The 82938-nt window shown below is 69.8% G+C and carries 79 protein-coding genes and 2 tRNA genes (1 of these 81 cut by a window edge); 55 read left to right on the top strand and 26 right to left on the bottom strand.

Annotated features, from left to right (window positions below):
* From FJ694_RS08675 to FJ694_RS08605, 15 genes are all read left to right on the top strand, one after another.
* The coding region (locus tag FJ694_RS08675; RefSeq protein WP_157266134.1) for a type IV pilus secretin PilQ at positions 1-1052 on the top strand (1052 nt) is incomplete at its 5' end.
* Positions 1053-1187: 135 nt separating this feature from the next.
* Entirely contained in the window at positions 1188-1742 is a 555-nt protein-coding gene (locus FJ694_RS08670; RefSeq protein ID WP_157266158.1) for a shikimate kinase, read from the top strand.
* Between the two features lie 22 nt (positions 1743-1764).
* On the top strand, positions 1765-2859 hold the full coding sequence (aroB, locus tag FJ694_RS08665; protein WP_198320769.1) for a 3-dehydroquinate synthase: 1095 nt from the start codon (positions 1765-1767) through the stop codon (positions 2857-2859).
* A gap of 26 nt (positions 2860-2885) precedes the next feature.
* A complete protein-coding gene (locus FJ694_RS08660) occupies positions 2886-4019 on the top strand; it encodes a deoxyguanosinetriphosphate triphosphohydrolase (RefSeq protein WP_157266130.1) in 1134 nt (377 codons plus the stop codon).
* A gap of 65 nt (positions 4020-4084) precedes the next feature.
* Positions 4085-4357 carry a type II toxin-antitoxin system Phd/YefM family antitoxin gene (locus FJ694_RS08655; RefSeq protein ID WP_157266128.1) on the top strand — a complete coding sequence of 91 codons (273 nt, stop codon included), beginning with the start codon at positions 4085-4087 and terminating at the stop codon, positions 4355-4357.
* Positions 4354-4683 carry a type II toxin-antitoxin system RelE/ParE family toxin gene (locus FJ694_RS08650; RefSeq protein ID WP_157266126.1) on the top strand — a complete coding sequence of 110 codons (330 nt, stop codon included), beginning with the start codon at positions 4354-4356 and terminating at the stop codon, positions 4681-4683. Before FJ694_RS08655 ends, FJ694_RS08650 begins: the two co-directional genes overlap by 4 nt.
* 25 nt (positions 4684-4708) lie before the next feature.
* The gene (locus FJ694_RS08645) at positions 4709-5404 is read left to right on the top strand and encodes a transposase (RefSeq protein WP_157266124.1); all 696 of its coding nucleotides are present in this window, start codon (positions 4709-4711) and stop codon (positions 5402-5404) included.
* 175 nt (positions 5405-5579) lie between these two features.
* The gene (locus FJ694_RS08640) at positions 5580-10340 is read left to right on the top strand and encodes a glutamate synthase-related protein (protein ID WP_157266122.1); all 4761 of its coding nucleotides are present in this window, start codon (positions 5580-5582) and stop codon (positions 10338-10340) included.
* A 129-nt stretch (positions 10341-10469) separates the two neighbouring features.
* Positions 10470-11936, top strand: a complete 1467-nt coding sequence (locus FJ694_RS08635; RefSeq protein ID WP_157266120.1) for a glutamate synthase subunit beta — start codon at positions 10470-10472, stop codon at positions 11934-11936.
* 215 nt (positions 11937-12151) lie between these two features.
* Positions 12152-12985: an ABC transporter ATP-binding protein gene (locus FJ694_RS08630; protein WP_157266118.1), complete on the top strand. Its 834-nt coding sequence runs from the start codon at positions 12152-12154 to the stop codon at positions 12983-12985.
* Complete coding sequence (gene mlaE, locus FJ694_RS08625; RefSeq protein WP_157266116.1) at positions 12982-13773, top strand: lipid asymmetry maintenance ABC transporter permease subunit MlaE; 792 nt, start codon at positions 12982-12984, stop codon at positions 13771-13773. The genes FJ694_RS08630 and mlaE overlap by 4 nt, the downstream gene beginning before the upstream one ends.
* Positions 13774-13811: 38 nt before the next feature.
* Positions 13812-14321, top strand: a complete 510-nt coding sequence (gene mlaD / locus FJ694_RS08620) for an outer membrane lipid asymmetry maintenance protein MlaD (protein ID WP_157266114.1) — start codon at positions 13812-13814, stop codon at positions 14319-14321.
* A 52-nt stretch (positions 14322-14373) separates the two neighbouring features.
* Positions 14374-15249: an MlaA family lipoprotein gene (locus tag FJ694_RS08615; protein WP_198320768.1), complete on the top strand. Its 876-nt coding sequence runs from the start codon at positions 14374-14376 to the stop codon at positions 15247-15249.
* A 76-nt stretch (positions 15250-15325) separates the two neighbouring features.
* Positions 15326-15940: an MlaC/ttg2D family ABC transporter substrate-binding protein gene (locus FJ694_RS08610; protein ID WP_157266110.1), complete on the top strand. Its 615-nt coding sequence runs from the start codon at positions 15326-15328 to the stop codon at positions 15938-15940.
* A gap of 20 nt (positions 15941-15960) precedes the next feature.
* Positions 15961-16263, top strand: a complete 303-nt coding sequence (locus FJ694_RS08605; RefSeq protein WP_157266108.1) for an STAS domain-containing protein — start codon at positions 15961-15963, stop codon at positions 16261-16263.
* Between the two features lie 138 nt (positions 16264-16401).
* Here FJ694_RS08605 and FJ694_RS08600 read toward each other — a convergent pair whose 3' ends face one another.
* Both FJ694_RS08600 and zwf read right to left on the bottom strand, forming a co-directional pair.
* On the bottom strand, positions 16402-17274 hold the full coding sequence (locus FJ694_RS08600) for an SIS domain-containing protein (protein WP_157266106.1): 873 nt from the start codon (positions 17272-17274) through the stop codon (positions 16402-16404).
* 52 nt (positions 17275-17326) lie between these two features.
* Entirely contained in the window at positions 17327-18802 is a 1476-nt protein-coding gene (zwf, locus tag FJ694_RS08595; protein ID WP_157266104.1) for a glucose-6-phosphate dehydrogenase, read from the bottom strand.
* Between the two features lie 171 nt (positions 18803-18973).
* On the opposite strand from zwf, the gene tal reads away from it, so the two are divergent.
* Genes tal through FJ694_RS08580 form a run of 3 tightly spaced genes read left to right on the top strand, consistent with a single transcriptional unit; the run spans position 18974 to position 22166 of the window.
* Positions 18974-19927, top strand: a complete 954-nt coding sequence (gene tal / locus FJ694_RS08590) for a transaldolase (RefSeq protein WP_232539957.1) — start codon at positions 18974-18976, stop codon at positions 19925-19927.
* Positions 19924-21543 carry a glucose-6-phosphate isomerase gene (gene pgi, locus FJ694_RS08585; protein WP_232539956.1) on the top strand — a complete coding sequence of 540 codons (1620 nt, stop codon included), beginning with the start codon at positions 19924-19926 and terminating at the stop codon, positions 21541-21543. The genes tal and pgi overlap by 4 nt, the downstream gene beginning before the upstream one ends.
* A complete protein-coding gene (locus FJ694_RS08580) occupies positions 21540-22166 on the top strand; it encodes an HAD family hydrolase (RefSeq protein WP_157266100.1) in 627 nt (208 codons plus the stop codon). The genes pgi and FJ694_RS08580 overlap by 4 nt, the downstream gene beginning before the upstream one ends.
* A gap of 377 nt (positions 22167-22543) precedes the next feature.
* Here the strand turns inward: FJ694_RS08580 and FJ694_RS08575 are convergent, their stop codons facing one another.
* From FJ694_RS08575 to FJ694_RS08565, 3 genes are read right to left on the bottom strand one after another with little or no spacing between them, the layout of a single operon-like run.
* Complete coding sequence (locus FJ694_RS08575) at positions 22544-22945, bottom strand: hypothetical protein (RefSeq protein ID WP_157266098.1); 402 nt, start codon at positions 22943-22945, stop codon at positions 22544-22546.
* 15 nt (positions 22946-22960) lie between these two features.
* On the bottom strand, positions 22961-24055 hold the full coding sequence (locus FJ694_RS08570; protein WP_232539955.1) for a M14 family metallopeptidase: 1095 nt from the start codon (positions 24053-24055) through the stop codon (positions 22961-22963).
* A gap of 52 nt (positions 24056-24107) precedes the next feature.
* Positions 24108-25295: a M20 aminoacylase family protein gene (locus FJ694_RS08565; protein ID WP_157266096.1), complete on the bottom strand. Its 1188-nt coding sequence runs from the start codon at positions 25293-25295 to the stop codon at positions 24108-24110.
* A gap of 102 nt (positions 25296-25397) precedes the next feature.
* Between FJ694_RS08565 and FJ694_RS08560 the strand changes: the two genes are divergently transcribed.
* Together FJ694_RS08560 and FJ694_RS08555 are read left to right on the top strand one after the other, a co-directional pair.
* Positions 25398-27482, top strand: coding sequence for a molybdopterin-containing oxidoreductase family protein (locus FJ694_RS08560; protein WP_157266094.1), 2085 nt, complete (start codon positions 25398-25400; stop codon positions 27480-27482).
* Between the two features lie 8 nt (positions 27483-27490).
* Positions 27491-28552 (top strand): aminopeptidase, encoded by a 1062-nt coding sequence (locus FJ694_RS08555; protein WP_157266092.1) that lies wholly within the window; start codon positions 27491-27493, stop codon positions 28550-28552.
* 17 nt (positions 28553-28569) lie between these two features.
* Here the strand turns inward: FJ694_RS08555 and FJ694_RS08550 are convergent, their stop codons facing one another.
* Positions 28570-29148, bottom strand: coding sequence for a Uma2 family endonuclease (locus tag FJ694_RS08550; RefSeq protein ID WP_157266090.1), 579 nt, complete (start codon positions 29146-29148; stop codon positions 28570-28572).
* Between the two features lie 104 nt (positions 29149-29252).
* Between FJ694_RS08550 and FJ694_RS08545 the strand changes: the two genes are divergently transcribed.
* The 14 genes from FJ694_RS08545 to FJ694_RS08480 all read left to right on the top strand — a co-directional run bounded on the left by FJ694_RS08545 (position 29253) and on the right by FJ694_RS08480 (position 40276).
* Positions 29253-30197 (top strand): ABC transporter ATP-binding protein, encoded by a 945-nt coding sequence (locus FJ694_RS08545; RefSeq protein ID WP_157266088.1) that lies wholly within the window; start codon positions 29253-29255, stop codon positions 30195-30197.
* Positions 30194-30961 (top strand): ABC transporter permease, encoded by a 768-nt coding sequence (locus FJ694_RS08540; protein WP_157266086.1) that lies wholly within the window; start codon positions 30194-30196, stop codon positions 30959-30961. The genes FJ694_RS08545 and FJ694_RS08540 overlap by 4 nt, the downstream gene beginning before the upstream one ends.
* Before the next feature lie 116 nt (positions 30962-31077).
* On the top strand, positions 31078-31347 hold the full coding sequence (locus tag FJ694_RS08535; protein WP_157266084.1) for a BolA family protein: 270 nt from the start codon (positions 31078-31080) through the stop codon (positions 31345-31347).
* 93 nt (positions 31348-31440) lie between these two features.
* Positions 31441-32724 carry a UDP-N-acetylglucosamine 1-carboxyvinyltransferase gene (gene murA, locus FJ694_RS08530; RefSeq protein ID WP_157266082.1) on the top strand — a complete coding sequence of 428 codons (1284 nt, stop codon included), beginning with the start codon at positions 31441-31443 and terminating at the stop codon, positions 32722-32724.
* Positions 32725-32753: 29 nt separating this feature from the next.
* Positions 32754-33413 carry an ATP phosphoribosyltransferase gene (gene hisG / locus FJ694_RS08525; protein ID WP_157266080.1) on the top strand — a complete coding sequence of 220 codons (660 nt, stop codon included), beginning with the start codon at positions 32754-32756 and terminating at the stop codon, positions 33411-33413.
* A gap of 28 nt (positions 33414-33441) precedes the next feature.
* Positions 33442-34764: a histidinol dehydrogenase gene (gene hisD, locus FJ694_RS08520; protein ID WP_157266078.1), complete on the top strand. Its 1323-nt coding sequence runs from the start codon at positions 33442-33444 to the stop codon at positions 34762-34764.
* Entirely contained in the window at positions 34761-35876 is a 1116-nt protein-coding gene (gene hisC / locus FJ694_RS08515) for a histidinol-phosphate transaminase (protein ID WP_157266076.1), read from the top strand. The genes hisD and hisC overlap by 4 nt, the downstream gene beginning before the upstream one ends.
* Positions 35876-36478 carry an imidazoleglycerol-phosphate dehydratase HisB gene (gene hisB, locus FJ694_RS08510; RefSeq protein ID WP_157266074.1) on the top strand — a complete coding sequence of 201 codons (603 nt, stop codon included), beginning with the start codon at positions 35876-35878 and terminating at the stop codon, positions 36476-36478. The genes hisC and hisB overlap by 1 nt, the downstream gene beginning before the upstream one ends.
* A 1-nt stretch (position 36479) precedes the next feature.
* Complete coding sequence (hisH, locus tag FJ694_RS08505; RefSeq protein WP_157266072.1) at positions 36480-37130, top strand: imidazole glycerol phosphate synthase subunit HisH; 651 nt, start codon at positions 36480-36482, stop codon at positions 37128-37130.
* A gap of 100 nt (positions 37131-37230) precedes the next feature.
* Positions 37231-37983 (top strand): 1-(5-phosphoribosyl)-5-[(5-phosphoribosylamino)methylideneamino]imidazole-4-carboxamide isomerase, encoded by a 753-nt coding sequence (hisA, locus tag FJ694_RS08500; protein WP_157266070.1) that lies wholly within the window; start codon positions 37231-37233, stop codon positions 37981-37983.
* 23 nt (positions 37984-38006) lie between these two features.
* The gene (hisF, locus tag FJ694_RS08495; protein WP_157266068.1) at positions 38007-38786 is read left to right on the top strand and encodes an imidazole glycerol phosphate synthase subunit HisF; all 780 of its coding nucleotides are present in this window, start codon (positions 38007-38009) and stop codon (positions 38784-38786) included.
* Complete coding sequence (rsmD, locus tag FJ694_RS08490; RefSeq protein ID WP_375140204.1) at positions 38783-39460, top strand: 16S rRNA (guanine(966)-N(2))-methyltransferase RsmD; 678 nt, start codon at positions 38783-38785, stop codon at positions 39458-39460. Before hisF ends, rsmD begins: the two co-directional genes overlap by 4 nt.
* Entirely contained in the window at positions 39457-39954 is a 498-nt protein-coding gene (gene coaD / locus FJ694_RS08485; RefSeq protein ID WP_157266066.1) for a pantetheine-phosphate adenylyltransferase, read from the top strand. Before rsmD ends, coaD begins: the two co-directional genes overlap by 4 nt.
* Before the next feature lie 55 nt (positions 39955-40009).
* Entirely contained in the window at positions 40010-40276 is a 267-nt protein-coding gene (locus FJ694_RS08480; RefSeq protein WP_157266064.1) for a YfhL family 4Fe-4S dicluster ferredoxin, read from the top strand.
* 58 nt (positions 40277-40334) lie between these two features.
* Here FJ694_RS08480 and pth read toward each other — a convergent pair whose 3' ends face one another.
* The 7 genes from pth to FJ694_RS08445 form a co-directional block, all read right to left on the bottom strand.
* On the bottom strand, positions 40335-40988 hold the full coding sequence (gene pth, locus FJ694_RS08475; protein ID WP_157266062.1) for an aminoacyl-tRNA hydrolase: 654 nt from the start codon (positions 40986-40988) through the stop codon (positions 40335-40337).
* Between the two features lie 171 nt (positions 40989-41159).
* Positions 41160-41780 (bottom strand): 50S ribosomal protein L25/general stress protein Ctc, encoded by a 621-nt coding sequence (locus FJ694_RS08470; protein WP_157266060.1) that lies wholly within the window; start codon positions 41778-41780, stop codon positions 41160-41162.
* Positions 41781-41887: 107 nt separating this feature from the next.
* Entirely contained in the window at positions 41888-42850 is a 963-nt protein-coding gene (locus FJ694_RS08465) for a ribose-phosphate pyrophosphokinase (RefSeq protein WP_157266058.1), read from the bottom strand.
* A gap of 94 nt (positions 42851-42944) precedes the next feature.
* Positions 42945-43021: transfer RNA gene (locus tag FJ694_RS08460), tRNA-Gln, on the bottom strand.
* A gap of 38 nt (positions 43022-43059) precedes the next feature.
* Positions 43060-43965 carry a 4-(cytidine 5'-diphospho)-2-C-methyl-D-erythritol kinase gene (gene ispE, locus FJ694_RS08455; RefSeq protein ID WP_198320770.1) on the bottom strand — a complete coding sequence of 302 codons (906 nt, stop codon included), beginning with the start codon at positions 43963-43965 and terminating at the stop codon, positions 43060-43062.
* A 177-nt stretch (positions 43966-44142) separates the two neighbouring features.
* Positions 44143-44688 (bottom strand): outer membrane lipoprotein LolB, encoded by a 546-nt coding sequence (locus FJ694_RS08450; protein ID WP_157266054.1) that lies wholly within the window; start codon positions 44686-44688, stop codon positions 44143-44145.
* Positions 44685-46529, bottom strand: a complete 1845-nt coding sequence (locus FJ694_RS08445; RefSeq protein WP_157266052.1) for a tetratricopeptide repeat protein — start codon at positions 46527-46529, stop codon at positions 44685-44687. The genes FJ694_RS08450 and FJ694_RS08445 overlap by 4 nt, the downstream gene beginning before the upstream one ends.
* Before the next feature lie 89 nt (positions 46530-46618).
* Here FJ694_RS08445 and mutM point away from each other — a divergent pair, with 89 nt between their 5' ends.
* The 3 genes from mutM (at position 46619) to mutY (ending at position 49745) form a co-directional block, all read left to right on the top strand.
* Positions 46619-47452 carry a bifunctional DNA-formamidopyrimidine glycosylase/DNA-(apurinic or apyrimidinic site) lyase gene (gene mutM, locus FJ694_RS08440; protein WP_157266150.1) on the top strand — a complete coding sequence of 278 codons (834 nt, stop codon included), beginning with the start codon at positions 46619-46621 and terminating at the stop codon, positions 47450-47452.
* A gap of 109 nt (positions 47453-47561) precedes the next feature.
* Entirely contained in the window at positions 47562-48617 is a 1056-nt protein-coding gene (locus FJ694_RS08435) for a hypothetical protein (RefSeq protein WP_157266050.1), read from the top strand.
* A gap of 48 nt (positions 48618-48665) precedes the next feature.
* Positions 48666-49745 carry an A/G-specific adenine glycosylase gene (mutY, locus tag FJ694_RS08430; protein WP_157266048.1) on the top strand — a complete coding sequence of 360 codons (1080 nt, stop codon included), beginning with the start codon at positions 48666-48668 and terminating at the stop codon, positions 49743-49745.
* 12 nt (positions 49746-49757) lie between these two features.
* On the opposite strand, the gene FJ694_RS08425 is transcribed toward mutY, so the two are convergent.
* The 4 genes from FJ694_RS08425 to FJ694_RS08410 are packed head-to-tail and all read right to left on the bottom strand — an operon-like array spanning position 49758 to position 53903.
* Positions 49758-50429: an LON peptidase substrate-binding domain-containing protein gene (locus tag FJ694_RS08425; protein ID WP_157266046.1), complete on the bottom strand. Its 672-nt coding sequence runs from the start codon at positions 50427-50429 to the stop codon at positions 49758-49760.
* A complete protein-coding gene (gene rapZ / locus FJ694_RS08420; RefSeq protein ID WP_157266044.1) occupies positions 50426-51322 on the bottom strand; it encodes an RNase adapter RapZ in 897 nt (298 codons plus the stop codon). The genes FJ694_RS08425 and rapZ overlap by 4 nt, the downstream gene beginning before the upstream one ends.
* Positions 51319-53028 (bottom strand): DNA repair protein RecN, encoded by a 1710-nt coding sequence (gene recN, locus FJ694_RS08415; protein WP_198320767.1) that lies wholly within the window; start codon positions 53026-53028, stop codon positions 51319-51321. The genes rapZ and recN overlap by 4 nt, the downstream gene beginning before the upstream one ends.
* Complete coding sequence (locus FJ694_RS08410; protein WP_157266042.1) at positions 53028-53903, bottom strand: NAD kinase; 876 nt, start codon at positions 53901-53903, stop codon at positions 53028-53030. Before FJ694_RS08410 ends, recN begins: the two co-directional genes overlap by 1 nt.
* A 69-nt stretch (positions 53904-53972) precedes the next feature.
* On the opposite strand from FJ694_RS08410, the gene hrcA reads away from it, so the two are divergent.
* Positions 53973-54992 (top strand): heat-inducible transcriptional repressor HrcA, encoded by a 1020-nt coding sequence (gene hrcA / locus FJ694_RS08405; RefSeq protein ID WP_157266040.1) that lies wholly within the window; start codon positions 53973-53975, stop codon positions 54990-54992.
* A 57-nt stretch (positions 54993-55049) separates the two neighbouring features.
* Positions 55050-55126: transfer RNA gene (locus tag FJ694_RS08400), tRNA-Ile, on the top strand.
* 37 nt (positions 55127-55163) lie between these two features.
* Here the strand turns inward: FJ694_RS08400 and FJ694_RS08395 are convergent.
* The 3 genes from FJ694_RS08395 to FJ694_RS08385 form a co-directional block, all read right to left on the bottom strand.
* Positions 55164-57233, bottom strand: coding sequence for a DUF2075 domain-containing protein (locus FJ694_RS08395; protein WP_198320766.1), 2070 nt, complete (start codon positions 57231-57233; stop codon positions 55164-55166).
* 46 nt (positions 57234-57279) lie between these two features.
* On the bottom strand, positions 57280-58305 hold the full coding sequence (locus FJ694_RS08390; protein ID WP_157266036.1) for a PDDEXK nuclease domain-containing protein: 1026 nt from the start codon (positions 58303-58305) through the stop codon (positions 57280-57282).
* A gap of 61 nt (positions 58306-58366) precedes the next feature.
* Complete coding sequence (locus FJ694_RS08385; protein WP_157266034.1) at positions 58367-58801, bottom strand: DoxX family protein; 435 nt, start codon at positions 58799-58801, stop codon at positions 58367-58369.
* An 80-nt stretch (positions 58802-58881) separates the two neighbouring features.
* Between FJ694_RS08385 and FJ694_RS08380 the strand changes: the two genes are divergently transcribed.
* Entirely contained in the window at positions 58882-59766 is an 885-nt protein-coding gene (locus tag FJ694_RS08380; RefSeq protein WP_157266032.1) for a LysR family transcriptional regulator, read from the top strand.
* Between the two features lie 36 nt (positions 59767-59802).
* Here FJ694_RS08380 and FJ694_RS08375 read toward each other — a convergent pair whose 3' ends face one another.
* The 3 genes from FJ694_RS08375 to FJ694_RS08365 form a co-directional block, all read right to left on the bottom strand.
* A complete protein-coding gene (locus FJ694_RS08375; protein ID WP_198320765.1) occupies positions 59803-62565 on the bottom strand; it encodes a histidine kinase dimerization/phosphoacceptor domain -containing protein in 2763 nt (920 codons plus the stop codon).
* 100 nt (positions 62566-62665) lie between these two features.
* Complete coding sequence (locus FJ694_RS08370) at positions 62666-63538, bottom strand: ATP-binding response regulator (RefSeq protein WP_157266028.1); 873 nt, start codon at positions 63536-63538, stop codon at positions 62666-62668.
* A 198-nt stretch (positions 63539-63736) separates the two neighbouring features.
* Positions 63737-64258, bottom strand: coding sequence for a DUF4142 domain-containing protein (locus FJ694_RS08365; protein ID WP_232539954.1), 522 nt, complete (start codon positions 64256-64258; stop codon positions 63737-63739).
* Between the two features lie 192 nt (positions 64259-64450).
* Between FJ694_RS08365 and FJ694_RS08360 the strand changes: the two genes are divergently transcribed.
* The 3 genes from FJ694_RS08360 to FJ694_RS08350 all read left to right on the top strand — a co-directional run bounded on the left by FJ694_RS08360 (position 64451) and on the right by FJ694_RS08350 (position 65838).
* Positions 64451-64888, top strand: a complete 438-nt coding sequence (locus tag FJ694_RS08360) for a CBS domain-containing protein (RefSeq protein ID WP_157266026.1) — start codon at positions 64451-64453, stop codon at positions 64886-64888.
* Positions 64889-64960: 72 nt separating this feature from the next.
* On the top strand, positions 64961-65479 hold the full coding sequence (locus FJ694_RS08355) for a host attachment protein (protein WP_232539953.1): 519 nt from the start codon (positions 64961-64963) through the stop codon (positions 65477-65479).
* 119 nt (positions 65480-65598) lie between these two features.
* The gene (locus FJ694_RS08350) at positions 65599-65838 is read left to right on the top strand and encodes a hypothetical protein (protein ID WP_157266144.1); all 240 of its coding nucleotides are present in this window, start codon (positions 65599-65601) and stop codon (positions 65836-65838) included.
* Between the two features lie 34 nt (positions 65839-65872).
* Here FJ694_RS08350 and FJ694_RS08345 read toward each other — a convergent pair whose 3' ends face one another.
* Complete coding sequence (locus FJ694_RS08345) at positions 65873-66406, bottom strand: outer membrane lipoprotein (protein WP_232539952.1); 534 nt, start codon at positions 66404-66406, stop codon at positions 65873-65875.
* A gap of 167 nt (positions 66407-66573) precedes the next feature.
* Positions 66574-67131, bottom strand: coding sequence for an HNH endonuclease (locus FJ694_RS08340; RefSeq protein ID WP_157266024.1), 558 nt, complete (start codon positions 67129-67131; stop codon positions 66574-66576).
* Positions 67132-67268: 137 nt separating this feature from the next.
* On the opposite strand from FJ694_RS08340, the gene FJ694_RS08335 reads away from it, so the two are divergent.
* On the top strand, positions 67269-68030 hold the full coding sequence (locus tag FJ694_RS08335) for an enoyl-CoA hydratase (RefSeq protein WP_157266022.1): 762 nt from the start codon (positions 67269-67271) through the stop codon (positions 68028-68030).
* A gap of 22 nt (positions 68031-68052) precedes the next feature.
* Here the strand turns inward: FJ694_RS08335 and FJ694_RS08330 are convergent, their stop codons facing one another.
* On the bottom strand, positions 68053-68457 hold the full coding sequence (locus FJ694_RS08330; protein WP_157266020.1) for an acyl-CoA thioesterase: 405 nt from the start codon (positions 68455-68457) through the stop codon (positions 68053-68055).
* 37 nt (positions 68458-68494) lie between these two features.
* Between FJ694_RS08330 and FJ694_RS08325 the strand changes: the two genes are divergently transcribed.
* The 11 genes from FJ694_RS08325 to FJ694_RS08275 form a co-directional block, all read left to right on the top strand.
* The gene (locus FJ694_RS08325; RefSeq protein ID WP_157266018.1) at positions 68495-70336 is read left to right on the top strand and encodes an ABCB family ABC transporter ATP-binding protein/permease; all 1842 of its coding nucleotides are present in this window, start codon (positions 68495-68497) and stop codon (positions 70334-70336) included.
* Positions 70337-70393: 57 nt separating this feature from the next.
* Positions 70394-71290, top strand: a complete 897-nt coding sequence (locus FJ694_RS08320) for an amino acid ABC transporter substrate-binding protein (protein WP_157266016.1) — start codon at positions 70394-70396, stop codon at positions 71288-71290.
* Between the two features lie 137 nt (positions 71291-71427).
* Positions 71428-72174: an amino acid ABC transporter permease gene (locus FJ694_RS08315; protein WP_157266014.1), complete on the top strand. Its 747-nt coding sequence runs from the start codon at positions 71428-71430 to the stop codon at positions 72172-72174.
* Between the two features lie 79 nt (positions 72175-72253).
* Positions 72254-72925 (top strand): amino acid ABC transporter permease, encoded by a 672-nt coding sequence (locus FJ694_RS08310; RefSeq protein WP_157266012.1) that lies wholly within the window; start codon positions 72254-72256, stop codon positions 72923-72925.
* A 12-nt stretch (positions 72926-72937) separates the two neighbouring features.
* Entirely contained in the window at positions 72938-73672 is a 735-nt protein-coding gene (locus tag FJ694_RS08305; protein WP_157266010.1) for an amino acid ABC transporter ATP-binding protein, read from the top strand.
* Between the two features lie 114 nt (positions 73673-73786).
* Positions 73787-75229 carry a DUF4384 domain-containing protein gene (locus FJ694_RS08300; protein ID WP_157266008.1) on the top strand — a complete coding sequence of 481 codons (1443 nt, stop codon included), beginning with the start codon at positions 73787-73789 and terminating at the stop codon, positions 75227-75229.
* A 205-nt stretch (positions 75230-75434) separates the two neighbouring features.
* A complete protein-coding gene (locus FJ694_RS08295) occupies positions 75435-78161 on the top strand; it encodes a type VI secretion system Vgr family protein (protein ID WP_198320764.1) in 2727 nt (908 codons plus the stop codon).
* The gene (locus FJ694_RS08290) at positions 78161-80695 is read left to right on the top strand and encodes a T6SS effector phospholipase Tle3 domain-containing protein (protein WP_157266003.1); all 2535 of its coding nucleotides are present in this window, start codon (positions 78161-78163) and stop codon (positions 80693-80695) included. Before FJ694_RS08295 ends, FJ694_RS08290 begins: the two co-directional genes overlap by 1 nt.
* Complete coding sequence (locus FJ694_RS08285) at positions 80695-82452, top strand: type VI lipase adapter Tla3 domain-containing protein (protein ID WP_157266001.1); 1758 nt, start codon at positions 80695-80697, stop codon at positions 82450-82452. The genes FJ694_RS08290 and FJ694_RS08285 overlap by 1 nt, the downstream gene beginning before the upstream one ends.
* 51 nt (positions 82453-82503) lie before the next feature.
* The gene (locus tag FJ694_RS08280) at positions 82504-82767 is read left to right on the top strand and encodes a PAAR domain-containing protein (protein ID WP_157265999.1); all 264 of its coding nucleotides are present in this window, start codon (positions 82504-82506) and stop codon (positions 82765-82767) included.
* Positions 82768-82855: 88 nt separating this feature from the next.
* Positions 82856-82938 carry the 5' portion of a hypothetical protein gene (locus tag FJ694_RS08275; RefSeq protein WP_157265997.1) on the top strand. It continues 292 nt past the right edge of the window, so 83 of the gene's 375 nt are visible here — the first part of the coding sequence; its start codon is at positions 82856-82858; the stop codon falls past the right edge of the window.

Genomic DNA, 82938 nt, shown 5'->3' with positions numbered 1-82938 from the left:
CGCCGCCGGGCGGGCCCGGCACGGCCACCGCCGCGGCGCTGGCGCCGCTGCTGGCCGCGGGCGGGGCAGGCGGCCTGGGCGGCGGCGCGCTGCCGCCGGCCACCCGGCTGCTGTCGCCACGCGGCAGCGTGCTGTTCGAGCCGCGCACGAATCAGCTCTTCGTCACCGACGTGCCGGCGCGGCTGGCGGAGGTGCAGGCGCTGATCGAGCGCATCGACGTGCCGGTGCGGCAGGTGCTGATCGAGGCGCGCATCGTCGAGGCCGACGACCGCTTCGGCCGCGCCCTGGGCGTGCGGCTGGGCATGACGGACCTGCGCCGCGCCGCCGGCGACCGCGCCGGCGTCGGCCTGGGCGGCGGCACCTTCCTCGCGCCCGGCGGCAACTACAACGCGGTGGGCGCGGCCACGGGGCAGGGCGCCACGGCCACCTATGCCGACAGCCGCTTCGTCAACCTGCCGGCCAACACCGGCGCGCTGGGCACGGCCGCGTCCGCCGCCACCTTTGCCGTCACGCTCTACGGCGCCTCGGCCAACCGCTTCCTGAACCTGGAGCTGTCGGCGCTGGAGGCCGACGGACGCGGCCGTGTCGTCTCCAGCCCGCGCGTGGTCACGGCCGACCAGGTCAAGGCCGAGATCGAGCAGGGCGAGGAGATTCCCTACCAGTCCGGCACCTCCAGCGGCGCCACGCAGATCGAGTTCAAGAAGGCCAGCCTGCGCCTGGAAGTCACGCCGCAGATCACGCCCGACGGGCAGCTGATCCTGGATGTGCTGGTGAGCAAGGACAGCCGCGGCGCGCTCACGCCCACCGGGCCGGCCATCAACACCAAGCGCGTGCGCACGCAGGTGCTGGTGGAGGACGGCGGCACGGTGGCGCTGGGCGGCATCCTGACCCGGGAGGAGCGCAAGGACGTCAACAAGGTGCCGCTGCTGGGCGACCTGCCCGGCGTGGGCGCGCTGTTCCGCGACACGGTGCGGCTGGAGAACAAGACGGAGCTGCTGGTGTTCATCACGCCGCGGGTGGTGGAGCCGCAGCGCACGGCCGCCGCGCGCTGACCGGCGCCGCGGCGCCGCCGTGTCAGCGGGCGCAAGGTGGTGGCGCGTCATACTCGCGCCTTTTCGCAGCCCGCGGCCTTTCCCCGCCGCATTCCCTTCGCGGACCGCGCCGTGCCCCTGATCTCCCTCGTCGGCATGCCCGGCGGTGGCAAGTCCACCGTCGGCCGCCAGCTCGCCCGGCAGCTCGGCCTGCCCTTCTTCGACTCCGACCACGAGATCGAGGCGCACATCGGCATGTCGATCCGCGCCTACTTCGAGCTGCACGGCGAGCCGGCCTTCCGCGACCTGGAGTCGCAGACCATCGAGCGGCTCACGCGCGGCCCCGACTGCGTGCTGGCCACCGGCGGCGGCGCGCCGCTGCGCGAGCACAACCAGCGCGTGCTGCGCGCGCACTCGCACGTCATCTATCTGCGCTCCACGCCGGAAGACCTGTTCCGCCGCCTGCGCCACGACACCACGCGCCCGCTGCTGCAAGTGAAGGATCCGCTCAAGCGGCTGCGCGACATGTTCCGCGAGCGCGACCCGGTCTACCTGCGCACGGCGCACTACGTGATCGAAACCGGCCGCCCCTCGGTACCCGCGCTGCTGCAGATGATCCTGATGCAGCTGGAGCTCGCCGGCGTGGTGGACGCCGCGCGCGTGCCTTCGCCCATCGACCCCCGCCACGGCCCCGAGCCGGACCCTGCCTAGAATTTCCTGCATGGATCCCCGAATGAATGCCGTCCCCACCCGCGAACTGCGCATCGACCTGGGCGAGCGCAGCTACGACATCCGCATCGGCTGCGGCCTGCTCGACGCTCCCGAATCGTGGAGCGGCCTGCCGCGCGCGGCGCAGGCGCTCATCGTCAGCAACACCACCGTGGCGCCGCTGTACGCGCAGCGGCTGCACACGGCGCTGGCGCGGCACCACGAGCGCGTGCTGCAGGTGGCGCTGCACGACGGCGAGGCGCACAAGGACTGGGCCACGCTCAACCTGATCTTCGACGCGCTGCTGGAAAACGAGTGCGACCGCCGCACCGTGCTGTATGCGCTGGGCGGCGGCGTGGTGGGCGACATGGCGGGCTTCGCCGCGGCCTGCTACATGCGCGGCGTGCCCTTCGTGCAGGTGCCCACGACGCTGCTGGCGCAGGTGGACTCCTCGGTGGGCGGCAAGACCGCCATCAACCACCCGCGCGGCAAGAACATGATCGGCGCCTTCTACCAGCCGCGGCGCGTCATCTGCGACCTCGACGTGCTCGACACGCTGCCACAGCGCGAGCTCTCCGCCGGGCTGGCCGAGGTCATCAAGTACGGGCCGATCGCCGATCCGGCCTTCCTCGACTGGATCGAGGCCAACCTGGATGCGCTGCGCGCGCTGGACAAGGCGGCGCTGTCGCACGCGGTGCGGCGCAGCTGCGAGATCAAGGCGGCGGTGGTGGCGGCCGACGAGCGCGAGAGCGACCTGCGCGCGATCCTGAATTTCGGCCACACCTTCGGCCACGCCATCGAGGCCGGCCTGGGCTACGGCGAGTGGCTGCACGGCGAGGCCGTGGGCTGCGGCATGGTGATGGCGTCCGAGCTGTCGGCGCGGCTGGGCCTGGTGCCGGCTGAATTCCCGGCTCGCATGCGCCGCCTGGTCGAGCGCGCCGGGCTGCCGGTGCGCGCGCCGGCACTCCCTGAGGAACAGTGGCTGGCGCTGATGCGGCTGGACAAGAAGGCGCTGTCCGGGGAGATCCGCTTCGTGCTGATCGACGGCCTGGGCAAGGCGGTGCAGCGCGGCGCGCCGGAAGGCCTGGTGCGCGAGGTGATCCGGGCCTGCAGCGCCTGACACGACTTCCTTCAGGAGCCTGGCCGATGCGAGCGTCCTATGCCAGCGACCCGGAGCGCTCGCGCGGGCGGCGCCATCCGCAGCCGGCCGCGCCCACGCGCAGCGAGTTCCAGCGCGACCGCGACCGCATCGTGCACAGCACGGCGTTCCGGCGCCTGGTCTACAAGACGCAGGTCTTCCTCAACCACGAGGGCGACCTCTACCGCACGCGGCTGACGCACTCGCTGGAGGTGGCGCAGCTGGGCCGCTCCATCGCGCGCACGCTGGGGCTCGACGAGGACCTGGTCGAAGCCATCGCCCTGGCGCACGACCTGGGCCACACGCCCTTCGGCCACGCCGGGCAGGACGCGCTCAACGAGGCGCTGCGCGGGCACGGCGGCTTCGAGCACAACCTGCAGAGCCTGCGCGTGGTGGACGCGCTGGAGCAGCGCTATCCGGACCACGACGGCCTGAACCTGACGTTCGAGACGCGCGAGGGCGTGCTCAAGCACTGCAGCCCGGGCAACGCCCGCAAGCTGGAGGCGCAGGAGCCCGGCGGCGTGGCGCGGCGCTTCATCGAGGGCACGCAGCCCTCGCTGGAGGCGCAGCTCACCAACCTGGCCGACGAGATCGCCTACAACGCGCACGACATCGACGACGGCGTGCGCTCCGGGCTGCTCACCATCGAGCAGGTGCGGGCGGTGCCGCTGTTCGCGCGCTTCGTCGAGGCGGCACTGGCCGAGCACCCGACGCTTTCCGGGCGGCGGCTGCTGTTCGAAGCCATCCGCCGCATGCTGTCGCAGCAGATCTACGACGTGATCGATGCCACGCGTGCGCGGCTGGCGCACTACGCCCCGCAAAGCGCCGACGACGTGCGCCAGTCGCCGCCGATGGTGTGCTTCAGCCCGGCCATGCGCGAGGAAAGCCGCCAGCTCAAGAGCTTCCTCATGCGCCACCTCTACCGGCATCCACAGGTCATGGCGATGACCGGCAAGGCGCAGGACGTGGTGCGCGCGCTGGTGGCGGCGTACCTGGATCGGCCGCGGGAAATGCCCGCCGACTTCGCGCAGCGGCCTGACCTGCACCGCGCCGTGGCCGACTACATCGCCGGCATGACCGACCGTTTCGCGCTGCGCGAGCACGCGCGGCTGACGGGGGCGGCGGCGTTCGAAGGGCTGTGAGGCCTGCTGTCCAAAGTGGACCGAATAAGGTCCAAAATCGGTCCGATTCAACGCTGGAGCCGACGATGAAGTACTCCACTCAGGTGCGACCCATCAGCTATCTCAAGAGCCATGCGGCGGAAATCGCAAGGGATCTTGCCGAGCGACGTGAACCACTGCTGATCACGCAAAACGGCGAGGCCAAGCTGGTCGTCATGGACGTGCGCTCGTTCGAAGAGCAGGAGCAGACACTGGCCCTGTTGAAGATCCTGGCGCTTGGACAGCAGGAAATTGAGCAGGGGCGCTTTCGCGACGCATCCGAGGTATTCGCAGAACTGGACAAGGACGATGAGGCGTGAGCGTGCGCGTCGTTTTCCTGGAGTCGGCGCAACATGACCTGAAAGACTTGCGGCGCTACCTCACTGTCAACTTCGGTCGGCCGGTCTGGCAAAGCAGCTACACGAAGCTCAAGCAATCGATTGAGCTGATCCGGAGGCAGCCCCAGTCGGGGCATGTTCCGGATGAACTGGTGCGGCTGAACCTGGGGCCGTATCGCCAAGTGATCTCAGGCATGAACCGCATCGTCTACGAGGTCCGGGAGGGCGTCGTGTACGTGCATGTCGTCTGCGATTGCCGCATGGATCTCATGTCGCTGCTGGCGCAGCGTTTACTTGGAAACCGCTGAAGGTTTTCACCTCCCTGCCTCCGTCATGGCCCGTCTTCCCCGCCTGGCACTGGCCGGGCAGCTGCACCACCTCGTGCTGCGCGGCAACGCCGGCCAGGCCCTGTTCGCCGACGACGACGACCGCCAGCGCTGCCTGGACATGCTGCGCGAGGCGCTGCGCCTGCACGGCGTGGCGCTGCACGGCTACGCGCTGCTCGAAGACAGCCTGCAGCTGCTGCTCACCCCCGACACCGGCACCGGCCTGAGCGCGGCCATGCAGGCGCTGGGCCGGCGCTACGTGGCCGCCTTCAACCGCCGCCATGGGCGCTCCGGCACGCTCTGGGAAGGGCGCTATCGCGCCACCGTGGCGCAGCCGCAGCGCCATTTCCTGCCGTTGCTGACGCTGGTGGAAGTGCAGCCGCAGCGCCTGGGGCTCGTGCCCAGCGCGCTCGACTGGCGCTGGTCCAGCGCCGCGCACCACCTGGGCCGGCGGCGCGATCCGCTGGTCACCGACCACCCGCTGTTCTGGGCCACCGGCAACACGCCCTTCGAGCGCGAGCTGGCGCACCGTGCCCGGCTGGAAGCTGGGCTCCCGGAGCCGCAGGCGCTCTCGCTCATGGATGCCACGCTCAAGGGCTGGGTGCTGGGCGACGCGGCCTTCATCGCCGCACTGGGCGCGCATACCGAGCGCCCGCTGCAGCCGCGCCCGCGCGGGCGGCCGCGCAAGGCAACGCCGGCCTGAAACCAGTGACGGTGCGCGACTGGGGCAACCTGGCACCAAGTTGAACTGTCCCCATTTATTTCTGCACGGAGAAAGTGCGTTGAATAAATGTGGTCTGACCCTGTTTTATAGCGCTTGAATCGGGGGGCATCCTGGACTAGTCTCCGCGTCTTCCCTGATTGCCCTGGAGAGCGCCATGAGCACGGCTGCCGGATCGACGAACAACACTGCCACGGCTGCCGAAATCGCGGCGCTGGCCGAGGGTGGCCTGTACCAGTCCACCAACGAGAAGGACGCCTGCGGCGTCGGCTTTGTGGCCCACATCAAGGGCCAGAAGGCGCACGCCATCGTGCGCCAGGGCCTGCAGATCCTGGAGAACCTGGACCACCGCGGCGCGGTCGGCGCCGACAAGCTCATGGGCGACGGCGCGGGCATCCTGATCCAGATCCCTGACGAGCTCTACCGCGCCGAGATGGCCAAGCAGGGCGTCGAGCTGCCCCCGCCGGGCGAGTACGGCGTGGGCATGATCTTCCTGCCCAAGGAACACGCCTCGCGCCTGGCGTGCGAGCAGGAGATGGAGCGCGCCATCCGCGTCGAGGGCCAGGTGCTGCTGGGCTGGCGCGACGTGCCGGTGGACCGCGACATGCCGATGAGCCCCACGGTGCGCGCCAAGGAGCCGGTGATCCGCCAGGTCTTCATCGGCCGGGGTCCGGACCTCATCGTTCCCGATGCTCTTGAGCGCAAGCTGTACGTGATCCGCAAGACGGCGTCCGCCGCGATCCAGAAGCTCAAGCTGACGCACAGCCACGAGTACTACGTGCCCAGCATGAGCTGCCGCACGATCATCTACAAGGGCCTGCTGCTGGCCGACCAGGTCGGCACCTACTACCTGGACCTGCAGGACGAGCGCACGGTGTCGGCCCTGGCCCTGGTGCACCAGCGCTTCTCGACCAACACCTTCCCCGAGTGGCCGCTGGCGCACCCGTACCGCTTCGTCGCGCACAACGGCGAGATCAACACCGTCAAGGGCAACTTCAACTGGATGCGCGCCCGCGAGGGCGTGATGAAGTCGCCGGTGCTCGGTGACGACCTGCCCAAGCTCTACCCGATCAGCTTCGAGGGCCAGTCCGACACGGCCACCTTCGACAACGCGCTGGAGCTGCTGACGATGGCCGGCTACCCGCTGGCGCACGCGGCGATGATGATGATCCCGGAGGCCTGGGAGCAGCACACGCTCATGGACGAGCGCCGCCGCGCCTTCTACGAGTACCACGCCGCCATGATCGAGCCCTGGGACGGCCCGGCCGCCATGGTGTTCACCGACGGCAAGCAGATCGGCGCCACGCTCGACCGCAACGGCCTGCGCCCGGCGCGCTACATCGTCACCGACGACGACCTGGTGGTCATGGCCTCGGAGTCGGGCGTGCTGCCCATCGCCGAGAACCGCATCGTCAAGAAGTGGCGCCTGCAGCCGGGCAAGATGTTCCTGATCGACTTCGAGCAGGGCCGCATCGTCGACGACGCCGAGCTGAAAAACCAGTTCGCCAGCGCGCGCCCGTACCGCCAGTGGATCGAGAACGTGCGCATCAAGCTCGACTCGATCGACGCCAAGGGCGGGCTGCCGCAGTTCGCCGAGACGCTGCTGGACCGCCAGCAGGCCTTCGGCTACACGCAGGAAGACATCAAGTTCCTGATGGCGCCGATGGCCACGGCCGGCGAGGAGGGCACCGGCTCCATGGGCAACGACAGCCCGCTGGCCGTGCTCTCGGACAAGAACAAGCCGCTCTACAACTACTTCAAGCAGCTGTTCGCCCAGGTCACGAACCCGCCGATCGACCCGATCCGCGAGGCCATCGTGATGTCGCTCAACAGCTTCATCGGCCCGAAGCCGAACCTGCTCGACATCAACGCGGTGAACCCGCCGATGCGGCTCGAAGTGTCTCAGCCGGTGCTGGACTTCGACGACATGGCGCGGCTGCGCTCGATCGAGAAGAGCACGCACGGCAAGTTCAAGACCTATGAGCTGAACATCGTCTACCCGCTGGCCTGGGGCCACGAGGGTGTCGAGGCCAAGCTCGCGTCGCTGTGCGCCGAGGCCGTGGACGCCATCAAGGGCGGCCACAACATCCTCGTCATCACCGACCGCCGCATGGACCGCACGCAGGTGGCGATCCCCGCGGTGCTGGCGCTGTCCGCCATCCACCAGCACCTGGTGCGCGAGGGCCTGCGCACCACGGCCGGCCTGGTGGTCGAGACCGGCTCGGCGCGCGAGGTGCACCACTTCGCCGTGCTCGCGGGCTTCGGCGCGGAGGCCGTGCACCCGTACCTGGCGCTGGAGACGCTGGTGGAGATGCACCAGTCGCTGCCGGGCAACCTGAGCGCCGACAAGGCCATCTACAACTACATCAAGGCCATCGGCAAGGGTCTCTCGAAGATCATGTCCAAGATGGGCATCAGCACGTACATGTCGTACTGCGGCGCCCAGATCTTCGAGGCCATCGGCCTGGACAAGGCGCTGGTGGACAAGTACTTCCGCGGCACCGCCACGCAGGTGGGCGGCATCGGCGTGTTCCAGATCGCCGAGGAAGCCATCCGCATGCACCGCGCCGCCTTCGGCGACGACCCGCTGCTGCAGTCCATGCTCGACGCCGGCGGCGAGTACGCCTGGCGCGTGCGCGGCGAGGAGCACATGTGGACGCCCGACGCCATTGCCAAGCTGCAGCACTCCACGCGCTCGGGCAAGTACGAGACGTACAAGGAATACGCGCAGCTGATCAACGACCAGTCGCGCCGCCACCTGACGCTGCGCGGCCTGTTCGAGTTCAAGTTCGACCCGAGCAAGGCCATCGCGCTGGAAGAGGTTGAGCCCGCCGCCGAGATCGTCAAGCGCTTCGCCACCGGCGCGATGTCGCTGGGCTCGATCAGCACCGAGGCGCACTCGACGCTGGCCATCGCCATGAACCGCATCGGCGGCAAGAGCAACACCGGCGAGGGCGGCGAGGACCCGGCGCGCTACCGCAACGAGCTCAAGGGCATCCCCATCGCCGACGGCACCAAGGTGTCGGACGTGGTCGGCAAGGACGTGGTCGTCACCGACTACGCCATGAAGGCCGGCGACAGCCTGCGCTCCAAGATCAAGCAGGTGGCTTCCGGGCGCTTCGGCGTGACGACGGAGTACCTGGTCAGCGCCGACCAGATCCAGATCAAGATGGCCCAGGGCGCCAAGCCGGGCGAGGGCGGCCAGCTGCCCGGCGGCAAGGTGTCCGAGTACATCGGCTTCCTGCGCTACTCGGTGCCGGGCGTGGGCCTGATCAGCCCGCCGCCGCACCACGACATCTACTCGATTGAGGACCTGGCGCAGCTGATCCACGACCTCAAGAACGCCAACCCGCGCGCCGACGTGTCGGTGAAGCTGGTGTCGGAAGTGGGTGTGGGCACCATCGCCGCGGGCGTGGCCAAGTGCAAGGCCGACCACGTCGTGATCGCCGGCCATGACGGCGGCACGGGCGCCTCGCCCTGGTCGTCGATCAAGCACGCCGGCACCCCGTGGGAGCTGGGCCTGGCCGAGACGCAGCAGACCCTCGTGCTCAACCGCCTGCGCAGCCGCGTGCGCGTGCAGGCCGACGGCCAGATGAAGACCGGCCGCGACGTCGTCATCGGCGCGCTGCTGGGCGCCGACGAGTTCGGCTTCGCCACGGCGCCGCTGGTGGTCGAGGGCTGCATCATGATGCGCAAGTGCCACCTCAACACCTGCCCGGTGGGTGTGGCCACGCAGGACCCGGTGCTGCGCGCCAAGTTCTCGGGCAAGCCCGAGCACGTGGTGAACTACTTCTTCTTCGTCGCCGAAGAGGCGCGCCAGATCATGGCGCAGCTGGGCATCCGCAAGTTCGACGAGCTGATCGGCCGCGCCGACCTGCTCGACATGAAGAAGGGCATCGAGCACTGGAAGGCGCGCGGCCTGGACTTCAGCCGCATCTTCCACCAGCCGGCGGTGCCGGCCGAGGTGCCGCGCCTGCACGTCGAGACGCAGGACCACGGCCTGGAAAAGGCGCTGGACCAGCGCCTGATCGAGAAGGCCAGGCCCGCGATCGAGCGCGGCGAGAAGGTGCAGTTCATGGAGCAGGCGCGCAACGTCAACCGCTCCGTGGGCGCGATGCTCTCCGGCGAGGTGATCCGCCACCATCCGGAAGGCCTGCCCGACCAGACCATCTTCGTGCAGATGGAAGGCACCGGCGGCCAGAGCTTCGGCGCGTTCCTGGCCCAGGGCATCACCTTCTACCTGATCGGCGAGGCCAACGACTACACCGGCAAGGGCCTGTCGGGCGGGCGCATCGCGGTGCGGCCCAGCATCGAGTTCCGCGGCGACGCGACGCAGAACATCATCGTGGGCAACACGGTGCTGTACGGCGCGACGGCTGGCGAGGCCTTCTTCCGCGGCGTCGCGGGCGAGCGCTTCGCGGTGCGCCTGTCGGGCGCCACCGCGGTGGTGGAGGGCACGGGCGACCACGGCTGCGAGTACATGACCGGCGGCACCGTGGCCGTGCTGGGCAAGACCGGGCGCAACTTCGCCGCGGGCATGAGCGGCGGCCTGGCCTACGTCTACGACGAGGACGGCCAGTTCGCCCAGCGCTGCAACACGGCGATGGTGGCGCTGGAGAAGGTGCTGCCGGCCGAGGAGCAGCGCGCCGCGCAGGGCGAGGCCTCGTTCCACAAGGGCCAGCCCGACGAGGTGCTGCTCAAGAAGCTGGTGGAAGACCACCACAAGTGGACCGGCTCGCTGCGTGCGCGCGAGATCCTGGACAACTGGGCCGCCGCGCGCGCCAAGTTCGTCAAGGTGTTCCCGCACGAGTACAAGCGCGCCCTGGGCGAGATGGCGGCGCGCCGCGAGGCCGGCGCCACCATCGCCAAGGCCAAGGCCCCCGAGGCCAAGGCCGCGGGCAGCGTCCCGGCGAAGTAAAGAGGCGGCCGGCCGCGGCCGGTGCCCTGAGAAGGGCGCCGGGCCGCGCCGTCCGGGCCGCGCGGGCGCAGCCATGCAAGGCGGCGCTCCCGCGCGGCGGCCAACGATCAGCGAAGGTAGAGAAACATCATGGGTAAGGTCACCGGCTTCCTCGAATACGAGCGCATCGAGGAAGGCTACGAAGGCGTCGAGACGCGGCTGAAGAACTACAGGGAGTTCGTGATCGGCCTGACCGCCGAGCAGGCGCAGGTGCAGGGCGCGCGCTGCATGGACTGCGGCACGCCGTTCTGCAACAACGGCTGCCCGGTCAACAACATCATCCCGGACTTCAACGATCTCGTTTACCGCAATGACTGGCGCAACGCGATCACGGTCCTGCACACGACCAACAACTTTCCCGAGTTCACAGGCCGCATCTGCCCGGCGCCGTGCGAGGCGGCGTGCACGCTCAACGTGAACGACGACCCCGTGGGCATCAAGTCGATCGAGCACGCCATCATCGACCGCGCCTGGATGGAAGGCTGGGTGCAGCCGCAGCCGGCCAAGGTCAGGACCGGCAAGAAGGTCGCGGTGGTGGGCTCCGGCCCGGCCGGCCTGGCCGCCGCGCAGCAGCTCGCGCGCGCCGGCCATGACGTGGTGGTGTTCGAGAAGAACGACCGCGTCGGCGGCCTGCTGCGCTACGGCATCCCCGACTTCAAGATGGAGAAGTCGCACATCGACCGCCGCGTCGAGCAGATGAAGGCGGAAGGGGTGAGCTTCCGTTGCGGCGTCATCATCGGCGACATGCCCAAGGGCTCCAAGGTCACCAACTGGGCTAAGGAGAAGATCAGCCCCGAGCAGCTCACGGCCGAGTTCGACGCCGTGGTGCTGGCCGCCGGCTCCGAGGTCTCGCGCGACCTGCCCGTGCCGGGCCGCGAGCTCGACGGTGTGCACTTCGCCATGGAGTTCCTGCCGCAGCAGAACAAGCATTGCGCCGGCGACAAGGTCAAGGGCCAGATCCGCGCCGACGGCAAGCACGTCGTCGTCATCGGCGGCGGCGACACCGGCAGCGACTGCGTGGGCACCAGCAACCGCCACGGCGCCGTGAGCGTGACGCAGTTCGAGCTGCTGCCCATGCCCCCGGAGACCGAGGACAAGGAGCTGACCTGGCCCTACTGGCCGTACAAGCTGCGCACCTCCTCCAGCCACGAGGAAGGCTGCCAGCGCGAGTTCGCCATCGCCACCAAGGAATTCATCGGCGAGAAGGGCAAGGTCACCGGCGTCAAGACGGTCCGGCTGCAGTGGGAAGGCGGCAAGATGGTCGAGGTCCCGGGCTCCGAGCAGGTGCTCAAGGCCGACCTGGTGCTGCTGGCCATGGGTTTCACCAACCCCGTCAACACGCTGCTCGAAGGCTTCGGCGTGGAGCGTGACGGCCGCGGCAACGCCCGCGCCACGACCGACTTCACCGGCGGCTACGCCACCAACGTGCCCAAGGTCTTCGCCGCCGGCGACGTCCGCCGCGGCCAGAGCCTGGTGGTGTGGGCGATCCGCGAAGGCCGCCAGGCCGCGCGCGCGGTCGACGAGTTCCTGATGGGCGCCAGCGACCTGCCGCGCTGAGACGAAAGCGCCGGCGCAACGGGGCGTGCATGCGTGCACGGCCCTGTTGCTCCCAGATGTCCGCGCCGGATGGGCTTACGGCTTGCTGCACCGCAGCAACGCTGCCCGAAGGCCCACGGGCGTGCATGAGACAATCCAGACCCGCCGGCATTTCTGCTCGCGGGTCTTTCTTTTTTTGCGCGGGCGCAAGGTTCGCGTGATCTTGTGCCTTCCTGATGCCCGACTCCTTGATCGAGATCGACCATGTCAGCTTCGGCTATGACGCCCGTCGGCTGATCCTCAACGACGTGAGCCTGCGCTTTCCGCGCGGCAAGGTCACGGCCATCCTGGGCGGCTCGGGTTGCGGCAAGACCACGCTGCTGCGGCTCATCGGCGGCATCGCCGCGCCCTCGTCGGGCCAGGTGCGCTTCGACGGCGAGGTCGTCAACGCGCGCAACCGAAGCCAGCTGCTGCGGCTGCGCCGGCGCATGGGCATGCTGTTCCAGTTCGGCGCGCTCTTCACCGACCTGGACGTGTTCGACAACGTGGCCTTCCCGCTGCGCGAGCACACCGGGCTGCCCGAGGCGCTGATCCGCGACATCGTGCTGATGAAGCTCAACGCCGTGGGCCTGCGCGGCGCGGCGCGGCTGCGCATCTCGGAGGTGTCGGGCGGCATGGCGCGGCGCATCGCGCTGGCGCGCGCCATCGCGCTGGACCCGGACCTGATCATGTACGACGAGCCCTTCGCGGGGCTGGACCTGATCTCCATGGGGGTTGCGGCCAACCTGATCCGCAAGCTCAACGACGCCACGGGCGCGACCTCGCTGGTGGTGTCGCACGACATTCCGGAGTGCATGGCCATCAGCGACCACGTGATCCTGATGGCCGCGCCGGGCGGGCGCATCGTGGCGCAGGGCACGCCGGCGGAAGTCATGGCCTCCACCGACCCCGAGGTGCGCCAGTTCGTGCGCGGCGAGCCCGACGGCCCGGTGAAGTTCCATTTCCCCGCGCCGGCGCTGGCGCAGGACTTCGGCGTGGCCGGCGCCGCCGGCAAGCGGAGCGCGGCATGAAGACCCCCCTGGACGCACTGGCGCGGCTGGGCGCCGGCACCCTGCTGATGCTGCGCGCGCTCGGCCACGCGGCCTTCTTCTTCATCGACCTGCTGCGCGCCACGCCGGCGGCGCTGGCGCGCTTCCCGCTGGTGATCGCGCAGCTGCACGCCATCGGCAACCTGTCGCTGCTGATCATCCTGGCCTCGGGCATGTCGGTGGGCTTCGTGCTGGCGCTGCAGATGTACTACGCGCTGGTGACCTACGGCGCGACCGAGTCGCTGGGCCTGATCGTCAACCTGGCGCTGGTGCGCGAGCTCGGTCCCGTGGTGGCGGCGCTGCTGTTCGCCGGGCGCGCGGGCACGTCGCTGACGGCCGAGATCGGGCTGATGAAGGCCGGCGAGCAGCTCGCGGCCATGGAGATGATGGCCATCGACCCGCGCGCGCGCGTGCTGGCGCCGCGCTTCATCGGCGGCGTGGTGGCCATGCCGCTGCTGGCGGCGATGTTCTCGGCCATCGGCATCCTGGGCGCCTACGTCGTGGCGGTGCTGCTCATCGGCGTCGACTCGGGCAACTTCTGGTCGATCATGCAGGGCCGGGTGGACGTCTGGCGCGACGTGGGCAACGGCCTGGTCAAGAGCATCGTGTTCGGCGTGATCTGCACCTTCGTGGCGCTGTACCAGGGCTACGAGACCGCCGCGACGCCCGAAGGCGTGGCGTATGCCACCACGCGCACGGTGGTGATCTCCTCGCTGGGCGTGTTGGCGATGGACTTCATCCTCACCGCGCTGATGTTCTCCACGCCCTGACGGCGCACCCGGACTCCTGAATCCAAGACAAGCATTCCATGGCAAAGAAAAGCATCGAGATCCTGGTGGGCGGCTTCGTGCTGCTGGGGCTGGCGGCGCTGCTGTTCCTGGCGCTCAAGGCCGCCAACCTGGCCACCTTCGGCGAGCGCGAGGCCTACACGCTACAGGCGCGCTTCGACAACATCGGCGGCCTCAAGCCGCGCGCGCCGGTGCGCAGCGCCGGCGTGACGGTGGGGCGGGTGACCTCGATCACGCTGGACCCCAAGACCTACCAGGGCCTGGTGGTGTTCCAGGTGTTCCAGGGCGTGCAGTTCCCGCGCGACTCCTCGGCCAAGATCCTGACCTCCGGCCTGCTGGGCGACCAGTACCTGGGCATCGAGCCCGGCGCCGAGGACGCCATGCTCGCCGCTGGCGCCACCATCACGCAGACGCAGTCGGCCGTGGTGCTGGAGAACCTGATCGGCCAGTTCCTCTTCAGCAGGGCTGCCGATGCCGGCGGCGGCACGGGCAACGGCAACGGCGGCGGTGCCCCGGCGGCCAAGCCCTGAATCGGGCATGCTGTTCCCGTGTCCCGCCACCGTCCCTGACAGGAGCCCCGCCATGAAGCACGCCGCTTCCCTGACGCTGGCCACCGTGCTGCTGAGCGGCAGCCTGGCGCAGGCGCAACCGTCCCCCGAAGCGGCCCCGCCGGCGGCTTCGGCGCCCACGTCGGCGCGGGGGCCGGGCCTGCGCTCGCCGGCCGACCCTTGGGAGGGCTTCAACCGCCCGATCTTCAGCTTCAACGAGGCGCTGGACCGCACGGTGCTGCAGCCCGTGGCCACGGCCTACCGCGACGTGGTGCCCTCGCCGGTGCGCACCGGGGTGGGCAACTTCATCGGCAATTTCGCCGACGCCTGGTCGGCCCTGAACCAGTTCCTGCAGGGCAAGGGCGAGGCGGGCATCTCGATGAGCTTCCGCGTGCTGGTCAACACCACCTTCGGGCTGCTGGGCCTGGTGGACTGGGCCACGCCGATGGGGCTGGAGCGCCAGAGCGAGGACTTCGGCCAGACGCTGGGCCGCTGGGGCGCCGGCTCCGGGCCCTACCTGGTGCTGCCGCTGCTGGGCGCATCCTCGCTGCGCGACACCGCCGGCCTCGCGCTGGACCTGCAGACCTCGCCCAGCGCCGTGCTGTTCGGCCCCACCGCGGACAAGGCGGCCGCCACGACCGTGCAGGTGGTGCACCGCCGCTCCGAACTGCTGGAGGCCGGCCGGGTCGTGGACGACATCGCGCTGGACAAGTACCAGTTCATCCGCGATGCCTACCTCACGCGCCGGCGCAGCCTCGTCTACGACGGCGATCCGCCCGAAGAGGCGAGCCCCGAGGACGAGGCCGACGCCGGCGCGGCCAGTGCCGGCACGCAGGATGCCCCAGGGAGCCTGAACCCCGTCGCGCCGCCGGCCTCGGCGCCGGCTCCGGCGCCCGCGCCGGCGCGGTGAACCGCAACCGCCCCTCGCGCGTTGGAACTTCGTGGCGCCGCACCGGCGCCGCGCCTCAACTGAAGGAACGAATTCCGTGATCCGAAAGCTCCTGAGCCTTTTCGCCTTCCTGGGCACCTTCCTGTTCGCCGGCGCGCTGCACGCGCAGGCCGTCGCGCCCGATGCCTTCGTGCGCCAGCTCTCCGACGAGGTGCTGCAGTCCATCAAGTCCGACCAGGCCGTGCAGGGCGGCGACGTGGGCCGCATCCGCGCCCTGGTGGACTCCAAGGTGCTGCCGCACGTGAACTTCCAGCGCATGACCGCCACCGTGGTGGGCCGCCCCTGGCGCACCGCCACGCCGCAGCAGCAGCAGCGGCTGCAGGAAGAGTTCAAGACGCTGCTGGTGCGCACCTACGCCGGCGCGCTCACGCAGGTCAAGAACCAGACCATCGCGCTCAAGCCCTTCCGCGGCAACGCCGCCGACCCCGAAGTCGTGGTGCGCACCGAGGTGCGCGGGGGCAACGAGCCGGTGCAGCTCGACTACCGCCTGGAGAAGGCCGGCGACGCCTGGAAGATCTACGACGTCAACGTCGCCGGCGTGTGGATGGTCGAGCAGTACAGGAGCAGCTTCGCGCAGGAGATCGCCGCCGGCGGCATCGACGGCCTGATCGCCCGTCTGGCCGAGCGCAACAAGTCCGGCGGCAAGGGCTGAGTGAACGAGTGAGCCACGCCATGTCCGCCGCGCCGCTGTCCCTGCCCGACACCCTGACCATGGCCACCGCCGCGCAGGCGCTGCGCGCGCTGGAGCCGGCGCTGCCCGGCGGCGCGCTGGCGCAGGTCGACGCCGCGGCGCTGCGCGACTTCGACACCGCCGCGCTGGCCGTGCTGCTGCAGCTGCGCCGCGGCGCGCAGGCCGCCGGCGGCGACCTGCGCATCGCCAACCCGCCGCCGGCCCTGGCCGAGCTGGCGCAGCTCTACGGCGTGGACGCCGCGCTGCCCGGGCTGGAGCCGCAGGCGGCGGCGGCTGCGGCCTGAACCGGAGGCGCCGGACCGCGTCCGGCGCCGTTCCGAGGCGCGCATCCCGTGCGCCCGGCCGCGGCAGCCGCCGCGGCATCGGCTGGCCCGTTCCGGGCCGTGCCTTCAACCTTTCTCCACTCCATCACCGGCAACTGCTCACGGCGCGTTGACATAGCGCCGGTTGCGCAGGTTCTTCTTGATCTCCTGCAGCATGGGCTGCAGCGTCTCGCTGCCCAGGCGCAGCGCCAGGCCGGTGGTGAGCACGTCGATGGCCAGCAGGTGCAGCAGCCGCGACACCATGGGGCTGTAGCGGTCGGCGTCCTCGGGATGGTCCACGGCCAGCAGGATCGGGTGCCCGCCGTTGCCGGCGAGCTGCGCCAGCGGCGTGGCGCTGGCGGTGAGCAGCACCAGCGTGGCGCCGCGCCGGCGCGCGATGTCGGCCACGTCGAGCAGGTCGCGGCTGCGGCCGGAGTTGCTGATGATCACGGCCACGTCGCCGCCCTGCAGCATGGTGGCGCTCATCACCTGCACGTGGCTGTCGAGCACGGCCGCGGCCGTCACGCCCAGTCGGAAGAACTTGTGTTGCGCGTCCTGCGCCACGATGCCGGAGTTGCCCACGCCGTAGAACTCGATGCGCCGCTGCGCGCGCGCGGCGGCCTCCAGCGCGTCGAGCGCGCGCTCGAAGGCCTGGGGCGCGGCCTGGTTGCGGAAGGCCAGCAGCGCGCCGACGGCGTTGTCCACCACCTTGACCAGCAGCTCGCCGGGCTTGTCCCCGGCGTCCACCGCGCGGTGCACGAAGGGCACGCCCTCGTTGACGCTGCCGGCGAGCTTGCGCTTGAAGTCGGCCAGGCCGCCGTAGCCCACGCTGCGGCAAAAGCGCACCACGGTCGGCTTGCTGACGCGGGCGCGCTCGGCCAGCACCGCCACCGGCTGCTCGGCAAAGGCGCGCGCGTCTTCCAGCAGCAGCTGGCCGACGCGCTGCTCGGCGGGCGAGAGCGCGGGCAGGCTGGCGCGGATGCGCTCGAGCATCGGGCTCTCCGTCATGGCGCCGACCCCGCGGCACGCGCTGCGCGCGGCGGCCTCATTGCTCCTCATCCCACATGAAGCCGTCGCGCGCCACCAGCGCGCTGGCCGCGGGCGGGCCCCAGCTGCCGGCGGCATAGGGGCGCGGGCCGCTGCCGTCCTGGGCCCAGGACTGCAGGATCGGCTCGACCCAGGCCCAGGCCTGCTCCTGCTCGTCGCTGCGCACGAACAGGTTGAGCCGCCCGGCGATGGCGTCGAGCAGCAGCCGCTCGTAGGCACCCACGCGCTGGTGCGGGAAGGCCTTGTCGAAGTCCAGGTCCAGCGACACGGGCGACAGCGCCTCGCTGCCGCTGCCCACGCCGCCCTTGGCCGCCATCAGGTGCAGTTCCAGCCCGTCCTCGGGTTGCAGCTTGATGACGAGCTTGTTGGGCTGTCCCGTGCCGCCGAAGATCGGGTGCGGCACCGGGCGGAAGTTGACGACGATGTGCGCGTCGCGGCCGCTCAGGCGCTTGCCGGTGCGCAGGTAGAAGGGCACGCCGGCCCAACGCCAGTTCTGCACCTCGGTGCGCAGCGCTACGAAGGTTTCGCATTGGCTGCCTGCGGGCACCTTCTCTTCCTCCAGGTAGCCGTGCACCGGCTTGCCGTCCACGCTGCCGGCGCGGTACTGGCCGCGCACCACGTCGCGCTGCACGCTCTGCGGCGTGAAGGGCTTCAGGCTCTTGAGCACCTTGAGCTTCTCGTCGCGGATGGCGAAGGCGTCGGCGGTGGGCGGCGGCTCCATGGCGATCATGGTCAGCAGCTGCAGCGCGTGGTTCTGGACCATGTCGCGCAGGGCGCCGGTGCGGTCGTAGAAGTCGCCGCGCGTGCCCACGCCCAGCGACTCGGCGATCGTGATCTGGATGTTGGCGATGCTCTCGCGCCGCCACAGCGGCTCGAACAGGGCATTGCCGAAGCGCAGCGCCGACAGGTTCTGCACCGAGGGCTTGCCGAGGTAATGGTCGATGCGGAAGGCCTGCGCCTCCCTGAACACCGAGCGCACCACGGCGTTGATCTCGCGCGCGCTCCTGAGGTCGTGTCCCAGGGGCTTCTCCAGCACCACGCGCACGCGCTCGCCGTTGAGGCCGACGGCGCCGAGCTGCTCGCAGATCACGGTGAACAGGTGCGGGCTGGTGGCCAGGTACAGCACCACGGTGTCGGCCGGGGCGCTGCGGCCTTCCTCGGCCCGAGGCTCGTCGAGCCAGCGTTTCAACTTGGCGTAGTCGCCGGGCTGCGACAGGTCCATCTGCATGTAGTGCAGCATCCGCCCGAATTCGGCGAACTCCGCGTCGCTGGGCCGCTTGGCCGGATCGACCTCGTCGAAGCGCTGGCGGATGAAGTCGCGGTAGTCGTCGTCGCTGCGCTCCTCGCGTGCCACGGCCAGGATGCGCCCGCCGCCCGGGAGCTTGCCGTGGCGAAAAGCCTGCAGCAGCGCCGGCATGAGCTTGCGCCAGGTCAGGTCGCCCGTGCCGCCGAAGAAGACCAGATCAAAGGACATCGTGAAAAACCTTCCGCTGTGATCGCACCGGTCATGTAACCGAGTTACATGGTTCATGATGCTAGAGTTTCTTACGAGGGTCAACGCGCACCGCCTTCCGCCCCGGGAGCCGGCACCGCGTCCCGGACCATGTGTGACCGCAGCGCAGGCCCAACCTGCAGGACTTCAGCCGTGAACCAACTCGAGCAACTCAAGCAGCACACCACCGTCGTCGCCGACACGGGCAATTTCAGGCAGCTGGCGCAGTTCGCGCCGCGCGACGCCACCACCAACCCGTCGCTGATCCTCAAGGCGGTGCAGCAAGCGGAGTACGCGCCGCTGCTGCAGGAGGTGGTGAAGGCGCATCCGCGCGTGCCGCTGGAACGCGTGGTGGACGAGGTGCTGGTGCGCTTCGGCCTGGAGATCCTGAAGGTCGTGCCCGGGCGCGTGAGCACCGAGGTCGATGCGCGGCTGAGCTTCGACACCGCCTGCACCATCGCGCGGGCGCACCATCTCATCGGCCTGTACGAGCGCGCCGGCGTGGGCCGGGACCGGGTGCTGATCAAGATCGCCGCCACCTGGGAAGGCATCCAGGCGGCCAAGGCGCTGGAGCACGAGGGCATCCACTGCAACCTGACGCTGCTGTTCTCCTTCTGCCAGGCCGTGGCCTGCGGCGACGCCGGCGTGACGCTGATCTCCCCCTTCGTCGGCCGCATCTACGACTGGTACAAGAAGCAGGCCGGCGCGTCCTGGGACGAGGCCGCCAACGCTGGCGTGAACGACCCCGGCGTCAAGAGCGTCACCGCGATCTACAACTACTACAAGCACTTCGACATCGAGACCGAGGTGATGGGCGCGAGCTTCCGCAACGCCGGGCAGATCCTGGCCCTGGCCGGCTGCGACCTGCTGACCATCAGCCCCGACCTGCTGGCCGCGCTGCAGGGCAGCGAGGGCCCGGTGCCGCGCCGCCTCGACCCGGCGGCGGCCAAGGCGATGGAGATCCACGCCCGCACCCTCAACGAGCCGGCCTTCCGCTACGCGCTCAACGACGACGCCATGGCCAGCGACAAGCTGGCCGAGGGCATCCGGGCCTTCGCGGCCGACGCCGCCAAGCTCGACCGCATGATCGAGGAGCTGCGCAAGTGAGCCGCGCCGCGCACGAAGACCGCCCCGCCGCCGCCTTCGTGCGCGGCGACCGCACCGTGGCCTGGAGCGGCCTGCGCGGCCACTGGCAGGCCCACGGCCGCGATCTGGACCTGCGCGACATCTTCGCCAGCGACCCGCAGCGCTTCGAGCGTTTCAGCGTCCAGGCGCCGGAAGTCTTCGCCGACCTGTCCAAGCAGCGCTGGGACGAGGCCACGAAGCGGCTGCTGCTGGAGCTGGCGCGCGAGGTGGGGCTGGAGGCGCGGCGCGACGCGCTCTTCGCCGGCGCGCCGGTCAACAGCACCGAGGGCCGCGCCGTGCTGCACACCGCGCTGCGCGCGCCGAAAGGGCAGGGCCCCTTCAGCGACGAGGTGCACGAGGTGCTGGAGCGCATGCTGGCCTACGCGGAAGGAGTGAGGGCGGCCGGCTTCACCGACGTGGTCAACATCGGCATCGGCGGCTCGGACCTGGGGCCGCTGATGGTGGTCAGGGCGCTGCAGCCCTACACGCAGCCGGGGCTGCGCAGCCACTTCGTCTCCAACGTGGACGGCCACGACATCGCGCCGCTGCTGGCGCAGCTGGACCCGGCCACGACGCTGTTCATCGTCGCCAGCAAGACGTTCACGACCCAGGAAACCATGGCCAACGCGCAGGTGGCGCGGGCCTGGTTCCTGGACAGCGGCGGCACCGACGTGGCCAAGCACTTCGCCGCCACGACCACCAACGTCAGCGCGGCGGCCGCCTTCGGCATCGACAAGACCTTTGGCTTCTGGGACTGGGTCGGCGGGCGCTACTCGCTGTGGAGCGCGATCGGGCTGCCGATCGCCATCGCCATCGGCGCGCAGGGATTCCGCGAGCTGCTGGCCGGCGCGCATGCCATGGACCGGCATTTCGCCACCGCGCCGCTGGAGGAGAACCTGCCCGCGCTGATGGGCCTGCTGGAGGTCTGGAACCGCGACTTCCACGGTTTCGCGAGCCGCTGCGTCGCGCCCTACCACCAGGGGCTGGCGCGGCTGCCGGCCTACCTGCAGCAGCTGGAGATGGAGTCCAACGGCAAGTGCGTGGATCTCGATGGCGAGCCCGTCCCCTTCGGCACCAGCCCGCTGGTCTGGGGCGAGCCCGGCACCAACGGCCAGCACGCCTTCTTCCAGATGCTGCACCAGGGCACGGACGTGATCCCCGTGGAGTTCATCGCCGTGCGCGAACCGGCGCATCCGCACGCGGACTTGCAGACGAAGTTGCTGGCGAACTGCCTGGCGCAGTCGCAGGCGCTGATGCTGGGCAAGACGGCGGAAGAGGCCATCGGCGAGAAGGCGCCGACCGCCTCGCCCGACCTGGACCGCGCCGTGCTGGCGCGGCACCGCAGCTTCCCCGGCAACCGGCCCAGCAGCACGCTGCTGCTGGAGCGGCTCACGCCGCGCAGCCTGGGCGCGCTGGTGGCGCTCTACGAGCACCGCGTCTTCACCAGCGGCGTGGTCTGGGGCATCAACCCCTACGACCAGTGGGGCGTGGAGCTGGGCAAGGCGCTGTGCAACGCGCTGCTGCCGCGCTTCGAGAGCGGTGACACATCAGGGCTGGACACCTCCACCGCCGGGCTGCTGCGAAAGCTCAGGGCATGACGTCGCCGCCGCGGGTGGTGATCTGGGACATCGGCGCGGTGCTGCTGCGCTGGCGCCCGGTGGCGCTGCTGCGCCAGGTGCTGCCGCGCCACGCCCCCGACGAGGACAGCGCCGTGGCCCTGGGCCGGCGCTTCTTCGTCGAGGGCGGGGACTGGCACGAGTTCGACCGCGGCGGGCTCGACGAGCCCGCGCTGGCGCGGCGCATCGCGCAGCGCACGGGGCTGAGCGAGGCCGAGGTGCTGGCCGTCGTGCACGCCGTGCCGGACGAGCTGCAGCCCATGGCGGAAAGCGTCGCGCTGCTGGAAGCGCTGCACCGGCAGCGAGTGAAACAGTTCTATTTCTCCAACATGCCGCTGCCCTATGCCGACCATATCGAGCAGCACCACGGCTTTTTCAGGATCTTCGACGGCGGGCTGTTTTCAGGGCGCGTGAAGCGGATGAAACCCGAGCGCGAGTTCTACGAACTGGCGCACGAGCGCTTCAAACTCGCCGGCACGAAACCCATCTTCATCGACGACCACCCGGCCAATGTGCAGGCGGCGCGGGAGTTTGGGTGGGAGGCGGTGTTGTTTGAGGGGGCGGGGCAGGTGAGGGGGAGGCTGGGGGAAATGGGTTTGGTTTGAAAGATTGGAGTCTGAAGTTTTCACGCTTCAATAAACATCAGCCGTAATCCAATCCGTCACTACTGCCACGTCGTCATCCCGCACCGGTGCACTGGCGTTCCGGAAAAATGAAGGGACGCCAGCCGAAAGCTGACACAGCACGCCCACCACTTCGTCATCCCCGCGCAGGCGGGGATCCAGGCGGTCCCCAAGCAGCCGGTGGCCGGTGAGTTGGCTCACCCAAGGTCAAAGCACGTTAGGCGCTGCACGCTGCCTGTCGGGCTGCTTGAGGGCCGCCTGGATTCCCGCCTTCGCGGGAATGACGGCGTAGTATGCGGGGCGCCTGTGCTAACGGGCTGACAGTCAATGCCGAATTTGATGAGCGGAAATGTATGGCGTCAACAAAATAAAGACTCCGAAAAATTCGCCTCGCCCTCGAAGCGGCACTCCAGCCCGGCAGCCGAGAGCTCCAGATGCGACTGGTTGGCAAAGGAAAGTTCGATCTGAATGGGCGCGCTGACGCTGCAGGGAAATGGGAGTTTCACGGCCCATGCGGTGCCGACGCGAATCCGGCCTTCCGAAATCCTTCCCATGAATCCTGACAAGGCGCCATCCGGCCATTGGGCGCCCGGCAGCAGGATCTCAACGCCCCGCGAGAATCCTTCCGTCGAGTTGCCGGCATCCGGTCGTTCAAGGAAAAGCACATGCGCCGCCGACAGCCGGATATGAATACCCGTGGCTACCGCCGTTACGGCTGCCACTTCACTGTCGGCGAACATCAAGGTGTGGCTGGCCGTCATGAATGACTCCGGGTGTCAGGCCGCCAATCCGTTCACGCTAGCCTTCACCGCCGCGCAAGCCTGCTCCACCAGCCCCTTTTTCCATTCCGGTGTGTCAATGAAGAATCCCCCAAACAACGCCTGCCGAATCCCTTCCGCCTGCGGCGTGCGCAGCGGCTTTTCCGGGTGGTTGTCCAGCCACTGATCCGCCCGCAGCACCTGCAGCAGATGCAGCGGTGGCACGGTGCCGAATTCCAGTCCGATGCCGGTGTATTCGGCCTGCGGGCATTCCTGCGGTATCACGGTCCACATCAGGCCGGTGAGCTCGGAGGAGCTGGAGGATTTGTCGTGCAGCACCGTCAATCCCGGCCACCAGGCGCGGGCCCGCGCCAGCTGATCGGCGTCGCGCGGGTCGCCGGCAAATATCGGCTCAGCCTGGCCGGCCGGGCCCAATCCCGTGTGCAGATCGACCCAGCCCAGTTTCAAGCAGCGCGTGGCGTGCTCGCGCAATACATGGCGCAGCGCCTGCTGGCTCCAGCTCGGGGCGTGGCCGCCGAAAAACAGGCCTTCCGGGTGCGAATACTGCCCGCCGCTCACCGCCTGCTGCAATGCCGCCAGGCCGGAGCGCTGCAATTCGGCCTGCAATTTCGCCTCGTTCTCGGGCGAGGGCGGCCAAGTGTTGGTGACCAGCAGCGGGTGCAGCGCGTCGTAGGCCGGATTCTCCGGCAGCGGCCGGTGAAAATCCTGGAAATTGCGGTTCAAATCGATGTTCTCGTGCGTCACGCGCCGGAACCACGACATGCCCCAGGGATTCAGCGCATGCATGAACAATATGGCCACGCCGGCATCGCGGGCCGAGGCCATGAATTCGGCGTCGCGCAGCAGCGCCACCTGCACGCCGGAGCCGGCATAACCCTCCACGCCGTGGCAGCCGCTGCTGACCAGGAGCAGTTTTTCGGCGTCCTTGGGCCCGCTGCGCGCCACGTCCAGCGCCAGCGTCTCGCCGTCCAGGCCCAGCAGCGGGTGGATTTCCGAGTGCACGTCCAGCCCGGCCGCGTCGGCCGCGGCCATGAATTTCTTGCGCGCCTCGGCGTAGCGGTGGGAGAAACCGTCCAGAACATCCATGTCCATGAAAGCCTCCCACCCCGCGGGGTCAGGTTGAAAACCGCGTCGTCCGGCCGGTCTAGCGATTGAGCCAGGCTTCGGCCACCCGCACCCACAGCGACGCGCCGATGGGCAGCAACTGGTCGTTGAAGTCGTAGCTCGGGTTGTGCAGCGTGCATGGCCCCAGGCCGTGGCCGCCGTCGCGGTGCGCACCGTCGCCGTTGCCGATCACGAAATAGCAGCCCGGCTTTTCCAGCAAGAAATAGCTGAAATCCTCGGCGCCCATCGTGGCCACGAATTCCTTGACGTTGTCCGCACCCAGGAGTTCCGTGCCGACGCGGCGGATGAAATGCGCCTCGGCATCGTGGTTCACGGTCGGCGGGTAATTGCGCTCGAACTCGAAATCGGCCTCCAGCTCGAAAGCCTCGGCGGTGGATTGCACGATGCGGCGCATGCGGTTCTCGATCAGGTCCAGCACGCCGGTGGTGAAGGTGCGCACCGTGCCCTGCATTTCGCAGCTTTCCGGGATGACGTTGGTCGCCTCGCCGGTGTGGATCATGGTCACCGAGATCACGGCGGTGTCCAGCGGGTGCTTGTTGCGTGTGACGATGGTCTGGAAGGCCTGCACCATCTGGCAGGCCGCCGGCACCGGGTCGGTGCCCATGTGCGGCATGGCGCCGTGACAGCCCTTGCCGCGGATGGTGACCTTGAACTCGTTGCTGGAGGCAAAGGCCGGCCCGGTCTTGACCGCGATCTGCCCGGCAGCCAGCCCCGGCCAGTTGTGCGCGCCGAAGATGGCTTCCATCGGGAAGCGCTCGAACAGGCCGTCGCGGATCATCTCGCGCGCCCCGCCGCCGCCTTCCTCCGCGGGCTGGAAGATCAGGTAGACGCTGCCGTCGAAGTTGCGGTGCTTCGCGAGGTACTGCGCCGCGCCCAGCAGCATGGCGGTGTGGCCGTCGTGGCCGCAGGCGTGCATCTTCCCGGGGTGCTTGCTGGCGTGCTCGAAGTGGTTGTGCTCCTGGATCGGCAGCGCGTCCATGTCGGCGCGGATGCCCACGCCGCGCCTGGAGCTGCCGTTGCGGATCACGCCCACCAGCCCGGTGCGGCCGATGTGGCGGTGCACCTCGATGCCCCAGGCCTCCAGCTGGCGCGCCACCAGGTCGGCGGTGCGTACCTCCTCGAAGCACAGCTCGGGGTGGGCGTGGATGTCCCGGCGCAGCCTGGCAATGTCGGCCGCTTCGGCCAGGATGGATTCGATCAACTGCATCTCAAGGGCTCCTGCATCGGACGGCGCCGACCTGTGACAAATCTTAGCCCCGCCCATCCCCCCGACGGGGTAGCCCCTGGGGGGCTGTGCAATAGTGCGGCGATGGATTCCCAGGCTCCGATTTCTCCGCTTTCGACCCCTGCCGGCACTGCGGCTTCTCCTGTGCGCCACGTCCACGGCGCCTGTCCGCATGACTGCCCCGACACCTGCGCGCTGCGCGTGAGCGTGCAGGACGGCATTGCCATCCGCGTGCAGGCCGACCCCGAGCACGAGCGCACCCTGGGCGCGCTGTGCGCCAAGGTCAGCCGCTACACCGAGCGCACCTACCACCCGGAGCGGCTGCTGCACCCGATGAAGCGCGTCGGCCCCAAGGGCAGCGGCCGCTTCCAGCGCATCTCCTGGGACGAGGCGCTGGACACCGTCGCGGCGAAGCTGAAGGCCATCGCGGCGCGCGACCCCGAGGCGATCCTGCCGTACAGCTACGCCGGCACCATGGGGCTGCTGCAGGGCGAGGCCATGGCCGGCCGCTTCTTCAACCGCCTGGGTGCCTCGCGGCTGGACCGCACCATCTGCGCTTCCGCCGGCGGCGCTGCGCTGGCCGCCACCTACGGCGGCAAGGTGGGCATGCAGGTGCAGTTCTTCGCCGAAAGCAAGCTGATCCTGATCTGGGGCAGCAACCCGATCACGTCGAGCGTGCACTTCTGGAACCTGGCGCAGCAGGCCAAGCGCGCCGGCGCCAAGCTCTGGTGCATCGACCCGCGCCGCACCGACAGTGCGGATAAATGCCACCGCCACCTCGCGCTGCGCCCCGGCACCGACGGCGCGCTGGCGCTGGCGCTGATGGGCGAGCTGATCCGTGGCGACGCGCTCGACCACGACTACATCCAGCGCCACGTCAGCGGCTTCGACAAGCTCAAGGCCAGGGCGCTGGAGTGGACGCCGGAGCGCGCGGCCGAGGTCTGCGGCGTGGACGCGGCGCTGATCCGCGAGCTGGCGCAGGACTACGCGACGGTGCAGCCGGCCGCGATCCGCCTGAACTACGGCATGCAGCGCGTGCGCGGCGGCGGCAATGCGGTGCGGCTGATCGCGCTGCTGCCGTGCCTCACCGGCGCCTGGCGGCACCGCGCCGGCGGGCTGCTGCTCTCGGCCTCGGGCTGGGCCGCGCAGGCGCGCAACGACGCGGCGCTGCAGCGTCCGGAGCTGCTGGCCGGGCGCAGCCCGCGCGTCATCAACATGAGCACCATCGGGCAGGACCTGCTGCGCGAGGCCGCGCCGGATTTCGGGCCGAAGGTGGAGGCGGTCGTCGTCTACAACAGCAACCCGGTGGCGGTGGCGCCGCAGTCGGCGCAGGTGGCGGCCGGTTTCCAGCGCGAGGACCTGTTCACCGTGGTGCTGGAGCAGTTCATGACCGACACCGCGGACCACGCCGACATCGTGCTGCCGGCCACGACGCAGCTGGAGCACCTGGACCTGCACTGCTCCTACGGCCACACCGACGTGCTCATCAACGAGCCGGCTGTTCAGCCCATGGGCGAGGCGCTGCCCAACACCGAGATCTTCCGGCGGCTGGCGGCACGCATGGGTTTCACGGACCCGTGCTTCGGCGACGACGACGAGGCGCTGGCGCGCGTGGCGCTCAAGGGCATTGACTTCGAGCAGCTGCGCGCGCGCGGCTGGGCGCGGCTGCCGGTGGCGGATGCGCCCTTTGCCGAGGGCGGCTTCCCGACGCCGGACGGCAAGGTGGTGGTCGATGCGCCGGGGCTGGGCGTGCCGGACTTCGTGCCCAACCACGAGAGCCCGCAGATGACGCCGGAACTCGCCGCGCGCTACCCGCTGGCGATGATCTCGCCGCCGGCGCGCAACTTCCTGAACTCGACCTTCGTGAACGTGAAGAGCCTGCGCGACATCGGGGGCGAGCCGCTGCTGGAGATCGCCCCGCAGGACGCGATGGCGCGCGGGGTGGTGGACGGTGCCGTGGTGCGCGTCTTCAACGACCGCGGCGAGGTGAAGCTGCGCGCGCGCGTGAGCACGCGGGCGCGGCCGGGCGTGGTCAACGGGCTCGGGATCTGGTGGCGCAAGCTGGGGCTGGACGGGCGCAACGTCAACGAGCTCACGCACCAGCGGCTCACGGACCTGGGCGGCGGGCCGTCGTTCTACGACTGCCTGGTGGAGGTGGCGCCGGCGTGAGCCGCGGCGTGCCACGCACCCTGCGCGCCCTGGCGCTGGCCGCGCTGCTGCCCTGGCTGGGCGGCTGCGGCACGGTCGGCTACTACGCGCAGTCGCTGCACGGCCATTTCAGCCTGCTGGCCAGCGCGCGGCCGGTCCAGGACTGGGTCCGGGACGCCACCACGCCGCCGGAGCTGCGTGCGCGGCTGCAGCTGAGCCAGGCGATGCGCGAGTTCGCCGTGGCCGAGCTGAAGCTGCCCGACAACGCCAGCTACCGCCGCTATGCCGACCTGCAGCGCGACGCCGCGGTGTGGAACGTGGTGGCGGCGCCGGAGCTGTCGCTGCAGCTGAAGACCTGGTGCTTCCCGGTGCTGGGCTGCGTGGGCTACCGCGGCTATTTCAGCCGCGACGACGCGCGCGCGCTGGGCGACGAGCTCAAGGGTGAAGGCTGGGAAGTGCTGGTCTACGGCGTGCCCGCCTACTCGACGCTGGGCTGGAGCAACTGGCTCGGCGGCGACCCGCTGCTCAACACCTTTGCCCTGGGCCCGGAGACCGAGCTGGCGCGGCTGCTGTTCCACGAGCTGGCGCACCAGGAGGCGTACGCGGACGACGACACCGCCTTCAACGAGTCCTATGCCACGGCGGTGGAGCGCCTGGGGCTGGAGCGCTGGCTGCAGCACCGCGGTGACGCGGCGCTGCGCGCCGAGCACGAGCGCATCGAGGCGCGGCGGGTCCAGTTCCGGGCGCTGACGCGCGGGCTGCGCGCGAAGCTGGACGCGCTCTACCGCGGCGACGCCCCGGCCGAGGACAAGCGTGCGCAGAAGGCGGCGCTGATGGCCGAGTTCCGCCGCGACTACGAGGCGCTGAAAGCACGCGAGTGGGGCGGCGACGGCGCCTACGACGGCTGGGTCGGCCGCGCCAACAACGCCGCGCTGGCAGTGCAGGGCGCCTACGGCGACCTGGTGCCCGACTTCATCCGGCTGTTCGAGCGCGAGGGCCGCGACTGGGCCCGCTTCCACGCCGAGGTGCGGCGGCTGGCGAAGCTGCCGAAGGCGGAGCGGAGGAAGGTGCTGGAGGGGGCGGGGGGTTGAGGGAGGACTGCCGGGCATCACGCCCGCTGGAAAACTTCCCCGGGCAGCAATTGCAGCCCCATGACACCCAGGGCGACTGCCTCGCCTTCAGCCACTGGCTGAGCCTGCCAGCCGTTGGCGCGGGTGAAAAGCTCGATGCTGCGCCGGTCGGGCGAGACCAGCACGTAAGCCTGCAGGCTGGGAATCTTGCGGTAGGCCTCGAACTTCTCGCCTCGGTCGAAGGTTTCGGTGCCGGGAGACAGTACTTCCACCACCACGCAGGGTTCGGACACGCCGTCGTCGCGGGCCAGGTCGTTCGGGCTGCAGGTGACCAGCACGTCCGGATAGAAGTACGCGCTGCGGTCGGCCAGGTTCAGCCGCACGTCGGCCATCAGCACCTGGCAGGGCCGGCCGCGCAACTGGTTGAGCAGGCTGACCGAGATGTCCATGGACACGGCGTTGTGGCGGATGGTGCCTCCAGCCATGGCCTGCGGGCCGTGGCCTTGCCAAGCGTAGATGGCGCCGTCCAGGTACTCGTGCTTGGTGCTGGCCTGCGTTTCCAGCGCCAGGTACTCGTCGGGCGTGATGTAAGCCAGGCTCTTCTGCGGCAATCCCATGGGCGGCTCCGGTGATCGTCGGTCTGCCTGCGATTGTGGCCGTCGCGGACGGTCCGGCCTCATGCACCGGCTGTCTTCCACCCCCTCCCTACAATCCCGCCCCTATGCCAGCCGTCAGCTTCCAGCAGGTCAGCAAGACCTATCAGACCGCGCGCGGGGACTTCCGCGCCCTCGACGACGTCAGCTTTGACATCGGCCGCGGCGAGTTCTTCGGGCTGCTCGGCCCCAACGGCGCGGGCAAGACCACGCTGATCAGCATCCTCGCGGGCCTGAACCGCGCCAGCGGCGGGCGCGTCGCGGTGCTGGGGCATGACGTCGTCAACGACTACGCCCAGGCGCGCAAGCAGCTGGGCATCGTGCCGCAGGAGCTGGTGTTCGACCCCTTCTTCAGCGTGCGCGAGACGCTGCGCATCCAGAGCGGCTATTTCGGCGTGAAGAACAACGAGGCCTGGATCGACGAGCTGCTCTCCGAGCTGGGCCTGGCCGACAAGGCCGGCGCCAACATGCGCCAGCTCTCCGGCGGCATGAAGCGCCGCGTGCTGGTGGCGCAGGCGCTGGTGCATCGCCCGCCGGTGATCGTGCTCGACGAGCCCACCGCCGGCGTGGACGTGGAGCTGCGCCAGACGCTGTGGCAGTTCGTCGCCAAGCTCAACCGCCAGGGCCACACCGTGCTGCTGACCACGCACTACCTCGAAGAGGCCGAGGCGCTGTGCCACCGCATCGCCATGCTCAAGCGCGGGCGCATCGTGGCGCTGGACCGCACCTCCAACCTGCTGGCCGGCACCGCCAGCACCATGCTGCGCTTCAAGACCGACGACGCGCTGCCGGCCGGGCTGATGCCGCAGGCCCGCATCACCGGCCGCATCGTGCAGCTCAAGGCGCACGACGCCGCCGAGGTCGAGACGCTGCTGGCCGCGCTGCGCCAGAGCGGCGTGCGCGTGGAGGAGCTGGAGATCGGCCGCGCCGACCTGGAGGACGTGTTCATCGAGATCATGCAGGGTGCCGAGGAAGCGGCTTCCAGCCGCGCTGCCCAGGGAGCCACGGCATGAGCGCCATCTTTGAAGGCGCCGGCACCCTGTTCCGCAAGGAGGTGCTGCGCTTCTACAAGGTCAGCTTCCAGACCGTCGCGGCCCCCGTGCTGACCGCCGTGCTGTACTTATTGATCTTCGGCCACGTGCTGGAGGAGCACGTGCAGGTCTATCCGGGCGTGGCCTATACGAGCTTCCTGATCCCGGGGCTGGTGATGATGAGCGTGCTGCAGAACGCCTTCGCCAACAGCTCCAGCTCGCTGATCCAGAGCAAGATCACCGGCAACCTGGTGTTCCTGCTGGTCACGCCCCTGTCGCACTGGGCCTGGTTCGCCGCCTACGTGGGCGCGGCCATGGTGCGCGGGCTGCTGGTGGGGCTGGGGGTGTTCGCGGTGACCTACTGGTTCGCGCCCATGCGGCTGGAGGCGCCGGGGTGGATCGTGGTGTTCGCGGTGCTGGGCGCGGGGATGCTGGGGGCGCTGGGCCTGATCGCCGGGCTGTGGGCCGAAAAATTCGACCAGATGGCCGCGTTCCAGAACTTCATCATCATGCCGATGACGTTCCTCTCCGGCGTCTTCTACTCGGTGCATTCGCTGCCCGGCTTCTGGCAGGGCGTGAGCCACCTGAACCCCTTCTTCTACATGATCGACGGCTTCCGCCACGGCTTCTTCGGCGTGGGCGACACCTCGCCGTGGATCAGCCTGGTCGTGGTCGGCGCCAGCTTCGCCGTCGTCGCCGCGGTGGCGCTGCAGCTGCTGCGCAGCGGGTACAAGCTGCGGCATTGAGGCGTTTTTCGCGCCATTCGCTGGCCGCCGCGCAAGGACTTGGTTACGGGTCGAAGCCTGCTGGATGGCCCAGCGAGCCGGGGATGGACGGCGCGCACCGGTAGAATCGCGCCACCATGGCCGATCCCACCCCTGACGACGTTCGCAGCTACATCGCCGCCGGCCTTGAGTGCACGCACCTGGCGGTTGAAGGCGACGGGCGGCATTTCTTCGCCACCATCGTCTCGCCCGAGTTCGACGGCAAGCTGCGCGTGGCGCGCCACCAGCGCGTGTATGCCGCGCTGGGCGACCGCATGCGCGAGCAGATCCACGCGCTGTCGATGAAGACCCTCACGCCCGCCGAGTGGGCCGCGCAGCAGCAGCCTTCCGCCGACCACCACCACTGACGCCTTTCGCGGCCTCGTCGCCGCGGTGGGCGCGCGCGGCGAGCGCGAGGCCCGTTGTGCCGCCGCTGCCGAGCCGCCTGCCAGCCCTTCCCAATGGACCAACTCCTGATCCGCGGCGGCCGCTCCCTGCAGGGCGAGATCGTCATCTCCGGCGCCAAGAACGCGGCGCTGCCCGAGCTGTGCGCGGCGCTGCTCACCCCTGACCCCGTGCGGCTGGCCAACGTGCCGCGCCTGCGCGACGTGGGCACCACGCTGGCGCTACTGCGCAACATGGGTGTGGCGGCCGACTGGCGCGCCGAGCGCGGCGCGGCCGGCGGCGACGAGGTGCTGATCGATGCCGGCCGCGCGATCGAGCCGGTGGCGCCCTACGAGCTGGTCAAGACCATGCGCGCCTCGATCCTGGTGCTGGGGCCGCTGCTGGCGCGCTTCGGCCGGGCGACGGTGTCGCTGCCCGGCGGCTGCGCCATCGGCTCACGCCCGGTGGATCAGCACATCAAGGGACTGCAGGCCATGGGCGCGCAGATCACGGTGGAGCACGGCAACATCGTCGCCACCACCGACGGCAGGTTGCGCGGCGCGCGCATCACCACCGACATGGTCACCGTCACCGGCACCGAGAACCTGCTCATGGCCGCCACGCTGGCCGTCGGCGAGACGGTGCTGGAGAACGCGGCGCAGGAGCCCGAGGTCGTCGATCTCGCCGAGATGCTGATCGCCATGGGCGCGCGCATCGAGGGCCATGGCACCAGCCGCATCCGCATCCAGGGCGTGGAACGGCTGCACGCGCCGCGCGAGCCGCACCGCATCGTTCCCGACCGCATCGAGACCGGCACCTTCATCTGCGCCGTGGCCGCCACCGGCGGCGACGTGCTGCTGAAGAACACGCGGCCGGACCACCTCGACGCCGTGCTCGACAAGCTGCGCGAGGCCGGCGTGCGCATCGACTGCGGCGCGGACACGATCCGCGTGCGCGCCGACGGCCGGCTCAAGGCGGTGAGCTTCCGCACCAGCGAGTACCCGGCGTTCCCGACCGACATGCAGGCGCAACTGATGGCGCTGGACTGCATTGCCGAGGGTGCCGCGAAGGTGACGGAAACCATCTTCGAGAACCGCTTCATGCACGTGAACGAGCTGCTGCGGCTGGGCGCCAACATCGAGGTCGAGGGCCACACCGCGCTGGTGCAGGGCGTGGCGCAGCTCTCCGGCGCCACCGTCATGGCCACCGACCTGCGCGCCTCGGCCAGCCTCGTCATTGCCGGGCTGGTGGCACAGGGGCTCACGCGCGTGGACCGCATCTACCACCTCGACCGCGGCTACGACCGCATGGAAGAGAAGCTGCGCGGCGTCGGCGCCGACATCGAGCGCGTCAAGGCCTGAGCCCGCGAGCCAGAGTAGTTAAGTTAGCCATGAACGAGACCATCACCCTGGCGCTGTCCAAGGGCCGCATCTTCGAAGAGACCCTGCCGCTGCTGCGCGCCGCGGGCATCGAGGTCGGCGAGGACCCGGAGAAGTCGCGCAAGCTGATCCTGCCCACGAACCGCCCCGAGGTGCGCGTGGTGCTGGTGCGCGCCACCGACGTGCCGACCTACGTGCAGTACGGCGGCGCGGACCTGGGCGTGGCCGGTCTGGACGTGCTGCTGGAGCATGCCGGCGGCGACGGCGCCGCGGGCCTGTACCAGCCGCTGGACCTGCGCATCGCCTGCTGCCGCATGAGCGTGGCGGTGCGCGCGGACTTCGACTACGCCGCCGCCGTGCAGCAGGGCTCACGCATCCGCGTGGCCACCAAGTACACCCACATCGCGCGCCAGCACTTCGCCGACAAGGGCGTGCACGTGGACCTGATCAAGCTCTACGGCTCGATGGAGCTGGCGCCGCTGACCGGGCTGGCCGACGCCATCGTGGACCTGGTGTCCACCGGCTCCACGCTGCGCGCCAACAACCTCGTGGAGGTCGAGCACATCATGCCGATCTCCTCGCGCCTGGTCGTGAACCAGGCAGCCTTGAAGCTCAAGCGCGCCGCGCTGCGGCCGCTCATCGACGCCTTTGCCGGCGCCATTCCCGCCTGATCCTTCCTTCGCCCACCCCGCCGTTCCCATGAGCCTGCAGCTGCGCCACCTCAGCACCGCCGACGCGGATTTCGAAACGGCCTTCCAGCGCGTGCTGCACTGGTCGGCCGAAACCGATGCCGCGATCGAGCACCGGGTGGCGGAGATCGTCGAGGCCGTGCGCAGTCGCGGCGACGCCGCGGTGCTGGAGTTCACGGCCCGCTTCGACGGCGTGCAGGCCGACAGCGTGTCGGCGCTGGAGCTTGGGCGCGAGGAACTGAAGGCCGCGTTCGACGCCATCACGCCGGCCCAGCGGGAAGCGCTGGAGTTCGCCGCGCAGCGCGTGCGCTCGTATCACGAGCGCCAGCTGGAGGCCAGCGGCAAGAGCTGGAGCTACCGCGACGAGGACGGCACGCTGCTGGGCCAGAAGGTCACGCCGCTGGACCGCGTGGGCATCTACGTGCCCGGCGGCAAGGCGGCGTACCCGTCGAGCGTGCTGATGAATGCCATTCCCGCGCACGTCGCGGGCGTGCCCGAGATCGTCATGGTGGTGCCGACGCCGCGCGGGGAGAAGAACGCGCTGGTGCTGGCCGCGGCCTATGTCGCCGGCGTGCACCGGGCCTTCACCGTGGGCGGCGCGCAGGCCGTGGCGGCGCTGGCTTACGGCACCGCGACCATCCCGCGCGTGGACAAGATCACCGGCCCGGGCAATGCCTACGTCGCCAGCGCCAAGCGCCGCGTCTTCGGTCAGGTGGGCATCGACATGATCGCGGGGCCGAGCGAAATCCTGGTGCTGGCCGACGGCAGCACGCCGGCGGACTGGGTGGCGATGGACCTGTTCAGCCAGGCCGAGCACGACGAGCTGGCGCAGAGCATCCTGCTGAGCCCGGATGCGGGCTACATCGCGCAGGTGCGCGCGGCCATCGAGCGGCTGCTGCCGGGCATGCCGCGCGCCGACGTGATCCGCGCCTCGCTGGAAGGGCGCGGCGCGCTGATCCTCACGCGCTCGATGGAAGAGGCCTGCGAGATCAGCAACCGCATTGCGCCGGAGCACCTGGAGGTCAGCTCCAGCGAGCCGCACCGCTGGGAGCCGCTGCTGTGCCATGCCGGCGCGATCTTCCTGGGCGCCTACACGAGCGAGAGCCTGGGCGACTACTGCGCGGGCCCCAACCACGTGCTGCCCACTTCGGGCACGGCGCGCTTTTCCTCGCCGCTGGGCACCTACGACTTCCAGAAGCGCAGCAGCCTGATCGAGGTCAGCGAGCAGGGCGCGCAGCAGCTCGGCCGCATCGCCGCCGAGCTGGCTTACGGCGAGGGCTTGCAGGCGCATGCGCAGGCGGCCGAGTTCCGGCTCAGGAAGGACGCGCAATGAACAGCAGCAGCAACAGCAACAGCAGCCCCTCGTTGCAGGCGCGCATGCAGCGCGTGATCCGCCAGGACGTGCAGTCCATGCACGCCTACGCCATCCAGGACAGCCGCGGGCTCGTGAAGCTCGACGCGATGGAGAACCCGTTCAGCCTGCCTGCCGAGCTGCAGGCGGCGCTGGGCGAGCGGCTGGGCCGGGTGGCGATCAACCGCTATCCGACCTCGTGCGTGGGCGACGTGATCGCGGCGCTGTCGAAGTACGTCGAGCTGCCCGAAGGCTGCGCGCTGATGCTGGGCAACGGGTCCGATGAACTGATCTCGCTGCTGGCGCTGGCCTGCGACCGGCCCGGCGCGAAGATCCTGGCGCCGCTGCCGGGCTTCGTGATGTACGAGATGTCCGCGAAGCTGCAGGGCCTGCAGTTCGTGGGCGTGCCGCTGACGGCCGAGTTCGAGCTGGACGAGGCGGCGATGCTGGCTGCGATCGAGGAGCACCGGCCGGCCATCACCTACATCGCCTATCCGAACAACCCGACCGCCAACCTCTTCGACGACGCCGCCGTGCAGCGCATCGTCGAGGCCGTGGGCGCGCAGGGCAGCGGCCTGGTCGTGTTCGACGAGGCTTATCAACCGTTCTCGTCGCGCAGCTGGCTGCAGCGCATGGCCCAGCACGAGCACGTGCTGGTGATGCGCACGCTGTCGAAGTTCGGCCTGGCCGGCGTGCGGCTGGGCTACATGGCCGGCGCCGCGGCGCTGGTGCACGAGATCGACAAGGTGCGCCCGCCCTACAACATCAGCGCGCTCAATGCCGAGGCCACGCTGTTCGCGCTGGAGCATGCCGACGAGTTCGCGCGCCAGGCGGCGGTGCTGCGCGAGCAGCGCTCACAGCTGTTGCAGCAGCTCCGGGATTTGCCCGGGGCGCATCCCTATCCCAGCGAAGCCAACATGATCCTGGTGCGCGTGCCCGACGCGAAGCAGGCTTTCGAAGGCATGAAATCCCGCGGCGTGCTGGTGAAGAACGTGTCGGCGCTGCACCCGCTGCTGGGCAACTGCCTGCGGCTGACGGTGGGCACGCCCGACGAGAACCGATTGATGATCGACGCCCTGAAAGCGAGCCTGTGATGTCGTCCCGTGAACCCCGTATCGCCGAAGTCCGGCGCGATACCAAGGAAACGCAGATCCGCGTGCGGATCAACCTCGACGGCAGCGGACAGGCGAAGCTGGCCACCGGCATCGGCTTCTTCGACCACATGCTCGACCAGATCGCGCGCCACGGGCTGGTCGATCTGGAAGTCGAGTGCACGGGCGACCTGCACATCGACGGCCACCACACCGTGGAAGACGTGGGCATCACGCTGGGCCAGGCCGTGGCCAAGGCCGTGGGCGACAAGAAGGGCCTGACGCGCTACGGCCACAGCTACGTGCCGCTGGACGAGGCACTGTCGCGCGTGGTGGTGGATTTTTCAGGCCGCCCCGGGCTGCACATGGATGTCGAGTTCACCCGGGCGATGATCGGCGCGCTGGACACGCAGCTGGTGTTCGAGTTCTTCCAGGGTTTCGTGAACTATGCACTGGTGAGCCTGCACGTCGACAACCTCAAGGGCGTCAATGCGCACCACCAGTGCGAGACCATCTTCAAGGCTTTCGGGCGCGCGCTGCGCATGGCATGGACCGTGGACGAGCGTGCCGCCGACGTGATTCCTTCCACCAAAGGGTGTTTGTGAGATGAGTGGACGCACCGTCGCGGTGGTCGATTACGGCATGGGCAACCTGCGCTCGGTGTCGCAGGCCGTGCTGCACGTGGCCCAGGGCTCGGGCCTGGAAGTCGTCATCACCTCGCGCCCCGAGGACGTGCGCGCCGCCGAGCGCGTGGTGCTGCCGGGGCAGGGCGCCATGCGCGACTGCATGCGCGAGTTGGCCGAGTCGGGCCTGCGCGAGGCCGTGCTCGAAGCGGCCGCCAGCAAGCCGCTCATGGGCGTGTGCGTGGGCATGCAGATGCTGCTCGACCACAGCGAGGAGCAGGACACGCCGGGGCTGGGGCTGATCCCGGGCCGCGTGCGCCGCTTCCAGCTCGAAGGCCGGCTGCAGCCCGACGGCAGCCGCTTCAAGGTGCCGCACATGGGCTGGAACCGCGTGCGCCAGACCCAGCCGCATGCGCTGTGGCAGGGCGTGCCCGACGACGCGTTCTTCTATTTCGTGCACAGCTATTACGCCGTGCCCGAAAGCGCCGCGCACAGTGCCGGAGAAAGCGACTACGGCACTGGCTTCACTTGCGTGGTGGCGAGGGATAACATTTTTGCCTCCCAGTTCCACCCGGAAAAAAGCGCCGACCACGGTCTCGCGCTGTACCGCAACTTCCTGCACTGGAAGCCCTGAGCCTTCGCCAGCCGCGAACCTGAAATCCCGAAGCGCCGAATACTTCTTACGGACATTCGGCCGCTTCATTCCACCAACCCACTGATTGCTCCGCCGAGCCATGCTTCTCATACCGGCCATCGACCTCAAGGACGGCAAATGCGTGCGTCTGCAACAAGGCGACATGAACGCGTCCACCACTTTCGGCGAGGACCCGGCCGCCATGGCGCGGCGCTGGGTGGATGCCGGCGCACGCCGGCTGCACCTGGTGGACCTCAACGGCGCCTTTGCCGGCAAGCCCGTCAATGAGCCGGCCATCAAGGCGATCCTCGCCGAGGTGGGCGACGAGATCCCGGTGCAGCTGGGCGGCGGCATCCGCGACCTCGACACCATCGAGCGCTACCTCGACGACGGCCTGAGCTACGTCATCATCGGCACCGCCGCGGTCAAGAACCCGGGCTTCCTGCGCGACGCGTGCACCGCCTTCGGCGGCCACATCATCGTCGGCCTCGACGCCAAGGACGGCAAGGTCGCCACCGACGGCTGGAGCAAGCTCACCGGCCACGAGGTGGTGGACCTGGCGCGCAAGTTCGAGGACTACGGCGTCGAGGGCGTGATCTACACCGACATCGGCCGCGACGGCATGCTCACCGGCATCAACATCGACGCCACCGTGAAGCTGGCGCAGGCGCTGTCCATTCCCGTGATCGCGTCGGGCGGCCTGTCCGACATCACCGACATCGAGAAGCTCTGCGCGGTGTACGCCGAGGGCGTCGAGGGCGTGATCTGCGGCCGCTCGATCTACACCGGCGCGCTCGACTTCGCGGCCGCGCAGGCGCGCGCCGACGAGCTGCTCGAAAGCGTCGTGCGCTGAACCCCAGGGCGTTGAAGGATCACATGCTGGCCAAGCGCATCATTCCCTGCCTGGACGTGACGGGCGGGCGCGTCGTCAAGGGCGTCAACTTCGTCGAGCTGCGCGACGCGGGCGACCCAGTCGAGATCGCTGCGCGCTACAACGAGCAGGGCGCCGACGAGCTCACCTTCCTCGACATCACCGCCACCAGCGACGGGCGCGACGTGATCCTGCACATCATCGAGGCCGTGGCCTCGCAGGTGTTCATCCCGCTGACCGTGGGCGGCGGCGTGCGCAGCGTCGAGGACGTGCGCCGGCTGCTCAACGCGGGCGCCGACAAGGTCAGCTTCAACTCCGCCGCGGTGGCCAACCCGCAGGTGATCCGCGACGCCTCCGACAAGTACGGCGCGCAGTGCATCGTGGTGGCCATCGACGCCAAGCGGCGCAAGGGCGAGGACCTGGATGCGCGCGGCCCCGGCTGGGACGTCTACACGCACGGCGGGCGCAAGAACGTCGGGCTCGATGCCGTGGCCTGGGCCCGGCAGATGGCCGAGTACGGCGCCGGCGAGATCCTGCTGACCAGCATGGACCGCGACGGCACCAAGATCGGCTTCGACCTGGAGCTCACGCGCGCGGTGAGCGACGCGGTGCCGGTGCCCGTGATCGCCTCCGGCGGCGTGGGTGCGCTGGAGCATCTGTCCGAGGGCATCCGCGTCGGCGGCGCCGACGCGGTGCTGGCGGCGAGCATCTTCCACTACGGCGAGTTCACGGTGGCGCAGGCCAAGGCGCTGCTGGCGCGCGACGGCATCCCGGTGCGGCCGTGAGCAAGCCCGTGCCGCCGCGCGAGGCGCGCAGCCCGCGGGGCGGCGCGCCCGCCAAGACGCCTTCTCCTTCCCGATCCACGGCCCACGCGCCGCGCGAGGTGCGCCTCATCGGCGGTGCCTGGAAGCGCAGCAAGTTGCCGGTGGCCGACCGCCCCGGGCTGCGGCCCACGCCGGACCGGGTGCGCGAGACCCTCTTCAACTGGCTCGGCCAGGACCTCACCGGCTGGCGCGTGCTCGACGCCTACGCCGGCAGCGGCGCGCTGGGCTTCGAGGCGGCGTCGCGCGGCGCGGCGAAGGCCGTGCTGCTGGAGCGCGACGCGCAGCTGGTGGCCAGCCTGCGTGCCTCGCAGCAGCGGCTCAAGGCGGCGCAGGTCGAGGTGCGGCAGGCCGAGGCGATTGCCTGGATGCGCTCGGCCGCGCCCGGCAGCTTCGAGCTGGTGCTGATCGATCCGCCCTTTGACGCCCACCTCTTCGACGCCTCGCTGGCGGCGGCACGCCCGCTGCTGGCGACGGACGGGTTCATCTACCTGGAGGCGCCCACGGCGCTGGCGCAGGCCCCCGCGGGCCTGCGGCTGCACCGCCAGGGGCGTGCCGGCGCCGTGTTCTTCCACCTGCTGCAGCGCGAGGACGCGCCCGGCAGCACCGTCTCCCCACCTGCGGAGGTCCAGCCATGACCAGCGCCCAGCGGCTTACCGCCGTCTATCCCGGCACCTTCGACCCGCTGACGCTTGGGCATGACGACCTCATGCGCCGCGCCAGCCGGCTGTTCGAGCGGCTGATCCTGGCCGTGGCCGCCGGGCACCACAAGCGCACCATGTTCAGCGTCGAGGAGCGGCTGGACATGGCGCGCGAGGCGGCACGGGCCTATCCGAACGTGGAAGTGATCGCCTTTCGCGGCCTGCTGCGCGACTTCGTGGTCGAGCACGGCGGCAAGGTGGTGGTGCGCGGGCTGCGCGCGGTCTCCGACTTCGAGTACGAGTTCCAGATGGCGGGCATGAACCGCCAGCTCATGCCCGACGTGGAGACGCTGTTCCTCACGCCCAGCGACCAGTACCAGTTTGTCAGCGGCACCTTCGTGCGCGAGATTGCCACCCTGGGCGGTGATGTCTCCAAGTTCGTGGCACCCTTCGTGCTCCGCCGCCTGCAGGAGCGCGTGTCCCGGGCCTGAGCCCGGAGCGCCGCGGCTCCCGAAACCCAGTCCCGAGAAGTAAAGGAGAGCGTTGATGGCGCTCATGATCACCGACGAGTGCATCAACTGCGACGTGTGCGAGCCCGAGTGCCCGAACCAGGCGATCTCGCTGGGCCCCGAGTTCTACGAGATCGACCCGGAGCGCTGCACCGAGTGCGTGGGCCACTTCGACGAGCCGCAATGCGTGCAGGTCTGCCCGGTGAGCTGCATCCCGATCAACCCGCAGCGCGTCGAGGACCAGGACAGCCTCTGGGCCAAGTTCCGGCGGCTGCAGGCCGCGGCGGTGCAGGCGGCGGGCTGATGGCCGGTCACTGGCCCCAGACATGCGAAGGGCCGGCATCCGCCGGCCCTTGTTGTTTTCAGGACTCCGGCTTTTCCGGCGGCTGCTGAGCAGGAGCCGGCGCCGGCGCCGCCGCAGGCGGGCGCGGCGGCTTGGGCCGCGGCGGGCGGGCGTTGAGCTTCATGGTGGCGCGCTCCATGTCGGCGGCCAGCAGCAGGTCCAGCGCCGTGAGCGACTTGTCGATGCAGGCGTGGATGGCCTCGCGGTCGGTAGGCGAGGGCTTCTTCAGCACGTAGTTGACGACCTCGGCCTTGACGCCGGGGTGGCCGATGCCCAGGCGCAGCCGCCAGAAGTCGGCGCTGCCGAGCTGGGCCTGCATGTCCTTGAGGCCGTTGTGGCCGGCGTGGCTGCCGCCGCGCTTGAGCTTCATCTGTCCGGGCAGCAGATCGAGCTCGTCGTGCGCGACGAGGATCTCCTCGGGCGCGATCTTGAAGAAGCGCGCCAGCGCCGCCACCGACTTGCCCGAGAGGTTCATGTAGGTCTGGGGCTCCAGCAGCCACAGCGGCCCCTCGGCGCGGTTGACGCGCGCCACCAGCCCCCAGTAGCTGCGATCGGGCACCAGCGTCGTGCGCAGCTCGCGCGCCACGGCGTCCACCCACCAGAAGCCGGCGTTGTGGCGCGTGTCGTCGTAGTCCGGGCCCGGATTGCCGAGGCCCACCAGCAGTCGAATCATGGTCGGGATTATCGCGGGGTGAGTGGGGGCCGCTGGCGGCCGGCACGGCAGGCCACGCCGCCAGTGCTGGATGAGGCCGCAACGGCACGGCGCCGGGCCCAATGAAAAAGCCCCGCGGCGCGGGGCTTTTCTCGATCAGGCAGGGAAGCGGCGAGCGCTCCCGGGCATGAATTACTTCTTGCCCTTCTTGCCCTTGGCCGGGGCGGCGGCGGCCACCGGGGCCACGATCTCTTCCTCGGCCTTGGGCGGGTTGGCCACGGCGATCACGGGGTTGCGGCCGCGGTTGACCAGCTTGACGTTGGCCGGCAGCTTCAGGTCGGAGGCGTGCAGCGACTGGCCATTGGTCAGCTCGCCCAGGTCCACGGTCAGGAACTCGGGCAGCTGGGCGGCCAGGCACTCGACCTCGATCTCGGTCGTGACGTGGGCCACGGTGCACTTGTCGGTCTTGACGGCCACCGAGTTCTCTTCGTTCACGAAGTGCAGCGGCACCTTCTTGTGCAGGCGGGTGGTCTCGTCCACGCGCTGGAAGTCGATGTGCAGGATCAGCTGCTTCCAGGGGTGCAGCTGGTAGTCGCGCAGGATGACCTTGGAGTTGGCGCTGCCGAGCTCCATGTCCAGCAGCGAGCTGTGGAAGGCTTCCTTCTTCAGCGCGTGCCACAGTGCGTTGTGGTCCAGCTCGATCAGGGCCGGCTCGCCGGCGCCGTAGACGATGCCCGGCACCTTGCCGGCATTGCGCAGGCGGCGGCTCGCTCCGGTCCCCTGCAACTTGCGCTCGAAAGCGACGAATTTCATGCTTCACTCCAAGTGAATCGGGCGCCCGCGACCAGGCTGCCCAAGGTGTCTGCAGGCGGTTGAGACCTGCGCGGAAAAAGGAAAGGGCACCGACTGGTGCCCACTCCTCAGAAATTGTTGTTCTGCTCGGCGAACAGAGAGGTCACCGACTCGCCGTCGGAGATGCGGCGGATGGTCTCGGCGAACAGGAAGGCCACCGACAGCTGGCGGATCTTGCTGCAGCTGCGCGCGGCCTCGCTCAGCGGGATGGTGTTGGTGATCACGACCTCGTCGAGCGCCGAGTTGCGGATGCGCTCGATGGCCGGGCCGGAGAACACCGAGTGCGTGCAGTAGGCGTACACGTTCTTGGCGCCGCGGTCCTTGAGCACCTCAGCGGCCTTCACCAGCGTGCCGGCGGTGTCGATCATGTCGTCCATGATCACGCAGTTGCGGCCTTCAATCTCGCCGATGACGTGCATCACTTCCGAGACGTTGGCCGCCGGGCGGCGCTTGTCGATGATGGCCAGGTCGCAGCCCAGCTGCTTGGCCAGCGCGCGGGCGCGCACCACGCCGCCCACGTCGGGAGACACCACGACCAGGTCGGAGTAGCTGCGGCCCTTGAGGTCCGACAGCAGCACCGGCGAGGCGTAGATGTTGTCCACCGGGATGTCGAAGAAGCCCTGGATCTGGTCGGCGTGCAGGTCCATGGTCAGCACGCGCTCGACGCCCACGGTTTCCAGCAGGTTGGCCACGACCTTGGCGCTGATGGGCACGCGGGTGGAGCGCGGACGGCGGTCCTGGCGCGCGTAGCCGAAGTAGGGGATCACGGCGGTGATGCGGCGCGCGCTGGCGCGCTTGAGCGCATCGACCATGATCAGCAGTTCCATCAGGTTCTCGTTGGTCGGGGCGCAGGTGGACTGCACCACGAACACGTCGCGCGCACGCACGTTCTGCTGGATCTCGACGGTGACTTCACCGTCGGAGAAGCGGCCGACGGAAGCCTTGCCGACTTCGACGCCCAGGTGGGTGGCGATTTCCTGGGCCAGCAACGGATTGGCGTTGCCGGTGAACAGCACGGTATTGAACAACACGATGCGCGCTCCGTCGAAACGGGGAGTTGGAAGCGAAGCGGCGCCGTCAATGCGGCGCCGCGAGCTCTTTGAGGACTGCTACTGCTGAAGAATTTGGCAGGGGAGGAAGGACTCGAACCCTCGCATGTCGGAATCAAAATCCGATGCCTTGACCAACTTGGCGACTCCCCTACACCGGTTCCGGCTCTCACCGGCACCTGAAACCTTGTTCAACCCGTCCAGCCCTCCAAGGGGTGGCTCTCCAGGCTGCGACATAGTTTGCCCACCCATCCAGTTGGAAGTGATGTCAGTGCACTTTCATCATCTTCCGTCTGTGTCGCCACAGGTGAAGCATCAACTATATCAGATTTTTCAGTTCTTGCAAACACTGCGCTTCCGGAACCTGTCATGCGGCTGTTGCCGTACCGGTCCCGCAACCACTGGGCAGCTTGCGCCACTTCGGGTGCCCGATCTTCCGCAGCGGCCTGGAGGTCATTTCGACCAAAGCCCGGCTGCAGCATTTCTGGCATTGCTGTGTCAGCAGGAAAGACCGCGACTATAGCATCCGTTCGGGTGCCCGCCAAGAGGGGATGCGAAAAAATTTCTTTCGTGGGCAGCGCCACCGGCGGCTTGACCACGGCGTAGCGCCGCGCCGGCACGGCCAGCGGCGTGAGCCGCTCGCCGATGCCCTCGACGAACGCGTTGCGCCCGCCGACGAAGAAGGGCACGTCCGCACCCAGCTGCGGCGCCAGATCCAGCAGCCGCGCGCGGCTCCAGTTCAGGCCCCAGAGCCGATTCAGCGCCAGCAGCACGCTGGCGGCGTCGGAGCTGCCGCCGCCCAGGCCCGCGCCCCAGGGCACGCGCTTGAGCACGGAGATGTCCGCGCCCAGCGCCGTGCCGCTGTGGCGCTGCAGCAGCCGCGCCGCGCGCAGCGACAGGTCGTCCTCGGGCAGCGCCGGGCCCAGGTCGTGGCGCTGCAGCCGGCCGTCGTGGCGCAGCTCGAAATGCAGCGTGTCGCACCAGTCGATGAGCACGAACACCGACTGCAGCAGGTGGTAGCCGTCGGGGCGGCGCCCCACCACGTGCAGGAACAGGTTGAGCTTGGCCGGGGCCGGGACGTCGTAGAGCGCGCGCAGGGACATGGCGGGAAGAAAGGAATCAGGAAAAGGAAGGCGCTGTCGAGCCATTTCCCGTTCGCCCTGAGCTTGTCGAAGGGCAGGCGCTGAGGCCGCCGCCCGGAGGCTTCGACAAGCTCAGCCCGAACGGGTATTGGAGCGAGCCCGCGTCTTCAGCGAGTCAGCGACTCGGGAAACTCAGGGATTCTGGTCCAGCCGCGCGCGCACGCCGATGGCCGGCTGCTGCGGCCGGTTCGCCGACAGCACGCCGTCATCGAAGCGGCTCAGGTCGATACGCCAGCCCAGCTGCTCGAAGCCGTCGGGCAGGCGCTGCACCGGCGCGCCGGCCCAGGGCCGGCCATGCAGCCACTCGACCAGCGCCGCCAGCGGCATCGGCTCGCCCAGCATGCGCTGCGACAGCGCGTCGAGGCTGGCGTCGCGGCTCTCGCCCTGCGCGGTCTGCAGCAGCGCCTGTCCCGGCGCCCACTGCGCGCGCGCCAGCACGCTGCCCAGCGGGGAGGTCAGCTGCAGCGTGCCGCGCTCGGCGCTGCCCTGCAGCTCGAAGGCGGCCGTGAAGCTGCGCGCGGGCTGCTCGTTGAAGGCGTCCACCTGCACCGCCAGCCGCCCGGCCAGCGTGTCCGGGGCGCTGCTGCGCGGCACCTGCGCGCAGCCGCCCAGCAGCGCCGCGGACAACGTCGCCGACACGGCGGCGGCGAGCCAGCGCCGGCGTGCGCCGCCCGTCAAAGATCGACCTTCAGCCGCGCCAGCGTCGCGCGCAGCAGCTCGTTGCCGCCGTCGCGGCCGCGCGCCTCGCTCCACACGCGCCGCGCCTCGTCGCGCCGGCCCAGGGTCCACAGCACCTCGCCCAGGTGCGCGGCGATCTCGATGTCCGGCCGCGCCGCGTAGGCCTGCTGCAGCAGCCGCAGCGCCTCCTGCGTGTTGCCCAGCCGGAACTCGACCCAGCCCAGGCTGTCGATGATGAAGGGGTCGCCCGGCGCCATCGACAGCGCCTTGGCGATGAGCTCGCGCGCCTCGGCCAGGCGCACGTTGCGCTCGGCCAGCGAGTAGCCCAGCGCGTTGTAGGCATGCTGGTGGTCGGGCTTGAGGGCGATGACCTGGCGCAGCAGCCGCTCCATGTCGTCCATGCGGTCGAGCTTCTCGGCCGCCATGGCCTGCTCGTAGAGCAGGTCCGGGTCGGCGCTGAAGCGCTGGTTGGCGTCGGCCAGCGCCTTGTAGACCTCGGGCCAGCGCTTGAGCTCGCGCAGCCACGTCACCTGCGCCATCAGCTTGGCGCGCGACTCCTCCTCGGTGCGCTCGGGCAGCGCGGCGAGCAGGCTGCGCCCCTGCTCGACGCGGCCCTGGCGCGCCAGCAGCAGCGCGCGGCGCGCCTGCACTTCCACCAGGCGCTGCGGATCGTCGATGCCGGCGAGCCAGCGCTCGGCCTGCGCCATGTCGCCGCGCTGCTCGGCGGCCTGCGCCAGCAGCAGCTGCGCCTGCGTGATGCCGCGCTGGCGCGCCTCGTCGGGCGCCTCCTCCTCGCCCTCCTCGGCGGCGGTGGCGCCCTGGTCGCGCACGAGCTGCAGGTAGCGCTGCAGCGCGGCCTCGGCGCGGGCGCTCTCGCGCAGCTCCAGCCGCAGCGCGCCCAGCATCAGGTATGGCGGCGCGAGGTCGGGCTTGGCCTGCGTGACCTGCTCCACCTGCGTCACCGCCTCGCCGTAGCGCTGCATCGCGCCCAGCGTGCGCGCGTAGGCCAGGCGCACGCCCGGCTCGGACTTCGGTTGCGCCAGGTAGCGCTGCACCAGCGCGTCGGCCGCCGGCTGGCGCGGCAGCAGCTCCAGCGCCAGCACCGCCGGCCCGGGCGCGGCCGGGTCGTCGGCCCCGGCCTGCTCGGCCAGCGCCAGCGCACGCTGCACGTCGCCCGCCGCCAGCCAGGCGCTGCCCTGGGCCACGCGGCTGGCGGTGCGGGTGTCGGGCCGGGTGGTGTAGGGCTTGAGCAGCATGTCGAGCAGCTGCGCGGTCTGGGCCGGCTCGTCCTGGCGCGCCAGCAGCCGCGGCAGCGCGGCGATCAGCCCCGGGCGCTCGGCCTCGGGGCTGCGCTCCAGCAGTGTGCGCAGCGGCTCGGCCACCTCGTTGCCGCGGTGCAGCGCCAGCAGCAGCTGCAGCTCGAAGCGCAGCGCCTCGCCCGACTGCGGCAGCGTCTGGCGCCAGGCGCGCGCGGCCTGCAGCGCCTGGTCGCCGGCGCGGGCCTGCAGCGCGATCTCGACGGCGCGGCGGAACAGGGCGTCGTCGCGCTCGCGCCGCGCGGCGTCGAGGAAAAGCTGGTAGGCGTCGCCGGCCTGGCCGCCGCGCAGGGCCATCTCGCCCACCAGCAGCTGGAACAGCAGCTGCGCGTCCAGCTTCGAATGCGTCGGGGGTTCTGCCGCCGGCGCCGATGCCGCGGAGGCCGCGGGCGGCGCCGCCGGTGCCGTGCGCGGCGTCTGCGCCTGCACCGTGCAGGCGACGCCCAGCGTTGCCGCCACGGCCACGCGGCGCAGTTGCGCGCCCTGCGGGCGCCTGAACCACCATTGCGGGGCAAGTCCGGCCATCGGTTCTCCTGGATGTCAATTCATTCTAGGTGGCGCTGCCGCCCGCCTCCCCCGAAGGGGCCATGGACAGCGCTGCGGATAATCCCGCCATGCCGGAGCTGCCCGAAGTCGAAGTCACCCGCCGCAGCGTCGCGCCGCGGCTCGAAGGCGCGCGCGTGCGCGCCGTGCGCACGGGCGCGGCGCTGCGCTGGCCGCTGGGCACGGAACCGGCGTCGCTGGTGGGGCTGCGCATCGGGCCGCTGCAGCGGCGCGGCAAGTACATCTGGCTGCCGCTGCTGGACGACGCCGGCGCCGTCCAGGGCGGGCTGCTGCTGCACCTGGGCATGTCGGGCTCGCTGGCGCTGCTCGACGCCGCCCCCGCGCCGGGCAAGCACGAGCATTTCGACCTCGTCACCGACGCCGGCACGCTGCGCCTGACCGACCCGCGCCGCTTCGGCGCCGTGGTCTGGTCGCCGGCGCTCGACGCGGGCATGGCGGCGCGGCTGCTGGCGCGGCTGGGCCACGAGCCCTTCGACCCGGCGCTGACACCCGCGCTGCTGCGCGAGCGGCTGCAGCGCCGCAGCGTGCCGATCAAGACCGCGCTGCTGGCCGGCGACATCGTCGTCGGCGCCGGCAACATCTACGCCTGCGAGGCGCTGTTTGCCGCCGGCATCGACCCGCGCACGCCCGCCAACACGCTGAGCCTGGCGCGCTGCGAGAAGCTGCTGGCGGCGGTGCGCGACACGCTGGCGCGCGCGCTGGAGCTCGGCGGCTCGACCTTGCGCGACTTCCGTGACGCGCACGGCATGAGCGGCGCGTTCCAGGACCAGGCCGGCGTCTACGGCCGCGAAGGCCAGCCTTGCCACCGCTGCGGCAGCACGGTGCAGCGCCTGGTGCAGGGCCAGCGCTCCACCTTCTTTTGCGCCAAGTGTCAGCGGCGGTGAATTTCCGCAGTCCAGGCCGTTTTCCTGTCAGGAGTTGTTCCCCCTACCCCTGTCCCAGGGGGGAGAGCGGCAGAATCGGCGCATGCATCCCCGGCCTGCCGGCTTGTACATGCTTGAAAAACCGCTCGTTCCCTCATCCGAGGCGCCGTCCTGGCCGCAGCCTCCTGGCTGCCCGGCCGACGAGCTGGCGCGGGTGCTGGGCGAGCACGACCTGCTCGATGACGACAGCGCCGCGCTGATCGCCCTGCTGCGCCGCCGCCGCGAGGCCGGCGAGCCGCTGCACGCCGAGGCCCGGCTGCTGGCGCAGTGCCTGGGCACGCTGCAGGAGCGGCACCGCACCCATGCCGCCGCCCAGCTGCGCGAGCTGCGCGAGCTGCAGGAGCGCAGCGCGGTGCGGCTGCAGGTGCTGCAGCAGCGCGTCAACCAGGAAGCCCAGCGGCTGCAGGACTGCTGCGCCCGGCTCGACGCCCTGCGCGCCGTGCATGCGCGCATGGCGCAGGAACTGCTGGCCGGGCTGCACGTGCAGACGCTGCACGCCGAGCTGCGCCGCATGCGCGAGGAGAGCGGCAACGCCTGGCAGCGCCCGTTGCGCCTTGGGCGCGCCTTTGTCGCGCTGTGCGAGCGGCTGCAGCTGCGCCTGGCGCAGGCGCAGCGGCGCTGCGACGAGATCCACGCCGTCATGGTGGCGGGCCATGCCGAGGTCTGCGATGCCTTCGCGCTCCAGCTCCAGGCCGAGGCGCCGCCGCCGCTGCAGCCCTTCATGGACGAGCTCACCGTGCTCGAAGGCGCCTACGCGCGCCAGATGACCGTGGGCAAGGTGCTGCACCTCGTGCGGCCCAGCTTCCAGACGCGGCTGCTGCGCCAGCTGCAATCGCGGCTGGTGCGGCTGTTTGCCGGCGCCACCACCGAGCTCGAACGCTGGAGCCACGCGCTGTGGACGCCGGTGCAGGCGCGGCTGGAGCAGTCGCGCGAGCGGCTGCAGCACCGCTTCGACGGCGTGCAGCGCGTGCAGCTCGCCGCCGACGACCTGCAGCAGCGCATCGGCGAGCTCGAAGCGCTGGAGCTGCTGGAGCTGGAAAGCTTCAGCCACGCGCGGCGCCTGCTGGCGCGGCTGGAAACGGACCAGGGCGACGACAGCCCGGTCCTCCAGGCCCGCGCCGCCTGACCCGACTTCCCCTTCAGGCGCACGCCGCCTGCCCCCACATCTGCCTGAATGCGAACCGAAGAATTCACCGGCGGCGAGGCCGCCCCCCTGACGTTGGCCGAGCGCGTCGTCACCTGGCAGCGCACGCACGGGCGCCACGGCCTGCCCTGGCAGGGCACGCGCGACCCGTACCGCGTCTGGCTGTCGGAAATCATGCTGCAGCAGACGCAGGTCTCGACCGTGCTGGCGTATTACGACCGCTTCCTGGCGCGTTTCCCGGACGTGACGGCGCTGGCCGCCGCGCCGCTGGACGAGGTGCTGGCGCTGTGGAGCGGCCTGGGCTACTACAGCCGCGCGCGCAACCTGCACCGCTGCGCGCAGGCGGTGATGGAGCGCCACGGCGGGCGCTTTCCGCCCAGCAGCCAGGCGCTGGCCGAGCTGCCGGGCATCGGGCGCTCGACGGCGGCGGCGATCGCCGCGTTCTGCTTCGGCGAGCGCGCCGCCATCCTCGACGGCAACGTCAAGCGCGTACTCACGCGCGCCCTGGGCTTCGACCGCGACCTCGCGCAGGCCAGCGCCGAGCGCGAGCTGTGGGACAAGGCGCAGGCGCTGCTGCCGCGCCAGGGCATCGAGGCCTACACGCAAGGGCTCATGGACCTGGGCGCAACAGTGTGCACGCTGCGCCGGCCGAGCTGCCTGCTGTGCCCGCTGCAGGGCGGCTGCGTCGCGCGCGCTTCGGGCGACCCGACGCGGTTCCCCGTGAAGACGAAGCGCCTGGCGCGCGGCCGGCGCAGCCACGCGCTGCTGTGGCTGCAGCAGGGCGACCGGCTGTGGCTGACGCAGCGCCCGGACAGCGGCGTGTGGGCCGCGCTGTGGAGCCTGCCGGAGTACGAGAGCCTGGAGGCGCTGCGGCAGCGCCTGGGCGCGCTGCCGGGGCAGGGGCAGGCGCTGCCGCTGGTCGAGCACGCGCTGACCCATTTCGACTGGACGCTGCAGCCCTGGCGCCATGTGCTGCCCGAAGGGGACGCCGCGGCCTGCACCGCCGCCGAAGCGCTGCTGCCGCCGGGGCGCTGGGTGACGCTGGAAGAAGCTTTCCGGATGGGATTGCCGGCGCCGGTGCGGCGGCTGCTGGAGAGGGAGGGAGGCTGAAGCGGGCGTGCCTCAGCCCGTCACCAGCCCCCGCTGCCGCAGCACGTCGTCCACCAGCCGCAGCCGCAGCAGCGGGTCGGGCAGCAGCATCAGCTTCTGGCGCGCCGACAGCGGCAGCGGCAGCAGCTCGCACCAGCGGTTGGCGACCCAGCCGGCGTCGTCGAGCCTGGGCGCGCCGTCGCACAGCTCCACCCCTTCGGCCTGCAGCGCCTCCAGCGCCCGGCCCAGCGCCTGGGCCGTGCCCTGGAATTCCTCGCCCGGCGGCACCACCGCGTCGTCGGGCAGGAAGCTCACGTCGGCGCGCCACAGCCCGTCGCTGTCCTGGCGCGGCGCTTCCAGGCTGAAGCGGCGCGTGCCGCGGCAGCGCAGCAGCAGGATGCCGGGCTGCGGCGCATCGACGTCCTCCACCCGCGCCAGCACGCCCGCGGGCTCGAACTGCTCAGGCAGGGCACCACGCTGGCGCACCTCGCCGCCGTCGCGCAGGCACACCACGCCGAAGCCGGCATCCGTGCGCAGGCACTCGCCCACCATGTCCAGGTAGCGCGCCTCGAAGATCTTCAGGGGCAGCAGGCCGCCGGGATAGAGCACGGTCTGCAGCGGGAACAGCGGCAGGGAAGCGATGGTGTCGGCAGGGGTGTCGGGCGCGCCGCCGGCGCCGTCCGCCCCGTTGCCGGCGGCGCTCATGCCGCGGCGTCGAGCTCGCGATGCCGGCGCAGCACGGTGCCGTGGCCGTCGAAGCGCCGCGCCAGCGACTCCACCAGGTACACCGAGCGGTGCTGGCCGCCGGTGCAGCCGATGGCCACCGTGAGGTAGCTGCGCTGGTCGTCCTCGAACGCGGGCAGCCAGTGCCGCAGGAAAGCTTCGATCTGCTCCAGCATGTCGGTCGCCTCCGGTTGCGCGCGCAGGTAGTCGGCCACCGGTGCGTCGCGCCCGGTCAGCGGCCGCAGCTCGCGGATGTAGTACGGATTGGGCAGCACCCGCACATCGAACACGAAGTCGGCGTCCAGCGGTACGCCATGTTTGAAAGCAAAGGATTCGAACACCAGCGTCAGCGCGCCGGGGCGCGCGCCCACGAGGTCGCGGATCCAGGTGCGCAGCACGGCCGGGCGCAGCTCGCTGGTGTCGATGACGGTGGAGACCTCGCGCAGCCCGGCCAGCAGCTCGCGCTCCAGCTCGATGGCCTCGACCAGCGCCGGCTGCGCCTGGCCGCTGTCGGCGGCGCGCTTGGTCAGCGGGTGCGGGCGGCGCGTCTCGGAGAAGCGCCGCAGCAGCGCGCTGGTGGTGGCGTCCAGGAACAGCGGGCGCACCTGCACCCCTTCGGCGCGCAGCTGCGGCAGCATCGGCACCAGCTGCGGCAGCGATCCGGCCGTGCGCACGTCCACGGCCACGGCCACGTGGCGATCGCGCCCGGACTCCAGGCGCAGGAACTCCGGCAGCAGCTCCGGCGGCAGGTTGTCCACGCAGAAGTAGCCCGCGTCCTCCAGCGCGTGCAGCGCCACGGACTTGCCCGACCCGGAGATGCCGGTGATCAGCACCACGTCGGGCGCCTGGTCGTCCTTGAGAAAGCGGTGCGTCATCGCGGCCTCGCCCGTTCGCGGCCCGAGCGGGGCGCCGGCGGCGGCGCGGCGGCCGCGGCCTCGTCGAGCATCGCCTGCGCGTGCGCCAGGCTGGTGTCGGCCAGCCGCTCGCCGCCGAGCATGCGCGCCACCTCGGCCACGCGCGTCTCGCCGGCCACAGGCTGCACGTCGCTGCGCGTGACGCCGTCGCGCGCGGCCTTGCTGACCACGAAATGGTGGTCGGCGCAGGCCGCGACCTGCGCCAGGTGCGTCACGGCCAGCACCTGGCGCTCGCGGCCGAGCTGCTTCATCAGCCGCCCCACCGCGTCGCCCACGGCGCCGCCGACGCCGGCGTCGATCTCGTCGAAGATCAGCGTGCCCGCGCCGCCCGCTTCCTCGCGCGCCGTGGTCACGGCGATGGCCAGCGCCAGGCGCGAAAGCTCGCCGCCGGAGGCCACCTTGGCCAGCGGCCGCGGCGAGCTGCCGGCGTGGCCGGCCACGCGCAGCTCCACCGACTCCAGCCCGAAGGCCTGCGGCTGCTCCTGCGGCAGCAGCGCCACCTCGAAGCGGCCGCCGGCCATGCCCAGGCCCTGCATCGCCTGCGTCACGCGCTGCGCCAGCTGCGGCGCGGCCGCGCGGCGCAGCGCGCTCACGCGCTTGGCCTCGGCGGTCCAGGCTTCCAGCGCCTTCTTCACGGCGGCTTCGAGCGCGTCGAGATCGGTGGCGGCGTCCAGCGCCTTCAACTCGGCGCGCCACTGCGCCAGCAGCGCCGGCAGCTCCGCGGGCGGGCGGCGGTAGCGCCGCGCCAGCGACATCCAGGCCGACAGCCGCTCGTCCAGCTCATTCAGCCGCTCCGGCTCCAGCTCGGCGTGGCCGAGGTAGGCGTTGAGGCTGTGTGCCGCGTCCTGCAGCTGCACCTGCGCGGCCTGCAGCACTTCCATCACCGGCTCCAGCCGCGCGTCGTAGCGGGAGACGTCGGAGAGCGCGTCGATGGCGCGGCTGGTGAGGCTGTCGGCGCTGGTGTCGGCCTCGGAGACGGCCTCCAGCGCCGTGCGCGCCGCGCCCAGCAGCGCCTGCGCGTGCGACAGCCGCTCGTGCTCGGCATTGAGCGGCTCCCACTCGTCCTCGCCGGGCGCGAGCTTGTCGAGCTCGCCGATCTGCCAGGCCAGCCGCTCGCGCTCGCGCTCCAGGCTGTCCTGGCGGCTGCGCGCGTCCTGCAGCGCCTGCTGCGCCTCGCGCCAGCGGGTGAAGAGATCGGCCAGCGGCTGCGCGTCCACGCCGGCCTGGCCGTCGAGCAGCGCGCGCACGGCGGCCGGGCGCGTGAGGCTCTGCCAGGCATGCTGGCCGTGGATGTCGAGCAGGTACTCGGCCGCCTCGCGCAGCTGCGCCACGGTGGCGACGCTGCCGTTGATCCACGCCCGGCTCTTGCCCTGGGCGTCGATGGCGCGGCGCAGCAGCAGCGTGGCGCCCTCGTGGTCGAAGCCGGCTTCCTCCAGCCAGGGCGCCAGGGCGGCGGGGGCGTCGAACTCGGCCGTGATCTCGGCGCGGGAAGATCCCTCGCGCACCACGCCGGCGTCGCCGCGGCTGCCCAGCGCCAGCTGCAGCGCGTCCACCAGGATCGACTTGCCCGCCCCGGTCTCGCCGGTGAGCACCGAGAAGCCGGCGTCGAAATCCACCTCCAGCGCGGCCACGATCACGAAGTCGCGCAACACCAGGCGGCGCAGCATCAGACGACCCCTTCGTACCAGCGCAGCTTGCGCCGCAGCGTCGCGTAGTAGCTCCAACCCTGGGGATGCAGGAAGCGCACCTTGTGCGCCGAGCGCTGCATGCGCACCTGGTCGCCGATGTGCAGGCTGGCAAGGCTTTGCATGTCGAAATTGGCCGAGGCGTCGCGTCCGGCGACGATCTCCACCCGCACCTCGCCCTGGTCGGGCAGCACGATGGGGCGGTTCGAGAGCGTGTGCGAGGCGATGGGTACGAGCACCCAGCCGCCGATGTCGGGATGCAGGATCGGCCCGCCCGCCGACAGCGCGTAGGCGGTGGAGCCCGTGGGCGTGGCGATGACGAGGCCGTCGGCGCGGATGTTGGCGATGAACTCGTCGCCGATGTGCACGCTGAGCTCGACCATGGCCGCGGTGGCGCCGCGGCTGACCACGACGTCGTTGAGCGAGAGGCCGTCGAAGATGCACTCGCCTTCGCGCCAGATGCCGCCCTCGATCATGGCGCGGTGCTCTTCCTCGTAGTCGCCGGCCATCATCGAGGCCAGCGCGTCGCGGAAGTGGCCGATGGGCACGTCGGTGATGAAGCCCAGGCGGCCCTGGTTGATGCCGATGAGCGGCACGTTGTGGCGCGCAAGCTGCCGGGCGATGCCCAGCATGGTGCCGTCGCCACCGACGACCACGGCCACGTCGCAGCAGCCGCCGAAGTGCGCGGCGTCCATGACGGGATAGCTGCTGAGCCGGGCGCTGTCGGCGGTGTTGCGCTCCACCGAGACCGTCAGGCCCAGCTTGACGAGGAACTGCGCCACCTCTTCCAACACGGCGCTGCTGCCCTGCGCCTGGTATTTGCCCACTAATGCGGCATGACGAAAGGGGGTCGGCATGCGAACGATTACACCACACGCCCCCTTGCCTGAAGGCTTGCGCCGCCCCATCTCCGTAGAATGAAAAGCATGCTCGACGAGCGCGCCCGCACCCTGTTGAAGACCCTGGTAGAGAGGTACATCGCCGACGGCCAGCCGGTGGGCTCGCGCACGCTGTCCAAGGCCTGCGGCCTGGAGCTGTCACCGGCGACCATCCGCAACGTGATGGCCGACCTCGAAGAGCTCGGCCTCATCGCCAGCCCGCACACCAGCGCCGGGCGCATCCCGACGCCGCGCGGCTACCGCCTGTTCGTGGACACCATGCTGACCGCGCGCGGGCTCGACACCGGCATGCACGAATTCTCCGCGGCGCGCGAGCAGCTGCACCCGGACCAGCCGCAGCGCGTGATCGCGCAGGCGGCGCACCTGCTGTCGAACCTCTCCAGCTTCGTGGGCGTGGTGACGGCGCCGCGCAAGGCCAGCGTCTTTCATCACATCGAGTTCTTGCGCCTGGGCGAGCGCCGGGTGCTGGTGATCCTGGTGGCGCCGGACGGCGACGTGCAGAACCGCGTCATCTTCACCGCGCGCGACCACACGCAGGCCGAGCTGGCCGAGGCCACCAACTACCTGAACCACCACTACGCCGGGCTGAGCATCGAGGAGGTGCGCGCGCGGCTGCAGGGCGAGGTGGAGCAGCTGCGCGGCGAGATCGCCACGCTGATGCAGGCGGCGGTGCAGGCCGGCAGCCAGGCGCTGGAGGAGAGCGACCAGGTCGTGGTCAGCGGCGAGCGCAACCTGCTGGCGGTGCAGGACTTCGGCAACGACATGGGCTCGCTGAGGAAGCTCTTCGACCTGTTCGAGCGCAAGACCGAGCTGATGCGGCTGCTCGACGGCTCCAGCCGGGCCGAAGGGGTGCGCATCTACATCGGCGGCGAGAGCCGCGTGGTGCCCTTCGAGGAGCTGTCGGTGGTGTCCGCGCCCTACGAGGTGGACGGCCGGGTGGTGGGCACGCTGGGCGTGATCGGCCCGACGCGCATGCCCTACGACCGCATGATTCAGATCGTGGACATCACGGCGCGGCTGGTGGGCAACGCGCTGAGCCAGAAGTAGCCGCCGCCGGCCGGCGCCGGGAAGGGCGCTTTCGCCCCCTTACAATCCAGCTTCAGTGGGCCGTTAGCTCAGTCGGTCAGAGCAGAGGACTCATAATCCTTTGGTCCGGGGTTCGAGCCCCCGACGGCCTACCACTCTTTTTATGTATTAATTGCAAAGAATCTGCTGCAATTATTCTAGGGAAATTACTGTTTGATCCAGTGTTTCCGTTGTCGACGTGCCGGTAGCTTGCCATTCCTCTGAGTGAATGTACTCATCTCTTAATATGGGTAGGCCAAGCTCAAGAAAATAACGCCAAGTGCTGTCATAGAATTCTGGCAAGCGCGTTGGGTCGTTTGGGTCGCCTTCTGGAATAACTATCGCCATGCCCTGGCGTGCTCGTGTGAGTAAAACGCGGTAGGCATTGAGGCGGTACTTTTGTGCTGATTTTTCATTGATGTTTTGCCAACGTGTGCCTTTGAAAGCGCGGTAGATCCAACTGCCTGGCTTGTGAATCAGGTCGCCATCCCACACAACGACAGTCCAATCAAGTTCGAGGCCTTGAGCATCGAACTCGCTTGCGGCATCCTCAAGATAATAAGAAGACCGGACGTCAGTTTCGTCATTTAGAAACCAATGGCATGGATCAATTGGAGTATCCATGTTTATGCCAAGCGGTTTGAGGCGTCTGGCTCCAGACGAGGCCAGCAACCCGTAGCGCTCACTGCCGCGAGCACGCTGTTCAACCCAAGCTTTTCCTTGAGCAAGTGATCGAGTAATTACGATAGGGAATCGCGGGAGGACAGCGGCGAGTTCGATTTGCGCTAAATGGGAATCTGTGGACATGATAGCGCTTACTGCCGTTGAAAGGCGCTCAGCTCGAAACGATCGAAGTGAAACGCTCAAGTGCAAAGCTGGGTTTTGTGTAACTCTATTGCCAAGCGTTGTGATGTCAAAGTGTGGCAAATACTCCTGGGTGTTGATATGCGAAGGCATGTATATTTCCCAGTGTAGGTAGTTATCTCGCAAGGCGCAAAGCCATTCTTCTAAGCCAGCTTCACCTGTATTGATCTCTTGTCCGCCGCCAATCAGGCATACAATTGCTGCCCAATCAACATGTCTGTTCATGACTCCAATTAGAAAGTCAGGTTCGGATTGGTTGAAATCTGATTGGCCCCGCTTCTTTTGCATGAACTTTGAAGCTTGAGCTTGATTCCATGCTCGTTGTGCTTCATCAAACACAACAACTCGTTCCACAGGTGCTTCCAGTGTTGCAAGGTTGTCATCTCGGAAATGATGAACATTCTGAATAAAAGCTTTGGCTTTACAGTGAGCGGATTCTTTGTTGCTCTTTAAATTGTGTGCGGCTGCCTGGGTGACTTCATCTCTAGCAAGAGCTTCTTGAAGTACTTTGACAAGTGGGCCATTGCCTGAGAGAAAAACTGCATGCTCTTTATCATCGGCATCTGTTTTATGGCGTTGGCAAACAAGATTGAGTCCAGCCAAAGTTTTGCCTGCACCCGGGACACCAGAAACAAGAATGATAACTTTTCTATTCTTGGCCTTTGCTTGCTCAATGGCTTGAGTAATGGCTGTGGTAGTGGCTCCTAAGTTGTCGGCGCCTGCTTCAGAATGGGAAATTTCAGTAACGTCGTGACCACGATAGAGGGCCTGAGATGCTTCAATGATGGTTGGTGTTGGCTGGTATCTTGATGCTAACCATCGAAGATCGTCTTGTATTGTGGTAATAAATTTCGGGAGGATTTGATGCAATAGAGTGCGCAGGGAGTGCTTGTTGGCCAGTGCTGTCGGACGCACCCCTGTTTCGGTAAAGGACAAATTTTGGCTGCTGTCTGGCGCATTCGTAGCTACCAAAATTGGTGTAATGGTGGCTTGATGACAAGCTTCGTAGAAGTTTGCCAAGTCGAGTGCGTAGTCGATTACTTGCCTGCAGTCTTTGTTATCGTAGCGGGTGGCTCCGACCTTGAATTCTAAGACTATAATTTGATTACCAATTTTAATAATATTGTCTGCGCGCTTGCCAATTCTTGGAATAATAAACTCAAAGCAAATGATTCCATTGTGTGTCGAGGAAAGTGATGCGTGTAGTATGTCAATTTGCGCCAGCCATGCGTTTCGTTGTTCAGTGGTAACGTCGCCTTCTGCACTTTTAATCAAATAACCAAGAATGGTCGCTCGATCAGTGGTTAGGAATTGAGGAATAAATTCAACGTAGGATGCTCGACGTGTCGAAATGCTCAATTTAAATCCTTTTGTTTTGCTGCTGTTGCGCCTAATCATTGGTCTGTTAAGGTGCTAGCGGACTGTTTGTAAGCATCTCATGCAACTTCGCCTGCAACACCCTCTTGTCCGGCAATTGCGTCTGATATTCCGCAATGAGGGCCGGTGACAGGCTGCGGCTCAGCGCATATTCCACCACCTCGTCGTCCTTGCTGGCGCACAGCAGCACGCCGATGGCCGGATTTTCGTGCGGCTTGCGCACGTCGCGGTCCAGGGCCTCCAGATAAAAGCCCAATTTGCCCAGGTATTCCGGCTCGAAGCGGCCGACCTTGAGTTCGATGGCGACGAGGCAGTTCAGGCCGCGGTGAAAGAAAAGCAGGTCCAGCGCGAAGTCCTGCTTGCCCACCTGCAGCGGGAATTCCGAGCCGACGAAGCAGAAGTCGCGGCCCAGTTCGATCAGGAAATCGCGCAGTTGTGTCAGCAAGCCGCGGTGCAGGTCGGCTTCGCTGTGGCCGGGCGGCAGGCCCAGAAATTCGAGCAAGTAGCTGTCGCGGAATACCTCGGCAGCGCCAGGATGCGTTTGTGACGTGACGGGTGTCGCTTTGGCCGGATTGAGCACCATGCGTTCGAACAAGGCGCCCTTGAACTGGCGCTCCAGTTCGCGGCTGCTCCACCGTTCACGTACAGCCATGCGCAGGTAGAAATCGCGCTCTTCGGGGCGTTTGCTCTGGCCCAGGATCGTGAGGTGATGGGTCCAGGGCAATAGTGTCAGCAGTGCTGACACTATTTCGCGGTCCGGGTACGCCTCATGGAACTGGCGCATGCGGAACAGGTTGCGCCGAGTGAAGCCGCGCAGACCGGGATGCTCCTGGGCAATGTGCTTCGCCAGCCGGTCCACCACGCCGTCGCCCCATTCGGCCGCCGCGACCTTGCGGCTGATGACGGCCCCGACTTGCCAGTACAACTCGATCAGCGCTGTGTTGACCGCCTGAAAGGCCCGCTGCCGGGCGGCGGCAATCAGGCCAAGGACTTCGCCGAATTCGACGGGCTCCGCAGCAGAAAAATTGCGGGACGGCAAGGTCTTGTCGTTCATGGAGTGCCTGGAGAGACATGGCCGCCTGCATTGTCCCGTGGCCTTGCAATGCCGGACGGGTTCAAGCAGCCAAGGCCGGCGTCGGGACGAATTTTTCGCTCCGCCGCAGTGCCCAAGCCCCATCCCCCAGCAGCCACTGCACGACAGAGGCGACGCACAGAAAAGCCGGGTACTCCCATCCCCCGCCCGCGCTCGTAAACACCCAGCCGTTCCCAAGGTGCACCGACGTTGCCGCCAGCATCACCGGCAGCAGCGCCAGCGCCACCTGGCGCGCGTACAGGCCCAGCACCAGCATCAACCCGCCGATCAATTCGGCGACGAAGACGGGATAAGCCAGGAAGCCGGGAAAGCCCACGCTGTCGAAGAACTGCGCCGTGCCCGGCAGCGTGAACACCAGCAGTTTCAGCAGCGCATGCGCGATCCACATCGTGCCCATGCTCAGGCGCAGCAGCGTGGCGCCGTAAGCAGCCGTTGAAATTTCGATGGGTCGATTCATGACGGGTCTCCTTGAAAGGTGAGGGGAGACGTCAGTCTGGGATTGCAATCGCGCCATGAAAATCGGCGTGGAAGCAAAGCATGACTGCAGCAACGCAATACCGCCTGGAGGCTTCGGACCTGAGACTGGTGCTGGCCCTCGTGCGCGCCGGTACCTTCAACGGCGCGGCCGAGCGTCTGGGCGTGGACGCGTCCACGGCGTTCCGCACCCTGCAGCGCATCGAGCGCGGCCTGGGGCAGCCGCTGTTCAAGCGCTCCCGCAGCGGCTGCACGCCGCTGGACCTGGCGCGCGCCCTGGCCGAGCAGGCCGAGGCCGTGGAGTCCGCGCTGGAGGCGGCGCGTTCCGCCGCGCAGCAGCAGCCTGAGGGCGTCAGCGGCAGCGTGCGCATCACCAGCACCGACACGATCCTGCACGGCCTCATCGCGCCGGCACTGCGCGCGCTGCATGAGAGCCATCCGCTGCTCAGCTTTGACCTGCACGCCGGCAACGAACTCGCCAGCCTGACCCGGCGCGACGCCGACATCGCCGTGCGCGCCACGCGGCGCCCGCCACAGCACTTGGTGGGCCGTCACCTGGGGCCGATCCGCGTCGCGCCCTTCGTCGCCCGGGACTCGGCGGTGACCGATTGGGCCGAGGCCGAGAGCGGTGCAGTGCCCTGGATTGCCCCTGACGACGCGCTGCCCGAGCACCCGACCGTCGTGTGGCGGCGCAAGCGGCTGCCGAAGCTGGTGACGACGTACCGCGTCAACAGCATCCTGACCGTGATGGAACTCGTCGCCCTGGGGCTGGGCGTGGGGCTGTTCCCGATTTTCCTGGCACGCGGCCGCGGCGATCTGCGGGCGTTGAGTCCGGAGATCGACGACTGCCGCACCGAGCTGTGGCTGCTGGCGCAGCCGGAAGGGCGGCACGTGCGCCGCGTCTCGGCCGTGTACGCGCACTTGGCGCAGGCGCTGATGCTGGAGTGACGAAGACCGGGTGAGGGCGTGGGCCGTGATGGTGGCTCACGCCGCCACCACCTCCACCGCCTCCTCCTTCTTGATCGGCGCCTTGATCGTGCAGCGCGTCCCCCCGCCCGCCGGCGTGTCGAAGCTGACGGTGGCGCCGATCTGCCGCGACAGCGTCTGCACCAGCCGCATCCCCAGCCCGCGCCCGCGCGCCGGATCGAAGCCCGCGGGCAGGCCCGGGCCGTCGTCGCTGACCGTCAGCAGCAGGCCCTGCGGGCCGTCGGATTCCAGCGCCACCGTCAGCAGCCCGCCGCCGCGCGGCGCCAGCGCGTACTTCTGGGCGTTGGTGATCAGCTCCGTCACGATCAGCCCCAGCGGGATGGCCGTGCCCAGCGGCAGGCGCAGCGGCTGCAGCTCGTACACCAGCCGCGCCGCGCGCTCGCCGCCCCAGGACTGCATCAGCTGCGCGCCCAGGCTGCGCAGGTAGTCGGCGAAGTCCAGCGACGACAGCGTGCCGTGCTGATACAGCCGCTGGTGCACCAGCGCCATGGCGCGCACCCGGTTCTCGGTCTCGGCCAACGCGGCCTGGATCGCCGGGTCGGGCAGCTGGCGGCGCTGCAACTGCAACAGGCTGGTGACGATCTGCAGGTTGTTCTTGACGCGGTGGTGCACCTCCTGCAACAGCACCTCCTTCTCCGCCAGCGAGGTTTTCACCGCCTCCTCGTCGTGGCGGCGCTCGGTCACGTCCACCACCACGCCGGTGATGCGCCCGGGCTCGCCGCCGGGGCCGAAGCTGCGCTGGGAGCGCTCCAGCAGCCAGCGCCACTGGCCGTCGGGGCCGCGGAAGCGGTACTCCTGGCGGTAGGCGGGCTGCTGCGGCGTCAGCGCCTTGCCGGCGTCGATGAGCGCCTGCCGGTCTTCCGGATGCACGCGGCGCAGCCACGCGCGCGCCAGGTGCTGCTCTTCCGCCGTGAGCGCCAGCGCGGTGTGCAGGCTGCCGATGCGCAGCACCACGCCGGTGACGGGCTCCAGCTCGAAGGCGTCCATGCCGGCGGCGTCCAGCGCCAGCCGCAGCCGCTCCTCGCTCATGCGCAGCGCCTGCTCCGCGCGCTTGCGCTCGGTGATATCGATGACGGTGGCGATGTGGATTTCGCGCCCGTTCTCGTCCTCGGCCCGGCGCGCGTCGAGCAGCGCCTCGAACACGCTGCCGTCGCGCCGCCGCGCCGTGAAGTCCAGCCGGGCGCTGCCGCGCGCGTGCAGCTCCGCACCCAGCCGCGCGCTCAGGCCCGGGTCGGCGCAGTGCCCGGCCACGGCGCTGCCGATGAGGTCCTCGGGGCTGTCGTAGCCCCACATGCGCGCGTAGGCGTCGTTGACGAAGGTGAGGCGGCCGGCCATGTCCACCACGCTGAAGCCGGTGAGCGAGTGCTGGATGGCGCCGGCCAGCATCTGCACCTCGGCCGTGCGCTCGGCCACGCGGCGCTCCAGCTCGTGCAGCTGCATGCGCACGGCGATGCCGGCGAGCACCGACTGCGCGATGCGCTCCAGCGCGGCATGGTCCTGCGCGCTCCAGCGCCGCGGCCGGTGGTCGATGGCGCAGAAGCTGCCCAGCACCTGCCCGTCGGGCGTGGCCAGCGGCACGCCCAGGTACGCCGCCACGCCCAGCTCGGCCACGGCTGGGTGCGCGCGCAGCGCGGCGTCGGCATGCGTGTCGGCCACTTCCAGCGCCTGCCCGGCGGCGACCACCTCCGGGCAGAAGCTGTGCGTGAGCGGCAGCTCGCGCTGCCCGGCCCAGGCGCCTTCCAGGCCCCAGGCGCTCTTGAGGAAGAGGCGGCGGTCATCGACCAGGCTGATCAGGCAGGTCGGCACGCCCAGCGTCTGCGCCGCCAGCCGCGTGAAGCGGTCGAAGGCCTCCTCGGCCGGCGAGTCCATCAGCCCGGTGCGGCGCAGCGCCGCCAGCCGGTCCGGGTCGTCCAGCCGTGACGGCCCGGGGCGCACGGGCTGCGCGGCGCTGCGCGGGCTGATCCACTGCCACAGCGCCTCGTTGAGCTCGGCCAGGTGGTCGGCCTGGGCCTGCAGCGCCTCGTTGGCCGCGTGCAGCGAGGCCTGCGCCTGCTGCAGCCGCGCCATGGCCTGCGACTCGGCGCTGCGCGCCCGCGCCAGCCGCTCCACGCTGCCGCGCAGCTGCGTGACCTTGCGCTGCAGCGCGCGGCCGGCAATGACCATCAGCAGCAGCGACAGCAGGCTGCCCAGCAGCGTCACCGCGGTGTTGAGCTCGGTGCTCTGCCGCGCTTCCTGCTCGTGCTGCGCCAGCCGCTGCAGCTCGGCGGCGTCGAGCTCGGCCAGCGTGGCGTCGGCCGCGTCCACCAGCGCGCGGCTGGAGCCCGCGGCCAGACGGCGCCGCGCGGCGTCCAGCCCCTGGGCATCGGCGCTGAGCAGCAGTCCGTCCACGAAGCGCTGGTACTCGCGCAGCTGCGCGGCCAGGCGCTGCAGCCGCTGCTGCTGCGCCGCATCCTCGGCAACGAGTGCGCGCAGCCGCTGCAGCCGCTCGGGCAGCCGCTCGCGCGCGATGCGATAGGGGTCGAGCCAGTCGTCCTGGCCACTGATGAGGTAGCCGCGCACGGCGCGCGAGACGTCGCGCACGTCGGTGTTGAGCGCGTAGAGCTCCACCCGCACGTCGAGCGTGTGGCGGCGCTTGTCGCTGGCCGCCGTGGCGCGCTGCTGCGTCCACAGCGCCACAGCGGCCACGGCCAGCATCAGCAGCAGCGCCACGGCGATGGCGCGGGGAACGGGCAGCCGGAACGGGGGACGGGGCTCGGACATGGGCGGGAATGCGGCCTTTCGGGGCAGGATGCCCCGCGGCCCGGGCCGCGGGCGGGAAGGGAGTCGGAAAAAGGAAAAGCCGGCCCCCAGGGCCGGCGCCTCAGGTCGCCTGCGCCCGCGGCGGCGCGCTACCGGCATCGGCAGCCGGCGCCTCGGCGGCGTTGGCCGCGGGTGGGCGGTGCTGGCCGGCGGCGTCGAGCCCCTCGCGCGCCAGGCGCTCGGTGGCGTCGCGCAGCACCAGCACCGCGCCCATGCGCAGCCCGAACTCGCCCTCCACCAGCGAGGCGGATTCGTCCACCACCACCTCCGTGCGCGCGCTGTTGCGCCGCAGCAGCCGGCGCCCGTGCGTCACGCCGATGCTGCAGTTCTCGGCCAGCGCGCGCAGCGCGGCGGGCGGGTGCGCGTCGCCCGACGCGTAGCGCACCACTTCCACCAGGCGGCGGCCCACGGCCTCGTCGGCATTCCAGCCGGTGAGCGCCTCGGCGGCGGGGTTCATGAAGCGCAGCGTGGCGTCCGGGTTGACCACGATCACGCCGTCCTGCACGCAGCGCAGCGTGGCCGCGAACCAGCGCTCGGACTCGCGCAGCCGCCGCTCCAGCGCCGCGCGCGCCAGCGCCATCTCGATGGCCGCGCGCAGCGCCCGGCCCTCGAAGGGCTTGGTCAGGAAGCCGCTGGGCGAGGTGCGCGCGGCCTGCGCCACCGTGTCGTCGTCGCTGTGCGACGTCAGGAACACCACCGGCGGCCCGCCGACGCGGCCCAGCCGCGCCGCGGTCTCGATGCCGTCGATGGGGCCCTGGATGCGGATGTCCATCAGCACCAGGTCGGGCCGTTCCTGCGCCGCCAGGGCCAGGGCTTGCGGGCCGCTCTCGGCCGGGCCCAGCACGCGGTAACCCATGTCCTCCAGCTGACACTGCAGGTCCAGCGCGATCACCGCCTCGTCTTCAACGATCAGGATCGAGTACGGCGACTCCATGTTGCCCCTCAGTTGCTTCTTGCTTCAAATGCGGTCCGCATTTTCCAGGATATGGAAATCCCGAGCGCTGGGGCTTGTGCTGAGACAAGACAAATAAAGGTGGCCTCCCGGCCGGTGCGTGCCCGTATCAACCCGGGCCCAGCCCGGGGGGCGACAAGGGGCCGCGCGGCGCGCCGACGCCGCTGCGGCCGCGACGGGTCACTTGCCCAGCGAGGCGCGCAGGTCGCGCGACATCTTCAGGTGCCCTTCCAGCGCGGGCAGCGTCTTGGCGGCGAAGGCCTTGACGTCCGGGTCCTTGGCGCCCAAGGCGGCCTTCTGGAACATCTTGATCGTGTCCTCGTGGGCCTTGATGCCCATCTCGTCGGCGTACTGGCGGTCGAAGCGCTCGCCGTCGAGCGCGCTCATCGCCTTGGCCTTGCTCTTCTGCACGGCCGAGGGCTCGGTGGGCAGCTGGATGTTCTTGCTGGCGGCCAGCGCGGTCAGCTCCTCGTTGGTCTTGGTGTGGTCCTGCTGCATCTGCGCGGCGAAGGCCTTGACCTTCTCGTTGGCGCTCTTGCTCTGCGCGAGCTTGGCGGCCTCGACCTCGGCATGCCCGTTCTGCGCTGCCTGCTCCATGAAGTTGCGGTCGCTGCGGACCATGCCGTCGGCGGCCGGCGCCAGGCTGGTGAACAGGGCCAGGCTGCAGCCCAGCAGCGCGGTGGACATCAGTCGCTTCATCATCTCTTGCTCCTTGGATCCCGGGAAAAGTCCTTCGAGGAAAAGGACGGTCGAGCCGCGTGCGCGGCATGGGCAGAGGCCTGGCAATCGCCTCGCCCATGGGGGACACGGCCGATGCCGGGGCCGCCTGGGATTTGCCCGGGCACGGGCACCGCGCTTGCCGCCCCGGGCCTGCAAGCCAAGGAGTTGTGGAAGATGGACCAGGTAGCCGATGTGATGACGCGCGACGTGCGCGTGGTGCAGCCCGACGACACGCTGCAGCGCGCCGCGCAGCTCATGGACGAGCTCAACGTGGGCGTGGTGCCGGTGTGCGAAGGCCGCAAGCTGGTGGGCATGCTCACCGACCGCGACATCACCGTGCGCGGCGTGGCCGCGGGCAAGGATGCCGCCGTCACGCCGGTGAGCGAGGTCATGAGCGGCAGCGTGCGCTGGTGCTTCGACGACCAGCCGCTGGAGGACGTGCTCGACGAGATGCGCGACACCCAGATCCGGCGCATGCCGGTGCTGGACCGCCAGCAGCAGCTCGTGGGCATCGTCTCGCTGGGCGACCTGGCCGAGCGCGGCAGCAGCGAAGCGAGCGTCGGCGAGGCGCTCAAGGACATCTCCACGCCCGCGGCCCCCGACCGCGCCTGAGCCGCGCCGCGCCGCGCGCGCATGGCGTTCAGGCTGAACCCCCCGACAAGCAACCCAGAAGGAGCAAGAGCCATGGCAACCACCTGGATCGTGTTGGCCGACGAAGGCCGCGCCCGCATCCTGGCGCAGGAACAGCGCGGCGCCGAGCTGCAGGAGGTGACCGAACTCACCGACGCCGCGGCGCATGCCGACGAGGCCGACCTCCAGCGCGACGCCGCCGGGCGCCGCGCCCACGGCGGCACCGGCCCGATCAGCAGCATCACCACCTCGGCCGGCGCCGACAAGCTGGAGCAGGAAGCCGACCTGTTCGCGCGCCGCGTGGCCGAGCACCTGGCGCAGGCGCTGCAGAAGCAGCACTACGGCGCGCTGCACATCGCCGCGGCGCCGAAGTTCCTGGGCCGGCTGCGCCAGCACCTGAGCCCGCAGGTGCAGGCGCTGGTGCAGCAGGAGATCAACAAGGACCTGCTGCAGTTCAAGGGCCGCGACCTGGCCGAGCGCATCTTCGGCGAGCAGCCCCGGCACGGCGCCAGCGGCGGGCTCAATGCCGGCGGCATGAGCGGCACGGATGCCGGCACGGGCCTGGGCGCCTGATGGCCATGCCCTCAGACGACGCCCAGGCCCAGGGCCCGGCAGGCTGGGACGACGCGGACACGGCGTCCTCGTTCGGGCTCCCCGGTGCTAGCCTGAAGGCCGGACCGAGGAGCCTTCCCATGCAGAAACCGGCGAAATTCCTGGTGCTCATCGACGCGGGCGGCGCGATGGTGGCGCGGCTCTTCGACGAGCAGCGCGTGCAGGTGGCGGAGTTCGACGCCACCAGCGAGGAAGTGGCCGTGATGACCAGCGGCCTGGTGCCCGGCAACGGCGCCGACGCCGCCGACTGGGACCGGCCGCTGCGCGGCCACAACCCGCAGGAGCGCCGCGAGGCGCAGGTCTACACGCTGGACGTGTGAGGCGCCGGCCGGGGCGGCAGCCGGCGGCGGCCGCTCAGCGCGGCGAGTACACCGGCGCGGGCATCGGCGCCGCGGCCGGCGCGGGCGCCCAGGCCGCCGGCGCGGCGCCGCCGGGATTGCGCACCACGCGCGTCTTGCCGCCGGTGGTCACCAGCACCACGGCCTCGCCGGGCTGGAAGTTCTCGTTGCCGCGGGCCTGCACGACGGCGCGGCGCTCGCCGTTGCGCAGCTGGATCAGGATTTCCTGCGCGTCCTCGCGCGTGGTGGCGCGCTCGATGGCGTTGCCCGCCAGCGCGCCGGCCACCGCGCCCACCAGCCCGATGGCCACCGACTCGCGCCCGCTGCTGCGCGTGGAGCCGGCGATGCCGCCGAGCACGCCGCCGGTGGCGGCGCCGGTGCCGCTCTGGCTGCCCTCGACGACGACGTTGCGCACGTTGAGCACGGTGGCGTCCTGCACCTGCGACAGGCGCTGCGCGTCGCCGCGCTGGATCACGTCGGGGCTGGTGGTGCTGCAGCCGGCCAGCGCGGCGGCCAGTGCCAGCGCGGCCAGGGTCTTGACTTGCTTCATGGGGTCTCCCTTGGGGTCTCCGGCGCAACGGCCGCCGCGGCGGCCGGGTTGACGCCGGGAATGCGCCGCGCCTAGGCAGGAGCAACGGGCGCGAAAAAGTGGCGGAAAAAGCGGTGTCGAGGTTAACGCGCAGACGTGGCGGCGATCCGCCGCGGCCGGCGCCGGAATCAGCCGTGCAGCCGGCTCGAGCGCGGCACGCTGGCCATCAGGAACTCCATCTGGTCGGCCAGGATGCGCCGGCCGCGCAGGATCATGTCCTCGTGCAGGCTGGGCACGTAGGGCAGGTAGACCAGGCTCATGCGCGCCTCTTCGGGCAGCCGGTTGCCCTTGCGGCCGTTGCAGGCGCGGCAGGCGGTGACGCAGTTGAGCCAAGTGTCCTGGCCGCCGCGCGAGGTCGGCACCACGTGCTCGCGCGTGAGCTCTTCGGCGGGGTGGTGGTGGCCGCAGTAGGCGCAGATGTAGCGGTCGCGCACGAACAGCTTGGTGTTGCTCAGCGCCGGCGTCTGGCGCCAGGCGCGGCTGGGAATGGTGCCGCGCACGGCGATGATCGAATGGACCTCGATGCGCGAGAGCCGCCCGGTGGCGCGCTGCACGCCTCCGCGCAGCACGGCACAGGGGTCGCCCAGGGTCCATGCGACGCCGTCGGTGGCGTAGATCACGGCCGCCTCGCGGGCGGTGATCCAGGCTTGCGGTCGTCCGGACACGTCGAGTTGCAGCACGTCCACGTCAGTTCTCCCGCCAAAGAGCGTAATCCATTGCGCATGGACGCATCAACAGGGGGTGGATTTCCCCCCAAAGGGGCCTTGCGCGACGCTGCTATCGTGCTGCGCCGCCATCCCTGAATCACCCTGAAACTGCCGCCATGAGCATCCGCACCGCCACCCTCGACGGCGTCGCCACGCTGGAAATCGCCCGCCCGGAAAAGAAAAACGCGCTGACGGCGCAGATGTACGCCGACATGGCCGCCGCCTTGCGCGCGGCGCAGGCCGACGCCGCGGTGCGCGCCGTGCTCGTCACCGGGCAGCCGGGCATCTTCACCTCCGGCAACGACCTGGAGGACTTCATGAAGTACCCGCCCGGCGCCGAGGACGCGCCGGTGTTCGCCTTCATGGAGGCAGTGCTGGCGCTGGACAAGCCGCTGGTGGCCGCCGTCACCGGCGCGGCCATCGGCATCGGCTGCACGCTGCTGCTGCACTGCGACGCGGTGGTGGTGTCCGACGAGGCGCGGCTGGCGCTGCCCTTCGTCAACCTGGGGCTGGTGCCCGAGTTCGGGTCGAGCCTGCTGCTGGCGCAGCGCATCGGCCACGTCCGCGCGGCGCAGCGGCTGATGCTGGGCGACCCCTTCACCGGCGCCGAGGCCGTGGAGCTGGGCCTGGCCAACGCGGTGCTGCCGCCCGACGAGGTGCTGCCGCAGGCGCGGCGCCTGGCCGCGCGCTTCACGCAGCTGCCGCCGGCGGCCGTGCGCGCCACCAAGGCGCTGATGCGCGCGCCCGTGCTGCCGGCGCTGCGCCAGGCGCTGCAGGCCGAGCGCGAGGTGTTCGTGCAGCGGCTGCGCAGCCCGGAGGCGATGGAGGCGTTCCAGGCCTTCTTCGAGAAGCGGCGCCCGGACTTCTCGAAGTTTTGAGCGCGGCCGAAAAAAAGAAGGCTCAGGCCGCGGCCGGCGGCAGCGGCCGCGGGCGCCCTTGCGCGTCCACGGCCACGTAGGTCAGCACCGCCTCGGTCACCTTGAGCACCTGGGCGGCGTCGTGCAGCGGCTGGGAATAGACGGCCACGTCCACCGTCATCGAGCTGCGCCCGACGTGGATGATCTCGGCATAGAAGCTCAGCAGGTCGCCCACGCGCACGGGCTGCTTGAAGACGAACTCCTTGACGGCGATGGTGGCGATGCGTCCCTGCGCGCGCCGCGCCGGCAGCACCGCGCCGGCGAGATCGACCTGCGCCATGACCCAACCGCCGAAGACGTCGCCGCTGGCGTTGACGTCGGAGGGCATGGGGATGACGCGCAGCACCAGCTCCTTGTCGGTGGGCAGGGCGGCGGGGGATTCGGACATGGGCATGATGTCAAGGGTTGTCACTGAGCCCCACATCATGCGCGCCCTGGCCCATTCCCGCGCCGCCGATCCCGCCGACCCGTCCTCGCGCCGCTCCGACTGGGGCACGCTGCGCAAGCTGCTGCCCTACCTGTGGCACTACCGCTGGCGCGTGGCCGCGGCGCTGGCCTTCATGGTCGCGGCCAAGGTGGCCAACGTGGGCGTGCCGCTGCTGCTCAAGGAACTCGTCGATTCGCTCTCGATCCAGCCCGGCAGCGCCGCGTCGATGCTGGTGGTGCCGGTGGGGCTGCTGGTGGCCTACGCGGCGCTGCGCCTGTCCACCACCGTGTTCACGGAGCTGCGCGAGCTGGTCTTCGCCCGCGCCACCGAGGGCACGGCGCGGCGCATCTCGCTGCAGGTGTTCCGCCACCTGCACGCGCTGAGCCTGCGCTTCCACCTGGAGCGCCAGACCGGCGGCATGACGCGCGACATCGAGCGCGGCACGCGCGCGGTGCACTCGCTCATCTCCTACTCGCTCTACAGCATCCTGCCCACGATCATCGAGGTCGGCCTGGTGCTGGTGCTGCTGGCGGTGAAGTTCGACGCCGGCTTCGCCTGGATCACGCTGGCGGCGCTGGTGTGCTACGTGGCCTTCACCATCTCGGTGACGGAGTGGCGCACCAAGTTCCGCCGCGAGATGAACCAGCTCGACTCGCAAGCGCACACCAAGGCCATCGACTCGCTGCTGAACTACGAGACCGTCAAGTACTTCAACAACGAGGACTTCGAGGCCCGGCGCTACGACACCAGCCTGGAGTCGCTGCGCAAGGTGGCGCTCAAGAGCCAGAGCACGCTGTCGCTGCTCAACAGCGGGCAGCAGCTCGTCATCGCCGTGGCGCTGGTGGCCATGCTCTGGCGCGCCACGCAGGGCGTGGTGGACGGGCGCATGACGCTGGGCGACCTGGTCATGATCAACGCCTTCATGATCCAGCTCTACATCCCGCTGAACTTCCTGGGCGTGCTGTACCGCGAGATCAAGCAGTCGCTCACCGACCTGGACCGCATGTTCCACCTGCTGGAGACGCACCGGGAAGTGGCGGACGCGGCGGACGCGAGGCCGCTGGCGGTGAGCCAGGGTTGCGTGCGCTTCGAGGATGTGAGCTTCGCCTACGAGAAGGAGCGGCCGATCCTGCGCGGCCTGAGCTTTGAAATTCCGCCGGGCCGGACGGTGGCGGTGGTCGGGCCGTCCGGGGCTGGAAAATCCACGCTGGCGCGGCTGCTCTACCGCTTCTACGACGTCGGCGGCGGGCGCCTCACCATCGACGGGCAGGACGTGCGCCAGGTCACGCAGGCCAGCCTGCGCCAGGCCATCGGCATCGTCCCGCAGGACACGGTGCTGTTCAACGACACGGTGGAATACAACATCGCCTACGGCCGCCCCGGCGCCGGCCGCGCCGAGGTGGAGGCCGCGGCGCGCGCGGCGCGCATCCACGACTTCATCGCCGCCACGCCCAAGGGCTACGACACCGTCGTGGGCGAGCGCGGCCTGAAGCTCTCGGGCGGCGAGAAGCAGCGCGTGGCCATCGCGCGCACGCTGCTCAAGGACCCGCCGATCCTGATCTTCGACGAGGCCACCTCGGCGCTGGACTCGGCCAACGAGCGCGCCATCCAGTCCGAGCTCAAGAGCGCGGCGCAGGGCAAGACGGCACTGGTGATCGCGCACCGGCTCTCCACGGTGGTGGATGCGCACCGCATCCTGGTGATGGAACAGGGCCGCATCGTCGAGCAGGGTACGCACGCCGAATTGCTGGCGCTGCAGGGCCGCTACGCCCGCATGTGGCAGCTGCAGCAAAGCGGCGGGGAGGCGGCAATTGACGGCCCGCAGGGCCGCGTCGCCTGAGCCACCCCTAGAATGCTTTCGTTTCTCTTACTACTTCATCGTCAAGGAGTGCCCCGCATGAAGAAGACCCTGCTCGTCGCCGCGATCCTGGCGGCAGCCGGCGCCGCGCAAGCCCAGTCCGACACCCTCAAGAAGGCCAAGGACACCGGCACCATCACCCTGGGCGTGCGCGAATCCTCGGGCGTGCTGTCCTACACCCTGGGCGGCAGCAAGTACGTGGGCTACCACGTGGCCATCTGCGAGAAGGCCGTCGAGAACGTCGAGAAGGCCGTCGGCCGGCGCCTGGAGGTCAAGTACCAGCCCGTGACCTCGCAGAACCGCATCCCGCTGGTGCAGAACGGCACCGTGGACCTGGAGTGCGGCTCCACCACCAACAACCTCGCGCGCCAGAAGGACGTGGCCTTTGCCAACACCACCTTCGTCGAGCAGGTGCGCCTGGCCGTCAAGGCCAACTCCGGCATCAACTCGGTGGCCGACCTCAAGGGCAAGACCATCGCCACCACCACCGGCACGACCTCGGTGCAGACGCTGCGCCGCCACAAGCGCGCCGAAGGGGTGGAGTTCAAGGAAGTCTTCGGCAAGGACCACGCCGACAGCTTCCTGCTCATGGACAGCGGCCGCGCCGACGCCTTCGTGATGGACTCCAGCCTGCTCGCCGGCCTGATCGCGCGCAGCAAGAACCCGGCGGACTACCGGATCGTGGGCGAGCCGCTGTCGGTCGAGCCCATCGCCATCATGATGCGCAAGGACGACGAGGGCCTGCGCAAGATCGTCAACCAGACCATCGCCGACATGACCAAGTCCGGCGAGATCAACCAGCTCTACGACAAGTGGTTCATGCAGCCCACGCCGCCCACCGGCGCCGTGGTCAAGCTGCCCATGAGCGACCTGCTCAAGGAAGCGCTGAAGAAGCCCAACGACCAGCCGGCCGAGGAATACGCCAAGCGGCTGTGAACAGGCTTTGACGCCGTGACGGCCGTGCAGTAGCCGACGGGCGCGAAAAGGACGCAAGCAGCACGCGTTCCTTTCGCGCCTTTTTCATGGGGATGCGCCGCGGCGCTGAAGCGGCGCCGCGACGGGAGAACAACAACATGGCGAGTTGGGACTGGCAGGTCTTCTGCCGCGACACCATCGACGGCGAGGTGGCGCCGCGCTGCTTCGGCAGCGGCGGCAGCATCACGTACCTGGACTGGATGATCTCGGCCTGGGGCTGGACGCTGTCGGTGGCGCTGCTGGCGCTGGTGGTGGCGCTGGTGGTGGGCTCGATCGTGGGCATCCTGCGCACCACGCCCAGCCGCGCGCTGGTGTTCGCGGGCAACGCCTGGACGGAGCTGTTCCGCAACATCCCGCTGCTGGTGCAGATCTTCCTCTGGTACCACGTGCTGCCGGCGCTGATCCCGCCGCTGCAGGCCTTCCCCAGCTTCATCCTGGTGGTGTTCGCGCTGGGCTTCTTCACCTCGGCACGCGTGTCCGAGCAGGTCCGGGCAGGCATCCAGGCGCTGCCGCGCGGGCAGCGCTACGCGGGCCTGGCGCTGGGGCTGACGCTGCCGCAGACCTACCGCTTCGTGCTGCTGCCCATGGCCTTTCGCATCGTCATCCCGCCGCTGACCAGCGAGAGCATGAACATCATCAAGAACTCGGCCGTGGCCTTCGCCGTGTCGGTGGCCGAGCTGACCATGTTTGCCATGCAGGCGCAGGAGGAGACCTCGCGCGGCGTCGAGATCTACCTCGCCGTCACGGCGCTCTACTTCGTGTCGGCGCTGCTGGTCAACCGCATCGCGCTGTTCATCGAGCGGCGGCTGCGCATTCCCGGCACCGTGGCCGCAGGAGCCAAATGATGAGCAGCCCCCACGTCGCTTCGCTCCTGCCCCCCACGGGGGCGCAGGCCTCCCTTGAGACGGCTCGGCAGGAGGCCTGATGCTCAGCAACCTCGACTTCTCCTTCCTGTCCTGGGACGTCATCACCGGCTTCATCGCCAAGGGCTTCCTGTTCTCGCTGCAGCTGACGCTGGTGGCGATGATCGGCGGCATCCTCCTCGGCACGGTGCTGGCGATGATGCGGCTGTCCAGCCACAAGTGGCTGAGCGTGCCCGCGCAGCTCTACGTGGACACGCTGCGCTCCATCCCGCTGGTGATGGTGATCCTGTGGTTCTTCCTGCTCATCCCGCTGCTCACCGGGCGGCCGCTGGGCGCGGAGGTGTCGGCCACCATCACCTTCACGGTGTTCGAGGCGGCCTACTACTCGGAGATCATGCGCGCGGGCATCCAGAGCGTGCCGCGCGGCCAGGTCTACGCCGGCTACGCCATGGGCATGAGCTACAAGCAGACCATGCAGCTCGTCGTGCTGCCGCAGGCCTTCCGCAACATGCTGCCGGTGCTGCTGACGCAGACCATCATCCTGTTCCAGGACACCTCGCTGGTCTACGCCATCGGCGCCTACGACCTGCTCAAGGGCTTCGAGGTCGCCGGCAAGAACTACAACCGCCCGGTCGAGACCTACCTCGTCGCCGCGGTCGTCTACTTCGTGATCTGCTTCTCGCTGTCGATGCTGGTCAAGCGGCTGCAGAAGAGAATCGCCATCATTCGTTGAGAGAGCACCCTCATGATCGAGATCAAGAACGTCAGCAAGTGGTACGGCAGCTTCCAGGTGCTCACCGACTGCACCACCGCCATCCAGAAGGGTGAGGTGGTGGTGGTGTGCGGCCCCTCCGGCTCGGGCAAGTCCACCCTCATCAAGACCGTCAACGCGCTGGAGCCGTTCCAGAAAGGGGACATCATCGTCAACGGCGTGAGCATCGCCGACCCCAAGACCGACCTGCCCAAGCTGCGCAGCCACGTCGGCATGGTGTTCCAGCACTTCGAGCTCTTTCCGCACCTGTCGGTGACGGACAACCTGACGCTGGCGCAGATCAAGGTGCTGGGCCGCGGCAAGGACGAGGCGCTGCAGCGCGGCCTCAAGATGCTCGACCGTGTCGGCCTGATGGCGCACAAGGACAAGTTCCCGGGGCAACTCTCGGGCGGCCAGCAGCAGCGCGTGGCCATCGCCCGGGCGCTGTCGATGGACCCGATCGTGATGCTCTTCGACGAGCCGACCTCGGCGCTCGACCCGGAGATGGTCGGCGAGGTGCTGGACGTGATGGTGCAGCTGGCCAACGAGGGCATGACCATGATGTGCGTGACGCACGAGATGGGCTTCGCGCGCAAGGTCAGCCACCGCGTGATCTTCATGGACCAGGGCCGCATCATCGAGGACTGCACCAAGCAGGATTTCTTCGGCAACCCGGAGGCGCGCTCGCCGCGGGCCAAGGAGTTCCTGTCCAAGATCCTGCAGCACTGATCCCGCGCCATCCGGCCGCCGCGCCGGCGCCGCATTGAACCCCCGGCGCCGCGCGCGCAACTGAAGACAGGCATCACGAATCCGCACGGGCCCTCCGCCCGAAGGTTGCCTGTCATGACCTACCCGACGCCCACCCGCCGCGCCCTGCGCACCGCGCTGTCCCTGGCCGTGGCCGCCCTGGTGGCGGCCTGCGCGGCGACGGCGCCCGAGCCCGCCGCCGCGCCGCCGGACGGCCGCCCGGTGGAGGACTTCTCGGACGGGCTGCGCTGCATGGATGACCTGCTGCTCGACCACGGCGTGCGCGACCTGCAGCTGGCCGTCAGTGAACCGCCCGACAGCGGCGGGCGCCAGTCGGTGGTGCCGCGCGAGCTGCTGCAGGCCACCTTCACGTCCATGTCGCGGCGCAGCCGCGCGCTCAGGGTGACGCAAGCCAGCAGCGCCGAGCCGGGGCCGGCCTTCGTGCTGCAGGGCGCGGTGCAGCGCCCCGACGCCACCACGCGCGCCGTCACGCTCGGCCTGGTGAACGCGCAGGACCGCAGCCCCGTGCCCGACGCCGCCGCCACCCAGCGCGCCACGCTCCACGCCGGCGTGGCCGCGATCCGCACCTTCGGCCAGGTCTTCGTCGTGCCCACGCGCGGCGGCGACGCGAAGGCGCTGCACGCCGTGGCGGAGGCGGCCGCCATCCAGCTCGTGGGGCGCCTCTCGCGCGTGCCCTACTGGCGCTGCCTGGGGGCGCCGGCCGAGCAGCCGGAGGTCGAGGCCGAGATCCGCGACTGGTACGACACGCTCTCGGCGCGCCCGAAGGACCTCATTGCCTGGTTCCAGGCCCAGCTGCGCGTGCGCGGCGCCTACGCCGGGCCGGCCGACGGCGTGGTCAATCCGCAGACCAAGGAGGCCGTGGCGCGTTACCGCGAGGCGCTGGGCCTGTCGCGCGAGCCCAGGCTCACGCACGACTTCCTGCGCGCCTGGCTGCACGCCGACCACCGCCAGCTCGCCGCGCGCGGCAACGCCGCCGCCCCGGCGGCACCTGCCCATGCGCCGTCGCCGTCGCCGGTGCCGGCTCCTGCGCCGGCACCCGCGGTGGCCACTGCGGTGGCCGCCGCACCGGCGGCCGCCGTGGCCCCGGCCGCCGCGCCGCTGGCGCTGCGCGTGGCCACGGCCAACGAGGCACGGCGCTTCAACGGCGGCGAGCGCATCGAGCTGGACCTGCGGCCCAGCCGCGACGCCTGGGTCTACTGCTTCCACCAGGACGAGCACCGGCAGGTGCGGCGCTTCTTTCCCAACCGCTTCCAGGGCAGCGCGCGCGTGGCCGCGGCCTCGGGGCTGCAGCTGCCGGGCGCGATGCGCTTCGAGCTGCGCATGAACGCGCAGGGCGCGCGCGAGGCGGTGTCGTGCTTCGCCACCGAGCGCGACGTGCTGCCGGCGCTGCCCGCGGCCGTGGCCGGCGGCGACTTCGCGCCGCTGGCGGTGTCGCTGGAGCAGGTGCGCGAGGCCTTCCAGCGCGCCAGCGCCGGCGCCCGGATGGCGCACGAGCTTCTGGCGCTGCAGCCGCGCTGAGGGCGCGGTCCGCATCCCGGGACAAAGCTCCCGGCCGGCCCGGGCGCAGTGTCCCGGGTGCCCTCCCAGCACCCTCCCATGGCGGCGCGGGGCGCGCCGTGCGGCAATGGCTGCCGTGCCGAGCAGTTCGCCCAGCACCGTCCGCGGCAGCAGCGCAGGCCGATGGGGGCAACGGCGCCGATCGACGACGCCGGAGCCGCCGCCCATGGACCTGCCCGACCTCAGGAAGCTCTTCGACACGCAGACGCTGAACGCCGAGCGGCGCACGCTGCGCCTGGCCTGGAGCGACGCGCTGCAGCCGCAGCTCGGCCGCGTGCTGCTGCCGCAGCGGGCCGTCATTGCCGAGGGCGTGTGCGAGCCCACCGAGGCGCGCATCGACTGCCTGGCGCTGTCGGCGCGGTTGCCCCTCGACGCGCTGCCGGGCGAGCCCTTCGCGCTGCAGATGCGCACCGACGGCGGCGAGCCGCGCAGCTTCCCGCTGGTGCTCACCGAGGCGCGGCTGGGCCCGGGAGATGGCGGCCTCATTGCCGTGCACCTGGTCGGGCGCGACGGGATGTCGGTCATGCAGGAGCGCCGGCGGCTGCGCTGCTTCCACCACCGCGGCGTGCCCGAGGTGGTGGACGAAGTGTTACGCGGCTGGCACGGCGACGGGCTGCGGGCGCATTTCGGCTGGCGCTGGCTGGCGGACGTTCATCCGCAGCGCCACCCGGTGCGCGGCTGCTTCATCCAGCACCCCGACGAGTCCGATGCCGGCTTCGTGCAGCGGCTGCTGCGAGGCGCCGGCATCGGCTGGTTCTGGCGCGCGGAGCCGGTGCCCGGCGGCGAGCACGGGCCGGCACGGCTGCCGCGCCAGGAACTGGTGCTGTTCGACGACGGCGCGCAGCTGCCGCCGGGCCAGCCCGAAGCGTTGCCCTGGCACCGCCGCGACGCGAGCCTGCGCGTGGACAGCATCGACCTGCTGGTGCCGCAGTGGCGCCTGGTGCCCTGCGGCGTGGGCCTGCGCAGCTGGGACCACGAGGCCGGGAAGCTGCAGCAGTGCCACGCCATCGCGGGCGCGGCGCGTGGCGGCCTGCTGGCGCAGGGGCTGGGGCCGGTGCGCGTGGCCGCCCCGCACCTGGGCGACGACCCGGACCACGCCGCGCGCCTGGCGCGGGCACACGACGCGCACCAGCGCCAGCGCGTCCACGTGCTGGCCGGGCGCGGCGGCGTGCGCACGCTCGCCCCCGGCCAGCGGCAGCGCATCGACGGCTATCCGGGCTTTGAAGGGCTGTCCGACGCCGAGCGCTGCTTCACGACCCTGCGTGTCGAGCACGTGGCCTTCAACAACCTGCCCGCCGAGCTGGATGCGCCGGCGCTGGCGCTGCTGGGGGAGGACGGGCTGCCCGCCTGGGCGCATGACGGCGCCAGGACGGCCGGGTCCGGGCCCAAGCCGGCGCAGCGCTACGTCAACCGCTTCGAGGCCGTGCCGGTGGCGTCACCTGTCGTGCCGCCGCCGCTGGCCGAGCACGAGCAGCCGCGGCTGCGCACGCTCACTGGCATCGTCGTGGCGCCCCAGGGCATGAACCTGCACACCGACGAGCTTGGGCGCTCGCGCGTGAAGCTGCTGGGCGGCGAGGAGGGAACCGACACCACCGCCTGGATCCGCCACCGCACGCCCTGGGCCGGCAGCGGCATCGGCCTGAGCACCGTGCTGCGCCCGGGCACCGAGGTGGACGTGGAGTGGCTCGCCCATGACCGCCCCGTGATCGCCGGCTGCCATTTCCACCGCTGGCACGGCGAGCCGCCGCGCGTGGGGCACCAGGCCGGGCTGCCGCACAACGGCGCGCAGACCGCGCTGGTGGGCCGGGAGCTCGGCAGCCGGCGCCAGCAGCACCTGCTGCTCGACGACCACCCGAACCAGCCCATGGCGCAGCTGGCCAGCGACGCGGGCCACAGCGCGTTGAGCCTGGGCGCGCTGACCACGCCGCGGCGCGACGGCGTGGCCCGGCCGCGCGGCGACGGTTTTGAATTGCGCAGCGACGCCGCGGGAGCGATACGCACGGCCAAGGCGCTGCTGCTCTCTGCCTGGGCGCGGCTGGAGGCCGCCGGCAACCAGCTCAGCGCCGAGGAGCACGTGGCGCTGATGCAGGACGCGCTGGAGCTGTTCAGGAGCCTGGGCCGCTACGCCGCCGAGCACCAGGGGCTGGCCGTGGACGAGCAGGGGCAGGCGAAGCTGCACGCCGACGTGAAGGCAGCCGAGGGCGGCTCCAGCGTCGATCCGCGCGGCCAGGGCGGCGCGCCGACGCTGAGCCTCACCGCCCCGGCGGGCATTGCCGCGAGCACGCCCGAAACCATCCTGAGCTGTGCCGGCAGGAACATCGACCAGGTGGCGCAGCAGCACCTGCAGCTGACGGCGGGGCAGCGGCTCAATGCCAACGCGGGCCGGGGCATCGGGCTGTTCGCGCACCAGGGCGGCATCAGCGCCATCGCGCACCACGGCGACGCGCTGCTGCAGGCGCAGCACGCCGACGTGCGGGTGGACGCGGGCCGCGACGTGCTGGCCGGCGCGCAGCGCCGCATGGTCTTCACCGCCGGCGAGGAGCTGCTGTTCGTGCTCACCGACGGCACGGCGCTGCGGCTGTCCAAGGCCGGCATCGAGCTGCTGTCGCAACAGCCGCTGCAGGTGCGCACCCGGGGCACGAACTGGGACGGGCCGGACGGCATCGCCGCGGCGCTGCCGGGCTTCGATGCCGGCAGCACCAGCCTGCGCTTCGTGCTGCGCGTGGGCGGGCCGGACGGGCCCGTGGCGGCGGACCGGCCCTACGAGATCACGCTGAGCGACGGCAGCACGCGGCGCGGCCGCAGCGACGCTCAAGGGCGCACCGAGCTGCTGGAGCACGAGGCGATGCAGGTGGCGGGGATACGGGTCTTGAGCGAAGGGGAGGGGGCGTGATGGGCAACGATTCCAAGGGCATCTATCCGAAAGAGCCTTACGACAAGGGCACGGGCCAGGGCCTGTCCCAGTGCAAGCCAGAGCGCGACCAGCCTGTCTACGTGCGTCCCGAGCTGCCCGGCGCCGTCATCGTGATCCACGGCGTCAACGACGTGGGCACGGCCTATGGCGAGGTGGAAGCCGGTTTGTGCGAAGGGCTGAACCGGCGCCTGGACCAGCGCGGCCTCATCCGGCCAGCGCAGTACCGCACCTTCACGGCGCAGGACCGCGACAAGCTGGAGGAGGACCCCGACGCGGTGTTCTTCAAGCGCCAGCCGACGCCGGACAGCTACAGCCCGGTCATCCCGTTCTACTGGGGATTCAGAGAGAAGGCAGGCAAGACTATCGAAGGCAAGGACTTGCCCCACGGCCAGAACACCGACCGCTGGGGCAACCGGCTGGACAAGGACTACAGCAAGGGCGGCGGGCCCTTCGCCAATGCCACCGGCACGCTGCCCGATATGTGGAACAAGGGCACGGTCAATTCCGCCACCAGCGAGTGGGCCAGCCGGGACCCGCTGCGACCGCTGCTGAGCGCGCCGGGGCGGCTGTACATGGTGCTGGCCGCGCAGCGGCTGGCCGCGCTGGTGTCGATGATCCGCGACTACCACCCCGACGACACCGTGAGCCTGGTGGCGCACAGCCAGGGCTGCATGCTCAGCCTGCTGGCGCAGGCCTTCCTGGCCCAGCGCGGCCTGCGCCCGGCCGACGCGCTGGTGCTCACGCACCCGCCCTACAGCCTGGAAGCCAAGCTCGACCTGCACATCAAGCTCCTGGTCAAGCCTGACAAGGTGGACGCTGCGGACGACCGGATGAGTCCCTCGAAGGACAAGGACGGCAAGCCTTCCGCGGACCAGCCCGACCGCTACGGCTTCCTGGAAGGCCGGCAAACGCTGCACGCGCGGCTGCAGACGCTGGCCAACATCGTGGAGCTGGTGGCCACGCGCCGCGGCGCGGCACCGGCCTTCGAGGCGCTCAAGAGACATCCCGGCGACATCGTTGGCGCGAAGTGGGAGCCCACGGGCGACCGCGACAACCGCGGCAAGGTGTACCTGTACTTCTGCCCCGAGGACATGACGGTGGCGCTCAAGAACGTCAAGGGCATCGGCTGGCAGGGGGTGCCCGAGTACCTGCGCGGCCCGCAGTGCGACGCGGCGCCGCCTTGTCCGACACCGGGCAACGCCAACCCGCGGCTGGGCATGACGGAGGTGCTGCGCCGGCCCTTTGCCGAGCTCACGCGCTGGAATCGAGCAGGCCCGGGCGGCAAGTTCGTCAGCGGCTTCTTCCAGCGCGTGTTCACGCAGCGCCGGCGTCCCGACCCCGACAGCGGCGAGGCCGTGCTGGTGGGCCAGGCGCGGTCGCACGACCACGTGCTGCGCATGGACGGCGAGGACGAGAGCGACCACGCGGCGCGCATGGGCCTGTGGCATCCCGTGAATAAGAGCGCCCGCGAAGGCCTGCCCAAGGCGGACCTGAGGCTCTGGCAGGTGCCGGCCTCCTCCCGGGACACCGACGAATCCATGGCGCGCCGCCGCGTGGGCGTGGTGGTCGTCAACGGCGAGCCGCTGCCGCGGCCGGTAGTGCCCGACTTGAATGCCGGTGCCCTGGCAGCCGACGACCCGCGCACGCCGCGGGACGACCCTGCGGGCACCTGGGAGGGGGTCGATCCGATCGACGCCGCCATTGCCGCGACCAGCAAGTTTGGCGCGCGCGAGGTGTGGCAGCTCATCAACGACCCGCAGCCCGGTTGGACGCGCATGGACGCCGGGATGCCGCTGGCCAGCCCGGCACCCGTGCTGCACAAGGAGGCCGTGGCGCAGGAGTCCGCGCGCCGCTGCCAGGACATCCAGTTCCACCTCAACAAGGGCAAGCCCGGCACGCAATGCACACCTGCCGTGCTGGAGCTCTACCAATGCCTGTCCGGCCGGGAGCGCCGGCCCAACGGCAAGTTGCTGGTCAAGCGGCTGGAGACGCCCGATGAGGTGCGGCTGCACTGGCAGAACGACCGGGCCGAGCGCTCGCGCCACAGCGCCATCTTCGGCAGCCGGCTCAATCACCGCGACGTCACTGCCTTCGACCTGGCCATCGGGCAGGGGCGGGCCGTGTCGGACCCGAAATTCCGGGCGTATTTATGTGCGGTGGCGGATTGGAGACTGATAAAAATTGATGAAGGCAAAAAGGAAAAGGGGCGTCCAGGAATAATGACTTGGAGGGGATTTCTGGAGCAATTTGGCTGTTACTTTGATCAGGAAAACAAGTGGCGTAAGGCGTTGATCGAGGGGAGCAGCGACTACTACAGCACGGGCAACATTCCTGAATGTGTTGCCCTGCTGCCGGAGGAATTGCCGCCAACCGTGGTGTGTGAAACCAGCGCTGGCAGGCGTGTTGAACCAGTTGCCATGCCGAAAGCAGGTGACGCTTGCGACGCGAACCTGTCCGAATGGCGCTTTGAGGATCTGGATGTGGTGCAGCCCCATCGTGAAAGGATGAGGTGATGATCCGGTTGAATGGATTGAAAGCCAAAATACCGAAGGTTGTGTTGGGCCCCGGGCTTCTGTTTATTGTTGTGTGTGCACTGCTTGCGGCTCTGATGGTGAATTTGCCTCACGTTGATCTTGTGTCATTGGAGGAGGAAATGAAAAACTCTATTGGTGTGCGTTGGATTTTTATCATGATGCTGCTGGTTGTGGCGACCGGGGTGGCTTGGATAATATTTGCGGCGTTTGAAGAATCAGGAGAGCCCGTGTCGCTTTCTGTGCGGACTGCACTGCCGCCGCTTACAGAAGCCGAGCGAGTTCAAGCGCAACGCGAGTATGTGTTGGAGGTCATCAGCCTCGGCGTCACGCTGGACAAGTACCGCCAAGGTAAGTTGTGGGATGCGCTGAGCCGAGGAAGTGCCTACGCCACCATCCGCGAGCAAGATCCCAAGAAATATCCTTGGGGTGCACGGGAAAAGGGTGAACAAGAGGGCAAGCGCTCGGATGATGCTCTTGAGAATGGAGCAAAATATACGCCGTCTAATTGGGGGGTGCCTGCTTTCGCGGTGGACTCGGCTGCGGGTTTTTCTCCCGATGATCCTTATCCAGGCTTCATTGGTGTTGCGGCCGCTTCCAAGTGGATTGGCATGAGTTCGGAACTGTTTGTTGCAGCAGGTTCGGAGCAGTCGGATCGGCCTGATAGGCTGATGGAGCGTGTGTTTCGTTTTTTTGACGAACATCCGGATGTACCATACGTCGTGATTTCGGCGGCAGATGGCTTGTATTTCCGGGATCTGTATCGTCCCAAAGGAGTGCTGCCTTTGATTCGGGATGGATATTACGTCCCTGAAATGCCGGACAGCACGGTGGTATTCGTCCTGGCGCGCCGGGAGCGCGTGGACCCGCTGCGGCCTTTCGCATTCGAGGATTTCGACACCATGTCCGGTCCCTTTGATGTGGAGGATTTCAATCGAAAAGGCTTCGCACGTCGCATTTTCCTGGCTCACTTGCGGTTGTCGGAAGACTTGCCCAAGCCCAAGGGCGCCCTTTATCGCACCCCCACCACCGCCGAATGGCTGCAGGAAACCGCCGCCATCGCCAGGCGTCCCGACATGTATCCCAAGGCGCCGTCCGCATTTGAAATGCCCTGGGAGAAGGGCAGATACCCGTCGCGGGATTTCAGGCCCACGCCCTGGTTCCCCATTCCCTGGAACAAGTCGCAGTTGGCCGAGTTCGACCGGCTGCCCACCCTGGGCTTCATCCACCGGCCGGTGTTCGTGAAGACCGTGGACGGTCAGGGCCGGCCGCTGCGGCGCAGCGCCGCGCGCGCCGCCGCGCTGGCCGCGGGCTGGCAGGAGGCGCTGCAGACGCTGCCCGAGGGCGAGCGTGCCGCCGCGCCGGCGCGCGTGGTGGTCTCCACCGCCGGGCGTACCGAGCAGACCATCGCGCTGGGCAGCGTGCTGCAGCAGTGGACGGACGCCGGCGGCCCGGAGCTCGACCGCAACAAGCCCACCGAGTGGATCGACACCGACGCGCGGCTGGGCAACACCGGCGCGGCCAGCTGGTTCATGGGCATGGCCATCGGCGTCATGGGCAGCTACCGCGAGGGCGGTGCCAGCGCCGCCATCAACCTGCGCGACCCGGCCGAGGCCAGCATCGTCTTCATCACGCCGCCGTCCGAGGAAAAGCGCCGCACGCAACAGCATTCGCAGGGCGGCGACGTGTGGCGCAGCATCGTCGGCCCGGCCATCGACCCGGGCAATTACACGCAGTGACGGCGTTGCCGACGGCAACCATCCCTGCGTCCATCCAGGAGAGCCACCACCATGCGCGGCGTCATCCGTCTCAACGATCCCACCAGCCACGGCGGCCGGGTGCTCTCGGCCAGCGACGAGCACCGCGTGCTCGGCCTGGGCGTGGCCCGGGTCGGCGACCGCTGCAGCTGTCCGCGCAAGGGCCACGCCGGCTGCTTCATCGCCGAGGGCGACGCGGCCGTGCGCATCGAGGGCCGGCCCGTGGCCTTCGACGGCCACCGCACTTCCTGCGGCGCCGTGCTGCGCTCCACCGCGCCCCGGCATGGCCGGCCCTGACGCTGCATCCGTTCCACGACCCGCCGGCCCGTGTGCCGGTCCACCCGCGCCGCGACCCGGCGCTCACCACCGCCCAGGAGAAGCCGCCATGTCCGCCGTCCCTTCACCCCACCCGCCCCACCATCCGCTCGCCGAGGGCGAGTCCCTGGACACCGCCTGGGGCGCGCGCCT

It is taken from the genome of Azohydromonas aeria, from assembly GCF_009760915.1.
GTDB classification, from domain to species: Bacteria; Pseudomonadota; Gammaproteobacteria; order Burkholderiales; family Burkholderiaceae_C; genus Azohydromonas; species Azohydromonas aeria.
Note: the sequence above shows the minus strand (reverse complement) of the source record. Positions and strands in the feature narration are given on the sequence as shown.

Excerpts from the sequence above, each read along its gene's own strand:
- FJ694_RS08670 (WP_157266158.1), top strand. The coding sequence starts at position 1,188 with ATGCCCGGCGGTGGCAAGTCCACCGTCGGCCGCCAGCTCGCCCGGCAG.
- aroB (WP_198320769.1), top strand. The coding sequence starts at position 1,765 with ATGAATGCCGTCCCCACCCGCGAACTGCGCATCGACCTGGGCGAGCGC.
- FJ694_RS08660 (WP_157266130.1), top strand. The coding sequence starts at position 2,886 with ATGCGAGCGTCCTATGCCAGCGACCCGGAGCGCTCGCGCGGGCGGCGC.
- FJ694_RS08655 (WP_157266128.1), top strand. The coding sequence starts at position 4,085 with ATGAAGTACTCCACTCAGGTGCGACCCATCAGCTATCTCAAGAGCCAT.
- FJ694_RS08645 (WP_157266124.1), top strand. The coding sequence starts at position 4,709 with ATGGCCCGTCTTCCCCGCCTGGCACTGGCCGGGCAGCTGCACCACCTC.
- FJ694_RS08640 (WP_157266122.1), top strand. The coding sequence starts at position 5,580 with ATGAGCACGGCTGCCGGATCGACGAACAACACTGCCACGGCTGCCGAA.
- FJ694_RS08635 (WP_157266120.1), top strand. The coding sequence starts at position 10,470 with ATGGGTAAGGTCACCGGCTTCCTCGAATACGAGCGCATCGAGGAAGGC.
- FJ694_RS08630 (WP_157266118.1), top strand. The coding sequence starts at position 12,152 with ATGCCCGACTCCTTGATCGAGATCGACCATGTCAGCTTCGGCTATGAC.
- mlaE (WP_157266116.1), top strand. The coding sequence starts at position 12,982 with ATGAAGACCCCCCTGGACGCACTGGCGCGGCTGGGCGCCGGCACCCTG.
- mlaD (WP_157266114.1), top strand. The coding sequence starts at position 13,812 with ATGGCAAAGAAAAGCATCGAGATCCTGGTGGGCGGCTTCGTGCTGCTG.
- FJ694_RS08615 (WP_198320768.1), top strand. The coding sequence starts at position 14,374 with ATGAAGCACGCCGCTTCCCTGACGCTGGCCACCGTGCTGCTGAGCGGC.
- FJ694_RS08605 (WP_157266108.1), top strand. The coding sequence starts at position 15,961 with ATGTCCGCCGCGCCGCTGTCCCTGCCCGACACCCTGACCATGGCCACC.
- FJ694_RS08600 (WP_157266106.1), bottom strand. The coding sequence starts at position 17,274 with ATGCTCGAGCGCATCCGCGCCAGCCTGCCCGCGCTCTCGCCCGCCGAG.
- zwf (WP_157266104.1), bottom strand. The coding sequence starts at position 18,802 with ATGTCCTTTGATCTGGTCTTCTTCGGCGGCACGGGCGACCTGACCTGG.
- FJ694_RS08580 (WP_157266100.1), top strand. The coding sequence starts at position 21,540 with ATGACGTCGCCGCCGCGGGTGGTGATCTGGGACATCGGCGCGGTGCTG.
- FJ694_RS08575 (WP_157266098.1), bottom strand. The coding sequence starts at position 22,945 with ATGACGGCCAGCCACACCTTGATGTTCGCCGACAGTGAAGTGGCAGCC.
- FJ694_RS08570 (WP_232539955.1), bottom strand. The coding sequence starts at position 24,055 with ATGGACATGGATGTTCTGGACGGTTTCTCCCACCGCTACGCCGAGGCG.
- FJ694_RS08565 (WP_157266096.1), bottom strand. The coding sequence starts at position 25,295 with ATGCAGTTGATCGAATCCATCCTGGCCGAAGCGGCCGACATTGCCAGG.
- FJ694_RS08560 (WP_157266094.1), top strand. The coding sequence starts at position 25,398 with ATGGATTCCCAGGCTCCGATTTCTCCGCTTTCGACCCCTGCCGGCACT.
- FJ694_RS08550 (WP_157266090.1), bottom strand. The coding sequence starts at position 29,148 with ATGGGATTGCCGCAGAAGAGCCTGGCTTACATCACGCCCGACGAGTAC.
- FJ694_RS08545 (WP_157266088.1), top strand. The coding sequence starts at position 29,253 with ATGCCAGCCGTCAGCTTCCAGCAGGTCAGCAAGACCTATCAGACCGCG.
- FJ694_RS08540 (WP_157266086.1), top strand. The coding sequence starts at position 30,194 with ATGAGCGCCATCTTTGAAGGCGCCGGCACCCTGTTCCGCAAGGAGGTG.
- FJ694_RS08535 (WP_157266084.1), top strand. The coding sequence starts at position 31,078 with ATGGCCGATCCCACCCCTGACGACGTTCGCAGCTACATCGCCGCCGGC.
- murA (WP_157266082.1), top strand. The coding sequence starts at position 31,441 with ATGGACCAACTCCTGATCCGCGGCGGCCGCTCCCTGCAGGGCGAGATC.
- hisG (WP_157266080.1), top strand. The coding sequence starts at position 32,754 with ATGAACGAGACCATCACCCTGGCGCTGTCCAAGGGCCGCATCTTCGAA.
- hisD (WP_157266078.1), top strand. The coding sequence starts at position 33,442 with ATGAGCCTGCAGCTGCGCCACCTCAGCACCGCCGACGCGGATTTCGAA.
- hisC (WP_157266076.1), top strand. The coding sequence starts at position 34,761 with ATGAACAGCAGCAGCAACAGCAACAGCAGCCCCTCGTTGCAGGCGCGC.
- hisB (WP_157266074.1), top strand. The coding sequence starts at position 35,876 with ATGTCGTCCCGTGAACCCCGTATCGCCGAAGTCCGGCGCGATACCAAG.
- hisH (WP_157266072.1), top strand. The coding sequence starts at position 36,480 with ATGAGTGGACGCACCGTCGCGGTGGTCGATTACGGCATGGGCAACCTG.
- hisA (WP_157266070.1), top strand. The coding sequence starts at position 37,231 with ATGCTTCTCATACCGGCCATCGACCTCAAGGACGGCAAATGCGTGCGT.
- hisF (WP_157266068.1), top strand. The coding sequence starts at position 38,007 with ATGCTGGCCAAGCGCATCATTCCCTGCCTGGACGTGACGGGCGGGCGC.
- coaD (WP_157266066.1), top strand. The coding sequence starts at position 39,457 with ATGACCAGCGCCCAGCGGCTTACCGCCGTCTATCCCGGCACCTTCGAC.
- FJ694_RS08480 (WP_157266064.1), top strand. The coding sequence starts at position 40,010 with ATGGCGCTCATGATCACCGACGAGTGCATCAACTGCGACGTGTGCGAG.
- pth (WP_157266062.1), bottom strand. The coding sequence starts at position 40,988 with ATGATTCGACTGCTGGTGGGCCTCGGCAATCCGGGCCCGGACTACGAC.
- FJ694_RS08470 (WP_157266060.1), bottom strand. The coding sequence starts at position 41,780 with ATGAAATTCGTCGCTTTCGAGCGCAAGTTGCAGGGGACCGGAGCGAGC.
- FJ694_RS08445 (WP_157266052.1), bottom strand. The coding sequence starts at position 46,529 with ATGGCCGGACTTGCCCCGCAATGGTGGTTCAGGCGCCCGCAGGGCGCG.
- mutM (WP_157266150.1), top strand. The coding sequence starts at position 46,619 with ATGCCGGAGCTGCCCGAAGTCGAAGTCACCCGCCGCAGCGTCGCGCCG.
- FJ694_RS08435 (WP_157266050.1), top strand. The coding sequence starts at position 47,562 with ATGCTTGAAAAACCGCTCGTTCCCTCATCCGAGGCGCCGTCCTGGCCG.
- mutY (WP_157266048.1), top strand. The coding sequence starts at position 48,666 with ATGCGAACCGAAGAATTCACCGGCGGCGAGGCCGCCCCCCTGACGTTG.
- FJ694_RS08425 (WP_157266046.1), bottom strand. The coding sequence starts at position 50,429 with ATGAGCGCCGCCGGCAACGGGGCGGACGGCGCCGGCGGCGCGCCCGAC.
- rapZ (WP_157266044.1), bottom strand. The coding sequence starts at position 51,322 with ATGACGCACCGCTTTCTCAAGGACGACCAGGCGCCCGACGTGGTGCTG.
- recN (WP_198320767.1), bottom strand. The coding sequence starts at position 53,028 with ATGCTGCGCCGCCTGGTGTTGCGCGACTTCGTGATCGTGGCCGCGCTG.
- FJ694_RS08410 (WP_157266042.1), bottom strand. The coding sequence starts at position 53,903 with ATGCCGACCCCCTTTCGTCATGCCGCATTAGTGGGCAAATACCAGGCG.
- hrcA (WP_157266040.1), top strand. The coding sequence starts at position 53,973 with ATGCTCGACGAGCGCGCCCGCACCCTGTTGAAGACCCTGGTAGAGAGG.
- FJ694_RS08390 (WP_157266036.1), bottom strand. The coding sequence starts at position 58,305 with ATGAACGACAAGACCTTGCCGTCCCGCAATTTTTCTGCTGCGGAGCCC.
- FJ694_RS08385 (WP_157266034.1), bottom strand. The coding sequence starts at position 58,801 with ATGAATCGACCCATCGAAATTTCAACGGCTGCTTACGGCGCCACGCTG.
- FJ694_RS08380 (WP_157266032.1), top strand. The coding sequence starts at position 58,882 with ATGACTGCAGCAACGCAATACCGCCTGGAGGCTTCGGACCTGAGACTG.
- FJ694_RS08375 (WP_198320765.1), bottom strand. The coding sequence starts at position 62,565 with ATGTCCGAGCCCCGTCCCCCGTTCCGGCTGCCCGTTCCCCGCGCCATC.
- FJ694_RS08370 (WP_157266028.1), bottom strand. The coding sequence starts at position 63,538 with ATGGAGTCGCCGTACTCGATCCTGATCGTTGAAGACGAGGCGGTGATC.
- FJ694_RS08365 (WP_232539954.1), bottom strand. The coding sequence starts at position 64,258 with ATGATGAAGCGACTGATGTCCACCGCGCTGCTGGGCTGCAGCCTGGCC.
- FJ694_RS08360 (WP_157266026.1), top strand. The coding sequence starts at position 64,451 with ATGGACCAGGTAGCCGATGTGATGACGCGCGACGTGCGCGTGGTGCAG.
- FJ694_RS08355 (WP_232539953.1), top strand. The coding sequence starts at position 64,961 with ATGGCAACCACCTGGATCGTGTTGGCCGACGAAGGCCGCGCCCGCATC.
- FJ694_RS08350 (WP_157266144.1), top strand. The coding sequence starts at position 65,599 with ATGCAGAAACCGGCGAAATTCCTGGTGCTCATCGACGCGGGCGGCGCG.
- FJ694_RS08345 (WP_232539952.1), bottom strand. The coding sequence starts at position 66,406 with ATGAAGCAAGTCAAGACCCTGGCCGCGCTGGCACTGGCCGCCGCGCTG.
- FJ694_RS08335 (WP_157266022.1), top strand. The coding sequence starts at position 67,269 with ATGAGCATCCGCACCGCCACCCTCGACGGCGTCGCCACGCTGGAAATC.
- FJ694_RS08330 (WP_157266020.1), bottom strand. The coding sequence starts at position 68,457 with ATGTCCGAATCCCCCGCCGCCCTGCCCACCGACAAGGAGCTGGTGCTG.
- FJ694_RS08325 (WP_157266018.1), top strand. The coding sequence starts at position 68,495 with ATGCGCGCCCTGGCCCATTCCCGCGCCGCCGATCCCGCCGACCCGTCC.
- FJ694_RS08320 (WP_157266016.1), top strand. The coding sequence starts at position 70,394 with ATGAAGAAGACCCTGCTCGTCGCCGCGATCCTGGCGGCAGCCGGCGCC.
- FJ694_RS08315 (WP_157266014.1), top strand. The coding sequence starts at position 71,428 with ATGGCGAGTTGGGACTGGCAGGTCTTCTGCCGCGACACCATCGACGGC.
- FJ694_RS08310 (WP_157266012.1), top strand. The coding sequence starts at position 72,254 with ATGCTCAGCAACCTCGACTTCTCCTTCCTGTCCTGGGACGTCATCACC.
- FJ694_RS08305 (WP_157266010.1), top strand. The coding sequence starts at position 72,938 with ATGATCGAGATCAAGAACGTCAGCAAGTGGTACGGCAGCTTCCAGGTG.
- FJ694_RS08300 (WP_157266008.1), top strand. The coding sequence starts at position 73,787 with ATGACCTACCCGACGCCCACCCGCCGCGCCCTGCGCACCGCGCTGTCC.
- FJ694_RS08295 (WP_198320764.1), top strand. The coding sequence starts at position 75,435 with ATGGACCTGCCCGACCTCAGGAAGCTCTTCGACACGCAGACGCTGAAC.
- FJ694_RS08290 (WP_157266003.1), top strand. The coding sequence starts at position 78,161 with ATGGGCAACGATTCCAAGGGCATCTATCCGAAAGAGCCTTACGACAAG.
- FJ694_RS08285 (WP_157266001.1), top strand. The coding sequence starts at position 80,695 with ATGATCCGGTTGAATGGATTGAAAGCCAAAATACCGAAGGTTGTGTTG.
- FJ694_RS08280 (WP_157265999.1), top strand. The coding sequence starts at position 82,504 with ATGCGCGGCGTCATCCGTCTCAACGATCCCACCAGCCACGGCGGCCGG.